Below are 111,782 nucleotides of genomic sequence, written 5' to 3'. Positions count from 1 at the left end.
AGGGCGCCGCGCTCACCCCGCTCGGGCTGGACGAGGACGGCTCCGTCCTCGCCTACCAGGAGAGCACCTGGGAGACCGGCGGCGCGGTCTGGCGGATCGACCCCAAGTCGTACGCCAAGACCAAGCTGCTGCAGAACCCCGTCGCCAGCCATGAGCTGGAGCAGAACTTCAGCCCCAGCTACTCGGAGATCATCTACTCCGGGGAGCACCTCTACATGAGCGACGTCTACGCCAGCAAGCCCTCGGGCACCTACGACAAGGACGACCCGCTGGCGATCATCTTCGGCGCGAGCTGACCCTCCGGCGTCCGCCCGGCCCGCTCCACGGCGGCCCCGCCCGTACGACACCGTACGGGCGGGGCCGCCGCTGTGTGCGCCGGCGGAGCGCCGGGGTGCGCGCCCCCGGGGAACCCGGCCGCATCGATCGGATTGGGACGCCAACCGGACGTCAAGTAGGCACGAATGGCCGGGATTTCGGCATTCCGGGGGGCTTCTGCCCGGTAAGGGGCGCGCAACGTCGAACAAGCGTGTAGCTTCCCCCTGAGCGAATGGGGGGAGCTCATGGGCGTGCGACTCATGGTGGTCGACGATCACCGTCTGCTCGCGGAGGCGCTCGCCTCGGCGCTGAAGCTGCGCGGGCACCGGGTGCTCGCCGCGGCGGCACCGAGCGCGGGCGCGGCGGACCTGGTGGTGAGCCGGGCACCTGAGGTGTGCCTGCTGGGCACGGCGGCACCCGCCGAGCCGGGGGTGTTCGACCCGGTGGTGCGGATCAAGAAGGAGCGGCCGCAGGTCGCGGTCGTGGTGCTCGGCCCGGTGCCGAGCCCGCGCGGCATAGCCGCCGCCTTCGCCGCCGGGGCGTCCGGCTATGTGCGCCACGACGAGCGGATCGAGGGCGTCGAACGCGCCATGATGAAGGCGCGCGCGGGCGAGGCGGCCGTGGCGCCCCAGCTGCTCCAGGGGGCGTTCGCGGAGCTGCTCAACCCCGCGGCCCAGCCCGACGACGAGGGCGCCCGGCTGCTGCGGATGCTGACCCCGCGCGAGGTGGAGGTGCTGGTGCGGGTCGCCGAGGGCGAGGACACCCGGCTGATCGCGGCGGGCATGGGGATCGCCCCCAGCACGGCCCGCACCCATGTGCAGCGGGTGCTGATGAAGCTCGGGGTGGGCTCGCGGCTGGAGGCGGCGGCCCTGGCGGCCCGTACGGGGCTGCTGGACCGCGCGGCGACGCGCCGGACCGCGTCGCCCCCGCCCCAGCCGCCTCCCGCGCCGGGGCCGCCCGCGTCGGCGCCGTAGGCCGTACGGCGACCCGTGTTTCTCAGCCCGCTCCGGCCCCGGGCTCGCGGCCCCCGGGCTCACCGGCCCCGGGGCCGTCCCCGGGCCCAGAGGGCTCCGGTTTCGGCTCGGCCCCCGGCGCCGACAGCGGCCTGAGCTTCATCCAGAGCAGGAAGAGCAGGCCGACCGCGAGCATGCACGCCCCCGTCCAGAGGTTGATGTTGATGCCCGACGCCTTCTTCACATCCGCGTCCGAGGCGGTGAACCCGGCGATGAGGACGATGATCCCGTAGATCGCGAACAGCCCGCCGATGATCCGCCGCACATCGAACAGCCGGGCCGCGGTCGCCGACTTCTGCTGCAGGTCCTCGACCTCGTGCCGGTATTCGTACTCCTCACTCATGGCGCACGCTCCTTAATCCCGGAAGGGTCACAGGGAGAACGGGATGTAGCACAGGGCCGCGAGGATCAGCGCGCCCCAGCCCAGTACGGCCGGACGGCGGTACCACGCCTCGTCGCCCGGCGCCGGCGGTTCGGCCACCCCGGGCGCGGTGGTGCCGTAGACCAGACCGGCCAGCGCCTCCACCGGCTTGGGCTTGGTGAACGGCGTCAGCGCGACCATCACCACCCCGCCGACCACGAACGCCACGATGGCGGAGACGAAGTTGGCGCCCTGGTCGCTGGGGATGGCGATGACATCTCCCAGGTAGAGCCAGAAGTAGTTGATCATCGCGGCCACCGTGCCGCACAGCAGCCCCCAGAACCCGGCCGCGGCGGTGGCCCGCTTCCAGAACATCCCGATGATGAAGACGCAGAACAGCGGCACGTTGAAGAACGAGAAGAGGGTCTGGAGGTAGTTCATGATGTTGCTGAACGAGGAGGCGATGAAGGCCGTGCCCATACCGGCCAGCACCCCGATCGCCGTCACCACCCGCCCGGTCAGCAGGTAGTACCCGTCCGGGCGGCCCTTTCGCACATACGCCCGCCAGATGTCGTTGGTGAAGACCGTGTTGAACGACGACACATTGGCCGCCATGCCCGCCATGAAGGCGGCCAGCAGCCCGGTCACCGCGAGCCCCAGCACCCCGTTGGGCAGCAACTCGCTCATCAGCAGCGGAATCGCGTCGTTGTACTGCAGACCGCTCGTCTTCGAGCCGATGTCCGGCCGCATGACCAGGGCGATCAGCCCGGGGACCACCACGATCAGCGGGATGAACATCTTGGGGAACGCGGCGATCAGCGGGGTGCGCTGGGCGGCCGAGAGGTTCTTGGCCGACAGGGCGCGCTGCACCTCGGCGAAGTTGGTCGTCCAGTAGCCGAAGCTCAGACAGAAGCCGAGGCCCAGCACGATGGTCAGCCAGTTGGCCCCCAGCGGGTTGGACGAGCCGATGCCGGTGCCGCCCCAGGCGGAGACGAAATGGGGGCCGTGGGAGTCCGTGAGCGCGTCCTTGAGTCCGCCGAAGCCGCCGATCCGCCGGAGGCCGACGACGGTGAGCGGGATGAGGGCCGCCAGGATCACGAAGAACTGCAGCACCTCGTTGTAGATCGCCGAGGAGAGCCCGCCGAGGGTGATGTACGCGAGCACGAAGAGCCCCGCGACCACGATGGCCACCCACTGCGGCCAGCCCAGCAGCGCCTCCACCACGATCGCCATCGCGTAGAGGTTCACCCCCGCGATCAGCACCGACGCGATCGAGAAGATGATCGAGCTGAGCAGGTGCGAGGACGGTCCGTAGCGGTGCAGCAGGAACTCGGGGACGGACCGTACCTTGGAACCGTAGTAGAACGGCATCATCACCAGGCCGAGGAAGACCATGGCCGGAATCGCCCCGACCCAGTACCAGTGCACGGTGTACACCCCGTACTGCGCGCCGTTGGCGGCCATCCCCAGGATCTCCAGGGCGCCCAGATTCGCGGCGACGAAGGCCAGACCGGTGACCCACGCGGGCAGCGACCGGCCGGAGAGAAAGAAGTCGAGGCTGGTCTTGACGCTCGCTCTGGCGGCGAATCCCACGCCGAGGACGACGGCGAAATAGAGGACCAGGATCGTGTAGTCGAGTGCGTTGGTGGGGAGCCGTAGCCCTTCGGCCAGATAGTGCATGGTCTCGCCTCATCGCCTGAACGGAATGCACCAGAAACGTTCGGTGAACGTATCCGAATTCTTGTGGTTTGTCCGAGCACCTTCACCGCGCATTGACGGCGCTGTTGGCTTGTGGTTCATTATGTTGAGTTGTGTTGGGTGCATCTGACAGGAGCTGGCGGAGTGAAGAAGACGGCGACGCGGCTCGCGGACGGACGCGAGCTGATCTATTACGACGCGCGCGACGACGCGGTGCGCGACGCCGTCGACCAGCGGCCGCTCGACCCCATCGCGACCCGCTCGGAGATCCGGCACGACCGCCTGCTCGGTGACCGGGTGGCGATCGCCTCCCACCGCCAGGCCCGCACCTACCACCCGCCGGCCGACGAATGCCCGCTGTGCCCCTCCCGCGAGGGGCGGCACAGCGAGATCCCCGCCTCCGACTACGACGTCGTGGTCTTCGAGAACCGCTTCCCGTCGCTGGCCGGGGACTCGGGCCGGTGCGAGGTCGTGTGCTTCACCTCCGACCACGACGCCTCCTTCGCCGACCTCGACGCCGAACAGGCCGCTCTGGTGCTCGACGCCTGGACCGACCGCACCGCCGAGCTGGCCCAACACCCCGCCGTCGAGCAGGTCTTCTGCTTCGAGAACCGCGGCAAGGAGATCGGCGTCACCCTCGGCCATCCGCACGGCCAGATCTACGGGTATCCCTTTGTGACCCCTCGTACACGGCTGATGCTCCGTTCGCTCGGTGAGCACCGTGAGGCCACTGGTCGGAATCTGTTCGATGATGTGGTCGCCGATGAGCTGGCCGACGGGCGCCGGGTGGTGCTCGACGGCGAGTACTGGGTCGCGTTCGTCCCCTACGCCGCCCACTGGCCCTACGAGGTGCACCTCTACCCGAAGCGGCGGGTCCCGGACCTGCCGTCGCTGGACGAGGCCGCGCGCACAGAGTTTCCACAGATGTATCTGGAACTCTTGAAGCGCTTCGACCGGATTTTCGGGGAGGGTGAGCCGCCCACGCCCTACATCTCCGCCTGGCACCAGGCGCCGTACCGCATGGCAGACCGCGGTGAATTCGCACTTCACCTCGAGCTTTTCACCATCCGCCGCACTTCCGGCAAGCTGAAGTTTCTCGCGGGTTCCGAATCCGGCATGAATGTGTTCATCAACGATGTGCCGCCGGAGGCCGCGGCCGAGCGACTGCGAGAGGTAGCGAGCAAGTGAGCAATGCGCAGCAGAAGAAGTACCTGGTCACCGGCGGTGCCGGCTATGTCGGCAGCGTGGTCGCGGCGCATCTGCTCGAAGCCGGGCACCGGGTGACGGTGCTGGACGACCTGTCCACCGGGCACCGGGCCGGGGTCCCCGAGGGCGCGGAGTTCGTCGAGGGCCGCATCCAGGACGCCGCCAAGTGGCTCGACCCCTCCTATGACGGCGTGCTGCACTTCGCGGCGTTCTCCCAGGTCGGCGAGTCCGTCGCCAACCCCGAGAAGTACTGGGTCAACAATGTGGGCGGCACCACCGAGCTGCTCGCCGCGATGCGCGACGCCGGGGTGCGCACCCTCGTCTTCTCCTCCACCGCCGCCACCTACGGCGAGCCCGACCAGGTCCCGATCACCGAGGACCTCCCGACCGCGCCCACCAACCCCTATGGGGCCAGCAAGCTCGCCGTCGACCACATGATCAGCGGTGAGTGCGCCGCCCACGGCCTGGCCGCGGTCTCCCTGCGCTACTTCAACGTCGCCGGCGCCTACGGGGCGTACGGCGAGCGCCATGACCCCGAGTCCCACCTCATCCCCCTGGTGCTCCAGGTCGCCCAGGGCAAGCGCGAGGCCATCTCCGTCTTCGGCGACGACTACGCCACCCCCGACGGCACCTGCGTCCGCGACTACATCCACGTCGCCGACCTCGCCGACGCCCATCTGCTCGCCCTCGGCGCTGCGTCCCGTGGTGAGCACCTGATCTGCAACCTCGGCAACGGCAACGGCTTCTCCGTCCGCGAGGTCATCGAGACGGTGCGCCAGGTCACCGGCCACCCCATCCCGGAGATCGCCGCCCCGCGCCGCGGCGGCGACCCGGCGGTCCTGGTGGCCTCCGCCGAGCGTGCCAAGGAGCGCCTGGGCTGGCGCCCGACCCGCGCCGACCTGGCCGGAATCGTCGCGGACGCATGGGAGTTCGCGCAGCGGAGGGAGAGTCAGTGACGGACGAGCACGGCCCCGGGCGGGTCACGGCGGGGTTCCGCGAGGTCTACGGCACCGAGCCCGGCGGCGTCTGGGCGGCGCCGGGCCGGGTCAATCTGATCGGCGAGCACACCGACTACAACGACGGCTTCGTGATGCCGCTCGCCCTGCCCCACACCTGCCTGGCGGCCGCCTCCCCGCGCACCGACGGGGTGCTGCGGCTGCACTCGGGCGATGTCCAGGGCGGGGTGGTCGAGCTGCGGGTCGAGGAGCTTTCGCCGGTCGCGGGCGGCGCCGGCGGCGGCGACCGCGGCGGCTGGGCGGCCTATCCGGCCGGAGTGGTCTGGGCGCTGCGCGAGGCGGGGCTGCTGACGGGCGGGGCCGGTGGTGCGGAGCTGCACTTCGAGTCCACCGTGCCCACCGGCGCCGGGCTGTCCTCGTCCGCCGCGCTGGAGGTCGTCACGGCCACCGCGCTCAACGACCTGTACGGGCTGGGGCTCACCCCGCCGCGCATCGCCCAGCTGTGCCAGCGCGCGGAGAACGCCTTCGTGGGCGTGCCCTGCGGGATCATGGACCAGATGGCGTCGGCGTGCTGCACCGAGGGGCACGCCCTCTTCCTCGACGCCCGCGATCTCACCCAGCGCCAGGTGCCGTTCGACCTGGCGGCCGAGGGGCTGCGGCTGCTGGTCGTGGACACCCGCGTCAAGCACGAGCTGGGCGACGGCGCCTACGCGAGCCGGCGCGCCGCGTGCGAGGCGGCCGCGCGGGCGCTCGGGGTGCGGGCGCTGCGGGACGTCCCCTTCGAGGGGCTGGACGCCACGCTCGCCGAGCTGGAGCGGCTGGGCTGCGACACGGCCACCCGGCGGCGGGTGCGCCATGTGGTGACCGAGGACCGGCGGGTGGAGGAGGTCATCGAGCGGCTCGACGCGGGGGACACCCGGTCCATCGGGCCGGTGCTGACCGCCGGGCACGCCTCCTGCCGCGACGACTTCGAGATCTCCTGTGACGAGCTCGACCTGGTCGTGGAGACGGCGAACGCGGCGGGGGCGCTCGGGGCGCGGATGACGGGGGGCGGCTTCGGCGGCTCGGCCATCGTGCTGGTGGCGGAGGAGGACGCGGAGGCGGTGAGCAAGGCGGTGACCGAGGCGTTCGGCGCGGCCGGGCACCGGGCGCCGCGGATCTTCCCGGCGGTGCCCAGTGCGGGGGCGCGACGGCTGTAGGGGGCATTCCCACGGGCCCTCGATCGCCTTTCGGTAAAGTTTCGCCACTCGTGGACCCCCTAGTCCCCAAGAGTGAACAAGAAACCCACAGTGAACAGCCGAGAGCGGTCAGTTTCGCTAATCCGCTTCCTATCTGAGACCACGGCCTTACTCTGAGTACAGCGTCGGTGGGGGCCGACGCTTATCAGGGGGCGAGACAGTCAGGTACGACGCCCGGGGTGGGGTAGCGATCACGGCACGGCGGCGGCCGTGCGGGTTGTGATGACCTCGCGCCGGGCGCCGTACCCGCACTGTTTCTCGGTGTATCCGGGATCTTTCATCCGGCGACGTGGGGGGTTGTCCGTGGCACGTATTCGGGTTCTCGTGGTCGACGACCATCGTATTTTCGCCGAGTCCTTGGCGGCCGCCCTCGCGGCGGAGCAGGACGTGGACGTGGCGGCGGCCGGAAGCGGTCCGGCGGCGCTGCGCTGTCTGGAGCGCGGAGCGGCGGAGGGGCGCCGCTTCGACGTCCTGCTGGTCGACGCCGACTTGGGCACGGCCGCCGACGGTGTGGGGCCGCCGCTTCCGGCGCCGGCCGAGCTGCCGTACGGCGGGGCGAACGGCACGGCGCACAACGGCATCCATGGCGGGGCGCACGGTGGGGCTCATGGTGGGGCTCATGGCGGGCCGCGCGGTGCGGCCCATGGCGGGCCAGCCCGGGCGGTGAACGGCCGGGCGGCCGACGGCATATGGCTCGTCGGCGCGGTCCGCTCCGCCCAGCCGGGGGTGCGCACCGTGGTGCTGGCCGAGCGCGACGATCCGCGCCGCGCGGCGGCGGCGCTCCAGGCCGGGGCGTCCGGCTGGGTCGCCAAGGACTGCTCACTGGTCCGGCTGCTCGCGGTCATCCGGGGGGTGCTGCGGGAGGAGACCCATCTGCCGCCCGCTCTGCTCACCGGCGTCCTGCGGGAGTTGACGGCCGCGCGTAAGCACCGCACCGAAAGCGAGCGCCTGGTCGAGTCGCTGACGCCGCGTGAGCGGGAGGTGCTGCGCTGCATGGTGGCCGGGCTCGGCCGTAAGGCCGTCGCCGAGCGGCTCTTCCTCTCCCCGCACACCGTCCGCACCCATATGCAGAATGTGCTGGGCAAGCTGGGTGTGCACTCCACGCTCGCGGCCGTGGCGCTGGCCCGGCGGGCCGGTGTGGGCCCGGTCGACCTAGCCGGGGAGATTGTCGAACGGGGCGGTCAGCTGGCGTAGCAGCGCGGCCAGTTCGGCGCGCTGGGCCTGGGAGAGCTCGGCCAGGATGGCGTGCTCATGGTCCAGCAGCCCGGCCAGTGCCTGATCGGCGCGGTCACGCCCTTCGGCGGTCAGCCGGACCAGCACACCGCGCCGGTCACTGGGGTCGGGCCCCCGCTCGACCAGCCCCTTCTTGGCGAGCCGGTCGATGCGGTTGGTCATGGTGCCCGAGGTGACCAGGGTCTGGGTCAGCAGCTGCCCGGGGGAGAGCTGGTACGGGGGCCCGGCCCGGCGCAGCGAGGTCAGGACGTCGAACTCCCATGGCTCCAGATTGTGCTCGGCGAAGGCGATCCGCCGTGCCCGGTCGAGATGGCGGGCGAGCCGGCTGACCCGGCTGAGCACTTCGAGCGGTTCCACATCGAGGTCGGGGCGTTCCCGCCGCCACGCCGCGACCAGCCGATCGACCTCGTCCTCCATGGCGATCAGTGTAGTGGGTCTGTCGACATGAAGTCTCTTGACATCAAGAGATAATGTGGAGCACGGTAAGGCGCCGGGACGCGCAGGAGTGATCCCGGCGTCTCGTATCGACCGTACCCGCAGGGGGACCGCCCATGACCACCGCGCCCAACTGGGACCCTCGGCAGTATCTGCGCCACGCCGGCCACCGCACCCGCCCCTTCCTGGACCTGCTGGCCCGCGTCCCCGAGCTGCCCACCGACCCCGGCCGCCCGCCCCGCATCGCCGACCTGGGCTGCGGCGCCGGCAACGTCACCGCCCTGCTCTTCGACCGCTGGCCCGACGCCCAGGTCACCGGCCTGGACAGCTCCGCCGAGATGCTCGCCGAGGCCCAGCCCCTCGCGGGCCCCACCACCGGCGGCGGCCGCCTCGACCTCCGGCAGGCCGATGTGCGGCACTGGGCGCCGGACGAGCCCTACGACCTGATCGTCTCCAACGCCGCCCTCCAGTGGGTCCCCGGCCACCCCGACGCCTTCCCCACCTGGCTGGCCGGACTGCGCCCCGGCGGCACCCTCGCCTTCCAGGTCCCCGGCAACTTCACCGCCCCCAGCCACACCCTGCTGCGCGACCTGTGCAACGCACCCGAGTGGCGCGCCCGCCTCGCCGACCGCGTCCGCGACCCCGGTGGCGTCCTGGAGCCCACCGAATACCTGGAGCGCCTGGCCGCGCTCGGCTGCGAGGTCGACGCCTGGGAGACCACCTATGTGCAGGTCCTGACCGGCCCCGACCCCGTCCTCGACTGGGTCAAGGGCACCGCCCTGCGCCCGGTCCTGACCGCCCTCGCCGACGACCCGCCCGCCCGCGACCGCTTCCTGGCCACCTACGCCGCCCTCCTCCGCGACGCCTACCCCTCCACCCCCCACGGCACGGCCTTCCCCTTCCGCCGCATCTTCATCGTCGCCCACAAGGCCCAGCGGTGATCACAGCCCTCGACCACGTACAACTCGCCGCCCCACCCGGCAGCGAACCCGCCCTGCGCACCTACTACGGCGAGGTGCTCGGCATGACCGAGATCCCCAAACCGGCCGCCCTCGCGGCCAACGGCGGCCTGTGGTTCGCCTGCGGCCCGGTCCAGCTGCACCTGGGCATCGACCCGGACTTCCGCCCCTCCCGCAAGGCGCACCCGGGTCTCAGGGTCGTCGGCATGGAGGCCTTCGCCGCCCGCCTCGCCGGGCATGGCGCCGAAGTCGTCTGGGACGAGAAATTGCCGGGGCACCGCCGCTTCTACTCCGAGGACCCGGTCGGGAACCGGCTGGAGTTCCTGGAGCCGATCGGGTGAAACCACCCGATCGGGTGATCGGCCCGGCTTCCGGCCCGCCGTCCCCCTACGGCCCATAGTGTCCCGGTGTCGCCGGTGTCGCCGGTGTCGCCGGTGTCGCCGGTGTCGCCGGTGTCGCCGGTGTCGCCGGTGTCGCCGGTGTCGCCGGTGTCGCCGGTGACGGCGGGAAGGAGGGATCACCGTGACCGACCGTCCGGTTCCGGACATCCTTGATGGGCTGGTCTGGCAGGCGTGGAAGGCCATGGCGCCGCCCGAGGGTTTCCGCGCCGAGATCATTGATGAGGCCATCGAGGTGTCGCCCCCACGCCGACGACGCCATGCTGTGGTCGTCAACCGATTGCGTCTCGCTCTGACGTCCCAGTTGATCGGCGGCGACCATGCCGGCTACCAAGGCGCCCATGTCATCCACCGCCGCAAGGTGTGGGTCCCCGACCTCTTCATCGCCCCCGAGGACCTCGACGAGATCCCCGACGAGGAAGATCTCGGAGTGGACGCGAGCGGCGTCCGGGCCGTCTTCGAGGTGGTCTCGCCCGGCCGGGAAGCCCAGTCGCGTGACCGGGAGCGCAAGCGCCGGGCGTACGCCCGCGCGGGCATCCCGCTGTACGTCCTGATCGACGACTTCGACGGCGACGGCACGGTCGTCATCCTCACCGCACCCGACCCCGACAAGGCCGTCTACACCGACGAGCACCGCGTCCCGTACGGCACCGATGCCGTCATTCCCGATGGTCCCGCGAAGGGTTTCGTCATCGGAGAGGCCATCGTCAGGCCATAGCGGCACCGGGCCCGGCCGTCGTCAGTTCTTGCGGTGGCCTATCAGGCGGGGCTTCTGCTCCAGGCCGTCCAGGCCGTGCCAGGCCAGGTTCACCAGGTGGGCGGCGACCTCGGCCTTCTTGGGTTTGCGGACGTCCAGCCACCACTGGCCGGTCAGGGCGACCATGCCCACCAGGGCCTGGGCGTAGAGGGGGGCCAGTTTGGGGTCGAAGCCGCGGGCCTTGAATTCCAGGCCCAGGATGTCCTCCACCTGGGTGGCGATATCGCTGATCAGGGAGGCGAAGGTGCCCGTCGACTGGGCGACGGGGGAGTCGCGGACGAGGATGCGGAAGCCGTCCGTGTACTCCTCGATGTAGTCCAGCAGGGCGAAGGTGGCCTGCTCGCACAGCTCCCGCGGGTGGCCCGCGGTCAGCGATGTGGTGACCATGTCGAGCATCCGCCGCATCTCGCGGTCCACCACGACCGCGTACAGCCCCTCCTTGCCGCCGAAGTGCTCGTACACCACCGGCTTGGAGACCCCGGCCTTCGCCGCGATCTCCTCCACCGAGGTGCCCTCGAATCCGCGCTCGGCGAAGAGCGTGCGACCGATGTCCAGCAGCTGCTCCCGGCGCTCCTTGCCGGTCATCCGGACCCGGCGGGGCCGCCGGGTCCCGGATCCGGAGGACCGGCCGGAGATCCGGCGCGGCCGGTCCTTTTCACCGCTGGTATTACTGTCGGTCGCCACGCCCTCTATCATGCCGCTCCGGCGGTCTCCTTCTGACGGCGGGCATCGATACGGTCCTGGCTCGGCCACCGGACGTCATACGCCCAGCCCGCCTTCTCGAACCAGCGGATGATCCGGGCGCTGGAGTCCAGCTGCCCCCGCATCACCCCGTGCCGGGCGCAGGTCGGGTCCGCGTGGTGCAGGTTGTGCCAGGACTCGCCGCACGAGAGCACCGCGAGCCACCACACATTGCCCGAACGGTCCCGCGACTTGAACGGGCGCTTGCCCACCGCGTGGCAGATCGAGTTGATCGACCAGGTCACATGGTGCAGCAAAGCCACCCGGACGAGTGACCCCCAGAAGAAGGCGGTCGCCGCGCCCTGCCAGGACCAGGTCACCAGTCCGCCGATCACCGGCGGCAGCATCAGGGAGATCACGGTCCACACCACGAACTGCCGGGAGATCGCCCGGATGGCGCCGTCCTTGATCAGATCCGGTGCGTATTTGTACTGCGGCGTCTGCTCCTCATCGAACATCCAGCCGATATGGGCCCACCACAACCCCTTCAGCAGGGCCGGAACGGTCTCGCCGTACCGCCACGGGGAGTGCGGGTCGCCCTCCGCGTCGGAGAACTTGTGGTGCTTACGGTGATCGGCCACCCAGCGGACCAGCGGTCCCTCCACGGCCAGCGACCCCGCGATCGCCAGCGCGATCCGCAGCGGCCGCTTCGCCTTGAACGAGCCATGGGTGAAGTAGCGGTGGAAGCCGATCGTGATGCCGTGGCAGCCGATGTAGTACATCGACACCAGCAGCGCCAGATCCAGCCAGCTGACCCCCCAGCCCCAGGCCAGGGGAACGGCCGCGACCAGCGCGACGAAGGGGACGGTGATGAACAGGAGAAGGGTGATCTGTTCGATGGAGCGCTTGCTGTCCCCGCCGAGCGTGGCGGAGGGAAGCGGGGCCTCCTGGGCCTTCGGCGTGTCATTGACCACGTCGGGGCTTGCAGTCATGGGATCCCTCGTGGGGCTCGGGGGCATGGCTACGGATCCGTAACCTACGGCGTCGTAAGTATGGCAGGGCCGGGAAGCGGGGCAATAGGGCTCTGGTCTCACCCAGGGTCGTGCCGCCTATCCTGGTGAGCGTCGGACAGCGCGGTCCGCACATGGCCGAAAGCACCGGGTCAGCAGCCCGCGGCGCCCGCCGTGCCCGCTCTGACGCCGCGCTTCGAACCCCGTTCACTGCAAGGAGCCCGCACCTGTGAGCAGTGCCGACCACACCAACGCCGCCCTGCGCGCCGATATCCGCCGTCTGGGCGACCTGCTCGGCGAGACCCTCGTCCGACAGGAGGGACCCGACCTCCTCGAACTCGTCGAGCGCGTCCGTGCCCTCACCCGCAGTGACGGCGAGGCCGCGGCCGAACTGCTCGGCTCCACCGACCTCGAGACCGCGGCCAAGCTGGTCCGCGCCTTCTCCACCTACTTCCACCTGGCCAACGTCACCGAGCAGGTGCACCGCGGCCGCGAGCTGCGCGCCCGCCGCGCCGCCGAGGGCGGCATCCTCGCCCGCACCGCCGACCAGCTCAAGGACGCCGACCCCGAGCACCTCCGGGAGACCGTCGCCAACCTCGGCGTGCGCCCCGTCTTCACCGCCCACCCCACCGAGGCCGCCCGCCGCACCGTCCTCACCAAGCTCCGACGCATCGCCGAGCTGCTCGACACCCTCGCCGTCGGCGGCGACGCCCGCCGCGCCGACCTGCGGCTCGCCGAGAGCATCGACCTGCTCTGGCAGACCGACGAGCTGCGCGTCGCCCGCCCCGAGCCCGCCGACGAGGCCCGCAACGCCATCTACTACCTCGACGAGCTGCACGCCGGTGCCGTCGGCGACGTCCTCGAAGACCTCACCGCGGAGCTGCTGCGCGTGGGCGTCGAGCTGCCCGCCACCACCCGCCCGCTCACCTTCGGCACCTGGATCGGCGGCGACCGCGACGGCAACCCCAACGTCACCCCCGAGGTCACCCGCGACGTCCTGATCCTCCAGCACGAGCACGGCATCACCGACGCGCTGGAGATCGTCGACGAGCTGCGCGCCGCGCTCTCCAGCTCCATCCGCAACACCGGCGCCTCCGAGGAACTGCTCGCCTCCCTCCAGCGCGACCTCGAACTGCTGCCCGAGATCAGCCCGCGCTACAAGCGGCTCAACGCCGAGGAGCCCTACCGGCTCAAGGCCACCTGCATGCGACAGAAGCTCGTCAACACCCGCGAGCGGCTCGCCGGGGACACCCCGCACCAGCCCGGCCGCGACTACCTCGGCTCCGGCGAACTCCTCGCCGACCTCCACCTCATCCAGGACTCCCTGCGCGCCCACCGCGGCCGGCTCATCGCCGACGGCCGGCTCGAGCGCTCCATCCGCACCCTCGCCGCCTTCGGCCTCCAGCTCGCCACCATGGACGTCCGCGAGCACGCCGACGCCCACCACCACGCCCTCGGCCAGCTCTTCGACCGGCTCGGCGAGGAGTCCTGGCGCTACGCCGACATGCCGCGCGACTACCGCCGCAAGCTGCTCGCCAAGGAACTGCGCTCCCGGCGCCCCCTCGCCCCCACCCCGGCGCCGCTGGACGCCGCGGGCGCCAAGACCCTCGGCGTCTTCCACACCATCCGCGAGTCCTTCGAGCGCTTCGGCCCCGAGATCGTCGAGTCCTACATCATCTCCATGTGCCAGGGCTCCGACGACGTCTTCGCCGCCGCCGTCCTCGCCCGCGAGGCCGGGCTGATCGACCTCCACGCGGGCTGGGCCAAGATCGGCATCGTTCCGCTGCTGGAGACCACCGAAGAGCTGAAGATCGCCGACAAGCTCCTCGACGAGATGCTCGCCGACCCCTCCTACCGGCGGCTCGTCGCCCTCCGCGGCGACGTCCAGGAGGTCATGCTCGGCTACTCCGACTCCTCCAAGTTCGGCGGCATCACCACCTCCCAGTGGGAGATCCACCGCGCCCAGCGGCTGCTGCGCGACGTCGCCCACCGGCACGGCGTACGGCTGCGGCTCTTCCACGGCCGCGGCGGCACCGTCGGCCGCGGCGGCGGCCCCACCCACGACGCGATCCTCGCGCAGCCGTGGGGCACCCTCGAGGGCGAGATCAAGGTCACCGAGCAGGGCGAGGTCATCTCCGACAAGTACCTCGTGCCCTCGCTGGCCCGCGAGAACCTGGAGCTGACGGTGGCCGCCACGCTGCAGGCGTCCGCCCTGCACACCGCCCCGCGCCAGTCGGACGAGGCGCTCGCCCGCTGGGACGCGGCCATGGAAACCGTCTCCGAAGCCGCGCACGACGCCTACCGCAAGCTCGTCGACGACCCCGACCTGCCCGCGTACTTCTTCGCCTCCACGCCGGTGGACCAGCTCGCCGAGCTCCACCTCGGCTCCCGGCCCTCCCGCCGCCCCGACTCCGGCGCCGGCCTCGACGGACTGCGGGCCATCCCGTGGGTGTTCGGCTGGACCCAGTCCCGGCAGATCGTCCCCGGCTGGTTCGGCGTCGGCTCCGGCCTCAAGGCCGCCCGCGAGGCCGGACTCGACAGCGTCCTCGACGAAATGCACCAGCACTGGCACTTCTTCCGCAACTTCCTGTCCAACGTCGAGATGACGCTGGCCAAGACGGATCTGCGGATCGCCCGGCACTACGTCGACACGCTGGTGCCGGATGAGCTGAAGCATGTCTTCGACGTGATCCAGGAGGAGCACGAGCTGACGGTGCGGGAGGTGCTGCGGATCACCGGTGAGCGGGAACTCCTCGACTCCAACCCGGTGCTGAAGCAGACGTTCCACGTCCGGGACGCCTACCTCGACCCGATCTCGTATCTGCAGGTGACGCTGCTCCACCGGCAGCGCACCGCGCGCGAGCGGGGCGAGGACCCCGACCCCCTGCTCGCCCGCGCCCTCCTCCTCACGGTGAACGGCGTGGCCGCGGGCCTCCGCAACACGGGCTGACGACGGCGTGACCCGGGGTGGGGCCCCGCTCCCCTCGGGAGCGTGGCCCCACCCCGGGTGTGTGGGTAATGAGTTCCCCGGGGGCTCCGCCCCCGGCCCCCGCTGGGCAGCAGGCTGCGCCGCTGCCCAGCAAAGCCGCTGATCGGTGCGTCGATGCGCGGCCACCGGCCCCCGGCGGAAGCCGGGCGCGCAGCGCCCTCCGGCGCCCCACCGCGCCCCCTTCCCCGCCGCGACGGCGGCTTCTCTTTCCCGCCGCGACGGCGAGGACCCTCGTGGCGGGGTTCGGCGGCGCCGAACTGCCCGAGCCGCGGGGCGGTCGCACCATGGTGGGTGGGGTCCTGGGGTGTGCACCAGGTTGGTCCGTCCGTGGGCTGTCTTCGCTGCGTGCGCTCCGGCGTTGCGCGGCACGGTTTCCCTGCTGGGGATGGGGTTTCTCTGCCGGGTGCGGCTTTTCTTTCCCGCCGCGACGGCGAGGACCTTCACAGCGGTGTTCGGCGGTGCCGAACTGCCCGAGCCGCGGGGCGGTCGCACCACGACGGCGGGGTGGTCCCGGGACGAAGAGCGAGCCAAGACCCAGCGGGGGACCCGGTGAGCGCTACAGCGTAAGCGTGGCGAAGGAGGCGCCCAACAGCGCCGCGCCCAGCAGGCCCATGGCCCAGCCCGTGCGGCGTAGGCCGAGGCCGCCCGCGACGATCAGGGAGGTGAGGAGGAGGGAGCCGCCGAAGGGGACCCAGGCGTGGAGGATGCCGGCGGCACCGGTGCGGACGGCGTGGTCCGTGCCGGGCTTGAGGGTCACCGGCACCCGGTCGCCCGTCCCGTTCGTGACCGCCTCGTCGATCCGCACCCGGCCACGGGACTCGCCGCCCTCGTCGGCCGGAGTGAAGGAGCCGGTGCACCATTCGTCGCCGCAGTCGGAGACCGTGACGGTGCCGCGCTCAAGCCCCTTGGTCAGCATGGACGGCTTGGCGTCGCCCCAGGAGGACCACACCCCGGCGACCAGGACCAGCAGCGCGACGAGCGCCATTGCCACGTTCTTCGCCAGCAACAGGAACCCGTACGCGCTCTCGCCCGCCCGCCGCGTACGGCTGCGCTTGGTCACACCGGTGGAAGCCATGGCGGCGATCCTCGCCATCCCCGGCCCGCCGGTCAACCTTCCGCCGAACAAACGGGCGAACGGCGTTTTTCAGGAGTTGTACGTCCCCTGCGCGCGCTCCAGCCCGTCCGCGATGAGCGTCTCCACCGCATCCGCCGCACGGTCCACGAAGTAGTCCAACTCCCGGCGCTCCGCAGCGGAGAAGTCCTTCAGGACGAACGCCGCGACATCCATACGGCCCGGCGGACGGCCGATCCCAAAGCGCACCCGGCAGTAGTCCGCCCCCAGCGACTTGGTGATCGACTTCAGCCCGTTGTGGCCATTGTCACCCCCGCCGATCTTCAACCGCAGCGCCCCGTAATCGATGTCCAATTCGTCATGGACGGCCACGACATGACCCACTGGCACCTTGTAGAAGTCGCGCAGCGCGGTCACCGGACCGCCCGAGAGATTCATGAAGGACATCGGCTTGGCGACCACGACGCGGCGGCTCGCCGGTCCCGGCGGACCCACCCGGCCCTCGACGACCTGGGCCCGCGACTTGTGCGCCTTGAAACGGGCCCCCATCCGCTCCGCCAGCAGATCGGCCACCATGAAGCCGACGTTGTGGCGGTTGCCCGCGTAACTGCCACCGGGGTTGCCGAGGCCCACCACAAGCCAGGGGCTCGTGTCGTCCGTCATCTGGATGTCTCTCCTTGAGGACGGCCGCCGCCCCGCACCCCAGGGGGCGGGACGGCGGCCGGAGAAGCGAAAAGGGAGCAGCCGCAGATTACGCCTCGGCGCCCTCGCCCTCGCCCTCGGCGCCCTCCTCGGCCGGGGCCTCGGCCTGGGCGGCGACCACCTGCAGCACGGCCACGTCCTCCTCGACGGCCAGCGTGGTGCCCGCCGGGAGGGTGATGTCCTTGGCGTGGATGGTGGCACCCGCGTCCAGGCCCGCGATGGAGACGGTGACCGACTCCGGGATGTGGGTCGCCTCGGTCTCGACCGGCAGGGCGTTCAGCAGGTGCTCGAGCAGGTTGCCACCCGGGGCCAGGTCGCCCTCGATGTGGATCGGCACCTCGACGGTGACCTTCTCGCCCTTCTGCACCAGCAGCAGGTCGACGTGCTCCAGCACGCCGATCTTGATGGGGTGACGCTGCACGGCCTTCGGGATGACCAGCTCGTCCTTGCCGCCCTCGACGTCCAGACGGATCAGCACGTTCGGGGTCTTCAGCGCCATCAGCAGGTCGTGCGCCGGCAGCGTGACATGCAGCGGCTCGACGCCGTGGCCGTAGACCACGCCGGGAACGCGCTCGGCGGCACGGGCACGACGGGCGGCACCCTTGCCGAACTCGGTACGGGGCTTAGCGGAGATCTTGACCTCGGCCATGGGGCACTCCTCGTAGATCGTTTACGGTGTGTGGGCGTCACCCGGCCCACGACAGACCTGCTACGAAGAGCGCGTCGATAACGGACAGCCGCGGTAAGAAGCGGCCTCCCTCGCCGAGCAACCCCACGATTCTACCAATGGCCGAGAGCGCCCGGAGCCAACGGCTGAGGCCACCCCCTCACGGGAGTGGCCTCTACGTCCGGTCCGGGGAGGTTAAGCCGGTCACGCATGCTCCTCGAACAGGCTGGTCACCGAGCCGTCCTCGAAGACCTCCTGGACCGCGCGGGCGATCGTCGGCGCCATCGACAGCACGGTCACCTTGTCCAGCTCCACCTCGTTCGGGGTCGGCAGGGTGTTGGTGAAGACGAACTCACTGACCTTGGAGTTCTTCAGCCGGTCCGCGGCCGGACCCGACAGCACACCATGGGTGGCGGTCACGATCACGTCCTCCGCGCCGTTCGCGAACAGCGCCTCCGCCGCCGCGCAGATGGTGCCACCGGTGTCGATCATGTCGTCGACCAGCACACACACCCGGCCCCGCACATCGCCGACCACCTCGTGCACCGTGACCTGGTTGGCCACGTCCGGATCCCGCCGCTTGTGCACGATCGCCAGCGGCGCGCCCAGCCGGTCGCACCAGCGGTCCGCCACCCGCACCCGGCCGGCGTCCGGCGACACCACGGTGAGCTTGGACTTGTCGACCTTGGCGCCCACGTAGTCCGCGAGCACCGGCAGCGCGAACAGGTGGTCCACCGGGCCGTCGAAGAAGCCCTGGATCTGGTCGGTGTGCAGATCGACCGTGAGGATCCGGTCGGCACCCGCCGTCTTCAGCATGTCGGCGACCAGCCGCGCCGAGATCGGCTCACGGCCACGGTGCTTCTTGTCCTGACGGGCGTAGCCGTAGAACGGAACGATCACCGTGATCGAGCGCGCGGAGGCCCGCTTCAGCGCATCGATCATGATGAGCTGCTCCATGATCCACTTATTGATCGGAGTCGTGTGGCTCTGGATCAAAAAGCAGTCGGCACCGCGCGCCGACTCCTGGAAGCGGACGTAGATCTCGCCGTTGGCGAAGTCGAATGCCTTGGTCGGGACCAAGCTGACGCCCAGCTCATGGGCGACCTCCTCGGCCAGCTCGGGGTGGGCGCGGCCGGAGAAGAGCATCAGCTTCTTCTCGCCGGTCGTCTTGATCCCGGTCACAACAAGTCTCCTTGGATGTCACTTTGGTGCACTTCTCACCGTACGCCCCGCACGGCGTACCTGTGCACATGTCACGGCTGACCCTCGTCCTCCCGACGAGCGGCCTCGGCGGCTCGTGCCGCGGCGCTTCCGGGACGCTTGCGGGCGACCCAGCCCTCGATGTTCCGCTGCTGTCCACGTGCGACGGCGAGCGAGCCCGGGGGCACATCCTTGGTGATGACCGATCCGGCGGCGGTGTAAGCGCCGTCCCCGATCGTGACGGGAGCCACAAGCATGTTGTCGGCCCCGGTCCGGCAGTGGCTGCCGATGGTGGTGTGGTGCTTGTTCACACCGTCGTAGTTCACGAAGACACTGGCGGCGCCGATGTTGGTCTGCTCGCCGATCGTCGCGTCGCCCACGTACGACAGATGCGGCACCTTGGTGCCCTCGCCGATCGTGGCGTTCTTCATCTCCACGTACGTGCCGGCCTTGGCCTTGGCCCCCAGCCGGGTCCCGGGGCGCAGATATGTGTACGGCCCCACGTTCGCCCCCGCGCCGATCTCCGCGCCCTGCGCGACGGTGAACGAGACGACCGCGCCCCGGCCGACGGTGGTGTCGGTGAGCCGGGAGTCCGGCCCGACCTCGGCGTCCGTGGCCAGGTGGGTGGCCCCCAGCAGCTGGGTGCCCGGGTGGACCAGCGCGTCCGGCTCGAAGGTGACGGTCACGTCGATCCAGGTGGTGGCCGGGTCGACGACGGTCACCCCGCTCAGCATCGCCCGCTCCAGCAGCCGCTCGTTCAGCAGCCTGCGGGCCTCGGCCAGCTGGACGCGGTTGTTGATCCCGACGATCTCGCGGTGGTCGCCCGCCACGCACGCGCCCACCCGGTGCCCGGCCTCGCGCAGGATGCCGAGCACATCCGTGAGGTACTCCTCACCCTGGCTGTTGTCGGTGCGCACCTTGCCGAGGGCGTCGGTGAGCAACTGGGCGTCGAAGGCGAAGACCCCGGAGTTGATCTCGCGGATCGCGCGCTGCGCGTCGGTCGCGTCCTTGTGCTCCACGATCGCGGTGACGGCGCCGGTCGCGTCCTCCCGCACGATCCGGCCGTAGCCGGTGGCGTCGGGGACCTCGGCGGACAGCACGGTCACGGCGTTGCCTTCGGCGTCGTGGGCCGCGGCGAGCCGCTGGAGCGTCTCGCCCGTCAGCAGCGGGGTGTCGCCGCAGACGACGATCACGGTGCCGTCGAGGGCGACCCCGCTGTCGGACAGCTCCTCCAGGCCCATCCGTACGGCGTGCCCGGTGCCGTTCTGCTCGTGCTGAACGGCGGTGCGCACCTCGGCGTCGATCTCGGCCAGATGCGCGGAGACCTGCTCCCGGGCGTGGCCGACCACGACCACGAGATGCTCGGGGGAGAGCTCGCGGGAGGCGGCGACGACATGCCCGACGAGGGAGCGGCCGCAGAGGGCGTGCAGAACCTTCGGGGTCGCCGATTTCATGCGGGTGCCCTCACCCGCTGCGAGGACGACGACGGCTGCCGGGCGGTTGGCGCTCACGGGTGTGCCCTTCGGCTTCGGGGGTGGACACCCGCAGGATACCGAGAGGTTTCCGGGCGGAAAGGAAGGAGGGTCCCGAGCCGGGCGGTGCCGGTCGGTCAGGACCCGAACTTAGAGCTCCCCTGCCAGGACTCGAACCTGGAACAAAGCGTCCAAAGCGCCACGTGTTGCCCATTACACCACAGGGGATGGCAAAAGGTGCCAAATCGGACAACCGCTAAATCGTCGACCTGGCCCCCACCACTATGCCGTACCACCAGCCTTCGATGCGACGGTATAGGTCAGCTCCTTGGAGAACGCGGACCACCAGACACCCTCGGTATCCCTCGCCGACGTTCTTGCGGACGGTCTTCGGGTTGTGCTTCTTCAGTGTTGTCCGTTCCAGGGTGGTGACGTCCACGCCGATGGTCTCCGCCCAGTATCGCTCCGCCTCCGCCACCTGGGCCGATTCGTGGATCATCACGCGAAAGCGCAACCGTGCCGGTTCTATGCCGAGCAGAGCGAGCCAGGCGAGATAGAGCTGGATCATGTCGGGGTCGCTGTTGATGAAGATGACCGCTTCCCTGAGGCTGTAGGGCTTGCTCTTGCCGCCCTCGGACCAGTACAACCCCACGCCCACCAGGAACAGCTCGCGGTCGGTGAGTGTCCCGATCTCCCGTGCCGCCGAGAGCTTCGTCTGCTGCCGCTCGATCTCCCGCCGTCGCATCGTCGCCTCCCACCCCCGCTTGGCGATCGCCGACGCCTCCTCCGGGGTGCGGGGCGGGCGGTCCGGTTTCGGCAGGTCGCGGACCCAGAGGGAGATGGAGCTCTTGGAGCAGCCCAGTTCCAGCTGGATCCTGTCGTAGGTCATCCCCTGGAGCCGCATCTCGCGCGCCCTGGCCCGTAGGTCGTCCTTGGCGTTGGGGCGCTTGGTCCACTCGGGCGGCGGCTCGCCCTCCAGGAGGCGGTTCAGGATGTCGTTGTTGCTCACCTTCAGCCGGTCGCGGATCTGTCTGCGGCTCAGCCCCTCCCTCCGTAATGCGATCGCCCGTTCTCTGAGTTCTTCGAACGTGGTCGTCCCGTCGAGCAGGCCGCCCACGCTGTCGCCGTCGCGGCGCCGTGGTTCGCTCATGGTCACAGGGTCGTTCGCCATCCGGGCGCGACTGGGCGAAAACGTGAGCGATTCATTCGTTCGAGTTAAATGGGTGGTTTTGCCTGGTGTTCGAGTCTCTTCTGCGCCGCCGTGTCACCGGGAAAAGCGCTGGCGCCCGGCCGTAGGCTGGTCGCTATGAGTTCGACGGGGGAAGAGGCGGCGGGCGCGCGGGGCGCGCCCGCGGGGCCGTGGTGGTGGGCGCGGCGGCGGAGCATGGGGCTCGACGTCCTGCTCGCCGTGGCGTCGTCGATCGAGTGCGCGGTCGAGGGCGTCAGCTTCGCCCACGAGGCCCGGATCCCGGTGGCCGTCGGGGTGCTGATCGGGATGCTCGTCGGGGCCACGTTGGTGTTGCGGCGCCGCTGGGCGATCGCCGTGGTGCTGATATCGATCGCGGTCACGCCCGCCGAAATGGGTCTGCTGCTCGGCCTCGTGGGGCTCTACACCCTCGCCTCGTCCGAGGTGCCGCGCCGGATCACGGCGGTGCTGGCCGGGATGGCGGCGGTGGGCAGCTTCCTCGTCACGGTGATCGGCTTTCGCCGGGGCAATCCGCAGAGCGGTCTGGGGACCTCGGTGTGGGAGGCCCCGATGTTCGCCATGGTGCTCACCCTGGGGCTGACCGCCCCGCCGGTGCTGTTGGGGCTGTACGTCCGGGCCCGTCGGCGGCTGGTGGAGAGCCTGCGGGAGCGGGCGGACGGTTTGGAGCGGGAGCTCTCGCTGCTCGCGGAGCGGGCGGAGGAACGGGCCGAGTGGGCCCGTAACGAGGAGCGGACCCGGATCGCGCGGGAGATGCACGACGTGGTGGCGCACCGGGTGAGCCTGATGGTGGTGCACGCGGCGGCGCTGCAGGCGGTGGCGCTCAAGGATCCGGAGAAGGCGTCGAAGAACGCGGCGCTGGTGGGCGACATGGGGCGGCAGGCGCTGACGGAGCTGCGGCAGATGCTGGGGGTGCTGCGGTCCGAGGACGGTCTGCGGGCCCCGGCGGGGGCGGGGGTGGCGTTTGCCGCCGGGTCCTCGTCCTCCGCCGGGTCTTCCTCCGCCGATGCCGCCGATGCCGCCGACGCCGCCGGGTCCTCGGCCGAGGAGAGGCCGCTGGCGGCGGTGGCGGCGGCTGCCTCGGCCGCCGCGGAGGCCGCCGAGGCCGCGGGGGCGGCCGGGAAGGGCGTGGAGGTGGCCGGGGGGCCGCGGCTGGCGGAGCTGGAGGCGCTGGTGGGGCAGTCCCGGGCGGCGGGGATGGCGGTGGAGCTCTCGGTCGAGGGCGAGGAGCGGCGGTACGCGGCTCCGGTGGAGCAGACGGCGTACCGGGTGGTCCAGGAGGCGCTGACCAACGTCCACAAGCACGCCCCGGGCGCGAGCGCGCGGGTGCGGGTGGCGCACCGCACCGCCGAGATCGCGGTCCTGGTGGAGAACGGGCCGTCGGAGCGCGGCGCGGCGGACGCGGGGCTGCCGAGCGGGGGGAACGGCCTGGTCGGGATGCGGGAGCGGGTCTCGACGCTCGGCGGGGGCTTTGTGTCGGGGGCCACGGAGGCGGGTGGCTTCCGGGTGTCGGCGGTCATCCCGGACGGGGCGGACGGGCCTGACGGCCCTGGCCGTACGGATAGCCCTGGCCGTACGGATAGCCCCGGCCGTACGGATGGCCCTGGCCGTACGGACCGCCCCGGCCGTACGGATCGTCCGAATGACGCGGATCACACGGACGGGGCGGCTCGTGCGGACCGCGCCGCGGCCGAGGGGCGCCGCGGGGGCGTGGAGCGGGCGAAGAGCGCCTGAGCGTTCCGCGGAAGTGCCCTGAGCTGCCGTGGTTCGTCTGCGGCGCCGTCGTGGCTGGTCGCGCCCACGCCCACGCGGCGGGGCCGCGCATCGACACAGCCCCGCGCCCCTTCGGGGCGCCTCACGCACGCGTCAGTCTGGCCGGGAGCGCGCCTGTGACGAGGGTGCTGAGGGCGGCGTCCAGGGTGGGGCCGAGGTACCAGTCCCCGGTGTGGTCGAGGCTGTAGACCCTCCCCTCCGCGTCGATGGTCAGCACCGCTTGCCCGTCCGCCTCCTCGCCCAGCGGGCTCACCTCCGTCTCCAGGGCCCGGCCCAGGTCGCCGAGGGTGCGGGCGAGGTGGAGGCCGTGCAGCGGGTCGATGCGGAAGGGGGTCGGGGCGATCTCGCGGCCCGCCCCGGGTGGCTGGACGTGCAGCCCGCCGAACTCCGCCCACGCCTCGACCGCCGCCGGGAAGACGGCGTGCCGGTGGCCCGCGGGGGAGGTGTGGGCGCGCAGGGTGTCGGCCCAGGCCTCGGCGCGCCGCATGTCCCAGCGGCCGGGCTGCCAGCCCGCCTCGCGCAGGGCGGCGTCCACGGCGACGGAGAAGCGGGTGACGTCCATGCGGTCGATCGGCCGCCGGGCCGGGCGCGTCGGCTGCCGGGTCGGCGTTCCCGGCGGGGCCTGGGCCGTCTGCGGTGCCTGCGAGGTGTGTGGTGCCTGCGAGGCATGTGGTGCCTGCGGGGTGTGTGGTGCCTGGGGTGCCTGCGGGGCCTGTGGTGCTTGATGTGCTTGGCTCACGTGCTCTCACCCACCACCCGTACGCCGAAATGCGCCAGCAGCGCGGCACAGGACAGACAGGGCGGGGCGTAGCTGCCGTGCTGCGGGTCGCCCGCCTCCCGGATCCGGCGGGTGGTGAGCTTGGCCTGTTTGAGGGAGCGGCGGGCCTCACCCTGGGTGAGCGGTTTGCGGGAGGCGCGCTTGGAGCGGCCGGCCTCGACGTTCGCCAGGTGGCGGGAGAGCAGGATCGCCTCGGGGCAGCGCCCGGTGAATCGTTCACGCTGGCCGCTGGCGAGCGCGTCGAGGAATTCCCGCACCAGCGGATGGAGTGTCGGCGGCTGGTCGGCCTTGCCCCCGGTGCAGGTCAGCGTCTCGCCGCGGACGGACAGCGCGGCCGCGACGGCGGGCAGGATGCCGTCGCGGCGGCGGTGGAGCGGCGGTGGGCCGGCGTCGGGGTCGACGCTGCTCCATCTCAGCCGGGGGTCGCCGGCCGCGGCGGTGGCGCCGTCGCCGCCTCCGTTGCTCTGCGTGATGTGCATGTGGTGGATCCCTCCCTGTGCAATCCCCCGGTTGCAATGATCAGATTGCCAAATCCCGCGGGCGCTGCGGTAGTCCGGGCCTGAACGACCTGGTGGGGAGCGAGGGGCCGCTGGGGGCGGGTGGCCGCCCGGTTCGGCCGGTTGCGACACCGCATAGGCTGTGCCCAGTAGCCAGCATCAGCAGGGGGCAACCGCCATGACGACAGGTCGGCTCGGGCAGCATGCCGCGCCACCGAACACGGCCTACGCCGGGCAGGTCGTGCACTTCCCGGATCCCGTCCGGGCCGCGCGCCACCCCAAGGGTGTCCGCGTGGACGAAAACGGCTTTCCGGACTTCTCGCCGTATGCGCGCGCGGCCGCCGAAATCGCCGAGCCCCCGGAGGGGTTCGGCGTCGACGAGCTCCGGCTGACGGACTACGTCTCGGCGAACGCGGCGCTGCACGCCACCGGTCACGAGCTGTGGAACGGGGCGTCGGCGGTGGCCACCCCGCACGGCTGGACCTGGCACCACGTCGTCGGCACCCGGCGCATGGAGCTGATACCGGTCGAGGTCAAGGCGTTGCTGCGGCACCACGGCGGGCTCGCCACGGCGCAGGTCGACCAGGAGAAGCGGGGCACCCGCCCGCTGCAGGAGACCCGGCCGATGCACGTGGGCCTGCCGCTGCGGGGCATTTCGGTCACCGAGGAGCAGGTGCTCGGCGTCGAGGAGGACCTCGGCTACCGGCTGCCCGAGTCGTACCGCGCCTTCCTCAAGGCGGCGGGCGGCTGCGCACCGGTCGGCACGGCGCTCGACCCGGAGCTGGGGCTGCTGATCGACCAGCCCTTCTTCACGGTGCGCGACGAGGCGGCGGTCAATGACCTCGTCTACATCAACAAGTGTCTGCGGGACCACTTCACCAAGGACTATCTGGGCGTCGGCTTCGTCCAGGGCGGGGTGATCGCGGTCAAGGTGAAGGGTGACGGGATCGGCTCGGTGTGGTTCTGTGCGTATGACGACGCGCGGGACCGTGACGGCTGGACGGTCCAGGAGCGGGTGGAGCGGCTGTTGCTGCCGTGCGGCGACGACTTCGACGCCTTCCTGCTCCGGCTGGCGGGCAATCCGCCGGAGCTCGAGACCGTGGCGAACCTGATGGTGGACGGTGGATTCGCGTACGCCGTCCCGGTGGAGGGGTGAGCGCGATGGTGACCTTCGCACAGGCGCAGGAGCGCGCGGAACTCTGGATCAACGGCGATGTACCGGCCTATCAGCAGCGCGAGGCGCGGGTCCGGGAGTTCGACCTGGGCTTCGTGGTCTGGGCCGAGGACCGCCCGGACGGACCGGTCTCGGGCAGCGGCGCCGAGGGCACGCGGATGGTGATCGCCCGCGACAGCGGCGAGACCACGCTGTGGCCGGGGCTGCCGGTGGGCGAGGTGATCCGCCGTTACGAGGAGCGGTACGGCACGACCGACGGCTCCCGCGACGAGTCCACCACCGGGCGCCAGCAGCGCATCGACTTGAACGCGACGTCCTTCCTGCTCACTCCGCCGGAGTGGTTGCAGGAGGCGGCGGACGCGATGAGCAGCCGGTCCGAGGGGCGGCTGGACCTTCCCGAGCAGCGGGCGGGGGCGGAGCCGGATGCCGCTGCTGCGTCCGGTGGTTCCGCTGCCTCCGCGCCGGTTTCGGGTTCTTCCGGGCCTCCGGCTCCGCCTGCCCCGTCGGCAGCTGGTGCCGCTTCACCTCCGTTGCCGCCGGAGGACGACTGGCGGTCGGCCGGTGGGCCGGGGTCCGGGGCCGCCGGGCCCGGGGCGCCGGGACACAGCGCCTCGGGACACAGCGCCTCGGGACACAGGGCTCCGGGCGTGGACGACTGGCCGTCGGACGGCGGGGCGCGGAGCGCCGGGCCGGACGCGCCGCACAGCGCGCTGGGCGCGCCGCCCGCTCCGCCCGCGCCCGTGCCGGGGGCGCCCGCTCCGCCTGGGCCGGTTCCGGGTGCGCCTGCTCACGGTGGGCCGGTTCCGGGTGTGCCCCGGGTCCGGGGCGGGGCCGTGGACGACTGGCCGTCCGATGGAGTCGCGCGTCCGCTCGCGGCCGACCGGCCGCAGGACGGCCCGCCCGCGCCGGGTGCCCCGTCCGGCGATGAGGGCTGGCGGAACGCGCCGCCTCCGCCCCCGCCCGGTGGCGGCAGCCCGTGGGCCCCGCCCACGCCGGGCGCCGGTACGCCCTCCTCGGGTGGCCAGGCCGACGACGCGGCCACGCCGGGCGGCGGTACGCCGTGGGCCGGTACGGACATCAAGGGCGACGATGACGACGACCGCTCGGTCGCCCCGCCCGCCACGGTCTTCGCCCCGCCGCTCGCGGGCTCGGACGACGAGGACACCCCGGCGCCGGGCATACGTCCGGACGCCAAGACCGAGTTGATGTCCGGCGGCAGCGCGCTGCCGCCCACGGCCATCGCCCCATCCCTCGACTTCCCCGAGCAGCGGGGCGGGCCCGGGACCGGTCCGGGCGCCGATCCCAACGCGAGTGACATCGCGGGCGCCGCCACCCGTAAGGCGGGCGGCGGTCCGACGCCTCCGCCGCCCGGGGCGCCGGGGACGCCGGGTGCTCCGGGGACGCCGGGTGCTCCGGGTGCGCCGGGTGCTCCGGGTGCGCCCGGCGCCCGGCCGGGTGCGGACTCCACGCCCCCGCCGCCCGCGCCGTCCGGGCCGGGTGCCCCCGGCGCCCCGGCTGGGGGGTACGTACCGACGCAGCTGGTTTCGCAGCTCGACTCCGACAGCCTCGGCGGCGCCCCGCAGCCGCCCGGCCGGCCCGGTGCGCCGGGTGCTCCTGGCGCGCCGGGCGCCCATGGCACCCCTGGTGCTCCTGGTGGGCAGGGTGGTGGGCAGACGCCGCCTCCGCCGGGTGCTCCGGGTGCGCCCGGTGGTGGTGTGCACGCTGCCGCGACGATGCTCGCGGGTGGTCCGGGTGCGCCCGGTGGCCAGACCCCGCCCCCGGGCACCCCGCAGCCGCCCGGTCCGCCCGGTCCCCCCGGACCTCCCGGCCCGCCTGGTCCTCCTGGCGCGCCGGGTGCCCATGGCACCCCTGGTGCTCCTGGTGGGCAGGGTGGTGGGCAGACGCCGCCTCCGCCGGGTGCTCCGGGTGCGCCCGGTGGTGGTGTGCACGCTGCCGCGACGATGCTCGCGGGTGGTCCGGGTGCGCCCGGTGGCCAGACCCCGCCCCCGGGCACCCCGCAGCCGCCCGGTCCGCCCGGTCCCCCCGGACCTCCCGGCCCGCCTGGTCCTCCTGGCGCGCCGGGTGCCCATGGCACCCCTGGTGCTCCTGGTGGGCAGGGTGGTGGGCAGACGCCGCCTCCGCCGGGTGCTCCGGGTGCGCCCGGTGGTGGTGTGCACGCTGCCGCGACGATGCTTGCCGGTGCTCCCGGCGCCCCGCAGCCGCCCGGCGCTCCCGGCGCTCCGGGCCAGGGTGCCCCGTCCGGCCCGCAGCCGCCCGGCCCACCCGGTGTCCCCGGTGCGGGTGGTCCGCACACGCCGCCGCCCCCGCCGGGCGCGGCCGGACCGCCGTACCCGGGCGGTCCCGGCGCCCCCGGCGCGCCGGGCGCCCCCGGTATGCCTCCGCCCGCCGGCGCTCCCGTTCAGGGGTTGGCGCCGCCTCCGGGCGCGCCCGCGCCGGGGATGGCGCCGCCGCCCGGCTATGCGTATCCGCCGCCGCCGCCCGGTCAGCCGACCGTGGGCCCGGGCTATATGGCGGTGCTGCGCTACCGCGCCCAGGACGGTTCGGAGCAGCAGCTGATCCGCCGTTCGGCGCCCGGGACCCCGCATCCGGAGTGGCAGATCCTGCACGAGCTGCGGGCGATGAACGTCCCGCCGCAGCAGGTGCTGGAGCTCCACACCGAGCTGGAGTCCTGTGATCTGCCCGGTGGCTACTGCGCCCGGATGATCCGGGAGAGCTGGCCGCAGGTGCGGATCAGCCACACCGCTCCGTACGGGCGCGATCACGCCACCCGGCAGCAGGGCGTACGGCATCTGCTGGAGCACCAGGGCGAGCTGCACCAAGTGGCGGACGGCCCGGCCCGTCCGGCGCCGAACCGGGTGCCGCTGCCGCACCCCAGCCAGGTGCAGCCGATTCCGCCGGTGCCGCCGGAGGGGCTGGCGCACGAGCTGGGCCAGGCGTTCGGGCCGCAGGGCATCGTCCGCTTCGACCAGCGGGCGGTGTCGCGGATGGGCGTTCCGGAGGTGGTGGCGCAGACGCTGGTGTGGGCGGGGCTGCCGCTGGACTTCGGTCCGTTCTTCTGGGCGCAGGCCCAGGCGGGCCGCCCGGTGCCGACGCTGGCGGAGCTGGCGGCGGAGCGCGGGGTGCAGTCCGCGCCGGACGCGGGTTCGTACCTGGTCATGGGCAATGACTTCGGTCGTCAGCTGTGTGTGCAGTACGGCACGGCGAACATCGTGGCGGTGCCGCTGGAGGCGACGCCCCAGCCGACCCCGCCGCAGTTCGTGAACACCGGGCTGCCGGAGTTCGTGCGGTGCATGGCGCTGCTGGGCCGCATGTGGCGGCTGCGGTACGGGCTGACGCCGGACCAGGCGGGCCGTTGGACCGTGGACTTCCAGGCGCAGCTCGCGGGTCTGGACCCGGCGGCGCTGTCCACGCCGGACAATTGGTGGGCGGTGCTGCTGGAGCAGATGTGGGACGGCCTGCTGTAAGTACGCCCGCGCGGCCCTGACCGCGCGCCGGAACCAATGGCGATCGAGGCGCCCGACCCCCGTGACGGGGGCGGGCGCCTCGTCGTTGTTGTCACCGGCGGCGCTCCTGGCCGCGGATATGGGCGGAGTGTCGCGTTATGGGGGATGAGAGGCCATCTATAAAGATGTGCGCCGAAGCGCGTTGCATACCGGACAAAAGGGGTTCCAAGGATGGGCGCATCGGTGTCACGTCATGGCTTCACCATCGTCGGCGGACGGGGCCGTGGCTACCGTCCCGCGCAGGTCGACCGCTATGTGGCCGACCTGTCGGAAGCGCGGGACGCGGCGTGGGAGCGCGCCGCGCGCCTCACCGTGCTGGCCAATGAGCTGACCGCGGAGGCGGAGCGGCTGCGCGAGGTGATCTCCCAACTGGCCCCCCAGACCTATGAGTCCCTCGGCGACCGGGCCCAGCTGATCCTGATGGCGGCCGAGGAGGAGGTCGTCTGTCTGCGGGCGGCGGCCGAGGCGACGGCGCAGGAGGAGTGGGAGGCCGCGCAGGCCGTGGCCCGTACGGTGCGGGACGCCGCCCGTGACGAGGCCGAACTGGTCCGCGAGGCCGCCGAGGCGGCGGCGCGCGCCATCGTGGAGTCGGCCCAGGTGGATGTGGACGAGCTGCGGGCCGTCTCGCGCCAGGACGCCAAGGAGTGGCGGGCCCAGGCGCTGGCGGAGCTGAAGGAGATGCGGCAGCGCACCGCCGGGATCCTGGCCGAGCAGGAGCGGGAGCACGCCGAGCGGTGGGAGGCGGCGGGCCGCGAACTGGCCGAGCGGGACAACGCGATGACGGCCCGGCTGGCCCAGCTGGAGGAGTACGCCCAGGCGGGGCTCGCCGACGCCAAGCGGGAGTACGGGATGGCCGAGCAGGCCGCGCGGCTGCGGCAGGAGGACGCGCAGGCGCAGGCGGCGGAGATCATCGCCCAGGCGCGGGCCCGGGAGGAGCGGCTGGCGCGGGAGACGGAGCGGACGCTGCGCGAGCATGTGGAGCGGCGCGAGGAGCTCAAGGCGCATCTGGAGCATGTGCGCGGCAGCCTGGCGGCCCTGACCGGCAAGCCGGTGTCGGAAGACGCGACAGCCGCACCGCACCACGAGCCCTGACCCCACCGCCGGACCGCGACGCCTGCGGCGGGCTGCTCCCCTCCCCGCCCCTCCCCGAAACCGAGGCTCCGCCCCGGACCCCACCTGGGGCTCCACCCCGGACCCTGCCCGCGGCGCTGTGCCGGATCCCGCCTGGGGCGCTGCCCCGGACCCTGCCTGGGGCGCTGTGCCGGATCCTGCCTGGGGCGCTGTGCCGGATCCCGCCTGGGGCGCTGCCCCCGGATCCCGCCTGGGGCGCTGCCCCCGGATCCCGCCTGGGGCGCTGCCCCCGGATCCCGCCTGGGGCGCTGTGCCGGACCCTGCCCGGGGCGCTGTGCCGGATCCCGCCTGGGGCGCTGTGCCGGACCCTGCCCGGGGCGCTGTGCCGGATCCCGCTTGGGGCTCTGCCTCGGACCCTGCCTGGGGCTCTGCCTCAGACCCCGCCCAGGGCTCCGACCCAGACCTCGCTCTCCGTGCCGGGCCTCGCCTGGGGTCTGCCCCCGGACGCTGCCTGGGGCTCCCGCCCCGGACGCTGCCTGGGGCTCCCGCCCCGGACGCTGCCTGGGGCTCCCGCCCCGGACGCTGCCTGGGGCTCCCGCCCCGGACGCTGCCTGGGGTCTGCCCCCGGACGCTGCCCGGGGCGCTGCCCGATCCCGCCTGGGTCGCTGCCTCGGACCCCGCCCGGGCTCTGCCCGCGGATCCTGCCTGGGGCGCTGCCCCGGACCCTGTCCTGGGGCTTCGCCCCGGATCTCGGGGTCCAGGGGCGGAGCCCCTGCCACGCGGCGGAGCCGCAGATGGACGCTGCGGGAAGGGGCGGGGAGGGGAAAGATCCGCTGGGCGGACCGCCGGCGGGCCCACGTACCGGCGAGCCGCGGCCGACCCTCGCACCGGCGGCCGCCGTCGCCTCCGCCCGCCGTTCAGGCTTCCGCCTCCGCCCGCCGTTCAGGCTTCGGCGTCCGGCTCCGCCTCCGTCCGTACCGGAAAGCGGCGCGGGGCGAGGAAGACCAGGGCCAGCAGGGCCAGTAGTGCGGCGGTGGCCGAGCCCAGGTAGACGTGGTCGACGGCGGTGTCCACGGCCCGCCGCAGGTAGTCGGCCGCCTGGTCGGTGAGGGTGCCGGGGTGCTCCAGGGCGCGCGAGACCGAGTCCAGGTCGTCGGGCAGCCCCGGCCGGATCGCGGCGGGGGCCTCGGTGAGCCGGGAGGCCAGCGTCGCGTTGGCGACGGCGCCGAAGAGGGCCGCCCCGACGCTCTGGCCGACCTGGCGGCAGAAGAGGATCGAGGCGGTGGCGGTGCCGCGCTCGGCCCATTCGACGGACGACTGCACCCCGATGATCAGCGGCAGCTGGAACAGCCCGAGCGCGCCCCCGAGCAGCAGCATGATCAGCGCGGGCTGCCAGGCGGCGCCCGGGTAGGGGAGGAGCGGGAAGGCGGCCAGGATCAGCGTGGCGGCCGTCATCCCGGTGATGGCGCAGCGCCGGAAGCCGATGCGGTTGTAGACGCGGCTGCTGAGCGCGGCCGCGATCGGCCAGCTCAGCGTCATCGTGGACAGCACGAACCCGGCCGGTATCGGTCCGAGCCCCAGCACCGACTGGGCGTAGGTGGGCAGGAAGACGGTCGGGGCGATCATCAGCAGACCGAGCGCGGCGAAGGCGACGTTGACGGCCGAGATGGTGCGGCGGTGCCAGACCCACCCGGGGATGATCGGTTCGGCGGCGCGCCGTTCGATCCATACGGTGGCCGCGGCGCACACCGCGGCGCCGCCGAGCATGGTGAGCGAGGGCGCGGACAGCCAGCTCCAGGCCACTCCGCCCTGGACGAGGGCGGTCAGCAGCAGTCCGCCGCTGAGGAACACCCCGAGCGCCCCGGCCCAGTCGACCCGGGGGCGGCTCTCCCGGTGCCGTCGCGGTTCGTGCAGATGGCGGGTGATCAGGATGAACGCCAGGGCGCCGACCGGCAGATTGATGAGGAAGATCCAGCGCCAGTCGGCGTATCCGGCGAGCAGGCCGCCGATCGCGGGGCCCGCCACCGAGGAGAGCGCCCACACCGAGGAGAGCCTGGCCTGGATCTTCGGGCGCTCCTTGAGCGGGTAGAGGTCGGCGGCGACGACCTGGATCGTGCCCTGGAGCGCCCCGCCGCCCAGCCCCTGGACGACCCGGAAGGCGATGAGGGAGGCCATGTTCCAGGCGCCCGCGCACAGCAGCGAGCCGATGACGAAGAGCACGACGCCCGCGAGCAGGATGGGCTTGCGGCCGAAGGTGTCGGAGAGCTTTCCGTACAGCGGCAGGGAGACCGTGACCGCGAGCAGATAGCCGGAGAAGAGCCAGGAGAAGACGGAGAAGCCGCCGAGGTCGCCGACGATCTGCGGGACGGCGGTGGAGATGACGGTCGAGTCCAGCGCGGCCAGCGACATGCCGAGCATCAGGGCGGCGACGACGGGGCGGCGGTGGCTGGGGGCGGGGGTCGCGGAGTGCGGCTGGGGTGCGGGGGGCCTGGGGTCCGCGTCCATCGGCCGTCGTGCGGTGCCGCCCACGGTGGCGCGCTCCCTCCGCCGGTCCGCGCCGGCACGTGTGTCCCTGATGTTCGTACGACGGACTCGCGTGCGCACGATTCTTGTACGACCCACGATTCCATGCGGGGGCAGGCTGGCGGAAGAACGCATCCGGGCTGTCCAGGCGGCCCGGTTCGAGCCTGACGCGACGGAAGGGTGCGGCATCGACCCCGAGTCCGGGGTCAGACCCAGGTCTCACTCCCCTAGGGGATGCCCACCCTGTACTCCTACTCCCGGTTCGTCCGGGCGGATGAGGAGCCTGTCGTCCCCGCTTCATATGGTTGCTACGGGCTGCGCGACCGAGGGGGTGGGGCTAGCCCTACCGCTAAGAGGGAGTCATTCCCCATCGCGGAGGTTCCCGGATCGCGGCAGTCTTGTTGCGGCGATCGGGGAACAGAGATCGCCGATCGGACATCGAAGGAGAAACACCGTGACAACGGCTGTATCGATTCCCAGGACCGGGGGCAGCGGAGGACATACGGCCGTCGCCGCCCGCGCACGTCAGGTGGTCAAGGCGTACGGCTCCGGGGAGACCCGGGTGGTCGCGCTGGACCACGTGGACGTGGACATCGCGCGGGGGCAGTTCACCGCGATCATGGGCCCGTCGGGCTCCGGCAAGTCGACCCTGATGCACTGCCTGGCCGGTCTGGACACCGTCAGCTCCGGGCAGATCTTCATCGACGAGACCGAGATCACCAAGCTGAAGGACAAGAAGCTCACCAAGCTGCGCCGGGACCGGATCGGCTTCATCTTCCAGGCGTTCAACCTGCTGCCCACGCTCAGCGCGATCGAGAACATCACGCTGCCGATGGACATCGCGGGCCGCAAGCCCGACCGGGCCTGGATGGACCGGGTGGTGGAGACCGTGGGGCTGGCCGGCCGGCTCAAGCACCGCCCGAACCAGCTCTCCGGCGGTCAGCAGCAGCGCGTGGCCGTGGCCCGCGCCCTCGCCGCCCGGCCCGAGATCATCTTCGGTGACGAGCCGACCGGAAACCTGGACTCGCGGGCCGGTGCCGAGGTGCTGGGCTTCCTCAAGCGGTCGGTGGACGAGCTGGGCCAGACCATCGTGATGGTCACCCATGACCCGGTCGCCGCCTCCTACGCCAACCGGGTGCTGTACCTGGCTGACGGCCGGATCGTCGACGAGATGCACAACCCGACGGCCGACCTGGTCCTGGAGCGCATGAAGCACTTCGACGCGCGGGGACGGGTGTCATGACCGTCCTCAAGACCTCACTGCGCAACTTCGTCGCCCACAAGGGGCGGATGGCGCTGTCCGCGATCGCGGTGCTGCTGTCGGTGGCCTTCGTCTGCGGCACGCTCGTCTTCACCGACACCACCAACGCCACGTTCGACAAGCTCTTCGCGAGCACGGCCTCCGATGTCACGGTCAGCCCCAAGGGCGTCAGCGACAAGGACACCCGGCAGGGCCGGATCCGTACCCTGCCCGGCTCGGAGCTGGCGCGGCTGAAGCAGGTGGACGGCGTCAAGTCCGTGCTGGGCGACGCCACCAGCCAGTCGGTCACCGCCGCCGACCGCGACGACAACAGCATCGGCTCGGACACCGGCGCCCCGACCATCGGCACCAACTGGGACCCGACCGAGAAGCGCTCGGTCGAGATCACCTCCGGCCACGCGCCGCGCGGCCCGACCCAGGTGATGGTCGACGCCGACACCGCCAAGAACAAGAAGCTGAAGCTGGGCGACGAGGTGCGGATCATCGCCATCCCGGGCGAGTTCCGCGCCAAGATCGTCGGCATTGCCACGTTCCAGGTGACCAACCCCGGCGCCACCCTGATCTACATGGACACCGACACCGCGCAGCGCAAGCTGCTCGGCGCTCCCGGGGTCTACTCCAGCTACTCGCTCACCGCCCAGGCGGGCGTCAGCCACGACCAGCTGAAGAAGAGCGTCCTGGCCGAGCTCGGCACCGGGGTCAAGGTGCAGACGAAGGCCGAGGCCAGCAAGGAGGCCGAGGACGACATCGGCTCGTTCCTGGACGTGATGAAGTACGCGATGCTCGGCTTCGCCGGGATCGCCGTCCTGGTCGGCATCTTCCTGATCGTCAACACCTTCTCGATGCTGGTCGCCCAGCGCACCCGTGAGATCGGCCTGATGCGGGCCATCGGCTCCAGCCGGAAGCAGATCAACCGGTCGGTGCTGATCGAGGCGCTGCTGCTCGGCGTCGTCGGCTCGATCCTCGGTGTCCTCGGCGGCGTCGGCCTCGCGGTCGGCCTGATGAAGATCATGGGCAGCGCGGGGCTCCACCTGAGCACCGACCAGCTGACGGTGAAGGCCACCACGCCCATCGTGGGCATCGGCATCGGCGTCGTCGTCACCGTCATCGCGGCGTACATCCCCGCCCGCCGGGCCGGGAAGATCTCCCCGATGGCGGCCCTGCGCGACGCGGGCACCCCGGCGGACAGCAAGGCCGGATGGATCCGCGGCGCGATCGGCACCCTGCTCACCGCGGGCGGCGCGGCCTCCCTGGTGGTCGCGGGGAACGCGGACAAGGCGGTCGACGGCTCGATGTTCCTGGGCCTCGGCGTGGTGCTGACGCTCATCGGCTTCATCGTCATCGGCCCGCTGCTGGCCGGTCTGGTGGTCCGCGTACTGGCCACCGTGGTGCTGCGGATCTTCGGCCCGGTCGGCCGGCTGGCCGAGCGCAACGCGCTGCGCAACCCGCGGCGCACCGGCGCCACCGGCGCGGCCCTGATGATCGGCCTGGCGCTGGTCGCCTGTCTGTCGGTGGTGGGCTCCTCGATGGTCGCCTCGGCCACCGACGAGCTGGACAAGTCGGTGGGCGCGGACTTCATCGTCCAGTCCGACACCGGCCAGCCGATCACCAAGGGGATCGCGGACGCGGTGCACCGGGCCAAGGGCCTGAAGCACATCAGCGAGGCCAAGGACATCGAGGGCGCCAAGCTCACCCTGCCCGACGGCAAGACGGTCACCAAGGACCTCTCGGCCGCCAGCCCGACGTACGCCGAGGACCTGCGCACCCCGGTCGTCGAGGGCGACCTGTCCGCCGCGTACGGCAAGGACGCCATGTCGGTGCCGGAGGGCTTCGCCAAGGACCACAAGGTGAAGAAGGGCGACACGCTCACCGTCGCCTTCAAGGAGGGCCGCACCGCCAAGCTGACCGTCGCCGCGATCACCTCGGACGACGTCAGCCTCGACAAGGGCGCGCTGTACCTCAACATCGCCACCGTCGAGCGTTATGTCCCCGCCAAGCTCATCCCGGCGGACGTCATGATGCTGGCGCAGGCCAAGGACGGCCAGGAGAAGCAGGCGTACGCCTCCCTCAAGTCCCAGCTGCACCACTACCCGTCGGTGAAGGTGCGCGACCAGACCGACTACAAGAAGGAGGTCAAGGACCAGGTCGGTCAGCTGCTCAACCTGGTCTACGGCCTGCTGGCGCTCGCGATCATCGTGGCCGTCCTCGGCGTGGTGAACACCCTGGCCCTCTCGGTCGTCGAGCGGACCCGCGAGATCGGCCTGATGCGCGCCATCGGCGTCTCCCGCCGCCAGATGCGCCGCATGATCCGCCTGGAGTCCGTGGTCATCGCCCTCTTCGGCGCCCTGCTGGGCCTCGGGCTCGGCATGGGCTGGGGCACCACGGCCCAGAAGCTGCTGGCGCTCGAGGGTCTGAAGACCCTGGAGATCCCGTGGTCGACGATCATCACGGTCTTCATCGGCTCGGCCGTGGTGGGCCTTATCGCGGCCCTGGTCCCGGCCTTCCGGGCGGCGCGGATGAATGTGCTGAACGCGATCGCCACGGAATAGCCGAAGCCAACGGGGGAAATGAGGCCCGCTGCCCTTCCATGGGGGGAGGGGCGGAAGGCTGACCGGCCGGCCCGGTGCGCGACGGGGGAGCGCGCCGGGCCGGTCGGGTGTTCCGATGTGAAACTGCGAGAATCGAGGCCGACTTCGTGGAGACAGGCGCTCGGGTCAGCCTATCGGGTCAGTGATCTGCGCGGTGTCCCTTGTGCCGTCGGGGTTGGTCCACTGACAGATCGCCCCGACGACATTGATCGGGATGACGATGCCTCCGGAGGCCCGGCATTCGGCCTTGGTGAGCGGGGGGCGGGGAGCGGCCTGGGCCGTTCCACCGATTCCCAGCGTGATGGCGAGGGCTCCGAGGGTGGTTGCCGCGGCTAACGCAAGGCGACGAGAGCGCATATCGGTACACTCCGATCCGGTGGACTTTCCACCTCAACGAGAAAGCTAGCCGGACGAACTCGAGGAATTCACTAGAGCTGTTACCGCGCGGTTCGGATGAGGGGACGTCGGCGTATTCCGGTACGGCAAAACCGCCGCCCGGATGGGCCCGCAGAATTCCGGCGCAATGTCAATGTATTCGTCGCTGATGGCCGATTCTCTGCCGCACAGCTACCGGTCCCGTGGTTTGACTTGGAGTGCGCTCCAACTCCTAGCGTGATCGTCACGACCACGAGGGAGGTACCCGATGTCCGAACTGCCCACCCGTCACCTGGGCGCCCTGACCGTCGCGGCCCAGGGGCTGGGCTGCATGGGGATGAGCCACGGCTACGGCGCCTCGGACGACGCCCAGTCGATCGCCACCCTCCACCGCGCCCTCGACCTCGGCGTCACGCTGCTGGACACCTCCGACTTCTACGGTTCCGGGCACAACGAGGAGCTGCTCGGCCGGGCCCTGGCCGGACGCCGGGAGCGGGCGGTGCTGGCCACCAAGTTCGGGTTCGCCAACCGGCTGGGGGAGCCGACCACGATCCGGGGGGACGCCGCGTACGTCCGCCAGGCGTGCGACGCCTCGCTGCGGCGGCTCGGCGTCGATCACATCGACCTCTACTACCAGCACCGGGTCGACCCTGACGTCCCCATCGAGGAGACCGTCGGCGCGATGGCCGAGCTGGTCCGGGCGGGCAAGGTGCGCCATCTGGGCCTGTCCGAGGCGGGCGCGGAGACCATCCGACGGGCCCACGCGGTGCACCCCATCGCGGCCCTGCAGAGCGAATGGTCGCTGTGGACGCGGGACCTGGAGCACGAGATCGTCCCGGTCTGCCGCGAGCTCGGCATCGGCCTCGTCCCCTTCTCCCCGCTCGGCCGCGGCTTCCTCACCGGCCGCTACACCACGACCGAGGGCCTGCCGGAGGGCGATGTGCGCCGCACCCAGCCCCGGTTCGCCGACGGCAACCTCGAGAAGAACCTGGCCATCGTGGAGAAGCTGAACGAACTGGCCGCCGCGAAGGGCGTCACCGCGGGCCAGCTCGCCCTCGCCTGGGTGCAGCACCGCGGCGACGACGTGGTGCCGATCCCGGGCACCCGGCGCCAGAAGTACCTGGAGGAGAACCTGACCGCCGCCACGATCGAGCTGTCGCCCGAGGAACTGGCCGCGATCGACGCCGCCGCACCGGCCGACCAGGTCGCCGGCACCCGCTACGACGAGAAGAGCCTCACCTTCGTCAACCGCTGATCCTCCGGACCGATGAGTTTCGGGGTGGCCCGGGGTCTTTGGTGGTGAACGCATCACCCCAAGGGAGATCACCATGACCGAGACCGCGAAAGGCGCCCGTTTCACCGAGGTGGGCCGGGTCGCCGTCACCGTTGCCGATCAGGATCGGGCGCTGGAGTTCTATGTGGGCACGCTCGGCTTCGAGAAGCGTGCGGACATCCCCTTCGGCGACGGTCACCGCTGGATCGAGGTGGCCCCGGCGGGCGCCCCGACCGGGATCGCGCTGGTCCTGCCGCGTGAGGGCGGGCAGGGCCCGGGCTACGACACGGGCATCATCCTCACCTCCGAGGACATCGACGCCGACCACGCGGCGCTGCGCGAGCGCGGCGTCGACACCGACCAGGAGGTCCAGCGCTGGGGCGCCCCGGTGCCGCCGATGTTCAGCTTCCGGGACGCGGACGGCAATGGGGTGATGGTCGTCGAGAACGGCTGACCCCGTCGGTCACCGGTGAAGAGCCGGTCCGCGGACGGGGGGCGGACCGGCTCTTCGGCGTGGTGACGACGGATGGCGGCCGATCTCCGCGGCGCGGGCGCGGAGCAGCAGCGCGACCCAGCTGCGGTAGAGCCGCCAGCGGTCGGCGATACCGGCCAGTCGGCGGATGTCGCCAGAGGCGGTCTCGTCGAGGTCGTACGCCTCGGCCATGGCCGCGTGCAGCCGCGGTTCGTGACGCGGGAAGACATCGGGGTGTCCGGCGCCCCGGATGAGGATCAGTTCGGCGGAGAACGGACCGATGCCGGGGAGGTCGCGCAGCGCCGCGAGGGCGTCGTCCACCGGCATCGAGCGCAGCCGTGCGGCGTCGAGTTCCCCGGCGTCGGCCGCTTCCGCCAGCGCGTGCAGCCGCTCGATCTTCACCTCGGTCAGGCCGGGGGCGCGGGTGATGGCGAGCAGGGCCGGTGGGGTGGGGAAGGCGTACAGGGTCCGGCCCTCGACCTGGACGCGCCGTCCGTGCCGCTCGGCGAGGCGGGCCTTGATGGCGGCGGCCTGGGTCATGCGGATGCGGTGGCCGATGATGGCCCACGCGGCGGCTTCGTAGGGCGAGTGGAAGCACACCGGCCGAAGGCCCGGATAGTCCGCCATGAGCCCGGCCACCACCGGGTCGGCGGCGAGTTCGGGGAAGCCGCTTCCGTCGACGTCGAGGGAGAGGATGCGAGCCAGCTGGGCCCGGACGGCCTCGCCGGGTCCGGGTCCGGGGCCGTCGGGTCTGCCGATCTCGCCGGACCCGGACCCGTCAGCCTCACCGGATCCACCGGACTCGTCGGGATACGTGGTGAACTCGGCCCGGACCCGGCCCGCTGCTCCCTCCGCCGTCTCCTCCTGCCGCACCGCGACGGCCACCGTCGAGTGGCCGTCGTCGGCGGGGAAGGCCAGCCGGAGCACCCAGTCCGCCGTGCCCTGGTAGTTCGCCGGGGTGAAGCCCTCCAGGAAGCGCATGCTCGCCGCGAGCGAGAAGGGACCGGACGGGGTGAGGGCGACGGCGGTCACGGTCAGCCTCCGTGCGCCGTGAGGGCGTAGCCCTCCGGGCCGACGAAGGTGAGCGTGCGGCCGAAGGGGCTGTCCTGGGGCGGGCTCAGGATGGGCACCCCGGCGGCGGCGAGCTGGTCGTGGAGGGCCTGGGCGTCCGTGGTGCGGAACCACAGGGCCACCCCGAGGCCGGGACGCGCGGCGTCGTCGAGGTCCACGCCCGGCAGCGGCTCGCGGACGGCGAACGGGATCGGCTCGGTGGTGAACACCACCGCGCCGGGCGGAGAGGCCGGTGCGCGCCGCAGTCCGAGGTGGGTTTCGCAGAAGGCGGCCGCCGCCTCGACATCGCGTACCTGGAGGGCGATGAAGTCGGGGCCGTCGATGGTGGCGGGCATGGGTTCTCCCCGGTTGTCGGTTGAGCCAGTGATGTCGGTGTCAGGACTTTGACATTGCTGGACTGTACGCACGGCCTTCCCCTATGTCAAAATCCTGACATGGAAGACCGGACCCCCGTGGCCCCGCCGCACCCCGCCGACGACATCACCGAGCATGTGGGCTACCGCCTCAAACGTGCCGCCGCCGCGCTGCGCGGTGCCATGGACAAGGCGCTGCGCGAACAAGGGCTGACGGTGCCGCAGTACTCCTGCCTCGAACTCCTCGACCAGCGGCCCGGCCTGTCCAACGCCGAGCTCGCCCGCTCCACGTTCGTCACCCGGCAGTCCATGAACGTGGTGCTCCGCGGCCTCCAGGAGGCGGACCTGATCTCCCGGCCCGCCACCACCGACCACGGCCGCGCGCTCCCCGCCCACCTCACCGAGCGCGGCCGCGAACGGCTCCACGCGGCCCGGTCCGCCGTCTACGCCATCGAACGGACGATGGTCGACGCCCTCCCGCAACGGCGCCTGGCCGCCCTCCTCGCCGACCTCGACCGCATGGCGGAAGCCCTCGGCGGCTGATCCGCGGCCCCCTGCCTCAGTCGCGGGGGAGCAGGGTGCCCAAGGGGCCGAGGTCCAGGTTGAGGTCTTCCGGGGTCAGGCCGTGCTGGTCGCACAGCTCGGACATGCGCTGGTCGAGCAGCATCAGCGTGGTGCCGATGCGCTCGATCTGGTCCTCGGTGAGGCCGCCCGCGTCGATGCGGCGGACGGCCTGGCGCTCCATCAGCTGGCGGAGGAGTTCCACGACCGTCAGCACCAGGGCCGCCAGGTCGCGGCCGACCGAGTCGCGGTCGATGTCCACGCGGGCGGGGGTGGAGGGGGCGGGGGTGGAGGGGTTCGGCGTGCTCATAGCGGGCCGCTGTCGGGCCATGGGGCTCGCACCCGTTCGTTGACCGAGGAGAGCAGGGCGTGCAGGGAGAGGCGGACGAGGGGGACCTCGGCGATCGCGATGACCAGGTCGCCGCTGATGACGACGCCGGTGGCGAGCACCCGGTCGAGGAGGTCCACGAGGGGGACGCCGAGCGGGCCCAGGGTCTCGGCCGGGGTGGTTCCCCACTCGGGGGCTTCCTCGCGGGCGGTGGCGGCGGGGTTCGCTTCCCACCGCGCCCTTGCCGGGGTGGTTTCCCAGGTGGGGGTGGTCATGGGGCCGCCCCATCGTTCGTGAGTCCTGCGTCGGCGAAGGAATACGGCGCCCACGGTCCGGAGAGTTCGATCTGGACGTCCGTCTCGTCGCGACGCAACGACGCGAGCGCGGCGCGCAGTTCGCGCTCGCGGCCCAGGTCGAGGAGGTAGGCGGCGTTCAGCACATGGGTGCGGTGCCTACCCGTCACCTCGACGCCGTGCGGGCGCAGTCGGCGCGCGGCCACGGCCAGGCCCCGGACGACGGTGTCCACCCGCTCGGCGGCCCGCAGCGCCAGGGTGTGGCGCTGTTCGCGGCTTCGCTGCCGGGTGCGGACGCGGTCCAGATAGGCGCGGCCGCTGATGCCCGGGCCGGGGCCGTCCGCCGGGGCGGCGTCCGGGGCCGGTTCCGGGGCGGGCGGCGGGCCCGTGGGGGCGTAGACCTTGACGCCCCATTCGGCCCGGCCCGCGATCCGGTCCAGGACGGTCAGGAAGGACGTCTCCCGCTCGCCCAGGGCCTCGCGGACCCGGCCGTCGTCGCGATAGACCGTGGCCAGGGGCAGGGGGACGGCCGGGGCCAGCGCCGACGCCGCCGTGATCACCGCGTGGTGGGCGCGGGCGCAGCGCTCCAGCTCGGCGCCGTCGGACAGCCGCCGCCGCAGCGCCTCCTCGTCGTACCCGGCCGCGGGCACGTCCTGGACCACGGCGGTGAGCGGGCCCGCCGCGAGCGTACGGACCGGGGCGCCGGTGCCGAGCCCGGGGAGTTCCGCCAGCCGTTCCGCCGCCGCGGTGAGGTCGCCGCCTCGGCAGACCGCGAACGCGTAGGTGAGGGTGGGGGTGGGGGTTTCGGGCGGGGTCATCGGGGGCTCCGCTCCTCCGTCGCGCCGACCGTGCTCAGCTCCTCGGTGCCGATCCGTGACTCCAGGGCGTGGAGCCGCGTCCGTAGTTCCGCGTTCTCCTGGGCGAGGGCGTCCCGCGCGGCGCGCGACGAGAGCGCGGGATCGGTTTCCCACCAGTCGATCCCGGCCTTGCGGGCGGTGTCCACGGAGGAGATGAACAACCGCAGCCGGATGGTGAGCAGTTCGATGTCCAGCAGGTCGATCTTGATGTCCCCGGCGATCACGATGCCCTTGTCCAGGACCCGCTCCAGGATCTCGGCGAGGTCGGAGGGGTGCCGCTCGGCGGTCACGGACGGGGGGTGGACCAGATCGCGTTCAGCCATGGCGCCGCACCCTCGTCCTTCCTCCCGGGCCGCCCGAGCGCTCCAGCAGATCCAGCAGATCCAGCAGCCGGTCCTCCTCCCGGTCGAACTCCTCCGGGCCGATCGCGCCCGACTCCAGGGCCTCGTTCAGCGCGGCGAGCCGGGCGCGCAGCACCGACGGATGGCACATCTCCTCCTCCGCCATGCCCCTCACGCGCTCCGCGACCCACACCACCCCGCGCACCGGCGCCAGCGGGAAGAGGACGACCTGGCTCAGCACGCCCATCTCAGGACCGGCCTTCCGTGAAGCTGTAGCAGGGCAGCGGGCCGGTGAGCCGCAGTTCGGCCCGGTCGCGGTGGGCGGCCGCGAGGCGTTCCACGGCGCCCTCGAACCGCCGCCGCTCGCGACGGTCCAGCAGGAACGAGGCGTTGAGCACGCACCCCTCGACCTCCGGGCCGTGCGCCGTGGCGTCCGCCACGGCCGAGAGCTCCGCGAGCACCGTGGCCGCGGCCGACGTCGCCCTGCGCCTCAGCCCGCGTGCCACGGCCTCGCCGAGCCGCACGCTCGCCTCGTACCCCGGGGCCCGGCGCGCGGCGGTGCGCAACCGGCTCACCTCGGGGTCCTCTCGTACCAGCGAGCCCAGGTCGGCCTCGGTGGGCAGCGCCTTGAGGTTCATCTCGACCCGCCCGTCGACGCGTTCCAGCGCGGCCAGGCAGTCGTTCTGTGTGCACAGCAACTGCCGCCGCACCGACTCCTCGTCGGGGGCGACCATCCCGAAGCGCATCGGCAGCACCGGCCCGTCCCGCCCCAGCGTCAGGGCGAGGTCCTGATGGGCGAGGAGGTCGCGGCGCTTGGCGCGCAGCCGGGCCGGAGCGTCGCTGATCACCGCGGCCAGCGCTCCGGCCCGGAGGGTACGGACCGGGGCGGGCCGCTCGCCCACTCCGGTGCGGCCGGGCGGCACCGCGTGGGAGGCGCGGACGACGCCGTAGACGTACACCTTTCGGGGTGCGGGTGCGGGTGCGGTCATGGCTCAGTCCTCCTCGGAAGGCTCGGAAGGCTCGGAAGGCTCGGACGGCCCGGAAGCGGAACGGCGGCGAGTGGGGGCGGTGCGCCGCCGGGGGCGGCTCTCCCGCTCCTCCCGCTCCCCTTCTTCTTCCGCCTCCTCGTCGGCCCCGACGGCCCGCTTGACCTTCTCGCCCACACCCGCCACCGCCTTCTTGGCCTTCTTCTTGCCGAGGCCCGTGGCCATCCGCCCGGCCGGGCTCCCGCCGCCGCCCGCCACCCCGCCCAGCAGTTCCGGAACGGTCTTGCTGCGGTCGAATTCGAGGTCCACGCGGTTGCAGGCCTCGGCGAAGCGGAGGTACGTGTCCACGCTGGCGACCACGATCCGGGCGTCGATCTTCAGGATCTCGATGCCGACGAGGGAGACCCGGATGAAGACGTCGATCACCATGCCCCGGTCGAGGATGAGTTCCAGGCAGTCGTAGAGGGTGCCGGTCCGCTGGATGCAGACGACCTCTTCGGTGTAAGTGCCAGCGGGCATCGCGGGGCGTCCTTTCAGCAGCGGTCTTAAGCGTCGTCGGCCGCACCGCGCCGGTAGCGGCGGACCCTCCGGTATTCCTGGAGCTCGCCCCGCTCGTCGATGCGCACCTCGTACGTGGCCAGCAGGCTGGTGGTGTCGGGGATCCGGGCGACCTCGAGGACGTCCACGCTGACGAGCCAGCCGTCCTCCTGGCGGGCCACGCCGCTGACGCCCTCGGGCTCATGGACGATCAGTGAGGCGAGCTGTTCGCACGCGTGCCGGGCGGCCTCGGCCGGTTTGGGCGGCCGGGGGCGGGGGCTCGTCCTGGTGGGCGATGGGCGCGGGTCTCGCTCTGCCATGTGCATCAGTGTGATCACAGGGCGTGTCCGGCCGCCTGTCGTGATGGGCCGGACGGCCGCCTGTCGTGATGGGCCGGACGGCGCGTCACGCCGCGCGGCGTGACGCCGTTACGTTGCGCGGTACGCGGTGACGCCCCCGGTCCCGGTGCGCCCACGGGGGAGCGCACCGGGGCCGGCCGTCTCAGGCGTGCAGGGGATTACGGGTGGTGAGCGCGGGAAACCGGCTGAAATCGCGGTCCGCTGACCACAGTTCGCGCACGCCATTGCTCATGCACAGGGCTGCGATACGACCGTCGTGCACCAGGGGGCCGCTGACTTTGCCGTCTTCCAGCGCCTGCCGCAGGGTTGGCCAGTAGGTGCCCGCCTCCGAGAGGAGGACCACCGAGGGTGAGGCGAGCCAGGTGTCGATCTGGGCGAGTGCCTGGGCGGTGGTGCTCGGTGGTTGGTAGATGCGAGGGTGCGTGGCGATCGAGAAGAACTCGTGCAGGCACGGCCATGGCAAGGCCCAGGGTGCTCGGCCCTCGGCCAGTCGTTTGACCTGCGCCGCCGCTGCCGTGTGGAACGGGCTGTCGGACCGGTGGGCGTACACCAGGATGTTGGTGTCGACGGCGATCACAGGCGGTCCCCGTACGCGAGTCCGCGCAGTTGCTCCCAACTCGCTCCTTGCGCCCCGGGCTGCAGGCCTTCGCCTCCCACGCTGGCGTCCTGGAGTGTGAATGAGTGACTGCGGTGGGCGTGCTGGGCCAGGACCGATCGCAGCCCTTCTTCGATCAGTGCCCTGAGTGTCGTCCCCTCCTCGCGTGCCGTCCGCCGAGCCTCGTCCAGCAGCGCGTCGGAGATCTCCACGGTTGTCTTCATATGGCTAACCATACCCATGGGCCCATACTGCCATACGGGTGACAGTGCGTGGTGGTGCGTGTACGGATCGTGGGGTCTGGAGTTCGGGAGCCGATCGGGTGTACGGCACGGGTTGTCGGCGGGTGGCCGTACTCTGGAAGACCCCCGGCCCGTGACACGTGTCGGGCCGTTCGCGTTGTCCGCCTCCGGGATGGAATACCCCTTTATGAGCCTCACCGGTCTGCTCGACGCCGTCGTAAGGGACCCCGCGCTCGCCGAGGCGGTGCGTGGCGCCGCCGATGGCCACCGCCCCCACGTCGATCTGGTCGGCCCGCCCGCCGCCCGTCCGTTCGCCGTCGCCGCGCTGGCGCGCTCCGCGGGCCGTCCCGTGCTCGCGATGACGGCCACCGGCCGGGAGGCGGAGGACCTGGCGGCGGCGCTGCGCTCGCTGCTGCCGCCGGACGGGGTGGTGGAGTACCCGTCCTGGGAGACGCTGCCGCACGAGCGGCTGTCGCCGAGGTCGGACACGGTCGGGCGGCGGCTGGCCGTGCTGCGGCGGCTGGCCCATCCGAGCCCGGACGACCCGGCGGCCGGTCCCGTCTCGGTCGTCGTCGCGCCCGTACGGTCCGTGCTCCAGCCGCAGGTCAAGGGGTTGGGGGACCTGGAGCCCGTGAGCCTGCGGGCCGGGCAGACCGCCGATCTGGAGGAGGTCGTGGACGGGCTCGTGGCCGCCGCGTACTCCCGGGTGGAACTGGTCGAGAAGCGCGGCGAGTTCGCCGTGCGCGGCGGCATCCTGGACGTCTTCCCGCCGACCGAGGAGCATCCGCTCCGGATCGAGTTCTGGGGCGACGACATCGAGGAGATCCGCTACTTCAAGGTGGCCGACCAGCGGTCGCTGGAGGTCGCCGAGCACGGGCTGTGGGCCCCGCCCTGCCGGGAGCTGCTGCTGACCGACGAGGTGCGGGAGCGGGCCGCGGCCCTCGCCGAGGCCCATCCCGAGCTGGGCGAGCTGCTGGGCAAGATCGCCGAGGGGATCGCGGTCGAGGGCATGGAGTCCCTGGCGCCCGTCCTGGTGGACGACATGGAACTGCTGGTGGACGTCCTCCCGGCGGGCAGCATGACGGTCGTCTGCGACCCGGAGCGGGTGCGCACCCGGGCGGCGGACCTGGTGGCCACCAGCCAGGAGTTCCTCCAGGCGTCCTGGGCGGCCACCGCCGGGGGAGGGGAGGCCCCGATCGACGTCGGCGCGGCCTCCCTGTGGAGCATCGCGGACGTCCGCGACCACGCCCGTGAGCTGGGCATGATGTGGTGGTCGGTGAGCCCCTTCGCGGCCGACGAGGAGCTGGACGCTGACACCGTCAAGCTCGGCATGCGCGCCACCGAGAGCTACCGCGGCGACACCGCCCGGGCGCTGGCCGACACCAAGGGCTGGCTCGCCGACGGCTGGCGCACGGTCTATGTGACCGAGGGCCACGGCCCCGCCTCCCGCACCGTCGAGGTGCTCGGCGGCGAGGGGATCGCGGCCCGGCTGGACGGCGACCTCACCGAGATCAAGCCGTCCGTGGTGCATGTGGCCTGCGGCTCGATCGACTACGGCTTCATCGACCCGGCCCTGAAGCTGGCCGTGCTGACCGAGACGGACCTGTCCGGGCAGAAGGCCGCCGGCAAGGACGGCGCGCGGATGCCCGCGCGCCGCCGTAAGACGATCGATCCGCTCACCCTCGAGGCGGGCGACTTCATCGTCCACGAGCAGCACGGCGTGGGCCGCTACATCGAGATGGTGCAGCGCACCGTCCAGGGCGCCACCCGCGAGTATCTGGTGGTCGAGTACGCCCCGGCCAAGCGCGGCCAGCCCGGCGACCGGCTCTTCGTCCCCACCGACCAGCTGGAGCAGGTCACCAAGTACGTGGGCGGCGAGGCGCCGACCCTGCACCGGCTCGGCGGGGCCGACTGGACCAAGACCAAGGCCCGCGCCAAGAAGGCCGTCAAGGAGATCGCCGCCGACCTGATCAAGCTCTACTCGGCCCGGATGGCGGCGCCCGGCCACGCCTTCGGCCCGGACACCCCCTGGCAGCGCGAGCTGGAGGACGCGTTCCCGTACGCGGAGACCCCCGACCAGCTCACCACCATCGCCGAGGTCAAGGAGGACATGGAGAAGTCGGTTCCGATGGACCGGCTGATCTGCGGCGACGTCGGCTACGGCAAGACCGAGATCGCGGTCCGCGCGGCCTTCAAGGCGGTCCAGGACGGCAAGCAGGTGGCGGTGCTGGTGCCCACGACCCTGCTGGTGCAGCAGCACTTCGGCACCTTCGGCGAGCGGTACGGCCAGTTCCCCGTCAACGTCAAGGCGCTCTCCCGCTTCCAGACCGACACCGAGGCCAAGGCGGTGCTTGAGGGGCTGCGGGACGGCTCGGTCGACATCGTCATCGGCACCCACCGGCTCTTCTCCTCCGAAACCACGTTCAAGGACCTGGGCCTGGTCATCGTGGACGAGGAGCAGCGCTTCGGCGTCGAGCACAAGGAGCAGCTGAAGAAGCTCCGCGCCAATGTGGACGTGCTGACCATGTCCGCCACGCCCATCCCGCGCACCCTGGAGATGGCGGTCACCGGCATCCGCGAGATGTCCACGATCACCACCCCGCCGGAGGAGCGCCATCCGGTGCTGACCTTCGTCGGGCCGTACGAGCAGAAGCAGATCGGCGCGGCGATCCGGCGCGAGCTGCTCCGCGAGGGCCAGGTCTTCTACATCCACAACCGGGTGGAGTCCATCGACCGGGCCGCCGCCCGGCTGCGCGAGATCGTCCCCGAGGCGCGGATCGCCACCGCCCACGGGCAGATGTCGGAGAGCGCGCTGGAGCAGGTCGTGGTCGACTTCTGGGAGAAGAAGTTCGACGTCCTGGTCTCCACGACCATCGTCGAGTCCGGTATCGACATCTCCAACGCCAACACCCTGATCGTCGAGCGCGGCGACAACTTCGGCCTCTCCCAGCTCCACCAGTTGCGCGGCCGGGTCGGGCGAGGGCGCGAGCGCGGCTACGCGTACTTCCTCTACCCGCCCGAGAAGCCGCTCACGGAGACCGCCCATGAGCGGCTGGCCACGATCGCCCAGCACACCGAGATGGGCGCGGGCATGTATGTGGCGATGAAGGACCTGGAGATCCGCGGCGCGGGCAATCTGCTCGGCGGCGAGCAGTCCGGCCATATCGCGGGCGTCGGCTTCGACCTCTACGTCCGGATGGTCGGCGAGGCCGTCGCCGACTACCGCGCCTCGATCGAGGCGGGCGAGGGCGAGCCCGCGGAGGCGCCGCTGGAGGTCAAGATCGAGCTTCCGGTCGACGCGCACGTCCCGCACGACTACGCCCCCGGCGAGCGGCTGCGCCTCCAGGCGTACCGGGCGATCGCCTCCGCCGGCAGCGAGGACGACATCCGTGCCGTCCGCGAGGAGCTCACCGACCGCTACGGCAAGCTCCCCGAGCCGGTGGAGAACCTCCTCCTGGTCGCCGGCCTGCGTCTGCTGGCCCGCGCCTGCGGCGTCACCGACATCACCCTCCAGGGCTCCAACATCCGCTTCTCCCCGGTCGAGCTCCGCGAATCCCAGGAGCTGCGCCTCAAGCGGCTCTACCAGCGCTCGATCATCAAGCCCGCCACCAAGCAGGTCCTGGTGCCCCGCCCCGCCACCGCCCGCATCGGCGGAAAGCCGCTGGTGGGGCGGGAGCTGCTGGCCTGGACCGGGGAGTTCCTGACGTCGATCCTGGGGTCGTGAGGGCGATCCTGGGGTTGTGAGGGCGATCCTGGGGTTGTGAGGGCGATCCTGGGGGCGTGACCGGGCGGCCGTCCCGGTCGGTTGTCCCGAACCGGCTTGCCTGCGGGGCCGCCGTGCATGGAAAATGCATGCATGGTGGCTCTGCAGATTCGGGATGTGCCGGACGAGGTGCGCGACATACTGGCCGAACGGGCGAGGCAGCTGGGCCAGTCCCTCCAGGGGTATCTGCTGGACCTGGTCAAGAACGAGGCCGAGCGGGCAGGCAACGTCGCGCTGTTGCAGCGGTTCGAGGGCCGATCGGACGGCGCTGAGAGCTCCATGAGCGAGACCGTGCGCGATCTCGACGCCGACCGCGCGGCGCGTGCCGCCGGACTCGGCCTCTCACCGGGGGAGCCGGGGGCGACCGCGTGATCATTGTGGACGCGAGCGTCCTCACCGAAGCGCTCACCGGGGACGCCGCCGCCGGGAAGGCGGCCCGCGCTCGCCTCGCCCAGGACCCGCATTGGGCGGCGCCCGGCCATCTCGTCGTAGAGACCTTCCACGCGGTACGCGGTCGGCTCCTCGGAGGGAAGATCACCCAAGCCCGCGCGGAGGACGCCGTGGCCGCGCTGACCGGGGCATCGATCGAGACGATCGCCATCCAGCCGCTCCTGATGCGCATGTGGGAGCTGCGGGGGCAGGTCACGGGCTACGACGCGGCGTACATCGCGGCGGCGGAGGTGTACCGGGCTCCGCTGATCACCGGTGACGCCCGGCTGAGTCGCTGCACCATGGCGCGCTGCGCGATCGAAGTCCTCGGCTGATCGCTTGGGCAAGGCTGATCGCTTGGGCAAGGGGGACAGGGGCGGGCCGCGCGCGACACCCCCGTCGTCGCGCGGCGGCCGGCCCCGGCTCATGAGGCCCGGCGGGGTGGCCGGGTGCGATGCCGTGCGGGTGGGGGGAAGGCGCCCTCGGCCCTCGGCCCTCGGCGAGAGGCGGGGCTCGGCGCGGCCCGTCGTGGCTCGTCGTGGCTCGTCCAGGACAATAGGCGGCCTCGGCACCCGCGGCGAGGAACGATGTGCACAGTGAGGACGCCGGGCGGTTCCCCTTCGAACGGTGAGTGCTCTGGTGAACGGTGAGCGCGGCGGCGAACGGTGAGCGCGCCGGAGGGCGACCCCGGTCGGTGGCGGTCCCCCGGGGCGCCTCGGGCCGCGGGGTGCCCGGGCTCGGAGCGAGCCCAGCGCCTGCCCCGGCGCCGCGCCCGGCTCGAGGCGGTCCCGGCGGCGTCGCGGCTCTCGCGGGCGACCTCGATCCCAGCGGGGTGCCCGGGTCCGGAGGCGGCCGGGCTCAGAGCGAGCCCAGGGCTCGCATCGCGAGCCATAGTTCGTACTTCGCGCTCGGCGCGGTCAGCAGGGAGCGACCCAGGACGTCCTCCGCCCTGGTCAGGCGCTTGCGGGCGCCGGGGAGCGAGATGCCCAGGGCGGCCGCCGCGGCGGGGAGGCGGGCGTCGGCGCGCAGCCAGGTGCGTACGGTCTCCAGGCCGGTCGCCGGACCGGCCTGCTCCAGGGGGCGCAACTGGGCCCGGGCCCAGGTCCCGGCGGCGGGGGTGCCCAGCACCGCGTCCAGCGTGGCGGTCTGACCCGGCGGGGCCTGGGCGCGGGCCGCCGCGGCCTGGGGCGCGGTGTACAGCCGCAGCGCCAGCCAGGCGGCCGACTGCGCGGCCAGGCTGCGGCTGACCTCCACGCCCAGCAGCTCGTCCAGATGGCGCATCCGCGCCGCGAGCGTATTGCGGTGGATCTTCAGATGGCGGCTGGCCGCCCCGCCGAAGCTGAGCCACGACCCGAGCGTGCCCAGCAGCTCCTGCGGGCCGGGGTCGGCGCGGCGGGCCGGTGCGTACCGCAGACAGGGCGCCAGGAGCTCGCTCGCCCACACATAGCCCTCCGGGACCGCCAGGACGGTCACATCCACATCGCCGCCGAAGCCCGCGCGGCGCTCGGGCGCGTTACGGGCCACCGCCAGCGCGTGAATGGCCTGTTCGTACGCGGTCGGCGTGTCCCGCAGCGCGACCGCCGCGCTCACCCCGACCCGGCACTCGGGCACCAGCCGGACGATCAGCAGGTCCAGCGCGTCAGGGAGCCGCGGGCCGTGTGGAGCACCGCTCACCGGGGCCCGGCCCGGGCCCGGCTCGGCCGGCACGAGCGCGAGGAGGTGGTTCGGGCGCACCGGACACGGCACGATCCACGCCCCGCCCCCGGCCTCGCGGTCGATCCGCCGGGCGATCTCCCGCCGCCGGGCGTGCGGGCACTCGATCACATACATCTGGACCACCGCGGGCAGCGCCGGCCGCAGCGCCCCGGCGATCCGCTGCGCGGCGGGCACGCTGCCCACCATCAGCAGGTGCAGCACCGCCTCCCGGCTGTGCTCCTCGGCCGACTCGATCCGCCGCCGCGCCCGCTCGGACTGCTCAAGACGCCAGCACAGGGCGAGGGTGCGGGCGGCGTCGGCGAGCAGCGTCCCGCAGTGCGGATCGTCCGGCCCGACGACGGCGAGATACGTCCTCGGGTCGGTGTCGAGCGCGATCAGATGCACCGGGGGCCCCTCACCCCCGCCCAGCACGGCGGACGCCGCCCCGCGCCGGTGCAGCTCGACGGCGGCGTCGGCGGCGGCACCGGCCGCGAGCCGCGCCACCGCCGGGTCGTGCCCCCCACCCGGCCCGGCCAGCACCCGCCCCGCGCCCCCGACCAGCACGGCCGGACCCCCGGCCCGCCGGCCCAGCCAGCCGAGCATCTCCCGCACCGCCCCGCGCCGGGTGGCCAGCCGGGCGAGGGCGAGCACGTCATCAGCGCGGCCGGCACGGTCGGCGGGCACGCCGGAGGGCGAGGTGTGCATGAAACAGCACGTTAGTTCTGATCGCCTGGGTTTCGGAAAGAGCCCGGCTCAGCCTGTGGAAAACCGGTGGAGACGACGGATACCACGGGGTAGCCGCCGCCATGACCTCACGGGTAATCGACGCTCCCGGCGGGGCGCGGCAGGCTGATCGTGTCCGCCGGACCGGTTCGCCGACCTGCTGGGAGCACTTGGAGGAGCCATGCCCGCCGCCTACGCGTTCGCTCATCTGCACAGCCGCAGTCCGCACCCCGACGTCATCGAGTACCTGCAGCGGATCCAGGCCACCCTCGACCCCTTCCACGGCCGGTTCCTCATCCACGGCGGCACCTTGGAGGTGGTCGAGGGGGAGTGGCCGGGCAGTGTGGTGCTGATCGAGTTCCCGGGAGGGATGGCGGACGCCCGCGAGTGGTACGCGTCGCCCGCTTATCAGGACATCCTGGCGCTGCGCACCGACCACATCGAGGGCGATGTGATCCTGGCCGAGGGCGTCGGCCCCGGCTACGACCCGCTGAAGCGGGCCGAGAAGCTGCGGTCGGCGGACCCCAGCGGGTACGCCCGCTAGCGACCACGCCGTCCGGCGGTCCTTTCCCCTCCCCGCCCCTTCCCGAAACTGGAGCTCCGCCCCAGCCCCCGGCACCTGTACCGGGGACTTGTGGTGATCGGGGCGTCGGCGTGTGGATGGTTGGGTGGGCGGGCTGTTCCGCTCCTCGCGCCGTCCTGGGGCGTCGATGTGCGGCTCCGGCGTGTGGTGGGGCTGCGCCCGGACTCTGGGGTGGACGGGTCGGCCGTCGTCGTCGTGAGCACCTGTACCGGGGACTGGTGGTGGTCGGGGTGTCGGCGTGGTGGATGACCGTGCACGTCCGGAGACGTCCTGCCGGGGGCTGGGGCGGAGCCCCAGGTGAGGGAAGGGGCGGGGAGGGGAAAGCAGCCCGCCGCAGGCGTCACGATCCGGCGGACGCCACCTGGCGGGTACGCCGCCCGCTGGCGGTCAGCGGCCCACCGCGTAGCCCTGCGCGCCGCGCGGGTTGGCGGCGGCCAGCAGGACGCCCGTCTCCGGGTCGCGGGCGACGGCGCACAGGCGGCCCTCCGACCAGGGTTCGCCGACCACGACATCGTGGCCACGTCGGCGGAGTTCCGCTACCGCGGACTCGCCGATGCGGGACTCCACGACCACCCGGCCCGCCGTCATCGCCCGGGGGTGGAAGGAGCCGGGGAAGGACTCCTGGTGCCAGTTGGGGGCGTCGATGGCGCCCTGCAGATCCAGCCCGGAGCGCACCGGCGCCCGTAGCGCGACGCCGAGGAAGAAGTGCGTGCTCCACTGGTCCTGCTGGTCGCCGCCGGGGGTGCCGAAGGCCATCACGGGGGTGTCGCCGCGCAGCGCGAGCGAGGGGGTGAGGGTGGTGCGGGGGCGGCGGCCGGGGGTGAGGGAGTTGGGCAGGCCGGGGTCCAGCCAGGTCATCTGGAGCCGGGTGCCGAGCGGAAAGCCCAGCGCGGGGATGACGGGGTTGGACTGCAGCCAGCCGCCGCTGGGCGTGGCCGCGACCATGTTGCCCCAGCGGTCCACCACGTCGAGGTGGCAGGTGTCGCCCCGGGTCACCCCGTCCCGGCCTACGGCGGGTTCGCCGGCGGCCGGATCGGCGGCGGCCGGTTCGCCGCGCGCCGGTCCCCCCAGCCCCAGGCCCAGGTCCCCGCCGCCGACCGTCGGCTCACCGCCGCCCGGCCCGGCGGCCGGGCCGTCCGCCCCGGAGGCCGCGCGGGCCACCGCGGCCAGCGCCTGCTTGCTCAGGCGCGGCGTACGGCCCCCGGGGTGGCCGGGGCGCAGCTCGTACGAGGCATGTTCGCCGATCAGCGCCCGCCGCTCCTCGTTGTACGGACGCGAGAGCAGCTCCGTCAGCGGTACGTCGGCGGCGTCCCCGTACCACGCCTCGCGGTCGGCCATGGCCAGCTTGCCGCCCTCGATCAGGAGGTGCAGCAAGTCGGGCGTGCCCAGGTCGGCCTCGCTCAGCCCGTACGGCAGCAGGGCGAGTTGCTGGAGCAGCACCGGCCCCTGGCTCCAGGGCCCGGCCTTGCACACGGTCCAGCCGTTCCAGAAGTGGCGGACGGGCGGCTCGTACGTGGCCTCGAAGGCGGCCAGGTCGTCCCCGGTCATGGTCCCGGCGTTGCGCCGCCCGGACGAGTCCATCGCGGGCCGGGCCGCCGCGTCCGCCAGTTCCTCCGCGATGAAGCCCTCGCGCCAGACCCGGCGGGCCGCCTCGATCTGGGTCTCGCGCCCCGGCCCTGCCGCCTCCGCCTCGGCGACCAGCCGCCGCCAGGTGGCGGCCAGCGCGGGGTTGGTGAGCAGCCGTCCGGCGGCGGGGGACTTCCCGTCCGGCAGGTACAGCTCGGCCGAGGTCGTCCACTCGGTCTCGAACAGCTCCCGCACCGTCTCGACCGTCTCCCCGATCCGCTCGACCGCCGGATGGCCGTGCTCGGCGTAGCCGATCGCGTACCGCAGCACCTCGGCGAGCCGCTTCGTACCGTGGTCGCGCAGCAGCACCATCCAGGCGTCGAACGCACCGGGCACCGCCGCCGCGAGCGGGCCGGTGCCGGGGACGAGGTCGAGGCCGAGCGCGGTGTAGTGGTCGATGGTGGCCCCGGCGGGGGCCGGGCCCTGTCCGCACAGCACGGTGGGTTCGCCGCCCGCCGGGGCGAGGATGATGGGCACCTCACCGGCGGGCCCGTTCAGATGCGGCTCGACCACATGCAGGACGAACCCGGCGGCCACGGCCGCGTCGAAGGCGTTGCCGCCGTCCTCCAGGACGGCCATGGCGGACTGCGAGGCCAGCCAGTGGGTGGAGGACACCATGCCATGGGTGCCTTGCAGGGTGGGCCGGGTGGTGAACATGTCGGCAGACTCCTGGTCTTGTGCGGGTGCGGGCGTGCGGGCGTGCGGGCAGGTCTCAGGGTCCTCAGGGGACGGCGGCGTCCCCGGGGGCCGAGGCGTCGGGCGCGGTGCCGTCGTCCGCCACCAGATGGCAGGCGACCTGGCGACCGCCGCCGCCCTCAGCGAGCCGCCGCAGCACGGGCGGCTCGGTGCGGCAGCGGTCGACGGCGAGCGGACAGCGGGTGTGGAAGCGGCAGCCCGCGGGCGGATCCAGCGGGCTGGGCAGCTCCCCGCTGAGCACGATCCGGGTGCGCGACCGCTGCGCGGCCGGGTTCGGCACCGGGGCCGCGGACAGCAGGGCCTGGGTGTACGGATGCTTGGGGTCGGCGAACAGCTCGGCGGCCGGGGCCTGTTCCACCAGCTGCCCCAGATACATCACGGCGATCCGGTCCGCGAGGTACTCGACGGCCGCCAGGTCATGGGTGATGAACAGACAGCCGAACCGCCGCTCCCGCTGGAGGTCCGCCAGCAGATTGAGCACGGACGCCTGGACGGAGACGTCCAGCGCCGACGTCGGCTCGTCGGCCACCAGCAGCTGGGGATCGACCGACAGCGCGCGGGCGATGGAGACCCGCTGCCGCTGACCGCCGGAGAGTTCATGGGGCCGCCGCCGCGCCAGTTCGGGCCGCAGACCCACCTGGGCCAGCAGCGCGGCGACCCGGTCGCGCAGGGCGTCGCCGGAGGCCAGGCGGTGCAGCCGCAGCGGCTGGCCGACGATGGCGCCCACCGTCATCCTGGGGTCGAGCGAGGAGGACGGGTCCTGGAAGACCAAGTGGAAGTCCTTGCGCAGCGGGCGCAGCGCCCGCTTCGACAGCCGGGTCACATCGCGGCCGTTGATCGTCACCTGGCCCGCGGTCGGCCGGTCCAGCCGTACGGCGCACCGCCCCACCGTGGACTTGCCGCTGCCGGACTCCCCGACCAGGCCGACGATCTCGCCCCGGCCGATGCTGAGGCTGACCCCGTCGACCGCCCTGACGGTGCCTGCGGGGCCGGTGAAGTGGCGGACCAGGCCGCTGATGTCGAGTACGGCGTCATCCCGCGACGCCTGCGCGGACGCGACGGCGGCGGTCATGAGGCGGCCTCCTGTTCGGGGTGTTCGGGGTGTTCAGGGTGTTCGGGGCGCTCGGGGTGCACCGGCACCGGATTCCAGCACGCGGCCTCGTGTGGCTCGGGTTGCTCGGATCGCTCAGAGCGCTCGTGCGGTTCGTCCCGTTCGTACCCCTCGCGCCTCTCGTCCCGCTCGCGCGGCGCCCGCGGCTCCCGCACCGCCCGCAGCGCGGGCCTTTGCTCCCCGCACCGCTCGTCGGCGTAGGAGCAGCGGGGCTCGAAGGTGCAGCGATCGGGCTGTTCGGTGAGGCTCGGCACCAGCCCGGGGATCTCCTGGAGCCGCCCCCGCTCGCCCTCCGCCCGCCTCCGGCCGGGCACCGGCACCGCGCCGAGCAGCCCGCGGGTGTACGGATGGCGGGGCGCGCCGAACAGCTCGTCCACCGGGGCCTGTTCGACGCCCCGGCCCGCGTACATCACCAGCACCCGGTCGGCGATGTCGGCGACCACGCCCAGATCGTGGGTGATCAGCACGATCGCGGTGCCGAGCCGCTCCCGCAGGGACTGCAGCACCTCCAGGATGCCCGCCTGCACGGTGACGTCCAGTGCGGTGGTGGGCTCGTCGGCGATGAGCACGGCCGGGTCGCAGGCGATCGCGATGGCGATCATCACCCGCTGTCGCATTCCGCCGCTGAGCTGGTGCGGATAGTCGCGGGCCCGCTGGGCGGGGGCGGGGATGCCGACGAGGTCGAGCAGGTCCACGGCCCGCTCGCGCGCCTCCCGGCGGCCGATCCCCTGATGGCGCCGGAGGACCTCGCCGACCTGGCGGCCGATGGTGAGGACGGGGTTCAGCGAGGTCATCGGCTCCTGGAAGATCATCGCGATCTCCCGGCCGCGGACGTCCCGCAGTTCGCTCTCGTCCGCCCCCACCAGCTCCCGTCCGCCCAGCCGGATGGAGCCGCCGACGCTCGCCGTGGGCGGCAGCAGCCCCATCACGGCGGTGGAGGTCACGGACTTGCCGCAGCCGGACTCGCCGACCACGGCCAGCACCTCACCGGCGGCGACGTCGTACGACAGCCCGTCCACCGCGTGGACCACGCGGGTCGGGGTGCGGAAGACCACGGACAGGTCCCGCACGCTCAGGGCGGGGGGCGCGGTGGACGTGGTCATCGGCTGTCTCCCTGGGGGTCGAGGATGTCGCGCAGCCCGTCCCCGAGCAGGTTGAACGCGAGCGTCGCGGCGATGATCGCCAGGCCGGGGAAGACCGCCATCCAGGGCGCGGCGGCGATGTACGCCTGGGCGCTGGAGAGCATCACCCCGAGCGAGGGGGACGGCGGCTGGACGCCGAGGCCGAGGAAGCTCAGCAGCGCCTCGCCGATGATCGCGGTGGGGATGCCCACGGTGGCCTGGACGGTCAGCGCGGACAGGGCGCCGGGGAGGATGTGGCGGAAGAGCACGGTGCCGTCCCCACCGCCATTGGCCACGGCCGCCGCCACATAGTCGAGGTGTTTGAGCCGCAGCGTCTCCGCCCGGGTGATCCGGATGACGGCCGGGATCTGCGAGACGCCGACCGCGATCGTGGCGTTCAGCAGGGACGGCCCGAGGATGGTGGCCAGGCCCACCGCCAGCACCAGGAAGGGGAAGGCGAGCAGGGTGTCGGTGAGCCGGGAGACCACCGAGTCGGCGAACCGCCCGTAGTAGCCCGCGATCAGCCCGAGCGGCACCCCGGCCGCGAAGGCCAGCGCCACCGCGAGCAGCCCGATCTGGAGCGAGGCGCGCACCCCGTACACGACCCGGGAGAGCTGATCGCGGCCCAGGTCGTCGGTGCCCAGCCAGTGGGCCCAGCCCGGCGGCCGGAGGGCGGCCGTGAAGTCGGGGCGGGCCGGGTCGTACGGCGCGATGAGCGGTGCGCACAGCGCGATCAGCACCAGGATCGCGGCGGCCACGGCCCCGGTGAGGGCCAGCTTGTTGCGGGTCAGCAGCCGCAGTCGGGACAGCGGGGCGAGCGGGGCCCGCTCCCGCTCCTCGGCGGTGGGAAGGGCGGTGGCGGCGGCGCTCACTGGGCACCTCCGGGGCCGAGGCTCGACTCGGCATCTCCGCGCCGGATTCTCACTGGGCACCTCCGAGCCGGATACGGGGGTCGATCACCGAATAGGCCAGGTCCACCAGGAGGTTGACGAGGATGTAGGCGGTCGAGGTGAACAGCACCACGCCCTGCACCATCGCGTAGTCCCGGGAGAAGACCGCGTCGATGGTGAGCTTGCCGAAGCCCGGCAGGACGAAGATCTGCTCGGTGACCACCGCGCCCGAGATGAGGTGCCCGAGCTGGAGCCCGAGCACGGTCACCACGGTGACCAGGCTGTTGCGCAGGGCATGGCCCACGATCACCTGACGCCGGGAGAGCCCCTTGGCGCGCGCGGTGCGCACGTAGTCGGCGGAGAGCGAGCCCAGCATGGCCGCGCGCGTCTGCCGCATCACGACCGCCGCCAGACCGGAGCCGAGGACGATCACCGGGAGCACCATATGGCGCAGGTTCTCCATGGGGTCCACGCCGAACGGCACGAATCCGGAGGCGGCGAAGACCGGGACGGCGATGGCGAAGGCGAGGACGAGCACGATGCCGAGCCAGAAGGCGGGCACCGAAAGCCCCAGCAGCGCCACCGCGTTGACCAGCCACTCCTCGGGCCGTCCGCGCCGGACCGCCGCCACCACCCCGGCGCCCACGCCGACGACGACCGCGAGCAGCAGGGCCAGGGCGGACAGTTCGAGGGTGACGGGCAGCGCCTCCATCACCGAGTCCAGGACCGGCAGCCCGGTGCGGGAGGAGACGCCGAGGTCGCCGGTGGCGGCGTGCCGCACATAGCGCAGGTACTGCACCACGATGTTGTCGTTCAGCCCGTAGCTCTCGCGGATCTGGGCGATCGCCTCGGGCGTCGGCTCCTCCCCGGCCAGCGCGGTGGCGGTGTCGCCGGGCAGCGCCCGTACGCCGGCGAAGACCACGACGCTGACCAGGAAGAGGGTGATCAGCGATTCGCCGAGACGGCGGATCGGATACGGCATCAACTCCCTCCCTTCACATATCCGGCGTCCTTCACCCGGATCAGCCCGTCGCCGAAGACCTTCAGCCCGGCGACCTTCTTCGTCACCGAGACGTAGTTCGTGGGCTGGATCAGATAGAGCACGGTGTGCGCGGCGCGGACGCGCTCCACGAGTTGGGCGTAGATCTTCTTGCGGGCGGGCTTGTCCGCGGTGGTGCCGCCCTCGGCGATCAGCCGGTCGATGGCGGGGTCGGAGAGCCCGCCGTAGTTCTGGGCGCCGCCGGTGCCGGCGAACGCGTCGATGTTGCCCGCCGGGTCGAGCCGCCCGGACCAGTTGGTGGTCGCCGCCTGGAAGTCGCCCGCGCGGGAGTGCTCCAGGCCGGTGGCGAACTCGGTGGGCGTCAGGCTCACCGCGAAGCCCGCCTCCTTGGCCATGGCCTGGATGACCTGGCCCAGCCGGTTGTCCTCCGGGGTGGTGCTGATCTGGAGCCGCACCCGGACCGGGGTGGCCACCCCGGCGGCCTTGAGCAGCCGCTTGGCCTTGGCCAGGTCGCGGGCCGGGCAGCGGGATCCGGTGGCGTACGGGGTGCCGGAGGGGAGCGGGCCGCAGGTGGGCCGGTAGCGGCCCTGGAAGACGATGGTGTTGATCAGATCGCGGTCCAGGGAGAGGTCGAACGCCTCGCGCACCCGCACATCCCGCGCGATCGGGGTGTCGATCCGGCCCGGCGGCGCCCCGGCGCCCTTCGTATTGCCGATGTTGAGGGTCAGTCCGTAGTAGCCCAGCGAGGGGGAGTGGAACAGCTGGAGCCCGGGTTCGGTGAGCGCCCGGCTCACCTGCACCGGGTCCATCTGGTCGCCCACCTGGATGTCGCCGGACTGGAGGTTCGCCAGCCGGACGTTGCCGTCGGTGATGGTGCGGTAGACCACCCGCCGCAGATGGACCGCGTCGGCGTCGTAGTAGTTCGGGTCCTTGTCCAGCACGATGCGGTCGCCCACCACGCGCTCGGCGTAGCGGAACGGGCCGACGCAGGTGGGGTGGCTCGCGAAACCCTTGCCGTAGCGCTTCAGCGCGGTCGGGGACATCACCATGCCCGCGCGGTCGGCGAGCAGCGCGAGCAGCGGGACGTACGGCTTGGTCAGCCGCAGCCGTACGGTGTCGTCGCCGACCGCCTGGACGGAGGTGAGGGGCTTCAGCTCGCTCGCGCGGACCGAACCGGTCAGCGTCCGGTGGCGGTCGAGGGAGGTCTTGACCGCCTTCGCGTCCATGCGGGTGCCGTCGGCGAACCGGACGCCGCGCCGCAGCGTGATGGTGACGGTGCGGCCCCCGTCGCTCGTCGTGGGCGGGGCGGCGGCGAGCTGCGGCACGATCCGGTTCCCGGCGTCGACGTCGTACAGCTTCTCGCACATCGCGGTGAACACGGTCCGGCCCACGGCGGTGCTGGCCAGGGTGGGGTCCAGCTTGTCCGGGTCCGATTTGAGGGCGATGGTCAGCGTTCCGCCGTCGCGGACCGGCCGGGGGTCGGTCATCCGGTCGACGCCCACCTCGGCCGTGGGGGAGGCCAGGGAGGCGCAGCCGGCGGTGGCGCCGGCGACCAGCACACACAGCACCCGGGCGGCGAGGGCGGCGGCGCGCGGTCGGTGGCGGGTGGGTGGGCTGGGTCCGCTCGTTCTTTGGCGCATGGCGGGATGCCTCACTGCCGGGGACGTTGGGGCGCGCTGCGGTGCGGCCAGGATGGCGCAGGGACAGCGGTTGGTCTATTGGTAGGACCAAATTGATGACGGTGGACGCTAGCGTGCGGACCCGGTGGCTCCGGTTGCCCGCCGGTCACCACCTGGTTAAATCCGCTCGCGCCGCCGGCCGGGAGGGGGCCGGGTGGACACCGGTGGCGGCGCCCGACCGGTGTGAGACTCTGGACCACCGGCCGGACCGGAAAGCCGAAGAAGGCTGAGGAAAGCTGAAGAAGGCGGAGGAAAGCCAGGAGATGGACTGGCGGCAACTGCGGCGCTCCACCCTGTCGAGGCCGGACGCCCTGGCCGTCGGCCTGGAGCGGCTGATCCTGAGCGGAGAGCTGGCACCCGGTTCCCGCGTCCCCCCGGAGCGGGAGCTGGCGGAGAGCCTCGGCGTCTCCCGGGGCTCGGTCCGCGAGGCGCTGCGCGCCCTCGCCTCACGCGGACTGGTCGCCCGGCGCCCCGGCTCCGGCACCGTCGTCCTCGACCCGGGGGCCACCCCGCGCGGCGACGTCCTGGCCTCGGGGCTCGATGCCACGGCGGAGCTGCTGCAGGTCATGGAGGTGCGCGCGTGCATCGAGCCCTCGGTGACCGCGCGGGCCGCCCGCCGCGCCACCCCCTCCGACATCGTCCAGCTGCACGCCCTGCTGGACGCGATGCGACGCGAGCCCACCCGGCAGGAGTTCACCGACCTGGACCGCACCTTCCACCGCGCCATCGCCCAGTACACCCGCAACCCCCTGCTGCTGCGGCTGCTGGACCGGGTCTACGAGATCGGCGAGCCCGGGCGGCGCGAGACCTCGCTGTCCGCCGCCCGCCGACGCGCCACGATCGAGGAGCACCAGGCCATCCTGCGGGCGATCGAGGCCCGCGACCCGGAGGCGGCCCGGGCGGCCTCCGAGGCGCATCTGGACTCGGTGCTGCACCGGATCGAGGAGCAGCGGCGGCGCACGGAGGCACGGGCGGATCCGGCGGGAGCCGAGGCCGTGGAGGCCGATCCACAAGATCCCAAAAAAAATTCCGACGGGGATGTCGAGAACGCCGGACCGGCTCCGTCCCCGGGGTGAACGCGACCACAATGGGCCGCAACCGCATCAAGGAGAACCACGATGGCCAAGTACCTGCTGCTGAAGCACTACCGCGGCGCCCCGGCTCCGGTGAACAACGTGCCGATGGACCAGTGGACGCCGGAGGAGATCTCGGCGCACGTGCAGTTCATGAACGACTTCGCGGCCCGGCTGGAGAAGACCGGCGAGTTCGTCGACGGTCAGGCGCTCGCCCCGGAGGGGTCGTGGGTGCGGTACGACGGCGAGGGGCGGCCGCCGGTCACCGACGGTCCGTTCGCCGAGACCAAGGACCTCATCGCGGGCTGGATGGTGATCGACGTCGACAGCCACGAGCGCGCCGTCGAGCTGGCCGGTGAGCTGTCGGCCGCTCCGGGGAAGGACGGGAAGCCGATCCACGAGTGGCTGGAGGTGCGCCCGTTCCTGGCCGCCCAGCCCAGCACCACGGAGTGCACCTTCAAGTGACGCAGATGGACGAGGCCCTGATCAGGAGCCTCACGCCGGGCGTACTCGGCGTCCTCGTCCGCCGCGGAGCCGACTTCGCGGCGGCCGAGGACGCCGTACAGGACGCGCTGATCGAGGCGGTTCGCGTCTGGCCGACCGATCCTTCCCCAAGCTCTTCGAGCAGGGGAGACCCCATCAGGGACGCCAAGGGCTGGCTGGTCACCGTGGCCTGGCGCAAGTTCCTCGACGCGACCCGGGCGGACGCGGCCCGGCGCAGGCGTGAGGACCTCGTCGAGGAGGAGCCGGCGCCCGGGCCCGTGGCCTCGGCGGACGACACGCTCCAGCTCTACTTCCTGTGCGCCCACCCGTCGCTGACGCCGTCGTCCGCCGTCGCGCTCACGCTGCGCGCGGTCGGCGGGCTCACCACCCGCCAGATCGCCCAGGCGTATCTGGTGCCGGAGGCGACCATGGCGCAGCGCATCAGCCGGGCCAAGCGCACCGTCTCCGGCGTACGGTTCGACCAGCCCGGCGACGTCGCCACCGTGCTGCGCGTGCTGTACCTGGTCTTCAACGAGGGCTACTCGGGCGACGTCGACCTCGCCGCCGAGGCCATCCGGCTCACCCGGCAGCTCGCGGCCGCGATCGACCACCCCGAGGTGGCGGGGCTGCTCGCCCTCATGCTGCTCCACCACGCCCGGCGCGCCACCCGGACCGCGCCCGACGGCAGCCTGGTGCCGCTCGCCGAGCAGGACCGCGGCCGGTGGGACACCAAGGCGATCGCCGAGGGGGTGGAGATCCTTCAGGCGGCCCTGGCCCGCGACCGGCTGGGCGAGTTCCAGGCCCAGGCCGCCATCGCGGCCCTCCACGCGGACGCGCCCACCGCCGAGGAGACCGACTGGGTGCAGATCGTGGAGTGGTACGACGAGCTCGCGGCCCTGACCGACAGCCCGGTCGTCCGGCTCAACCGGGCGGTGGCGGTCGGCGAGGCCGACGGACCGCGCGCCGGGCTGGCCGCGCTCGCGGAACTGGACGCGTCCTCCCCCAGCTCCTCGAGCGGGGGATCCTCCTTGCCCCGCCACGCGGCGGTGGCGGCGTACCTCCACGAGCGCGACGGCGACCTGGCGACGGCGGCGCGGCTGTACACGGAGGCGGCCCACAAGGCATCCAACCTCGCCGAACGCGACTACCTGACCCGCCAGGCCGCCCGGCTCAACACCGGCCGAGGGCGCTGACGGGCCGCGCCACGGGCCCGTCGACGAGGACGTCGGCTCACGGGCGGACGTAGCGATCGGGGTTGCCCTGCGGCCAGTTGATGGTGAGGCTCTGGCCGTCCCCGCTGACCACGGCGTGACCGCCGGAGATGGTCTCGCCCTGGCAGGTCATGGTCACGGCCATGCTCGCGCTGATCGTCCCGGGGCAGGACGTGCCCTGGTACCCCACGCTGAGGGAACCGCCGGACACGGTCATCACGAGCGGCTTGCCGTTCGGGTCACGCACCGTGGAGTACCACGTGCCCTGCACGCTCGCCGGGGCGCCCGCACGGGTCGGCGCGGGGGCCTGCGTCTTCGGGGCCGTACGGCGCGGGGCCGGGGTGGTGCCGTCGGCGGTGCGGGTGGCCCGGGGGCTGCTCGGGCTCGGGCTGGGGCTCTTGGCGGGCTTCGTACGGCTCGGGCTGGGGCTCGCACTGGTGGGAGCGGCGGACGCGGTGCCGCGTTCCGCGTCGTCCGCCTTCTGAGCGGCCGCCGTCTTGTCGGAGGCGCCGGACGACTCGGAGCCCTTGTCGTCGTCGTTGCCGCAGCCGGTCAGCGCCAGAGCCAGCACCGCGACGGCCACGGTGGTGGCCGCATTCATTTTCCGCACGAGAATCCCTGATATTGCTGAGTGAACGGGGAAGGCATGAGGGAAGATCTTGACAGGCGGATACGCCGAAGCTCCACAGATTCCGGAGATGTTCTCCAGGAAATGTTTACTGGAATCCGGATCAGTTTCCCGCGGCGCTTTCCCGTGATTTCCCGTGACCTTTCCCGTGGCGGCCTTCTCGCAGAGCTTTCTCACGTCGCCTTCTCGCGGAGGCTTTCTCACGGTGTCCGCGGATGGGAGCCGGGCGCGAAGACCACCGACCACGGGCGGGGCCCGCCGGTCTCCTCCGGAGGGGTGAGCGGCCGCTTCGGCGGGTCCTCCCGGGCGATGACCTCCGCGGCGATCCGGGCGAACGGACGAGCCGCCGGATGGGGCGAATGCGCAGGCCATACGGCGGACATCCACAGCATCAGGGGACGCCCGGCCAGGGGGCGCCAGGCGGCCCGCGGCTCCTTGCCCGCCACCCGCCCGTCGTCGAACGCCACCCCGCGCCCCGACGCCACCAGGCCCAGCAGGAATTCGGGATTGCGGGCGTGACGGACCGCGGGCGGGGCGAAACCGCCCTCCCGGCAGATGTCGAGAATCCGGTCGTACCACCCCGGCGCCGCGGCCCGGGGAAAGAGGAAGAGTTCATGGCCGGTCAGGTCCGCCAGGGACACCTCGGAAAGGTGGGCCAGTGGAGAGGAGCGGGGCAGTACGACCCCCAACTCGATTCCGGCCGACGGCCCCACCACCAGATCGTCGGCGTCCGCCACCGGGTGGTGCACCAGACCCACGTCGAGCCGGGCGGCGGCGAGCAGCCGCACCTGCTCGGCCGTGTCCACCTCCTGGAGGTCGATCCGCAGCCCCGGGAACTCCTCCGCGCACGCCGACAGCAGGGCGTGCAACGTCCGGGCGGGCGTCTGCGGCGGTACGCCCGCCCGCAGCGTGCCCAGCTCCCCGTCGCGGACCCGCGCCATGACCGTACGCAACCGCTCCTCGCGGGCGAGCAGTTCGCGCGCCTCGTCCAGCAGCAGCGCACCCGCGGCGGTGAGCCGCACCTGGCGGGCCGAGCGGTCGAACAGCTCCAGCCCCAGCTCCCGCTCCAGCCGCCGGATGGACTGGCTCAGCGGCGGCTGCGCCATGCCGAGGAGATCGGCGGCCCGGCTGAAGTGCAGTTCCTCCGCGACGACAATGAACAGACGCAGGTGGCGTATCAGATCCACCGGCCGACCCTATGCGACGCCGGAGGGACGAGGGGGAGCGTGGTGGGGCACCCACTGGACACGACGCTGATCGAGAAGCGGATCGCGGAGGTGTTCGCGGAGGCGGACGCCGAGGGCCGACTGCACGCGGTGGACATCGACGCGCCCGGGCACGAGATCGGCCTCGGCGTGGATGACCAGGTGGTCATCGCCTCCGTGTTCAAGATCCTGCTGGTGCTGGAGCTCGCCCGGCAGGCCGACGCCGGACAGCTCGACCCGCGCGAACGCGTGGTCATCACCGCCCCCGACCGCCTCGGCGGCTGGGGCACCGCGGGCTGCGCCGACGATGTCGAGATGTCCCTGCGCGACCTGGCGTACTTCGCGCTGTCGGTGAGCGACAACTCCGCCGCGGACGTGCTGCTGCGCCGGGTCGGCCTCGACACGGTGCGGCTGCTGGCGGCCGAACTGGGCCTGGACCGCACACGGATCGTCGGCGGGCCCCGGGAGCTGCTGGAGTCGATGTTCGAGGACGCGGGCGCGGCGGACGAGGCGGAGTTCGCCGCCGTCTATCCGACGCTGGCCTTCCAGCGGCTGCGCCGCTTCCGCGTCCTGGACCCCCGGCACACCACCTCCAGCACCCCCCGCGACATCACCACCCTGCTGCGCCTGATCTGGCGGGACCGGGCCGGTTCGCCGGCGGCGTGCGCGCTGGTGCGGGAGCTGATGTCCCGCCAGGTCTTCCGTCAGCGCCTGGCCTCCGGCTTCCCCGACGACGTCCTGGTCGCGGCGAAGACGGGCACGCTGCCGAGCCTCCACATCGAGGCGGGCGTCGTCCGCTACCCGGACGGCGGCCGGTACGCGGTCGCGGTGTTCGCCCGTACGGCCTCGGTCGCGGCGGCGCGTACGGCGGTGGACGCGTCGATCGGGCGGGCGGCGCGGCTGGCGGTGGATGCGCTCAGGCGCGGCTGACCTGGTCTTATACGGAAGCGGATATGACGCGGGTACCGAGCTGATCTTGGACGGTGGGCCGGGGGAACTGCTCTGCTGTGCCCATGACCGCCAAGAGAGCATCGCGCTTCAACCGCCGTCTGCTGATCCGGGGAGCGGCGGCCGGCGCGGCCGTACCCGCCGTCCTCCCCACGACCGCCCGGGCAGCCGCCGGGACGGCATCGCGCACTCCCAGCGGCTCGAAGACTTCGGACGCGACCTTCCAATGGCTCGGTACGAGCGGCTGGCGCATCGACACCGACGGCCGGACGATCCTGTTCGATCCCTTTCTGAGCCGCTTCGAAACCGGGCTGTTCAAGCAGAGCTTCAACCCCAAGACGCCGCTGACCACGGACGGCGAGACGATCGACCGCCACATGGGCCGCCCCGAGCTGATCCTGGTCAGCCACTGCCACTGGGACCACCTCAACGACGTCCCCTACATCGCCGCGGCCGCCCCGGACGCGCGGATCGTCGGCACCGAGACCACGTACCACCTGCTCCGCGCCTTCGGCGTCGACAAGGCCAGGATCGCCGTGGTCAAGGGCGGTGAGGTGCTGGACTTCGACGGCCTGGTGGTCGAGGCGGTCTCCAGCCGCCACAGCCGTAACGACGCCTACAGCTACTTCGTCCCCGGCACCCTCACCAGCCCTCCGCCCCGCCCCCAGACCGTCTCCGACCTGCCGGAAGGCGACACTCTCGCCTTCCACGTCACCCTGCCCGACGGGCTCTCCGCCTTCCTCATGGGGGCGAGCGACTTCAGCGAACGGGACGCCGCCGGTCTGCGCCCCGACGTGGCCATGGTCGCCACCCCCAGCACCTCCGCCACCCACCGCTACGCCCCCCGCCTGCTGAAGGCGCTCGGCCACCCCGCCACCGTGGTCCCCGTGCACTGGGACAACTTCGAACTCCCCCTGGACGAGGGCGCCCACCGCGATTCCACGATGGACCTGGACGGTTTCCTCGCCCGGATCCGCGAGACCAGCCCCGGCTCGCGCATCCTGCTGCCGGAGTACCTGACGCCGTACCGCTTTTGACCCATGACCGGTCGCCCGCCGTCGCCGACCGGGTGAACGAAGAGTTAAGCGGTCCGAAAAAGGCGGTTACGGCGATGTCGTTATTTCTTGTGCACGTCTCTTCGAATACCGCGGTGACCTGCGACTGCGGGAAACCTGCGGGAAACCTGCGGGGAACTAGGGAATTCCCGGAGCAACCGCTTGCCGTCCCTCACGGTCTACCGGGGCGATCGGAAACACCACATCGCCGATCGCCGGCACCCGGTGACTGAACCGCGCTTTTTCCGTCGGCCCGATCGGCACTGATCGCACGAAGGGCCAATTCCCTATGCGCAGGTACCGGACCATGGCCGCCACGGCCACCCTCGCTCTCGCCCTGGGGGGAGCCGCGCTCGCGGCGCCCGCCGCCCAGGCGGCCCCGACCACCTCGGGCTCTCTCGTCCACGAGGACGGCGAGCTCTGGTACAAGGCCGCCGCGGGACAGAAGAACAATCTGACGGTCTCCGAGCAGATCGTCAGCCGGGGGGAATTCGAGTCCTATTACGTCCTCACCTTCCGCGACCGGGGTGACATCACCATCGATCCGGAGGCGGCGAACTGGGACGAGTGCGCCTACCCGACCGCGAGCGACCACACCGTCGCCCAGTGCGCGGTGGAAATCCCGCAGAACTCCGACGACTCCGATATCTTCGACGTCGATCTCGGTGACGGCAACGACACCGCGAAGATCGACCCCGATGGTTCGGCCTACGGCGGAATTCACGGCGGCGCCGGCAACGACGTCCTCCAGGGCAACGCCGCGGACATGTTCTACGGCGAGGCCGGCAACGACAAGATCGACGGCGGCGGCGGGGTCATGGGCTTCGGCGCCTACGGCGGCGCCGGCGACGACACCATCACCAACTGCACGCAGGAATGCCAGGGTGGCGCCGGGAACGACACCATCACCGGTGGCTCCGAGGACAACATCCTGCGCGGTGACGCCGGCGACGACATCCTCCGTGGCGGCAAGGGCACCGACGCGATCTACGGCGGCGAGGACGACGACGAGCTGTACGGCGAGGAGGGCGACGACACCCTCTACGGCAACAGCGGCGACGACGTGCTGTGGGGCGGCCAGGGCAATGACACCCTCTCCGGCGGCCCGGGCAGCAACGAGGTCCACCAGGACTGACGGGGGCTCCGCCCCAGACCCCGGGGTCCAGGGGCGGAGGCCCCGCCACGCGGGCGAAGCCTTTGCCACGCGGCGGAGCCGCACAGCGTCTGTCCAGGGCCGGGGCTCCCCCAGGAGTCCCGGCCCTCCCTTCGCCTACTTCCCCCAGATCTCGCGATACGCCTGCCGATAGCCCTCGGAGTCCCACGACGTCGCGCCGCCGCTGTTGGCGGCGGTGGTGATGTGCACCGCGGGGACGTATCCGCTGGCGGGCTCGTCCGCGAAGGCGCGGTTGAACTCATCCACGATCTGCCAGCCCTGCTCGGTGAGGGGCTCGGGCACCGTGGCCGCCTGGAACCGCTTGCCGTTGACGCGCTGGAAGGCCGACGGGTCGCCGTCCCCCGCGCCGATGTTGAACGGGGCGCCCGCACCGTCCTTGCCCGCGGCGCGCAGGGCGGCGGCGGTGTGCCGGAAGTACAGGTCGTTGATGGCGGCCGAGTACGTCCACTTGTCGCCGAAGCGGGCGAGCAGGGACCGGACTTCCCCGATGGCGCGCTTGTTGACCTCGGGTATCGGCACGTTCCGGTAGCTCAGCAGCTTGACGTCGGAGCAGGTGGCGAGCTCCTTCTTGATCAGGTCCGACTTGCGCTTCGCGAACGGGACCGTGCCGTCGGTGAACAGCACCACGCCCGCGCGGCCGCCCGAGCGGGCGATGATCCAGTCGGCGCTGATCTTCGCGACGTCCTCGACCCGGGTGGTGACGTTGGTGAAGAGATCGGGGCTCGCGTCCGGGCCCGGGGTCGGGGCGGAGTGCCAGCCGATCACCGGAATGCCCGCCGCCTTGGCCTCCTTGATCTCGTCGGCGACGCTGCCGGGGTCGAAACCGGCGATGGCGATGCCGTCCGGCTTGAGGGCAAGCGCTTCCTTGAAGGCGGACCGGTAACCCTCCGGCGTGCCCTGGCCGTTGAGGGTGCGGGCGCTCCACCGCAGCAGCGACGCGGCTTCCTGGACGCCTTGGGCGACTCCGGCCGGACCGGGGTTGGAGAGGTCGTGGGCGATGAAGACGATGCTCTTGCCGTGACCGGCCACCTCGGGCCCGGTGGTGGGGCCCTTCCAGGGGGCGTCGACGGCCTCCGCCTTCTTGACGGCCTGTTTCGCTCTGGCGAGGACGGTCGGGCAGCCGGGCTTCGCGGAGGTCCGGTGGGTCGTGGTGGAGGCGGCGCCGGGCTCGCAGCCGGCGGTGGCCACGGCCAGCAGCGCGATGGCCGTCAGGGCCGCCTTGCGGGTGGGGTGCACGGGTCTCCTCGCAGGGCACGGAGTGGTACGGAGAGTTCGGGCCGGGGGTGGGCCGGGGGCGGACCGGCGATGGACCGGGGTGGGCCCGGGGCCGGGAGGAGACAGGTTACGGGTGGCGGTGGTGCGCCGGGCAGCCCCCTTCGGCACTCGCGGTTCCATCGAGCACAGTCGTGAACAAGCCAGCCCACGCGCCACCCTCGGCCTCCACCCCATGACCACCGGGCGGCCACCTCCCGGCCACCGGCTGGGCGGTTGGCGGGGCGCCGGGTGATACGTAGATGACCTAAACCCCGCAAACCGTGGAAATTCTGTGGTCGTTGAGAGGTCATCTCTTGCGCGTGTGCGCGCAGGCGGTAGTGTTCACGCCCGGTCAGGCATGTGGCGCGATTCCATCGCTCGCGTTCCGGCCGGAACCGCCTTCGCCGACGTGCCGTTTTCCGGTGTCGGCGATCGGCGGCAACAACACCTCGGTCACCGCTCAGGAGCACATCGAAGGAGGACCTGGGTGTCTGTGGACACGGCGGACCCGCCGGCCGACCAGGAGCCGTCCGGACACGCGCCGCCGCATGCGCGGTCCCGGCGCACGGCAGGTCGCGAGGCGGGCCGCACGTCGGGTCGTACGACGGGCCGCAAGACGGGTCGTAAGACGGAAGCCCTCGGTGCGCTCCTCGACCGCTGGCCGTTCCGGCGGAAGCTCAACGTCCTGGTGATCGTGCCGCTGACGGTCGTCGGCGCGCTCCTCGGCCTCGCCGTGAACGGCGAGGTGCGGCAGGCCCTGGAGGCCGACCGGATCGCCGGGCGGGTGCGCGACAGCGACCAGGTGGCCCGGCTGATCAACGACGTACAGGCCGAGCACCGGGAGGCGCTTCTGCTCTCCGTGGAGCAGGAGTCGGTCCGCCCCGGGGCCACCCTCCCGTCCACCGCCGACTACCGCCGGGCGCAGCGGGTCACCGATGAGCGGGCCGCCGATGTGCGGTCCGCGTTCGGCTCCGCCCTGCCGAAGGACGAGGCCCGGGCCCTCGACTACGTCCAGCGCCTGAGCGTGCTGCGGGACAAGGTCGAACGGGGCTCGGTGCCCGCCGCCGGTATCGACCCCGCGTACGCCGCCGCCGTCGGCTACCTCATCGACGGCATCGGACTCGACCACTTCTCCGACAACCCCTCGTCCTCCGCCATCGAGATGGTCGACGCCGTGATGCGGGGCGACGCCGCCCACGCGGCCTTCGAGGGCGGGGTGTTCTCCGCCCAGACCCGGGACGCCAACGGCCTCACCGAGTACACCCGCGCGGTCGGCGCCCACCGGGTCTACGAGGAGCAGTCGGAACGTTTCGCCAGGATCGCCGACCCCGACCAGGTCCTGCGCCTCGACGGCATCGAGCGGAACGCCGAGGAGAACGGCATCGAGGACCGGTTCGCCCAGCTCCAGATCGACCCCAGCTCCCTCCAGGGCCAGTCGCCCCGGCAGCTCCGCGTGGCCATGGCCCAGGGCAACCGGCAGGCCGAGGCCCGCCTCGAGATCGCCCGCTCGCTGATCGGCGAGATCGCCGACCGGGCCGAGAGCGCCTCCAAGAACGCCCTGTACAAGGCGCTGACCCTGCTCGCCCTCGCCGTCCTCGGCTTCGCCGCCTGGCTGACGTTCTCGTTCCTGGTCCGGCGCTCCGTCGTCCGCCCCCTGGCGGCCCTCACCGGCGCTGCCCACCAGGTGGTCGAGGTGGCCGACGAGGAACTGGCCAAGGTCGAGGACGACGACACCACCGACACCACCCCGCTGCGGCCCCGGCCGATCCCGGTCCCGGTGCGCGACGAGATCGGCGATCTGGCCGAGGCGTTCAACAAGGTGCAGGTCACCGCCGCGGCGCTGCTGGAGCGGCAGGTGCTCAGCCGCCGCAACGTCGGCGAGATGTTCGGCAACGTCGGCCGCCGGGTCAGCAACCTCACCACCCGTCAGCTCACCCTGATCGACGCCGTCGAGCGCGAGGAGACCGCCCCCGACATCCTGGAGCGGCTCTACCGCATCGACCACATCGCCGTACGCCTCCAGCGCAACGCCGACAGCCTGATGCTGCTCGCCGGGATCCGGGAGACCGAGCTGGACGCCCGGCCGACGACGCTGGCCGACGTCATCCGGGCGGCGCTCGGCCAGATCGAGGGGTACCAGCGGGTGTCCCTGCGGTCCGAGACCGAGGGCACCGTCGCGCCCGACATCGCCGGCGACCTCACGCTGATGCTGGCGGAGTTGCTGGAGAACGCGGTCTCGTTCTCCCCGTCCGACACTCCCGTAGAGGTCGTCGTCCGGCCCGGCACCGATGTCACGGCGGACGGTGGCGCGCTGATCGAGGTCATCGACCACGGGCTCGGCCTGGCCGCGGAACGCCTCGAGGAGGAGAACGCCCGCCTGGTGCGCCGCGAGCGGCTCGACCTCGTACCGACCAAGGTGCTCGGCCTCTTCGTGGTCGGCAGCCTGGCCCGGCGCTGGGGCATCCGGGTCACGCTGAGCCGTACGCCGGGCGGCGGGGTCACGGGCAGTGTGTGGGTGCCGTCGGCGCTGCTGGTGGCGCCGGGGGCGGGGGAGGAGCCGGCGGTTGCGGCTTCTGGGTCGGCCTCGGGGTCGGTCACGGGGTCGGTCACGGCGTTGGGTAAGGGCGCGGCAGGGGCCGGGCGGGAGTCCGCGCCCGCGCCCTCGCCCGCCGCCACGCCTTCGCCCGTACGGGCCTCCGCTGCCGCGCCCGAGCGGCGCCCGGCGGCGCCGGTGACGGAGTCGGGTCTGCCGCGGCGGGTCCCGGCGACGTCCCGTACGAACGCGGAGTCGGCTCCGGCCGCGAAGGAGACGCAGGCGGCGAACGAGCCGAACGCCGGAAAGGCGCGGTCCGCTGGGCACGAGCCGAACGCCGGAAAGGAGTCGTCGGCCGGGAAGACGCGGTCCGCCGCGCACGGGCCGAACGCCGCCCCGGCCGCCGCCCCCGGCTCCCGCCCCCTACGCCGCCGCGTCCGGGGCGCGACGCTCGACAAGACCACCTCACCGGCCGACCGGGCCATCCCCGCAACGCGCCGACCCGCCGACGCCGACGCGGTCCGATCCGAACTCGACGAGTTCGAGGCGGCCGTCCGCAGGGCGGAGCGGGACAGCGCCGCCGCCACCCCGGCCGAAGCCAGGCCATCGACACATCAGCGACCCCGGAAGGAGTCGGGCAGTGACCACGCCGACAGATAAGAGCGGTACCGCTGAGCGGGAAGCCACCGATCTGCGAGCCGCCGCGGCCGACTTCACCTGGCTGCTGGACCGGTTCGCCACCCAGACCGCCGGTGTCGTCGACGCCATCGCGGTCTCGTCCGACGGCCTGCTGATCGCGGTCTCCCAACTGCGGGAACAGGCCGACTCCGAACGGCTCGCCGCGATCGTCTCCGGTGTCACCAGCCTCGCCGCGGGTGCCTCCGGCAACTACGGCCTCGGCGATCTCAACAAGGTCATCATCGATCTCGAGGGCGGCCATGTGCTGGTGTCGTCCATCGGCTGCGGTGCCGTGCTCGGCGTGGTGACCACGAAGGAGGCGAAGCTGGGCAACATCGCGTACGAGATGACCCTCTTCGCCAACCGGGCCGGGACCGCGCTCACTCCGCAGCTCGTCATGGAGCTGAAGAAGAGCGCCGGGTCCGTGGGCTGACGGGTCGTGCGGCGCAGGGAGGAGGGGGGTCGAGATGGTCGCCGGTGAACCAGGACCGCACGAAGCGGCAGCGCATGAGGCGGCGGGGCAGGAGGCGGAGGACGACGCCCGGGCCGCCCCGGAGCCGCCCGAGCAGGCCGGACCCGTAGGGCCGACCGAGCCTATCGAGCCGCCCGGACCCGTGGCGCCGACCGAGCCCGTCGAGCCGACCGAGCCCGTCGAACCGCCCGAGCCCGTCGAACCGCCCGAGCCCGTCGGCCGCGCTTCCGCCGTCCGCCCGTTCCTGCTGACCGCGGGCCGGGTGGCCGGGAGCGGCGCCGCGCCACCGCTCCCGGTCGAGACCCAGATCGTGGCGACCCCGGACGGGCTGACCGCCCTGCGGTCGCTCACCTTCGAACGCCGCGACATCGTCGCCGCCTGCCGACGCCCCCAGTCGGTGGCGGAGCTGGCCGCCCGGCTGCACCTGCACCTCAACGTGGTCCGGGTCCTCGCGGAGGACCTGTGCGCCGCGGGACATCTGGCGGTCCACGTCCCGAACGCCGGGACCGTCCACGACATCTCCGTACTGCGAAGGGTTATCGATGGTCTCCGTGCCGTCCCCGACTCACGGGGCTCACTCCGCGACAGCGGTTGAACAACCGCCCCTGCCGGTCAAGCTGGTCATCGCCGGTGGCTTCGGGGTCGGCAAGACCACGGCGGTCGGCGCGATCTCCGAGATCCGGCCGCTGACCACGGAGGCGTTGATCACGGAGGTCGCGGCGGGCGTGGACGACCTCACCCACACCCCCGGCAAGACCACCACCACGGTCGCCATGGACTTCGGCGTCATCACGATCGACCCGAAGCTGAAGCTCTATCTGTTCGGCACGCCGGGCCAGGACCGCTTCGGCTTCATGTGGGACGACGTGGTCGACGGCGCCCTCGGCGGTCTGGTGATCGTGGACACCCGCCGCCTGGACGACTGCTACGCGGCGGTGGACTACTTCGAGCACAAGGACATCCCCTTCGCCGTCGCCATCAACGCCTTCGACGGCGAGGTCCAGCACGAACTGGACGAGGTCCGCTGGGCCCTGGACATCTCCGAGCACGTCCCGCTGATCGTCTTCGACGCACGTGAGACGGGTTCGGTCCGCGACGCGCTCCTGGTCGTCCTCGACGTGGCCCTCTCCCGCGCCCAGTCCGCCACCACCCCGGCCTGACGGGACGTAACGGATACGGCCGACGACGCGGACCGCGATCACGGGTCGCCCTCGTCCGACAGGGACCGCAGATGGGTGCGGCGCCCGTCCTGGTCCAGGATGCCCAGGGCCTCGGCGGGCCCGCCGTGCGCTCCGAAGGCGTGGGGGATCATCGTGGAGAACTCCGCCGCCTGCCCGGTCTCGACGACGATCCGCCGATCCCCCAACACGAGCGTGACGGCCCCGGACAGGACCGTGAACCAGTCCCTGCCCGGATGGACCTTCAGCGCCTCGGCGCCGGTCGGAGCCGGTTTGGTGAGGCGTAGCTTGGCCACGATGACCCCGGGCTGCCGGGTCAGCATCCAGGTGGTCAGCCCGCGCGCCGCGTCATGCTGCGGCCGGATGATCACGTCATCGTCGGCGGTCGACTCCACCAGCTGATCCAGACTGGTCCCCAGGGCCCGCGCTATCGCGCTCAACTGATCGAGACTGATCCGCCGATGCCCCGTCTCGATCCGGCTCAGCGTGGACGGGCTCAGATAGCAGCGGGCCGCCAGATCGTCCAGCGACCAGCCCATGGCCGAACGCAGTCCCCTGATCCGCTTGCGCACCAGGGCGTCAAGAGCGCTGTCCTCTTGCGTCATACGCAAGATGGTATGTCGCTGAGGCAAGGCCCACTTACGCTCGAAACATGACGGACCACCACCACGAGCACCATCACCCTCACCATCACCACAGCGACGCGGACGACTCGGGCTGGGCCGAACTCCTGGACCTCGACGCCGAAGTCCTGCACACCTACCTGTCCGACGTGACGTCGCAGCTGGCCCAGTTGACGCGAGACGACCCGCCCCGCCGCATCCTCGACCTGGGCAGCGGCACCGGCACCGGCACCCTCGCCCTTCTCCAGCGCTTCGAGGACGCCGAGGCGATCGCCGTCGACCGATCCCCTGACCTCCTGGACCATCTGCGAGGCAAGGCCCGCGCAGGCGGAGTGGAGGACCGCGTCCGAACCGTCCAGGCCGATCTGGACGGCACATGGCCGGACTTCGGCCCGGTGGACCTGGTGTGGGCGTCGGCGTCCGTCCACCATCTGACCGATCCCGACCGAGGCTTGCGCGAGATCTTCCAGCGGCTGCGCCCCGGCGGTCTCCTGGCCGTGATCGAGATGGCCGGCTTCCCGCGCTTCCTCCCCGAGGACGTCGGCCGAGGGCGGCCCGGCCTGGAAGCCCGCTGTCACGCCGTACAGGCCCAGGAGCACGCCGAGCGGATGCCGGAGCTGGGCTCCGACTGGGGCCCGCGCCTCTCCCGCGCCGGATTCGACGTCGCGATGGAGCGCCCCTTCACCATCGATCTGCGTCCCCCGCTCCCCGAGCCCACCGGCCGCTACGCCCAGGCGTTCCTCCGCCGCGTGCGGTCCCATGTGGCGGAGCGCCTGAGCCCCGACGACCTGGCCACCCTCGACCACCTCATCGACAGCGACGGCCCGGACGGCGTCCTGCGACGCGACGACCTCACCGTCCGCGCCGAGCGCACCCTCTGGGCGGCCCGCCGCCCATGACCCGTCAACGCGAAGCCAGAACCTGGCCGTCCGCGGCCGCAGGAGCGGCGAGTGGCGCACCACCCCGGTCAACCCGCTGACCCTGCGCGGCGAGCGCTACCTCGTCTCCCCGCGCGGCCACACCCAGTGGGTGCGCAATATGCGCGCGGCCGGCGGCGAACTGCACCGCACCTTCCACCTGCCGCGGCGAAGGCGTCGACCTGCAGTCTCTTTGACTTCACCCATGAGTGATGCATAACTGTTCGCCGCACGTCGTACGGCTCTGGAGGCGCTCCGTGGGTGAAGCAGAAGTGGCGGACGAGACGAAACCGGAAGGCGCGAAACCGGAAGGCGCGGAAGCGCGCTGCCCCCTGGGGGAGTTGGGCGACTTCCCGTTCGCCACGGAGCATCCCCTGGAACCTCCGAAGGAGTGGGCGGCGCTACGGGCGGAGGGCTGCCCGATCCCGGAGGTGAGGCTGCGTTCCACCGGCGCCCCGGTGCGGGTGCTGACCCGGTACGAGGATGTGCACGCGATGCTGTCCGATCCCCGCTTCCCTCGGGACGCGAGCGAGGCGGGGCCGGACGGGACCGGCACGGGCGAACGGCACCAGCGCTGGCGGCGCCTGGTGGGCCAGGCGCTCACCGCCAAGCGGGTCGCCGCGCTCCGCCCCCGGATCGTCGCCATCGGGCACGCCCTGGTGGACGCCATGGAAGCCGGGCCGAAACCCGCCGACCTCTGGGCGGGCTTCGCCTACCCGTTCCCGGTGCGGGTCGTCGGCGCCCTGCTGGGCGTACCGGAGGCGGACTGGGACCGCTTCGCCCACTGGTCGGGCGCCCTGTTCAGCGGGGACCGCTACGGCGAGCGGGAGACCCATACCGCCCGCGAGGAGCTTCTGGCGTATCTGGGCGAGCATGTGGCCCGGACGCGGAGCGCACCGGGTGGCGACCTGCTCAGCAAGCTGATCGAGATCACCGACGCGGCCGACCCCCGCCCGCCCGAGGCGGTCCTGGTCCAGATCGCGCGGGGCCTGGTGCACGCCGGCCACGAGACCACGTCGAGCGTGATCGGAAAGCTGGTCCCGGTCCTGCTGGACGACCGTTCCCGCTGGCAGCGCCTGCTGGACGACCGCTCCCTGATCCGCCCGGCCGTCGAGGAGTTGCTGCGCTTCGACGTCAACCGCGGCCCGGGCCTGCCGCGTTACCTGACGGAGGACGCCCACCTGGGCGGCGAGGTGATCCCCAAGGGCAGCACCACCGTATCGGTCGTCGCCTCCGCCAACCGCGACGAGCGGATGTTCGCGGACGCCGACCACCTGGACCTGACCCGCACCCCCAACCGCCACCTCGCCTTCGGCGCCGGCGCCCATTCCTGCATAGGCCAGGCCCTGGCCCGTACCGAACTGCACGTCGCCCTGGAAGTCCTCCTGGACCGCCTCCCCGACTTGGCCCTGGCCGTCCCGTCCTCCGAACTGTCACGCCGCGCCGGAGTGCTCACGGACAGCTTCGAGCAGGTCCCGGTGGTGTGGTAGCGACCGCCCTCGAGACCGACGTGCCGTCAGCCGCCGAAGGACCAGAGCAGGGCGACGATGCCGACGAACCCCACGGCACCGAGGGCGGTTCCGGCAATGGCGATCCGCAGCCGCCCGGCCCCGCGGCGGGCGTGGTGGACGCCCATGGAGCCGAGAGCGATGGCGAGCGCCCCGGCGAGGGCCGTCCACGGAAAGCCGACGAACACGAGCGCGGGCACCCACGTGCCTACGACGGAGAACACACCGAGAACGAGCGCGATGGGCCCCAGCGCGACGGCGGGAGAGTCACTTCGCCCGGCCCCGGACACGGTTGATCCCGACATAACCTGCACCCCCAGTGGGAGGAATTCCCCGTCCGTACCGATCGTACCGACAGGGTGCGACTGATCGACGGCGGATGTGGTGCGGTCGGCGGTTCGCCGGCGTCGTCGTGCCGGGGCTACGGCTCCCGTACGACGTCGGCGATGACGGCGGTGACCATCTTGCGGACGGCCCCGGCGTTCGGCGGCGCGGCTTCGCGGTCCGCGAAGAGCAGGTGCCCGGCCCCGATCACCGTGGGTGCGAGCGCGTCGATGTCGGCGTCGGCCGCGATGCGCCCCCGGTCCCGCTCGGCGGTGAGGTAGGAGGCGATCATCGCCGTGGCCTCGGTCAGGAGCGGCACGCCGGTCGGCGTGGTCTCGCGGAGCCGGGCGCGGAGCTCGTCCCGCGAGGTGACGAGGCTGACGATGGCCACGGCGACCGACTCGAACAGGGTCGTCAGCGCGTCGGCGAGGCGATCGGCGACGGCGCCGGTCCCGGCGGACTCGCGCAGGCCGGCGGACTGGTGGTCGAGCCGGGCGATGCGATCCCGTACGAGCTCGGCGAGGAAGGCGTCGAAGTCGGCGAAGTGCCGGTGCAGGACGCCCTTCGCGCAGCCCGCCTCCGTAGTGACCGCCCGACTGGTCAGCGCGCTCGGCCCGTCCCGGAGCAGGACTCGCTCGGCGGCCTGGAACAACTGCTCGCGTACGTCACGCATGGCCACCCCTGTCGGCACCGTGCGTCCCTCCTCGGCTTGCTCGTGGGCCCGCCCGGTTGACGAGTGGGCAAGTGCCCACTCATAGTGGGCGCATGCCCACTCTATCGTTCTCCGGGAACGAGCCCCATCAACATCGGCAGATGGCCGAGTCGTTCGGCGTGGATGCCGAACGCTACGACCAGGCCCGGCCTCGCTACCCCCAGGCCATGGTGGACCGGATCGCCACCGGCGGCCCGGGCCCCGAGGTCTCCCGTGCCCCCGACGGCCCCGATGCTCCCGGCGTCCCCGGCGTCCCCGGCGTCCCCGGCGTCCCCGACATCCTCGACGTCGGCTGTGGCACCGGTATCGCGGCCCGGCAGTTCCAGCGGGCCGGCCGCACGGTGCTCGGTGTCGAGCCGGACGCGCGGATGGCCGACGTGGCGCGGCGGCTCGGGACGGAGGTCGAGGTCGCGACGTTCGAAGCCTGGGATCCGGCCGGCCGGCACTTCGACGCGGTGATCGCGGGCCAGGCGTGGCACTGGATCGACCCGGTCGCGGGGGCGGCCAAAGCCGCCCAAGTGCTGCGGCCTCGCGCCCGGCTGGCCGCGTTCTGGAACGTGTTCCGGCTCCCACCCGATCTGGCCGAAGCCGTCGCCGCAGTCTGCCGACGGGTGATTCCCGACGCGCCGTTCGACTTCCGGGCGGTGACGCGGGGCGGCCCGGACGTGTACCAGCCGATCCTCGCCAAGGCCGCCGACGGGATACGGGCGGCGGGCGCGTTCGCCGAACCGGAACAGTGGCGGTTCGACTGGGAGTGGACCTACACCCGGGACGCCTGGCTGGAGCAGATCCCCACCCAGGGCGCCTTCACCCGGCTCCCTCCGGCCGAGCTGGCGGAGGTGCTGGAGGGCGTCGGCGCGGCCATCGACGCGATGGGCGGCAGCTTCACGATGCCGTACGCGACGGTGGTGCTCACCACGACCCGAACCGCCTCCGCCTGACCCCGCGCTCCGGCTCCTCGGTCGTTCCGGCGAGCACTGACGAGCGCAGGTGGGCCGTCAGCCCGTCGGCGACCGGGTATGGGAACAATCCGCGGGCGCCGAAGGCCAACGTCCACATCAGGAGCGGAAATGCCGCGACTCGCTCCATACCTCCCATGCCCGGCCCCAGGTAGTGGTGGGAAAGGAAGAGCCCGAACGGAAAGGCGGTCGGCGCCTCGCACAACCCACCCCCTTCGCTCACGGGCTTTCTCCGACCTGCTCGTCGCGAGACCTCGGCTCGGACGTCTCGGCGCGCACCGGCCCCAACCGCGGTCGCTTGGCGGTGCGGCCGTCGCCGGAGGAGCGGCCGCGGAGGCGGCGGGTGAGCCAGGGGCCGAGGAAGGCGGCGGTCCAGCGCAGTTCGTCGGTGGCGGCGCGCCAGCCGGTGGGTGCGGGCGTCGCCGGTGGCGGCAGGGGGTGGCTCCAGGTGTCGTCGGCGCCCGGGAGGCTGAGGGCGTGGGCGAGGGCGGCGGCGATGCGCTGGTGGCCGAGGGGGCTGGCGTGGAGTCGGTCACGGCTCCACAGCCGGGGATCGGTGACGACGGGGTGGTGGCCGGTTTCGGCGACGATGACCCCGTGGCGCCGGGCGGCGTCGCGGACGCGCTCGTTCAGGGCGACGGCGCGCGGGGTCAGGGGGCGCGCCAGGGGGCTGATGCGGGCGGGGTCGGGAAAGGTGAGCGTGGCGACGCGGGCGCCTTGCGCGGTGAGCGCGGCGAACATCGCCTCCAGGTGGTGGGCGACGTGGTCGGCGTCGAAGCGGGGGCGGAGGAAGTCGTTGACCCCGGCGACGACGGTGGCCAGGTCGGGTCGGAGGGTCAGGGCGGAGGCGAGCTGTTCCGCGTGGACCTGCGCGGCGAGGCGGCCCCGTACGGCCAGATTGGCGTAGGAGAGGCCGGGGTTGGCGCGGGCGAGGTGCTCGGCGAGACGGTCGGCGAACCCGCGCAGACCCGTGGTGTCGTCGCCGTCGCCCAGGCCCTCGGTCTGGCTGTCGCCCAGCGCGACGTAGCGGCTGTACGCCGCGTCAGTGTCGGGCACGGCTGTGCTTCCTCTCTCGTAGGACGGTGATCGTGCGCTCGCACCAGTCGCGGTTGCCCTGTTCGAGGGCCAGGCCGCGCAGGCATGTCAGATACGGGCCGATGCGTCGGCCGTGGCGCAGGAACTCCTCCTCCGTAAGGTCACCGCGCATCTTGCGCAGCAGCTTGCCGAAGAGCTGGATCTTGGCCTCGGCGAAGGCGGCACGCTCGCCGAGCTGGGCGATCAGGGTCTCGCTGTCGACGTGATCGGCGGCCTGGACCTTGACGAGCAGGTCGTCGCGGATGAAGGACGGCTTCGCGAACGCGGCCGTGAACTCCTCCAGCTCCGCCAGCCCGGCATCGGTCACATGGAACAGGCGCTTGGTGGGGCGGGTCTCCTGGACCACCGCCCGGCCCGCGATGAGTCCGTCCTTCTCCAGGCGGGTCAGCTCGGCGTAGAGCTGCTGTGGCTGGGCGTGCCAGAAGTTGGCCACGCCGATGTCGAACGCCTTGGTCAGCTGGTATCCGCTGAGCTCCCCTTCGAGCAGCGCCGCCAGCACGGCGTGCCGTAGGGCCATCGGATCGCCTCCTCCATGTCTCCATGTCCCGTGTCTCTGTGTCTCCATGCCTCCGTGCCGCTGCGGGCCCCTGCATGCCTCTGTCGCCGGGCACGCGGCCATGGTAGTCATAAAAGTGATTACTCACATTCATGATTAGGGAAGAGGGCGTGCGCGCAATGACGACCACTGCCGACCGTTTCCGTACCGCCATCGACAACCGGGACCTCGCGGCCCTGGACGACCTGTTCACCGAGGACATCCGCTTCTACAGCCCCGTCAAGTTCACCCCCTTCGACGGCAAACCGATGGTGCTGGGCCTCTTCGGGGTCCTGCTGCGCACGTTCCAGGACTTCCGCTACGTCGGCGACTACACCGGCACCGCACAGACCAGCACCGACGGCACGTCCGCCCCGTCGGCGGTGCTGGTCTTCCGCGCCAGGGTGGGCGAGAAGGAGATCCACGGCATCGACCTGCTGCACTTCGCCGACGACGGCCGCATCAAGGAGTTCACCGTCATGGTCCGCCCCCAGTCCGCCGTCCACGCCCTCGGCGAAGCGGTCCTCGCGGGCCTGGTCGAAGACGGCCTCGCACCGGCGCCGACGCCCTCCGGCCGGTAGCCGCGCGGCTCAGGGGCCCGCGGCGGGGCGGCGGTGCGACCTCTCGCTCATGACCTCGGGGCTGCCCGCTGTTCCCACTTCGGTACCCAGACGTCCGATTCGGGTGCGTCGGTTCGTCCGGAGTCGGTTCGTCCGGAGTCGGTTCGTCCGGAGTCGCGTCGTCCGGAGTCGCGTCGTCTGGAGTCGAGGTAGCGGCGGAGTTCGATGAGCGCGGGATGGGGGTTGTCGTCGCGCCAGATCAGCGACATCGGGTAGACCGGCGCCGGGTCGCGTACCGGTATGCGCCGCAGGTCGTAGCTGTCCGGCCACAGATACCGCGAGCCTTCGCCGACCAGGGTCGCCAGGTCCGCGGAGCCGGCGATCTCGGCCAGGAGTGCCTCGTTCCCGAAGACGGGTCCTACCACGTCGATCGTGATGCCGAAGGCGGCGGCGAGTTCGTCGTAGTAGACGGCCACCTCGCCGCGGGCGTCCAGGCCGGGCATCCGGATGCGGTGTCCGGCGAGCTGCCCCGGCGCGACGGCACGGGCGTCGGCGAGCGGATGGCGCGGTCCGATGAGCAGCTGGTGCGGTTCGTCGATCACTCGGGCGGCCCTGATCGGCTCTGGCAGGTGCTGCCACGGGGGCACCGCGTGGAAAGTGGCGTCGATCGTCCCGGCTTCGACGGCGGCGATCGCGCCCTCGACGTCCGCGTCCAGGGTCACGACATCCAGTTCGATCTCGGGACGCAGGCGGTAGAAGTCCTGGACGAGCCCCGCCGTCACGATCCGCCGGTTGACGACATCGATGCGCAGCGCGCGCCGGCCCGGGCGGACGGACGCGTCGGCCCGCTCCGCCACCCGGAGCAGTTCCCGGGCGTGGGGCAGGAACGCCTGGCCGTCGATGGTGAGCCGGGCGCCGCGGGCGGTGCGGATGAACAGCCGCACGTCCAGGTCTCTCTCCAACCCGGCGATGCGCTTGGAGACGGCCTGCTGGGTGATCGACAGGTCGGCGGCGGCTTCTTGGAACTGGCCCGCTTCCGCGACGGCGACGAAGGTGCGTACGGCTTCGAGATCCACGCCGAGCCACCTTAGTGAACGGCCGAGCCACCTCGGTCAACAACGGATGGTTGTGAATCGCCGCCAGGACGGTTGTTTGACCTGGTGCCGCGCCGCTCGCTTAGCTCTCACCGGTCAACGTCGTTCTGTTTCGGGGGACATCGAGAGGCGCGCTGAGCATGGTGGGCAGAAGACCGTTGGGCCGGGAGTTCGGCTGGCTCTGGGCGGCATACGCGGTGAGCGCCTATGGGTCAGGGCTGGGGTTCGGGGCATTCCCGCTGATCGCCGTGGTGGTGTTGCACGCCGGCCCCGCCGAGGTGTCCGCGCTGTCCGCGGTGGGGCCCGCGATGGGCGTGCTGATCGCGGTGCCACTCGCGCCGTGGGTGGAGTTCCGGCGCAAGCGCCCGGTCATGATCGCGATGGATCTGACCCGGTTCGCGGTCATGGCCACGATCCCGGTCGCCTACGCCTTCGGTTGGCTCGGTTTCGTCCAGCTGCTCGTGGTCTCGGCCGTGGTCGCCGCGGCCAAGATCGCCTTCAACGCGGCCGCCGGCGCCTGCCTCAAGGGCCTCGTCCGGCCGGATGACCTGCTCGTGGCCAACGCGCGGTTGGAGTCCACGAACTGGAGCTCCATCGCGGTCGGGCCACCGCTGGGCGGGGCGGCGATCGGCCTGTTCGGGCCGGTCACCACCGTGGTGGCCGACGCCCTCAGCTACCTGTTCTCCGCGCTGGGCATCACCGCGATGCGCGGCCGGGAAGAGGCGCCCCGGACAACGGGCAAGAGCCCGGCCCGTGCGGGCGCGTTGTTCGACGGCTGGCGACACATCATGGGCCACCCCGGGCTGCGGGCGCTCTACCTCAACAACATGCTCGTCGGTGGTCTGATCATGGCCACCGAGCCGCTGCTGGCCGTGCTCCTCCTCCGCCAACTCGGGTTCCCGCCCTGGCAGTACGGCCTCGCCTTCGCCGCCCCCTGTCTCGGCGGACTCATCGGCTCCCGGCTGGCCCGCCGGGTGGTGGCCCGCTACGGCCGGCATGCGGTCTTCCGGACCGTCGGCACCCTGCGCGCCATCTGGCTGATCGGCCTGGCCTTCGTCCGCCCCGGCGTCGTCGGGCTCGTCACCGTGATCGCTGTCGAGCTGGCGATCATCATCAACATGAGCCTGTACACCCCGGTACTCGCCACCTACCGGCTCGAACACACCCCCAAGCACCTCCTCGCCCGCACCCTGTCGGCCTGGTCGATCGGCCAGCAGGCGGCCATCGCCGTCCTCACCGCGCTCGGCGGGCTGCTCGCCGACGCCACCGGCCCACGCACCGCCCTCACGGTCGCGGGACTGCTCATCCTGGCCACACCGCTCCTGCTTCCCCGACACGACCACGTCGCGACCGAGCCGGAACCCGTCGGCAGCCCCTCCTGACGACCAGCCCCTCCCGACGACCAGCGACTACGAGCCGTGGTCGACAGGGCGAACGTCGCCCGACGCGGCACTGGCTGGTGAGTGGAGGGCTGTCGCACCCAGGCTGCCGCCGCCCAGCGCGCCCAGTGTGGTTCGCACCAGCAGATTGATCTTCGCCTCGGTCTCATCCGCGGTGGCAGAGGAGGCCAGGGCCGGGGAGGCCAGGGTCGGGGAGTCCGTGGGCAGTTCGTGGACCTCGTGCAGAAGGGCCAGGTAGACCTGGCGGCACCATGCGGGGTCGACCGCGGTGATTGCCCCTGTGTCTCGCAGGCGGGCGAAGAGCAGGTCGAGGCCGTCGAGCACGGCCGGAGTGAGGGCCGCGGTCAGCTGGACGGCGAAGCGGTGGCAGAGCTTGAGATCGAACACGATCTCCGTGAGACGGTGCAGCGCGACAAGGGGCGGTGCGGTCTTCACCCGTGCTTCGGCCAGCCCACTCAGGTAGCGCTGACTGAGCTGTTCGGCCAGGGCGTCCAGCAGCGCGGTGCGGGAGGCGAACCGGCGGTGGACGGTGGCGCGGGCGAGTCCCGCGGCGTCCGCGATCCGCTCCAGGGACGCGGTGGCGTCCGCGGCGAGCACGGTTTCCGCTGCTTCCAGGATGCGGGCCGTACTGCGTTCGGCGTCCGCCCGGATCCGCCGGGGAGAGCTGTTCTCGCCCATGCCACCTCCTCTGCCTCTGTCTCCGGAGTCACCCTATCCCCGGCAACAGCAAATGAGACATCTATGACGCAGTTATTGACATAACTGCGATAGCGCTGTTTCGGTTAGTGCCTGCTTGAGTCTTCCCACCACAGGAGCACGTCATGGATCTTCAGCTCGCGGGCAAGCGCGTCCTCGTCACCGGGGCGAGCCGGGGCATCGGCCTCGCGATCGTTCAGGCATTCCAGCGGGAGGGGGCCTTGGTGACCGCGACGGCGCGACGTAGCACGCCCGAGCTCGAGGCCACCGGAGCCGCTTTCGTCCCCGCCGACCTCGCCACGGCCGACGGTCCGCGGCACCTGGTCGACGCCGTCCTGGCCGTCGATCCCAGGATCGATGTCCTGGTCAACAACGCCGGCGGTGGCGAAATGCCGCAGGAGGGGTTCGGCGATCCGCTCAACGGCGGGGACGAGGTCTGGGCATACGGGTTCGCCCTCAATTTTGAGTCGGCCGTTCGGACCACCCGCGCCGCACTGCCCTCGCTTCTCGAGGCCAGGGGCGCCGTGGTCAACATCAGCTCCGACAGCGCCCGTCGACCGGGGACGGAGCCGCTGCCCTACTCTGTTGCCAAAGCGGCCCTCAACGCCTTCACCCGACAGCTGGCCGAGCGCATGGCACCCGCCGGAGTGCGCATCAACGCGGTGTCGCCATCAGTGACGCGCACGCCCCAGATCACGGCCGAGGACGGATACGTCGCACGAGTGGCGGACAACGTGGGCGTCGACCACGAAACGCTGGTGGCAGCCCTGCCGAAGGAGACCGGGATGCTTACCGAGACCCTGATCGATCCCGCCGAGATCGCCCGGGCGGTACTGCTGCTCGCCTCCCCGACCATGCCGAATGCGATCGGCGTGAACCTGTCGGTCGATGCGGGGTCCACCAAGATCGTCTGAACGAGCCCCTCAGCCCCGCCGGCGCACCCTGCGTCCCGTTGACCTTGATGCGGTCGCGCGAGCCACCAGTGACCTTTCAGCCGTCGGCGGGGGCCACCCCGACGGGGCAGACAACACCCGTCCCGCCCAGCCTGTCGTGCCGTGACCCGTTGGCGTGCTGCCGAGGCGGGATAGCCGCGGCAGGCTGAGTGCTGCTCCACCTTTCGTCCGTTGGACAGGGGCTACCTGGGCGAGACGCAGCCACCGGTTCGGCAGTGGGTGTCCGACTTAGATGTGTGGGAAGGGTGGGATGATGCGGACGATCACGATGAGTTGGTCTCGCGGTGCCACCAGGAAGTGGAACCAGCCGTCTGCCGCGTCCATGCGGCGCATGCCTCCCGGTCGGGGGCCATTGCCGAAATCGCTGACGTCGACTCCCATCCCTGCCAGGTCGACCAGTTGCTCCGCGAGACGCTCGACTTCGGCCACCACGCGAGCGGGGACGCCGCCTGCGACGTGGGCGTGATCGGGGTCGTATTCCCAGCGCCAGTCGGCGCTCACCGCGGCGGGAGGCCGAGCGCGGCGTATGCGTCGTCCAGGATCTTGCCGAGAGCGGATGCGGCGCGGCGGGCCTGCGTCGCGTCACCGACCTCGGCGGTGTCCTCCCAGTGACGGAACTCCTTCGCGATATTCGGCTGCCGTTGGATGTGGATGTAGACGGCCCACTGGGCGATGAACCGCTGGAGGGGGGCGAGATCGGAAGCCTGGCGGGACTGATCGGCGGCCTGATCCAGCTCCCGTGTGAAGGCGGGCAGGGCGGCGGGCACGATCTGCGCGACGGCCTGGCGGAGGGCCGTGACGGTGGCAGGCGGCTGAGGGATGAGTGGCTGCCCGGCGCTGGAGGTGGTCATTGCTGCTCCCATGGGCGTGATTCTGATCCCTGGGAGCAGCGTATCGAGTCCAAGCTCGATCACATCGCCCGAATGAGTGAGGCGGAGGCCTCAGCTTCCAGCGGGGGCGATGCCCGTAGGGCAGGAGCCGCCGTCGGACGGGTCACTTAGCTTGACGCCCGGGCCCGCGAGCCTGCGCTGCCGTGTGACTGCTGGTCGCTGTTCCGGCGGCCTTGGAGTCGGCGAGGGCGTCAAGCAGCGTGCGGCACGAATGAGACCCGGGTTTCTTCCATGTCGATCGACACGTGCAGCGCGGCGTCCAGCGCCCTGGCCAGAATGCGCAGGAGGGGAAGGGTGGGCGCGGTGCCGCCTCCTTCAAGGCGGTCGATGTCCTCCGTGGACAGTCCCGTCCGCGCGGCGAGCGACGCCTGGTCGATGCCCAAGGACGTCCGCCGGTCGTGGACCGCCTGGCCCAGGGCGATCGCGGCGCCCGCCTCGACGTAGGCCGGATCGGCTCGATGCTCCTCAGGGATCGTCCATGAGGTGTGGTAACCCCTGCTCACGGTGACTCCTCGAACGTCCGGTGATAGGTGGTCTGCGCGGCGGCGTGCGACCCTTCGGGCCGCGTCGCCCAGGTAGAAGCGGAGCTCGCGGACTGATCCGCTCAAGTGGCGAGAGTAGGGCTCACCGATCGTCGTCGGTTCTTGCGCCAGGCGGTCGGCGTGACGTTCCACTGCGCGGTAATGCTCGCGGGGCAGAGTGTCCAGCCATGCCCGTACCTCGGGCTCGATTTCGATGTCGTACGGTCGCTCCACCGTTGGCAGCGTAGGGAGACGACGGACGAGCGCCGTGACTTCCGGGCGCGATCCTCCGAACGGGTGAACCGACCGCGACTCTCAGCCGTCAGCGGGCACGATGCCGGTCGGGCAGGAGCCACCGTCGGACGGGTCACTCAGCTTGACACCCGTGCCGCCGATGCCGCAGTAGCCGGCGGGGTTCTTGTCCAGGTACTGCTGGTGGTACGGCTCGGCCGGGTAGAAGGGGCCCGCGGGGAGGATTTCGGTGGTGATCTCGCCGTAGCCGGAGCCGGTCAGGACGGACTGGTAGGCGGCGCGGGAGGACTCGGCCTCGGACTGCTGCTCGGGGGAGTGGGTGTAGATCGCCGAGCGGTACTGGGTGCCGACGTCGTTGCCCTGGCGGAAGCCCTGGGTGGGGTCGTGGGACTCCCAGAAGAGCTTCAGGAGGGCGGCGTAGGAGGTGATCGTCGGGTCGAAGACGACGCGGACGGCCTCGGTGTGGCCGGTGAGGCCGCTGCAGACCTCCTCGTAGGTGGGGTTCTCGGTGTGGCCGCCCTGGTAGCCGACGAGCGTGGTCCACACGCCCGGGGCCTGCCAGAACGTGCGCTCCGCGCCCCAGAAGCAGCCCAGGCCGAAGTCGGCGACGACCAGGCCCTCCGGGTACGGGCCGGTCAGGGGGTTGCCGAGGACCGTGTGGCGGTCGGGGACGGGGAAGCCCGGTTCGGGGCGGCCCTTCAGCGCCTCCTCGGCGGTGGGGAGGTGGTTCCTGTGGCGGCTGAACAGCATCTTCGGGCTCCTCGCGGGACGGGTGCGGCGGCTGCCACGTCCTTCGTCGTACGTTCTGCGTCGTAGTCGTAGTCGTACCTTCGTCGTGTACGGCGAGTGCGCGGCGCCTTTATGTCAACGGGTACGGGGCTGCGGGAATTCCGGGCCGGTCACGGCCCACCTCACCGCGGCAGCGTCGCCGGTGTGCCGCCGCTGCCCTCCCAGCCCGCCACCGCCAGCGCCCGGTAGACCGTGTACTCGGCCGCCGGGTCCGCCCCGTACGACCACGGGACCGCGCCCACGTGGCCATCCACGTGGCGCAGCTGCTCCAGGGCCTCCGCGTAGCGTTCCGCGCGGACCAGGAAGAAGACCAGCAGGTGGCGGACGTGCGGCAGCACCGGGTGGTCGGCGGGGGCCTGGCGGACGGCGTAGAGGGCGCCCTCGATCGCCTTGATGATCACCTCGCTGCGGTAGAGGGTGCGCACGAGGTTGGCCTCCGGCAGGTGCTCGAAGACGCCGAAGAGGGGGAGGGCCGGGAGCAGGCTCTTCTCGGGGGCGGAGGCGGCGGCCGCGTGGGTGAAGGCGTCGGCGCGGTCCTGGGAGCCGTGCCACTTCTCGCACCAGTAGTGGAGGGCGGCCAGGTGGGCGCCCATGTGGTGCGGGGCGAGCTTGGTGACCTTGGTCCACAGCTCCTCGAAGTCGGCCTGCCGGTAGGCCAGACCGCGGGCCACCCCGAGCTCGATGATGTGCGGCACCGGGTCCTCAGGGGCCAGCCGGGCCGCCTCGTGGCAGACGTCCCGGGCCTCCTCCAGGATCATCCGGAAGTCCTGCGAGGACGGGTCGAGCAGCGCCTGGCGGACCAGGAACTCCGCGTGCACCGCCGCCGCGCCCGGGTCCTCGGGGGCCGCCACCCGCCAGGTGCGCAGCCACATCCCGCCCTGGCCGGGGGCCTGGGCGAGCTCGAAGGCCGCCGCCCCGGCCAGCGTCTGCACCCGCTGCCAGCGCAGCTCCGAGGTGGCGTCGGTGAGGGCGAGCAGCCGGGCGGCCGGCTGCCAGTCCTGCCGGGCCTGGACCTCCTCCAGCGCGTCGATGAGCTGCCGGTCGGGGCCGGGCAGCCGTACGTCCAGCCGCTCGCGCGGGACGAAGCCGTACTCCTGCGGGTCCGAGGCGCGCACCGCGCCCTGCACGGCCCCGCGGCCCCCGCGCATCCGCCGCAGGGCCGGTACGACGATCAGCCCGCCGATCATGACGATGGCGATGAGGAAGATCAGAAGCTCCATGAGGTGTCCCCGTGTGAAGGCTCGTAACGGCTTGTGGTGCGGAACGGCTTGTGGTCCAGCCTATGCGCCCCGGCGGTCGTTGAATCCAGCACGGGCGTATCGGGCGTTACGCTCGGGCCCATGAGCCACCAGCACCCCCAGGGGCATCCTCAGAGTTTCGAGACGCTCGCCATCCACGCGGGCCAGGAGGCGGACTCCCTCACCGGCGCCGTCGTCCCCCCGATCTACCAGGTCTCCACCTACAAGCAGGACGGCGTGGGGGGCCTGCGGGGCGGCTATGAGTACAGCCGTTCCGCCAACCCCACCCGCACCGCGCTCGAGGAGAACCTGGCGGCGCTGGAGGGCGGCCGCCGCGGCCTGGCCTTCGCCTCGGGCCTCGCCGCCGAGGACTGCCTGCTGCGCACGCTCCTGGTGCCGGGCGACCACGTCGTGATCCCGAACGACGCGTACGGCGGTACGTTCCGCCTGTTCGCGAAGGTCGTGGAGCGCTGGGGCGTGGAGTGGTCGGTCGCCGACAGCTCCGACCCGGCGGCGGTACGGGCCGCGCTCCGCCCCCGTACGAAGGTGATCTGGGTCGAGACGCCCAGCAACCCGCTGCTCGGCATCACCGACATCGCCGCCGTCGCCGACGTCGCCCGCACCGCGGGGGCCCGGCTGGTGGTGGACAACACCTTCGCCAGCCCCTACCTCCAGCAGCCGCTCGCGCTCGGCGCGGACGTCGTGGTGCACTCCACCACCAAGTACATGGGCGGGCACTCGGACGTCGTCGGCGGTGCGCTGATCGTCTCCGACACCGGCCTCGGCGACGAACTCGCCTTCCACCAGAACGCGATGGGCGCCATCGCCGGGCCCTTCGACTCCTGGCTGGTGATGCGCGGCATCAAGACCCTCGCCGTCCGGATGGACCGGCACAGCGCGAACGCCACCCGGATCGCGGAGATGCTCACCGCGCACCCCAAGGTGACTCAGGTCTACTACCCCGGGCTGCCGGAGCACGTGGGGCACGAGACCGCGGCCAAGCAGATGCGGGCCTTCGGCGGCATGGTGTCGTTCCGGGTCGCGGGCGGCGAGGAGGCGGCGGTCGAGGTGTGCGACCGGGCGCGGCTGTTCACGCTGGGGGAGTCCCTCGGCGGCGTCGAGTCGCTGATCGAACACCCGGGGCGGATGACGCACGCGTCGGCGGCGGGCTCGGCGCTCGAGGTGCCGGCCGATCTCGTACGGCTGTCGGTGGGCATCGAGTCGGTCGACGATCTGCTGATGGATCTGAGTCAGGCTCTGGGCTGACGACCAGCTCTGGGCTGACGCCTGGGCCACGGATGGGTTTGTTGAGGGTGGTCACTTCCCCTTGAGTGGTTACTTGCCATTGAGTGGTCACTTCCCCTTGAGTGGTCGCTTCCCCTTGAGGGGTCACCACCCCTCGAGGGGAGGGGTGGTGTCGGTGGGCGGCGGCGTGGCCCACGGTTCGACGATCGCCGCCCAGACGCCGAACGCGACGACCGCGGCGAGCAGCAGCAACCAGCCGATGGTGCGCACCACTTGGTGGCGGTGGAGCATCCGCCGCCCCCGTTCGGCCGCCCGGCCCGCCAGATCCGGCGGCAGCGCCGGATGCGGGCCCTCCAGCATCCGGCGGACCTCGGTCTCCTTGCGGTCCGGGAAGCTCATGGGGCGGCCTCGGCTCCGGCGTCGGTACCGGCTCCGGCCCCCGCGCTGACTCCGGCGTCCGCTCCAGTCTCGGCTCCGGCCCCCGCCCCTGCCCTGGCCCCCGCCCCTGCCCCCGCCCCGGCCCCTGCCCCCGTCGCACCGCTGGCCGCCCGACCGCCGGTGGACGGTGGCGTTCCGGTGGAGGACTGCGTTCCGGCGGATGGTGGCCGCCCGACGGAGGATGGCGTTCCGGCGGACGATCGCGTTCCGGCGGACGGGCGCGTTCCAGTCGTGCCGCGCCGGGCCGCCGCGCTGCGCATCGCCGTGACCGCGCGGGTGCAGATCGCCCGGACCCGCTCGACCGGGAGCCCGAGCGCCGCCGCTGTCTGCTCCTCCGCGACCCCCTCGTACAGCCGCAGCACCAGCACCAGCCGCTCCTGCGGGGTGAGCCGGGCCAGGGTGCCGCCGCGCGGGCGGCGGTAGCGGTGGCCCCGGTGGGCGAAGAGGGCGGCCAGCGTCCGGCGGGTGTGGTCGTACGGATCCTCGCCGCGCAGCCGGTCCCAGCGCGCGTACGTACGCGCGAGCGCGGCGGTCAGCAGGCGCTCGGCGGCTTCGGTGTCCCCCGTCGGCTCCCCCGTGAGCAGCGTGGCCGCATGCAGCAGTCGGCCACCCGCGCCCGCGACGAATGCCTCGAACTCCCGGGCCCGGCGGCCATCCCGTGCTGCCCGCCGCTCTCGCACCACGCCCTCCGCCTCCCGTTCCTTTTAGGACACGGCAGTCACAGGCACCTGGTCAAGATGTCTGCGCCGGGGTCAGGTGGCGGGCGTCGCCTGGGGCACCGTGCTGTGCGCGGCGGAGAGGGCGCTGTTGAAGCGGGTCAGCAGGTCGCAGAAGAGATCGCGCTCCTCCGCCGTCCAGTCCCCGGTCACGCGGGACATCAGATCGCGCCGTGAGGAACGCACTTCCTCCAGGCGGGCCTTGCCGCGTGGGGAGAGCTGGAGCACGACCGCCCGGCCGTCCTCGGGGTGCGAGGTGCGCTTGACCATGCCGGAGTCGACCAGCGGGGCGACCTGGCGGGTCACGGTGGACGAGTCGATGCCCATGCTCCCCGCGAGCGCCTTGACTCCCATGGGGCCTTCCTGGTCGAGCCGGTTGAGCAGCAGATACGCGGCTCGGTCCATGGAATTGCGGGCCTGGCCGACGCCGCCGAGCCGGGTCTGTTCCGCACGGCGGGCGAAGACGGCGACCTGATGCTGGAGTGCGTCCAGTACGCCGGTGTCGAGTTGAGTCGTCATGTCCGATTGGGTGGGCATGGCCTAGGGCTCACTTCATGCGGTGGTCTGTGGGATGTGGCACAGAGTACGCGGCTGGGAGCCCGCCCGTACGGGGGCTGCAGAAACCTGACGGCCCCCGAGCCACAACCTGCCGTTCTGAGCCGTTCCCCGGCGCCGTGGCCCGTCGGCGGACCCTCGTCCGGCACCAACCCGCCATGGGCCCCGGGCACCCGCCCGGCACCGGCTCGGCGTCCGCCCGGCACCGGCTCGGCCCGCCGGGGCCTGTGGGGCGTGAGCTGCCAGACTGGGGACCATGGCTGCACGACACGGCGACGAGGACGGGCCCGGCTCCGGGTCCGGCCCGGCCTCGCGCCTCACCTCCCCCACCCCTGCGTCCGCCCCCGCCCCCGCGCCCGCGGACCTCGCCCCCGCGCCCGCCCCCACCCCCGCTTCCGCGGGTTCCGTATCCGGAGGTTCCGCCTCCGAGAGGTCCGAGACGACGATCACCCTCGACGACGTCCGCAGCGCGCAGAAGACGCTCTCGGGGGTCTCCCGGCTCACCGCGCTGGAGGGCAGCCGCTATCTGTCCGGCCTGGTCGGCGCGCCGGTCCACTTCAAGTGCGAGAACCTGCAGCGCACCGGGTCGTTCAAGCTGCGCGGCGGCTATGTGCGGATCGCGGGGCTCAGCCCCGAGGAGCGGGCGGCCGGGGTGGTCGCGGCGAGCGCCGGGAACCATGCGCAGGGCGTCGCCCTCGCGGCCTCGCTGCTGGGGGTGGGCTCGACGGTCTTCATGCCCGAGGGCGCACCGCTGCCGAAGATCGCGGCCACCCGGGACTACGGCGCCGAGGTGCGGCTGTGCGGCCAGATCGTGGACGAGACGATGCGGGCGGCGAAGGAGTACGCCGAGCGCACGGGCGCGGTCTTCATCCACCCCTTCGACCACCCGGACATCATCGCGGGGCAGGGCACGGTGGGGCTGGAGATCCTGGAGCAGTGCCCCGAGGTGCGCACCGTGGTGGTGGGCATCGGCGGGGGCGGGCTGGCCGCCGGGATCGCGGTGGCGGTGAAGGCGCTGCGGCCGGATGTGCGGGTGGTGGGGGTGCAGGCCGAGGGCGCCGCGGCGTATCCGCCGTCGCTGGCGGCCGGGCGGCCGGTGACGATCGACGCGCCCGTGACGATGGCGGACGGCATCAAGGTGGGGCGGCCGGGCGATGTGCCGTTCCAGATCATCGAGAACCTCGTCGACGAGGTCCGTACGGTCACCGAGGACGAGTTGTCCAGCGCGCTGCTGCTCTGCCTGGAGCGGGCGAAGCTGGTGGTGGAGCCCGCGGGCGCGAGCCCGGTGGCGGCGCTGCTGTCGGCGCCGGAGTCCTTCGAGGGCCCGGTGGTCGCGGTGCTCTCGGGCGGCAACGTCGATCCGCTGCTGATGCAGCGCATCCTGCGGCACGGCATGGCCGCGGCGGGGCGCTATCTGTCGCTGCGGCTGCGGCTCACCGACCGGCCGGGCGCGCTGGCCACGCTGCTGGGGGTGCTGTCGACGCTGGACGCCAATGTGCTCGACGTCAGCCATGTCCGCACCAACCCGCGGCTCGGGCTGAGCGAGGCCGAGGTGGAGCTGCACCTGGAGACGAAGGGGCCGGACCACTGCGAGGACGTCCGGGAGGCGCTGCGCGGCGCCGGGTACACGGTGATGGCCTGACGACGGGACGGCTCTGAGCCTGACGACGGGACGGCTTGAGCCTGACGGCGGGAAGAGCCTGAGCCTGACGACGGGAAGGGCCTGAGCCTGACGACCGGGGACGGGTCTGAGTCTGAGCCCGGGAACGGGTCCGCTCTCGCGCGGGCAGGGGTTCCCAAGGGCCCCCGCCGTGGCCGCCCGCGGCTCGCTTTCTTCATTTAGTCCGCCTCGCGTATGTCGCGATGTATCGCGTCCCGGTTACGATTGCCGTCCAGTTGCTGTCGAGCGCTGCCCATATGGGCGGACTTATGCCTTGATTGAGTGTGGAACTGACCCAACCCCGGGAGTGCCAACATGCCAGGCGCTATTCACGCCGAGGGTCTGGTGAAGACCTTCGGCGACGTAAAGGCTCTGGACGGCGTCGATCTCGACGTACCGGAAGGAACCGTGCTCGGACTGCTCGGCCCCAATGGCGCCGGCAAGACCACCGCGGTGCGCGTGCTCACCACGCTGCTGCGCCCGGACAGCGGGACGGCGGTGGTCGCGGGGGTGGACGTGCTCAAGAACCCCAACGAAGTCCGTCGCTCCATCGGGCTGTCCGGCCAGTTCGCCGCCGTGGACGAATATCTGACCGGCCGTGAGAACCTGCAAATGGTCGGCCAGCTCTACCAGATGGGAGCGCGGGAGGCCAAGGCCCGCGCGAGTGAGCTGCTGGAGCGGTTCGGCCTCGCGGAGGCGGCCGACCGCACCGCCAAGACGTACTCCGGCGGAATGCGCCGGCGGCTGGATCTCGCCGCGGCCCTGGTGGTCAGCCCGCCCGTGATGTTCATGGACGAGCCCACCACCGGTCTGGACCCGCGCAACAGGCAGGCGCTGTGGGAGGTGATCCAGGAGCTGGTGGCCGGCGGTACGACGCTGCTGCTGACCACGCAGTATCTGGAGGAGGCGGACCACCTCGCGCATGACATCTGCGTGGTCGACCGTGGCCGGGTCATCGCCCGCGGCACCTCCGACCAGCTCAAGGCCCGTACGGGCGGCGAGCGCGTGGAGGTCGTGGTGCATGAGCGCGAGGACATCGCGGCCGCCGAGGAGGTGCTGCGGGTCCTGGGCAAGGGTGAGGCGACGGTGCAGGAGCACACCCGTAAGGTCACCGTCCCGGTCGTGGGCGGCGCCAAGCTGCTCGCCGAGGTCATCCGGGAGTTGGACACGCGCGGTGTCGAGATCGACGACATCGGGCTGCGCCGCCCGACCCTGGACGACGTGTTCATCTCGCTCACCGGCCATGGCGCCGGCAACGGTGCCGGGCATGGTGCCGGGAACGGCGCCGGGAATGGGGCAGGTCATGGTGCCGGTCCTGGTGCCGGGAAGGGGGAGGCGAAATGAGCACCATGAGTGATTCCCTGGTCATCGCCCGACGGAATCTGATCCGGATGACCAGAATTCCCGAGATGGTCCTCTTTGGGCTGGTTCAGCCAGTGATGTTCGTGATCCTCTTCACGTACGTCTTCGGCGGCTCGATGAAGATCGGCAACAGCACCGACCCGGACATCTACAAGAACTTCCTGATGGCCGGGATCTTCGCGCAGACCGTGACCTTCGCCACCGCGGGCGCGGGCGCGGGGATCGCGGAGGACATGCACAAGGGGTTGATCGACCGGTTCCGCTCGCTGCCGATGGCCCGGGGCGCGGTGCTCACCGGCCGGACCTTCGCCGACCTGGTGCAGACGACGCTCACCCTGGTGGTGCTGGCCGTCGTCGCGCTGATCGTGGGCTGGCGCCCCGGTTTCGCGGACTCGACCAACGTCGGGAAGATCCTGGGCGGCTTCGGCCTGCTGCTCCTTCTGGGATACGCCTTCACCTGGATCGGGGCGCTGATCGGGCTGTCCGTCCGCACCCCGGAGGCGGCGACCTCCGGCGGTCTGATCTGGCTGTTCCCCGTGACGTTCATCTCGAACGCCTTCGTGGACTCCAGCCAGATGACGCCCTGGCTGCGGCACATCGCCGAATGGAACCCGTTCAGCGCCACCGTGCAGGCGTGCCGCCAGCTCTTCGGCGACCCCGGTCTGTCCCGGTCCGGCGCCTGGCCGATGCAGCATCCGGTCTGGGCGTCGCTGATCTACTCGGTCCTGATCATCGTGGTCTTCCGGACGCTGGCGGTGCGCAAGTACCGCTCGGCGACCGCCTGAGCCGGTTCTTCCGGGGGCGCATCGCCTGAGCGGTTCTTCCGGGAGTACGGAAGCGCGGGAGCGCGGGAGCGCGGGGGAGCCCCGGCCGTCCGGCCGGGGCTCCATACCGGGCGTTCAGCCCTGGTAGGGCTTGGCCTCCAGGATGCGCACCGAGGCCGTGCGGCCGTTGGGCAGCTCGTACTCCGCGTCCTGGCCGACCTTCTTGCCGTTCACACCCGAACCCAGCGGGGACTGCGGCGAGTAGGTCTCGACGTCCGCGCTCGCGTACTCACGGGAAGCGAGCAGGAAGGTCAGGGTGTCGTCGGGGTCGCCGTCGAAGGCGATGGTGACCACCATGCCGGGGGCGACCACGCCGGTGTCCGCGGGTGCCTCGCCGACCTTCGCCTGCTGCAGGAGCTGCGTCAGCTGACGCACTCGGAGTTCCTGCTTGCCCTGCTCCTCCTTGGCGGCGTGGTAACCCCCGTTCTCCCTGAGGTCACCCTCCTCCCGGGCAGCCTCGATCTTCTTCGCGATCTCGACACGTGCGGGACCCGACAGGTACTCCAGCTCCGCCTTGAGCTGGTCGTACGCCTCCTGGGTCAGCCAGGTGACGTTCTCGCTGGTCTGGGTCACAGGTGCTCCTCGTCGGTGCTGGGAATACAAATGAACGCCCTACTCAGAAGGGTGCGCCTTCGTAGCCGGGCGAAACCACGAGCCTAACAATTCCGGCAAGAAACGGGGAGGAGGGAACCGGGCGCAATGCGTAGGAAACGCGTCAGCGCTGGTCGGATCGGGTCAGGCGTCCGACACGTCCAGTTCGATTATCGAACAGGTGCGCAGTCGATCAACTCGGCGCTGGTCGCCCGGGCCGTGGTGCGCACGGTCACGACCTTGACCATGTCCTCCTGGCGCTGGCCGAAGGTGAAGTCCTTGCGGCCCACCTCGTCGTGGTACTCATCCAGGGTACGCACCGTGCAGACACCCGTGGCGTCCTTGTCCTTGGTGATCTCCAGCCGGACCTCGACGGCGTCGTCGGCGACCACCTTGAAACCGGTCAGCCGGCCGCTGACGTCCTGACCGGCGATGTAGTCGTACCCGAACCATGCGATCAAGGCCAGCAGCCCGGCACCGAGCACCGCGCCGACGATCTTCAGCGTCCGGTCGGCCCGCGCGTCAGCGGACCGGCCGTAACGCCCGTCGGGCAGCCCCTCGCGCACCGCGGCCATGGGCGTTCCTCCTGCGGGGGAGAGATCGGAATTATTCGTCCCCGGTTTAGGTCACTATAGAAGCCGTCTTCCACGACGAATCACTGAGGATCGAACTTGACTGAGCAGCTGCGTTTGATGGCCGTGCACGCGCACCCGGATGACGAGTCGAGCAAGGGCGCGGCCACCATGGCCAAGTACGTGTCCGAGGGGGTGGACGTGCTGGTCGCCACCTGCACCGGCGGTGAGCGCGGCTCCATCCTCAACCCCAAGCTCCAGGGTGACCCCTACATCGAGGAGCACATTCACGAGGTCCGCGCCAAGGAGATGGACGAGGCGCGCCAGATCCTCGGCGTCAAGCAGGAGTGGCTGGGCTTCGTGGACTCCGGGCTGCCCGAGGGCGATCCGCTGCCGCCACTGCCCGAGGGCTGCTTCGCACTGCAGGACGTGGAGGCCGCGGCGGAGCCCCTGGTGAAGCTGATCCGCTCGTTCAAGCCGCAGGTGATCACCACCTATGACGAGAACGGCGGCTATCCGCACCCGGACCACATCATGACCCACAAGATCACGATGGTGGCCTTCGAGGCGGCCGGTGACCCCGAGAAGTACCCGGAGGCGGGGGAGCCCTGGCAGCCGCAGAAGCTCTACTACAACCAGGGCTTCAACCGGGCGCGCACCGTGGCGCTGCACGAGGCGCTGCTGGCCCGTGGGCTGGACTCGCCGTACGGGGAGTGGCTGGAGCGCTGGAAGACGTTCGGGCGGCCCGAGCGCACCCTGACCACGTATGTGCCCTGCGCCGACTACTTCGAGATCCGCGACAAGGCGCTGATCGCGCACCGTACGCAGATCGACCCCGACGGCGGCTGGTTCCGGGTGCCCATGGACATCCAGAAGGAGGTCTGGCCCACCGAGGAGTACGAGCTCGCGAAGTCGCTCGTGGACACCTCCCTCCCCGAGGACGACCTCTTCGCGGGCATCCGCAACAATTGAGTCCATGATGAGCGCCACCAGCACCCTCGCCATGACGCATCTCGTCCCGCTCGCCAAGGAGCTGGACGAGAACAAGGTGACCCCGGGCGTCCTCGGTTTCATCGTCTTCGCCGTGATCGGCGCGGCGGTGTGGCTGCTGATGAAGTCCATGAACAAGCACATGAAGCGGGTGAACTTCGAGGAGACGCCGGAGGAGCCCGGCAAGGCTCCGGCGGCGGCCTCCACCGAAGGCACCAAGGGCGCCGCCCAGGGCACCAAGGGCGAGGGGCGCACGGCCTGAACCCTGGCCGGGTCCGACCGCGTGCCTCCCGTGCGCGGGACACCGCGGCCCGGCCGAACGGCAGCTCAGCGCACTTCCAGCGAAGCGCTCAGGCGCGAGGCGGGTCCGGCAGCACGGCCATGACCTCGCGCGAGTGGCGGCTCGGCACCATGCCGAGCTGCCATGCCTGCCACCCCGTCTCCGGCTCGACGCCGCGCTCCAGCACCAGCGCGAACGTCTCCGCGCACCCCTCCAGCCGGGAATCGCCCGCCGTGCCCTCCTCGCGCATCTCCCGCAGCAGCTCCGCCAGCTCCTCCTGGGCCACCGCCGTGCCGATGACCGAACCGCCCGCGGAGGCGAACGGCAGCAGGGTGCAGCGCAGGAACCGGGCCCAGGAGCGGCCGCGCCGGTCCCCGTACCCCGCGAACAGCACCGCCGCCTCGTCCACCAGCTCCAGCGCCTGCGCCGCCTTGCCGTTTCCCGCGTCGATCACCGCCAGCTCGACACAGGACCAGGCCTCGCCATGGGCCACGCCCACCCGGCGGAAGTCCTGCCGCGCGTCCTGGAGCAGCTGCCGGGCGAAGCCGCTGTTGCGCAGCGAGCCCGTCTGCGCCGCCCGCAGATCACGGGTGACCCGCGCCGAGTGGTGACGGGCGCACGCCAGCCCGTAGACATCCCGCATCCGGCTGAACATCGTGCGGGCCCGCTCCAGCTCGCGCACCGCCGAGTCGTGGTCGCCGCGCTCCTCCAGCGCCTGGCCCAGGTAGTACAGCGTCCATGCCTCACCGCGCGCGTCCTCGTTCTCCCGGTGGCGGGCGAGGGCCTGGCGGAGCTGGTCGACGGCCGTCGACGCCTCCCCGGCCACCAGCCGGGCCCGGGCGAGCTGGGTGAGCGCCCACGCCTCACCGCGCTGGTCGTGGGTGCGGCTGTAGGCGTCCAGCGCGCCCCGCAGCTCGGCCTCGGCGCGCGGCACATCGCCCATCCGCAGACATGCCTGGCCGAGCTGGAAGTGCGCCCACGCCTGGCCGTGCAGGCTCTCGCTCTCCCGGTGCAGCTCCAGGGCCTCGCCCAGCAGCTCCAGCGCCTCGGCCAGCCCGCCGCGGTCGCGCTCCACCGCCGCCAGGGCGTGCATCGTCCAGGCCCGGTCGCCGCGCAGCTCCTCGGCCCGCTGGAGCTCCAGCGCCTCGCGCAGCTTGGCCGCGGCCTCCACGAGATTGCCCTGGTGGTGCAGGGTGATGCCGAGACTGCACAGGGCACGGGCCGCGCCCGCCTGGTGCTGCGCCTCGAAATACAGGTCCACCACCGAGGAGAGCGTGGTGCGCGCCTGGTCCAGCTCGCCGAGCTGGCGGGCCGCGATACCGGTGCGCCACTGCACGGACCGCATCAGCAGCCCCTGGTCGACGGCCTGGGTGAGCTCGCTGATCTCGCCCAGCCGGTAGAGATCGCCGCGCAGCAGGCAGTAGTCGCACAGCGCGCCCAGGAGGTGGAGCACCGCGGACTGGTCCACGCCCTCGGCATGGCGCAGCGCGGCGGTGATGAAGCTCGATTCGTCGTCCAGCCAGCGCAGCGCCGCGTCCAGCGAGGCGAAGCCGTGGGCCGCGCCCTTGCCGAAGATGTCGGCACGGGTGGAGGTCTTGCCGTCGACCAGCCGGATCACCGAGTCCGCCAGCTCGGCATAGCTGCGGATCAGCCGCTCCTGCGCGGCGGTGCGCTGCTCCGGCTGCTCCTCGTCCAGCAGCCGGGCGTGGGCGAAGGAGCGCACCAGGTCATGGAGGCGGTAGCGGCTGCCGCGCACATGCTGGATCAGCCCGGCCCGGCCGAGCGCCTCCAGATGGCGGCCGGCCTCCTGCTCATCGGCGTCCAGCAGCGCCGCGGCCGCCGCGCCGCCCAGGCTGGCCCGCCCGGCCAGCGCCAGCCGGCGCAGCAGCCGCCGGGCGCCCTCCTGCTGGTCGGTGTACCGCAGCCACAGGGTGCGCTCGACGGCGCCCACCGGGCCGTACGCCTCCAGCTCCGTGACCAGGGCGGCGGGGGAGCGGGGGCCGAGCGAGGAGCCCGCGATCCGCAGCGCCAGCGGCAGCCGCCCGCACAGCTCGGCGATCCGCTCCACGGACTGCCCGTCGTAGGGGCCCGCGCCGGTGGGCTCCTCGGCGGAGGCCCGCAGCAGTTCCTCGGCGCCCGGCTCGTCCAGCGGGCCCACCTCGATCCGGTGCACCCAGGCGGCGAGGTCGTCCGGCAGGTCGAGCGGGGTGCGCGAGGTGATCAGGACCAGGCCGTCGGACCGCTCGGGGATCAGCGTGCGCACCTGCTCGGCGTCGCGGGCGTCATCGAGCACGATGGTGACCGGCAGCCCGGTCAGATACTGGTGATACAGCTCGGTGAGCCGTCTGACGTGCTGGTCCTGCGCGGAGCGCTCCCGGAAGAGCAGCTGGTCGCGGGGTGCGCCGAGCCGGTTCAGCAGATGCAGCAGCGCGTCACGGGTGGGCAGCGGGGCCTGCTCGGGGCTGTCGCCGCGCAGATCGACCAGGCACGCGCCGCGGAACTCATCGCGCAGATGGTGGGCCGCCCGCACGGCCAGCATGGTCCGGCCGGAGCCCGGCGGGCCCTCCAGCAGCACCACCGTGGGCTTGGTCTCGGTGGACGCGCGGGCCTGCCGCACCCACTGCGCGATCTGCGTGATCTGCGCATGGCGCCCGGCGAACGGGCCGTCCGCCTCGGGGAGATGGGCGAAGGACTGCTCCAGCACGGTGCGCCTGCGGGCCGCCTGGCTGCGGTCCGCGCCGCGCAGCTTCGGCTGGCCGGCGCTGGAGGCGGAGCGCTTCGCCGCACCGCCGCCCTGGCGGGTGGCGGCCGTGGTCATCCGGTGCTGGTCGATGAACGGCCGGATGCCCCGCACCTCGACCGCCGTGAGCCACTGCAGTCGCAACTGCTCGGCGCCACCGGGCTGGTTGCGCAGCGCGGCCTGGCGGTGGGCGGCGGGCCAGTGGCTCGCGGTGAGCTTGACGACGGCGGCGGCCGACCCGGCCACGGCGGCCGTGACCCCCGCGCCCAGCGCCGTGCCCGCCGAGGTGCCGTACCCGAGATCCGCGCCGAAGGCCGCCACCGCGGCGACCGCCGCGGCCAGCGCCGGGGTGCCCAGCTGCTCGCGCGAGAGCCGGGCGGAGAGCGGTCTGCTGCCCGCGTCCGACTCGTCCAGCGCGCGCACATACGCCCCGTACTCCTCCGCGGCGGTGGCGGCCATCTCGTCGAGCGCGCCGCGCGCCCGGCCGAGCAGCACCCCGCCGTCGGTGCGCCCGCCCGAGCGGCGCACCTCCTCCTCCACGGCCCGCGACAGCAGCCGCTCGACCTCCGTCCGGTGGCTGTCCCGCAGCACCGCCAGTGACGCCGGCATGGTGATCCCCCTCCTGCAGCAGTGCCATCAGTCTTCCGTTTCTGGCTCTTATCCGGCAGTCCTGTGGATAACTCCCCTGTGGATAACTTCGTCTGCCTCGCCGGGTGGGGGAGGATGGAGCCATGCCGAACCGTCTGGCGCACGAGACGTCCCCCTATCTGCTCCAACACGCCGAGAACCCGGTCGACTGGTGGCCGTGGTCGGACCAGGCGTTCGAGGAGGCGCGTCGCCGCGGGGTGCCCGTGCTGCTGAGCGTCGGCTATTCGAGCTGCCACTGGTGCCATGTCATGGCGCACGAGTCGTTCGAGGACAAGACGACCGCCGACTATCTCAACGCCCACTTCGTCTCCGTGAAGGTCGACCGCGAGGAGCGGCCGGACGTCGACGCGGTGTACATGGAGGCGGTGCAGGCCGCCACCGGCCAGGGCGGCTGGCCCATGACGGTCTTCCTGACCCCCGAGGCCCAGCCGTTCTACTTCGGCACGTACTTCCCGCCCCGGCCCCGGCCCGGGATGCCGTCCTTCCGGCAGGTGCTGGAGGGGGTGAGCGCCGCCTGGTCGGACCGCCGCGACGAGGTGCGTGACGTCGCCGGCCGGATCGTGGAGGACCTGTCCCAGCGCGGCGGTATCGCCCTGGGCTCGGACGCGCCGCAGCCGCCCGGCGAGGAGGATCTGCACAGCGCGCTCATGACCCTGACCCGCGAATTCGACGCCGCCCGCGGCGGGTTCGGCGGTGCGCCGAAGTTCCCGCCGTCCATGGCGCTGGAGTTCCTGCTGCGCCACCACGCCCGCACCGGCTCCGAGGGCGCGCTGCAGATGGTGTCCGCCACCTGCGAGGCGATGGCCCGCGGGGGTATCTACGACCAGCTCGGCGGCGGTTTCGCCCGCTATTCCGTCGACGCCACCTGGACCGTGCCCCACTTCGAGAAGATGCTGTACGACAACGCGCTGCTGTGCCGCGTCTACGCCCATCTGTGGCGGGCCACCGGCTCGGACCTCGCGCGCCGTGTCGCCCTGGAGACGGCCGACTTCATGGTCCGCGAGCTGCGCACCGCACAGGGCGGCTTCGCCTCCGCGCTGGACGCCGACAGCGACGACGGCACCGGCAGGCATGTCGAGGGCGCGTACTACGTGTGGACCCCCGAGCGGCTGGGCGAGGTGCTGGGGGAGGCCGACGCGGAGTTCGCCGCCGGGTATTTCGGCGTCACGCGGGAGGGCACCTTCGAGCACGGGGCCTCCGTGCTCCAGCTGCCCGACGGGGAGCGGCTGACCGACGCCGCCCGCGTCTCCTCCGTACGGGAGCGGCTGCTGGCCGCCCGGGAGCAGCGGGCCCGCCCCGGCCGCGACGACAAGATCGTCGCGGCGTGGAACGGGCTGGCCGTCGCGGCGCTCGCCGAGACCGGTGCCTATTTCGACCGCCCCGACCTGGTGAACGCCGCGACCGAGGCCGCCGAGCTGCTGGTGCGCATCCACATGGACCAGCGCGGGCGGCTGGCCCGCACCTCGCTCGACGGCACCGCGGGCGGCCACGCGGGCGTCCTCGAGGACTACGGGGATGTGGCCGAGGGCTTCCTCGCGCTGTCCGCCGTCACCGGCGACGGCGCATGGGTGGAGTTCGCCGGGCTGCTGCTGGACACCGTGCTGAGCCGGTTCACCGACGAGGACGGCACGCTGTTCGACACCGCCGATGACGCCGAGGCGCTCATCCGCCGTCCCCAGGACCCGACGGACAACGCGGCGCCGTCCGGCTGGACGGCCGCCGCCGGGGCCCTGCTGTCCTACGCCGCCATCACCGGGAGTGCCCGCCACCGGGAGGGTGCCGAGCGCGCCCTCGCCGTGGTGCGGGCCCTCGGCTCCCGGGTGCCCCGCTTCATCGGCTGGGGCCTGGCGGTGGCCGAGGCCCGGCTCGACGGGCCGCGTGAGGTGGCCGTGGTCGGCCCCGGCGACGACCCGGCGACCCGCGCCCTGCACCGCGCCGCGCTGCTGGCCACGGCCCCCGGTGCGGTCGTCGCGGTCGGCGAGCCCGGCTCCGGCGAGATCCCGCTCCTCCAGGACCGCCCCCTCCTGGAGGGCCGCCCGGCTGCCTACGTCTGCCGTGGCTTCACCTGCGACGCCCCCACGGCCGATGTCGATGCCCTGACGGCCAAGCTGGGGGGCTGAGCGGGGGCGGGGCCGGACCCGCCGACGTACGGTGCGTGGGCCCGGGGCGAGGCCGGGGCCCGGGGCCCCAGGGTCGGTCTCGTGACGGTGTCGGGGTCCGGAGCCGCAACGGGGTGTCGGTCCGGGGTTGGTGCGGTGCCGCTCCGGGGCCGTGACGGTGCTGGGGGGCCGGGGCCGCAACGTGGCCTGTCAGGTGTCGGGGCCCCGGGTGCCACGGGGTCGGGGCACGGGGGCGTGACGGTGCCGGGGCCAGGCCGGTCCGGCGCAGGGACGGTGCCGGGGCCGCGACTGGGCCGCAACGGGGGCGATCCGGGGTGGTCCCGAGCCCCGGCGGGCGGGCGCCCGCCCGTGGCTATAGCGGGAGGCCTTGGGAGAGCATGTCCAAGGCGTGGTCGATGTTCTTCTCCATGGCCGCCACCGCCGAGTCCTTCGCCGCGCCCTGGTCGACGCCGTGGAAGAGCGCTTCCTGGAGGACGCCGAGGACGGCTCCGACCACGACGCGCACCTCGAAGTCCTCCGGCGACCGGCCGCTGCGCTCGGCCAGGACCTCGGCCAGCAGGGCGCCGGTCCGGGACATGCTCTCGCTCATGCGGCCGCGCAGCCCCGGTACCTGGCGGATCAGGGTGAGGCGGACCAGCATCTCCTGCCGCTCGTCACCGGCGAACTGCCGGAACTGGTCGAGCAGGACGCGCCGCAGCGAGGCGACCGGCGGTTCGTCCAGCGGCCGGTCCCGGAGCGCGGCGAGCAGGACATCGTCGTACTCGTAGGAGAGGACGATGTCCTCCTTGGTGGGGAAGTAGCGGAAGACGGTGCTGGGCGAGACGTCGGCGGCCTCCGCGATGCGGTCCACCGGGGTCGCGTCGTAGCCCCGCTCGGTGAACAGCCGGTAGGCGGCGCGCCGGATCGTCTGCCGGGTCTTGATCTTCTTCCGTTCGCGCAGCCCGGGCCCGGGCCTGCGCTCGGGCTGGGACGCGGCGGTGGCCTCGGGCATCTCAGGCGTGCTGGTAGGCCACGAGGGAGATGCCGACGTAGTGCACGACGAAGGCGGCCAGCGTGAAGCTGTGGAACACCTCGTGGAAGCCGAACCAGCGGGGTGAGGGGTTGGGGCGCTTGGTGCCGTAGATCACCGCGCCCACGCTGTAGAGCAGCCCGCCGACGACGATCAGCGTCATCACGGCGATGCCGCCGGTGCGCAGGAAGTCGGGCAGGAAGAAGATGGCCGCCCAGCCCAGCGCGATGTAGCACGGGGTGTACAGCCAGCGCGGGGCGCCGACCCAGAAGACCCGGAAGGCGATTCCGGCGAGCGCCCCGGCCCACACCAGCCACAGCAGCAGCTGCTGTTTGCCGTGGGGCAGGAGCAGCAGCGTGAAGGGCGTGTAGGTGCCCGCGATGATCAGGAAGATATTGGCGTGGTCCAGCCGCCGCAGCACCGCGGCGGTGCGCGGGCCCCAATTGCCGCGGTGGTAAAGGGCGCTGGTGCCGAACAGCGCACAGGCGGTGAGCGTGTAGATGGCGCAGGCCAGCCGCCCGCGCGGACTGTCGGCGAGGGCCGTCAGCACCACACCCGAGACCAAGGCCGCGGGGAACATGCCGGCGTGCAGCCAGCCGCGCAGCATCGGCTTCAGCGGGAGCGGCGGGGCCGCTTCCGGCCCTGGGGGGTTCTCAACGGCGGCATCGGGCGCGGCGGCAGTCATGGCGCTCATGCTACCTACGCCACCGTAAGTTACCGCCCCATGTCGAGTGGTGATGGTCACCAAGGCTCCCACTGGACAGATGGCCCGTACAGTCGGATGATCAAATGAGCGCGGTCGGCACCGGATGAGCTGAGCATCCGGGTCGCAGCCCCCAAGGGGTAGCTGTCTCCATAAACGGATATGAGTGCACATATCCGTCCAAACCCTCAATCAAGACGCCGGAGCGAGTGCGGTTCCGGCGGGATGGAGCGATCGTGGCGCCCAGCAATGTGGCTTCCTCCCTCACCACCACCCCGAGCCCCACGAACCACCAGGAGCTGGTCTCCTGGGTCGGCGAGATCGCCGCCCTCACCCAACCGGATCGTGTGGTGTGGTGCGACGGCTCGGAGGCGGAGTACGACCGCCTGTGCGCGGAGCTCGTCGAGAAGGGCACCTTCAAGCGCCTTGACCCGATCAAGCGCCCCAACTCGTACTACGCCGCGTCCGATCCGAGCGATGTGGCGCGCGTCGAGGACCGTACGTTCATATGCTCCGAGAAGGAGGCGGACGCGGGCCCGACGAACCACTGGAAACACCCCGATGAGATGCGTGAGATCTTCGCCGGGGAGCAGGGCGTCTTCCGGGGTTCGATGCGCGGCCGGACCATGTACGTCGTGCCCTTCTGCATGGGCCCGCTCGGCTCGCCGCTCTCCGCGATCGGCGTCGAGATCACCGACTCCGCCTACGTGGCGGTCTCCATGCGCACCATGACCCGCATGGGGCAGGAGGTCCTCGACGTCCTCGGGGACGAGGGCTTCTTCGTCAAGGCCGTCCACACCCTCGGCGCCCCGCTGGAGCCGGGCCAGGCCGATGTGCCCTGGCCGTGCAACAGCACCAAGTACATCTCGCACTTCCCCGAGGCGCGGGAGATCTGGTCGTACGGCTCCGGCTACGGCGGCAACGCGCTGCTCGGCAAGAAGTGCTACGCCCTGCGCATCGCCTCCGTGATGGCGCGGGACGAGGGCTGGCTCGCCGAGCACATGCTGATCCTCAAGCTCACCCCGCCGCGCGGGGAGGCGAAGTACGTGGCCGCGGCGTTCCCGAGCGCGTGCGGCAAGACCAACCTCGCGATGCTGGAGCCGACCATCCCGGGCTGGACGGTCGAGACGATCGGCGACGACATCGCCTGGATGCGGTTCGGCGAGGACGGCAGGCTGTACGCGATCAACCCCGAGGCGGGCTTCTTCGGCGTCGCGCCCGGCACCGGTGAGCACACCAACGCCAACGCGATGAAGACGCTGTGGGGGAACTCGGTCTTCACCAACGTCGCGCTCACCGACGACGGCGATGTGTGGTGGGAGGGCATGACCGAGGAGCCGCCCGCCCATCTGACCGACTGGAAGGGCAACGACTGGACCCCGGCGAGCGAGACGCCGGCGGCCCACCCCAACGCCCGCTTCACCGTGCCGGCCGGTCAGTGCCCGATCATCGCGCCCGAGTGGGAGGACCCCAAGGGCGTGCCGATCTCGGCGATCCTCTTCGGCGGCCGCCGGGCCAGCGCCGTTCCGCTGGTGACCGAGTCCTTCGACTGGCAGCACGGCGTCTTCCTGGGTGCCAACGTGGCGAGCGAGAAGACCGCCGCGGCCGAGGGCAAGGTCGGCGAGCTGCGCCGCGACCCGTTCGCCATGCTGCCGTTCTGCGGCTACAACATGGGCGACTACATGGCCCATTGGGTGGAGGTCGGCAAGAACGCCGACGCCGCCAAGCTGCCGAAGATCTACTACGTCAACTGGTTCCGCAAGGACGCCGACGGGCGCTTCGTCTGGCCGGGCTTCGGTGAGAACAGCCGGGTGCTGAAGTGGATCGTCGACCGCCTGGACGGCAAGGCCGAGGGTGTGGAGTCCCCGATCGGGGTGCTGCCGACGCCCGAGGCGCTGGACACCGAGGGTCTGGACCTCGACGACGCCTCGCTCGAGCTGCTGCTCACGGTCGACAAGGAGGTCTGGCGCGAGGAGGCCGGGCTGGTGCCCGACCACCTGAGCACCTTCGGGGAGCACACGCCCAAGGAGATGTGGGACGAGTACCACGCGCTGGTGAAGCGCCTGGGCTGAGCCACCCCGCTCCGTGGGCCGGGGCCCGTGCCTCAGGCGCGGGCCCCGGCCGTGCCAGGCGCGGGCCCCGGCCGTGCGGCGTGCTCCGTGGGCCCGGCCGTGCGCCGTGCTCGGAACGCCGGAGTCAGTCCAGCCGCTCGCGCGTGACGCGGCGGGTGCGGGAGGTGTCCAGGCCCGTGTCCGTCCCCGGCAGCGTCCAGTACCCGCCCGACCGTGCCGTGGCCACGACGTCCAGGTGTCCGTCCCCGTCCACGTCCAGCAGCGGCGCCACGGGTGCGAACCGGGTGCGCCGGTACCGCCCGTCCTTCCCCGGCACCCCGGGGGACTCCAGGTCGACGGCCTGGAGGTGGCCCTCCGCCGGGTGGGCCGCGTCGCGCAGCAGCAGCACCAGGCCCTGGTTGTTGTTGGCCTGGTCCGCGCCGACGACCAGATCGGCCCTGCCGTCGCCGGTCACATCGCCGATCGCCAGCCCCTTGGTCCCGCCGAAGTCCGGTGGTCTCACCCCCACTCCGGGGATCCGGTGGAGCACGGTGGTGCGCCCCTCGCGGTCCTCGCCGCGCTGGGTGGTGATGCGCAGCTCCTTGCGGAACGCCAGGTACGACACCTCGGTCACGTCCTCGGTGCCATTGCCGTCCACGTCGGCGGGCACGCCGACCCGGCCCCGCACATGGGCGCCGCTGCGGGCCGCGTCGTAGCGGAGGCCGCCGGTGCCGCCCCGGCGGACCTGGAGTCCGGTGTCGGTGATGTCGCCGTCGCCCTCGCTCTCCGGGTCGGTCCAGCGCATCCGTACGGCCAGATCCGTACGGCCGTCGCCGTCGATGTCGGCCGTGGTCGCCTCGTACGGGACGGAGTCCTCCCCGGGCGGGGGGTCCTTCAGGTCCTGCCGCCTCGCGGGCGCGCCGTCCCGCCGCAGCGGCCCGTACCCGACGGTCCCCGCGGACGTCTCCGTCGTGCCGAGCCGGAACAGATCGGCGTGGCCGTCCCCGTCGAAGTCCCCCGTCCGCACGGCCCCCCGGCCCGGCAGGTCGCGCACCTCGGTGATGCCGCGCGGACCGCTCCACAGCACGAGGGCGCGCCGCCCGCTGAAGTCCGCGACCAGGTCGGTGTGGCCGTCGCCGTCGAGGTCGGCCCGCACCAGCCGGACGTCCTCGGCGCCGACCACGGGCGGTTTCAGCAGTCCGGCCCGTACGGTCGTCCGGGTGCGCGGGTCGAGGCCGTGCGGTGAGCCGTAGACGATCCGGATCCGGTCCTTGTCGTAGGCGGCGAGGTCGTCGTACCCGTCGCCGTTGAGGTCCCGGCCGTGGCGCTCGCGGGACACTTCGGCCGTCCCGGCCGTGGGTTGCCGCGGGCCCTGTCGCGGGGGGCTCCAGCGCAGTCCGGCGCTGGTTGTTGAGGGGGTGTGCGGGGTGCCACCGTGCCCGTTCATGTCCGGGCCGCCTGAGCCACCCGAGTCGCCCGCGCAGGCGGCGCAAGCCGCCAGCGCCGCGCCGGCCACGAGCAGCGTGGCGATCCTTCCGTGCGGTTTCATGGGCGACAGCTCACACGGTGCGGTGCGGGGTCCGCCATCCCCTGTCCCGCGCCGTAACCCAGTTGTCAGCTCGACCGGGCTCGACCGGGCTCGACCGGGTCCGACCGGGTCCGACCGGGCTCGCCTGGGCTCGCCTGGGCCCCGCTGGGCTCAAGCCGACCCGCGTCGGCTCAGGCCGCGAGGCCGAGGGCGGTCGCGTGGGCGCGCATGCGCTCGGCCGCCAGCGTCGTGGCCGCCGTGTCGTCGCGGGACGTGGCCACGACCAGGGCCCATCCGGCCAGGGTGTGGGCGCGCTGGTGAAGGGCGGCGATATGCGCCGGGTCCGTGGCCGCCGCCGTGGGCGCCGCGCGCAGCGGGGCGCGGCCGTCGCGCAGGCGGGTGGCCTGCTCGGCGAGGCGCTGGGCGGCGTCGTCGAGGGTGCGGTCCGGGGTGAGGGCGCGCAGCTCGTCCGTCACGGTGAGCAGTGCGGTCAGATGTCCGGCCAGCCGGATGTCCAGCTCTTCCTCGCGGGAGCGGTGCGGGAAGTCGGGCTTGGGCTCGGCCATGCTGTGGACCGACTTGGTGCGGATCGGTTCGTACATGGATGGCCTCCAAGGGGTGAGGAGGCCATCCTAACTTAGACTCTGTCTAAAGTTGAGCAGTAGCTAAAAGAGAGCGGTAGCTGAAAGGGAGTGGTAACCAAAAGATCAGGGTTGGCCGTATCCGTCCAGGAAGTTCCCGATCCGGGTCACCGCGTCGGCCAGATCCTTCTTGGCGGGCAGCGTCACGATGCGGAAGTGGTCGGGCTCGGGCCAGTTGAACCCCGTGCCGTGCACGATCATGATCTTCTCGGCCCGGAGCAGGTCCAGGACCATCTGCCGGTCGTCCTTGATCTTGTAGACCTTGGGGTCCAGCTTGGGGAACGCGTACAGCGCGCCCTTGGGCTTCACGCAGGTGACGCCCGGGATCTGGGTCAGCAGCTCGTATGCCGTGTCCCGCTGCTCCAGCAGCCGGCCACCGGGGAGCACCAGGTCGTTGATCGACTGACGGCCGCCGAGCGCTGTGGCCACCGCGTGCTGCGCCGGCATATTGGCGCACAGCCGCATGTTGGCCAGGATGGTCAGCCCCTCCAGATAGCTGGCGGCGTGGGACTTCGGGCCGCAGACCGCGAGCCAGCCGCTGCGGTAGCCCGCCACCCGGTATGCCTTGGAGAGTCCGTTGAAGGTGAGGGTCAGCAGGTCCGGGGCGACGGCGGTGGTCGGGGTGTGGGTGGCTCCGTCGTAGAGGATCTTGTCGTAGATCTCGTCGGAGCAGACGATCAGCTGGTGGCGGCGGGCGATGTCGGTGAGGCCGCGCAGTATCTCCTCGCCGTAGACGGCGCCCGTCGGGTTGTTCGGGTTGATGATGACGAGCGCCTTGGTGCGGTCGGTGACCTTGCGCTCGATGTCGGCGAGGTCCGGCAGCCAGTCCGACTGCTCGTCGCAGCGGTAGTGGACGGCGGTGCCCCCGGCGAGCGAGACCGAGGCGGTCCACAGCGGATAGTCGGGGGCGGGGACGAGGACCTCGTCGCCGTCGTCCAGCAGCCCCTGCATCGACATCTGGATCAGCTCCGAGACGCCGTTGCCCAGGAAGATGTCCTCGACGTCGAGGTCGATGCCCTGGGTCTGGTAGTGCTGCATCACCGCGCGCCGCGCGGACAGCAGGCCCTTGGCGTCGCCGTAGCCGTGGGCGCCGCCGAGGTTCCGGAGCATGTCCTCGAGGATTTCCGGGGGGCATTCGAAGCCGAAGGTCGCCGGATTTCCGGTGTTGAGCTTGAGGATGCGGTGTCCTGCCGCCTCCAGCCGCATCGCCTCCTCGAGCACCGGGCCACGGATTTCGTAGCAGACGTTGGCGAGCTTCGTGGACTGGATCACCTGCATGTCGGCCACCTTACGGCGGTGTATCCGGGGGCGCTCGGTGTTTTTCACCACGTGGACGGTGTGCGGGGGCGCCGGGCGGTGGGGCCGCGACTCCGCGCGCCGCCCCGCACCGCGCTCCGCGCCCAGGGGTCGCGCCCCGCGCCGGGTCGCGCCCCGCAA

General features: G+C 72.1%; 105 protein-coding genes, 1 tRNA gene and 4 pseudogenes (1 of these 110 running past the window's edge). 49 read left to right on the top strand and 61 right to left on the bottom strand.

Translation table 11 applies throughout. The features are described from left to right. Window positions 1–296, top strand: partial view of a hypothetical protein gene (locus tag IEJ02_RS22250; protein WP_191066460.1) — the 3' end only. The gene continues 1,561 nt to the left of window position 1, outside the view; the window shows 296 of its 1,857 coding nt (coding positions 1,562–1,857); its start codon lies beyond the left edge, outside the window; it ends in the stop codon at window positions 294–296. A gap of 264 nt (window positions 297–560) precedes the next feature. Then, window positions 561–1,289 (top strand): response regulator transcription factor, encoded by a 729-nt coding sequence (locus IEJ02_RS22245; protein WP_191066459.1) that lies wholly within the window; start codon window positions 561–563, stop codon window positions 1,287–1,289. Window positions 1,290–1,311: 22 nt separating this feature from the next. Here IEJ02_RS22245 and IEJ02_RS22240 read toward each other — a convergent pair whose 3' ends face one another. Then, a complete protein-coding gene (locus tag IEJ02_RS22240; protein WP_191066458.1) occupies window positions 1,312–1,671 on the bottom strand; it encodes a hypothetical protein in 360 nt (119 codons plus the stop codon). Window positions 1,672–1,698: 27 nt separating this feature from the next. Then, complete coding sequence (locus tag IEJ02_RS22235) at window positions 1,699–3,369, bottom strand: sodium:solute symporter family protein (RefSeq protein WP_191066457.1); 1,671 nt, start codon at window positions 3,367–3,369, stop codon at window positions 1,699–1,701. Window positions 3,370–3,531: 162 nt separating this feature from the next. On the opposite strand from IEJ02_RS22235, the gene galT reads away from it, so the two are divergent. The 4 genes from galT to IEJ02_RS22215 all read left to right on the top strand — a co-directional run bounded on the left by galT (window position 3,532) and on the right by IEJ02_RS22215 (window position 7,981). Further along, a complete protein-coding gene (gene galT, locus IEJ02_RS22230) occupies window positions 3,532–4,575 on the top strand; it encodes a galactose-1-phosphate uridylyltransferase (RefSeq protein WP_191066456.1) in 1,044 nt (347 codons plus the stop codon). Further along, on the top strand, window positions 4,572–5,549 hold the full coding sequence (galE, locus tag IEJ02_RS22225) for a UDP-glucose 4-epimerase GalE (protein ID WP_191066455.1): 978 nt from the start codon (window positions 4,572–4,574) through the stop codon (window positions 5,547–5,549). The genes galT and galE overlap by 4 nt, the downstream gene beginning before the upstream one ends. Then, a complete protein-coding gene (gene galK, locus IEJ02_RS22220; RefSeq protein ID WP_191066454.1) occupies window positions 5,546–6,748 on the top strand; it encodes a galactokinase in 1,203 nt (400 codons plus the stop codon). Before galE ends, galK begins: the two co-directional genes overlap by 4 nt. 342 nt (window positions 6,749–7,090) lie before the next feature. After that, the gene (locus IEJ02_RS22215; protein ID WP_191066453.1) at window positions 7,091–7,981 is read left to right on the top strand and encodes a LuxR C-terminal-related transcriptional regulator; all 891 of its coding nucleotides are present in this window, start codon (window positions 7,091–7,093) and stop codon (window positions 7,979–7,981) included. Here IEJ02_RS22215 and IEJ02_RS22210 read toward each other — a convergent pair. Beyond that, the gene (locus tag IEJ02_RS22210) at window positions 7,940–8,437 is read right to left on the bottom strand and encodes a MarR family winged helix-turn-helix transcriptional regulator (RefSeq protein ID WP_014054422.1); all 498 of its coding nucleotides are present in this window, start codon (window positions 8,435–8,437) and stop codon (window positions 7,940–7,942) included. The two genes, IEJ02_RS22215 and IEJ02_RS22210, sit on opposite strands and share 42 nt — an antisense overlap. A 134-nt stretch (window positions 8,438–8,571) precedes the next feature. Between IEJ02_RS22210 and IEJ02_RS22205 the strand changes: the two genes are divergently transcribed. From IEJ02_RS22205 to IEJ02_RS22195, 3 genes are all read left to right on the top strand, one after another. Next, window positions 8,572–9,396: a trans-aconitate 2-methyltransferase gene (locus IEJ02_RS22205; RefSeq protein ID WP_191066452.1), complete on the top strand. Its 825-nt coding sequence runs from the start codon at window positions 8,572–8,574 to the stop codon at window positions 9,394–9,396. After that, on the top strand, window positions 9,393–9,755 hold the full coding sequence (locus tag IEJ02_RS22200; protein WP_191066451.1) for a VOC family protein: 363 nt from the start codon (window positions 9,393–9,395) through the stop codon (window positions 9,753–9,755). Before IEJ02_RS22205 ends, IEJ02_RS22200 begins: the two co-directional genes overlap by 4 nt. A gap of 181 nt (window positions 9,756–9,936) precedes the next feature. Continuing rightward, entirely contained in the window at window positions 9,937–10,530 is a 594-nt protein-coding gene (locus IEJ02_RS22195; protein WP_317985873.1) for a Uma2 family endonuclease, read from the top strand. Between the two features lie 21 nt (window positions 10,531–10,551). Here the strand turns inward: IEJ02_RS22195 and IEJ02_RS22190 are convergent, their stop codons facing one another. Together IEJ02_RS22190 and IEJ02_RS22185 are read right to left on the bottom strand one after the other, a co-directional pair. Then, window positions 10,552–11,265, bottom strand: a complete 714-nt coding sequence (locus tag IEJ02_RS22190; RefSeq protein ID WP_191066450.1) for a TetR/AcrR family transcriptional regulator — start codon at window positions 11,263–11,265, stop codon at window positions 10,552–10,554. Then, window positions 11,262–12,242: an acyl-CoA desaturase gene (locus IEJ02_RS22185; protein WP_191066449.1), complete on the bottom strand. Its 981-nt coding sequence runs from the start codon at window positions 12,240–12,242 to the stop codon at window positions 11,262–11,264. The genes IEJ02_RS22190 and IEJ02_RS22185 overlap by 4 nt, the downstream gene beginning before the upstream one ends. Window positions 12,243–12,489: 247 nt before the next feature. Between IEJ02_RS22185 and ppc the strand changes: the two genes are divergently transcribed. Beyond that, complete coding sequence (ppc, locus tag IEJ02_RS22180; RefSeq protein ID WP_191066448.1) at window positions 12,490–15,210, top strand: phosphoenolpyruvate carboxylase; 2,721 nt, start codon at window positions 12,490–12,492, stop codon at window positions 15,208–15,210. Window positions 15,211–15,805: 595 nt separating this feature from the next. On the opposite strand, the gene IEJ02_RS22175 is transcribed toward ppc, so the two are convergent. From IEJ02_RS22175 to IEJ02_RS22145, 7 genes are all read right to left on the bottom strand, one after another. After that, complete coding sequence (locus tag IEJ02_RS22175) at window positions 15,806–16,324, bottom strand: hypothetical protein (RefSeq protein WP_191066447.1); 519 nt, start codon at window positions 16,322–16,324, stop codon at window positions 15,806–15,808. A 69-nt stretch (window positions 16,325–16,393) separates the two neighbouring features. After that, window positions 16,394–16,984: an aminoacyl-tRNA hydrolase gene (pth, locus tag IEJ02_RS22170; protein ID WP_191066446.1), complete on the bottom strand. Its 591-nt coding sequence runs from the start codon at window positions 16,982–16,984 to the stop codon at window positions 16,394–16,396. A gap of 88 nt (window positions 16,985–17,072) precedes the next feature. Further along, complete coding sequence (locus tag IEJ02_RS22165) at window positions 17,073–17,672, bottom strand: 50S ribosomal protein L25/general stress protein Ctc (protein WP_137979258.1); 600 nt, start codon at window positions 17,670–17,672, stop codon at window positions 17,073–17,075. A 222-nt stretch (window positions 17,673–17,894) separates the two neighbouring features. Then, the gene (locus IEJ02_RS22160) at window positions 17,895–18,872 is read right to left on the bottom strand and encodes a ribose-phosphate diphosphokinase (protein ID WP_191066445.1); all 978 of its coding nucleotides are present in this window, start codon (window positions 18,870–18,872) and stop codon (window positions 17,895–17,897) included. A gap of 71 nt (window positions 18,873–18,943) precedes the next feature. Beyond that, window positions 18,944–20,401 (bottom strand): bifunctional UDP-N-acetylglucosamine diphosphorylase/glucosamine-1-phosphate N-acetyltransferase GlmU, encoded by a 1,458-nt coding sequence (glmU, locus tag IEJ02_RS22155; protein WP_191066444.1) that lies wholly within the window; start codon window positions 20,399–20,401, stop codon window positions 18,944–18,946. A gap of 117 nt (window positions 20,402–20,518) precedes the next feature. Continuing rightward, window positions 20,519–20,590 (bottom strand) — tRNA-Gln (locus IEJ02_RS22150). Window positions 20,591–20,618: 28 nt separating this feature from the next. Beyond that, complete coding sequence (locus tag IEJ02_RS22145; protein WP_223864226.1) at window positions 20,619–21,512, bottom strand: hypothetical protein; 894 nt, start codon at window positions 21,510–21,512, stop codon at window positions 20,619–20,621. 156 nt (window positions 21,513–21,668) lie between these two features. Between IEJ02_RS22145 and IEJ02_RS22140 the strand changes: the two genes are divergently transcribed. After that, complete coding sequence (locus tag IEJ02_RS22140; protein ID WP_191066442.1) at window positions 21,669–23,300, top strand: sensor histidine kinase; 1,632 nt, start codon at window positions 21,669–21,671, stop codon at window positions 23,298–23,300. A 121-nt stretch (window positions 23,301–23,421) separates the two neighbouring features. Here the strand turns inward: IEJ02_RS22140 and IEJ02_RS22135 are convergent, their stop codons facing one another. Then, on the bottom strand, window positions 23,422–23,901 hold the full coding sequence (locus tag IEJ02_RS22135; RefSeq protein ID WP_191066441.1) for an SUKH-3 domain-containing protein: 480 nt from the start codon (window positions 23,899–23,901) through the stop codon (window positions 23,422–23,424). 173 nt (window positions 23,902–24,074) lie between these two features. Continuing rightward, complete coding sequence (locus IEJ02_RS22130; protein ID WP_137979261.1) at window positions 24,075–24,596, bottom strand: YwqJ-related putative deaminase; 522 nt, start codon at window positions 24,594–24,596, stop codon at window positions 24,075–24,077. A 196-nt stretch (window positions 24,597–24,792) separates the two neighbouring features. On the opposite strand from IEJ02_RS22130, the gene IEJ02_RS22125 reads away from it, so the two are divergent. The 4 genes and pseudogenes from IEJ02_RS22125 to IEJ02_RS22115 all read left to right on the top strand — a co-directional run bounded on the left by IEJ02_RS22125 (window position 24,793) and on the right by IEJ02_RS22115 (window position 30,404). Beyond that, complete coding sequence (locus IEJ02_RS22125; RefSeq protein WP_191066440.1) at window positions 24,793–25,770, top strand: HNH endonuclease; 978 nt, start codon at window positions 24,793–24,795, stop codon at window positions 25,768–25,770. A gap of 5 nt (window positions 25,771–25,775) precedes the next feature. After that, window positions 25,776–25,979, top strand: a pseudogene (locus tag IEJ02_RS51395) (SUKH-4 family immunity protein); the annotation flags it as partial. Between the two features lie 519 nt (window positions 25,980–26,498). Beyond that, entirely contained in the window at window positions 26,499–29,273 is a 2,775-nt protein-coding gene (locus tag IEJ02_RS22120; protein WP_498067079.1) for an SUKH-4 family immunity protein, read from the top strand. Between the two features lie 210 nt (window positions 29,274–29,483). Further along, entirely contained in the window at window positions 29,484–30,404 is a 921-nt protein-coding gene (locus IEJ02_RS22115; RefSeq protein ID WP_191066438.1) for a coiled-coil domain-containing protein, read from the top strand. A 921-nt stretch (window positions 30,405–31,325) separates the two neighbouring features. Here IEJ02_RS22115 and IEJ02_RS22110 read toward each other — a convergent pair. Beyond that, window positions 31,326–32,888 (bottom strand): MFS transporter, encoded by a 1,563-nt coding sequence (locus IEJ02_RS22110; RefSeq protein WP_370467104.1) that lies wholly within the window; start codon window positions 32,886–32,888, stop codon window positions 31,326–31,328. 472 nt (window positions 32,889–33,360) lie between these two features. Here IEJ02_RS22110 and IEJ02_RS22105 point away from each other — a divergent pair, with 472 nt between their 5' ends. From IEJ02_RS22105 to IEJ02_RS22090, 4 genes are all read left to right on the top strand, one after another. Next, complete coding sequence (locus IEJ02_RS22105; protein WP_137979263.1) at window positions 33,361–34,149, top strand: ABC transporter ATP-binding protein; 789 nt, start codon at window positions 33,361–33,363, stop codon at window positions 34,147–34,149. Continuing rightward, window positions 34,146–36,716 carry an ABC transporter permease gene (locus IEJ02_RS22100; protein ID WP_191066436.1) on the top strand — a complete coding sequence of 857 codons (2,571 nt, stop codon included), beginning with the start codon at window positions 34,146–34,148 and terminating at the stop codon, window positions 36,714–36,716. Before IEJ02_RS22105 ends, IEJ02_RS22100 begins: the two co-directional genes overlap by 4 nt. Before the next feature lie 682 nt (window positions 36,717–37,398). Continuing rightward, on the top strand, window positions 37,399–38,385 hold the full coding sequence (locus IEJ02_RS22095) for an aldo/keto reductase (protein ID WP_191066435.1): 987 nt from the start codon (window positions 37,399–37,401) through the stop codon (window positions 38,383–38,385). A gap of 73 nt (window positions 38,386–38,458) precedes the next feature. Next, on the top strand, window positions 38,459–38,857 hold the full coding sequence (locus IEJ02_RS22090; protein WP_137979265.1) for a VOC family protein: 399 nt from the start codon (window positions 38,459–38,461) through the stop codon (window positions 38,855–38,857). A gap of 9 nt (window positions 38,858–38,866) precedes the next feature. Here the strand turns inward: IEJ02_RS22090 and IEJ02_RS22085 are convergent, their stop codons facing one another. Further along, window positions 38,867–39,907 carry a DNA-3-methyladenine glycosylase family protein gene (locus IEJ02_RS22085; protein WP_191066434.1) on the bottom strand — a complete coding sequence of 347 codons (1,041 nt, stop codon included), beginning with the start codon at window positions 39,905–39,907 and terminating at the stop codon, window positions 38,867–38,869. Between the two features lie 2 nt (window positions 39,908–39,909). After that, a complete protein-coding gene (locus IEJ02_RS22080; RefSeq protein ID WP_191066433.1) occupies window positions 39,910–40,281 on the bottom strand; it encodes a VOC family protein in 372 nt (123 codons plus the stop codon). Window positions 40,282–40,380: 99 nt separating this feature from the next. Between IEJ02_RS22080 and IEJ02_RS22075 the strand changes: the two genes are divergently transcribed. After that, window positions 40,381–40,842 carry a MarR family winged helix-turn-helix transcriptional regulator gene (locus IEJ02_RS22075; protein ID WP_191066432.1) on the top strand — a complete coding sequence of 154 codons (462 nt, stop codon included), beginning with the start codon at window positions 40,381–40,383 and terminating at the stop codon, window positions 40,840–40,842. A gap of 16 nt (window positions 40,843–40,858) precedes the next feature. Here the strand turns inward: IEJ02_RS22075 and IEJ02_RS22070 are convergent, their stop codons facing one another. The 10 genes from IEJ02_RS22070 to IEJ02_RS22025 all read right to left on the bottom strand — a co-directional run bounded on the left by IEJ02_RS22070 (window position 40,859) and on the right by IEJ02_RS22025 (window position 45,380). Then, window positions 40,859–41,170, bottom strand: coding sequence for a gas vesicle protein K (locus IEJ02_RS22070; RefSeq protein ID WP_191066431.1), 312 nt, complete (start codon window positions 41,168–41,170; stop codon window positions 40,859–40,861). Beyond that, a complete protein-coding gene (locus IEJ02_RS22065) occupies window positions 41,167–41,352 on the bottom strand; it encodes a gas vesicle protein (protein ID WP_137980895.1) in 186 nt (61 codons plus the stop codon). The genes IEJ02_RS22070 and IEJ02_RS22065 overlap by 4 nt, the downstream gene beginning before the upstream one ends. A gap of 107 nt (window positions 41,353–41,459) precedes the next feature. Next, window positions 41,460–42,299: a GvpL/GvpF family gas vesicle protein gene (locus IEJ02_RS22060; RefSeq protein WP_191066430.1), complete on the bottom strand. Its 840-nt coding sequence runs from the start codon at window positions 42,297–42,299 to the stop codon at window positions 41,460–41,462. Next, entirely contained in the window at window positions 42,296–42,661 is a 366-nt protein-coding gene (locus tag IEJ02_RS22055) for a gas vesicle protein (protein WP_191066429.1), read from the bottom strand. The genes IEJ02_RS22060 and IEJ02_RS22055 overlap by 4 nt, the downstream gene beginning before the upstream one ends. Beyond that, entirely contained in the window at window positions 42,654–42,926 is a 273-nt protein-coding gene (locus IEJ02_RS22050) for a gas vesicle protein GvpG (RefSeq protein ID WP_191066428.1), read from the bottom strand. Before IEJ02_RS22050 ends, IEJ02_RS22055 begins: the two co-directional genes overlap by 8 nt. Window position 42,927: 1 nt before the next feature. Further along, window positions 42,928–43,668: a GvpL/GvpF family gas vesicle protein gene (locus tag IEJ02_RS22045; protein WP_191066427.1), complete on the bottom strand. Its 741-nt coding sequence runs from the start codon at window positions 43,666–43,668 to the stop codon at window positions 42,928–42,930. A gap of 3 nt (window positions 43,669–43,671) precedes the next feature. Further along, window positions 43,672–44,184 (bottom strand): gas vesicle protein GvpJ, encoded by a 513-nt coding sequence (gene gvpJ / locus IEJ02_RS22040; RefSeq protein ID WP_191066426.1) that lies wholly within the window; start codon window positions 44,182–44,184, stop codon window positions 43,672–43,674. Window positions 44,185–44,210: 26 nt separating this feature from the next. Continuing rightward, window positions 44,211–44,522, bottom strand: coding sequence for a gas vesicle protein GvpO (locus IEJ02_RS22035; protein ID WP_370467102.1), 312 nt, complete (start codon window positions 44,520–44,522; stop codon window positions 44,211–44,213). A gap of 181 nt (window positions 44,523–44,703) precedes the next feature. Then, entirely contained in the window at window positions 44,704–45,138 is a 435-nt protein-coding gene (locus IEJ02_RS22030) for a type II toxin-antitoxin system VapC family toxin (RefSeq protein ID WP_191066424.1), read from the bottom strand. Next, window positions 45,135–45,380, bottom strand: a complete 246-nt coding sequence (locus IEJ02_RS22025) for a type II toxin-antitoxin system VapB family antitoxin (RefSeq protein ID WP_223864225.1) — start codon at window positions 45,378–45,380, stop codon at window positions 45,135–45,137. The genes IEJ02_RS22030 and IEJ02_RS22025 overlap by 4 nt, the downstream gene beginning before the upstream one ends. A gap of 205 nt (window positions 45,381–45,585) precedes the next feature. On the opposite strand from IEJ02_RS22025, the gene mfd reads away from it, so the two are divergent. From mfd to IEJ02_RS22010, 3 genes are all read left to right on the top strand, one after another. Next, on the top strand, window positions 45,586–49,122 hold the full coding sequence (gene mfd / locus IEJ02_RS22020; RefSeq protein ID WP_191066422.1) for a transcription-repair coupling factor: 3,537 nt from the start codon (window positions 45,586–45,588) through the stop codon (window positions 49,120–49,122). A gap of 132 nt (window positions 49,123–49,254) precedes the next feature. Continuing rightward, on the top strand, window positions 49,255–49,533 hold the full coding sequence (locus IEJ02_RS22015; RefSeq protein ID WP_191066421.1) for a hypothetical protein: 279 nt from the start codon (window positions 49,255–49,257) through the stop codon (window positions 49,531–49,533). Continuing rightward, window positions 49,530–49,925: a type II toxin-antitoxin system VapC family toxin gene (locus IEJ02_RS22010; protein ID WP_191066420.1), complete on the top strand. Its 396-nt coding sequence runs from the start codon at window positions 49,530–49,532 to the stop codon at window positions 49,923–49,925. The genes IEJ02_RS22015 and IEJ02_RS22010 overlap by 4 nt, the downstream gene beginning before the upstream one ends. Window positions 49,926–50,448: 523 nt before the next feature. Here IEJ02_RS22010 and IEJ02_RS22005 read toward each other — a convergent pair. Continuing rightward, entirely contained in the window at window positions 50,449–51,990 is a 1,542-nt protein-coding gene (locus tag IEJ02_RS22005) for a PucR family transcriptional regulator (RefSeq protein WP_191066419.1), read from the bottom strand. 199 nt (window positions 51,991–52,189) lie between these two features. Between IEJ02_RS22005 and IEJ02_RS22000 the strand changes: the two genes are divergently transcribed. Beyond that, window positions 52,190–52,552: a DUF1330 domain-containing protein gene (locus IEJ02_RS22000; RefSeq protein WP_191066418.1), complete on the top strand. Its 363-nt coding sequence runs from the start codon at window positions 52,190–52,192 to the stop codon at window positions 52,550–52,552. 426 nt (window positions 52,553–52,978) lie between these two features. Here IEJ02_RS22000 and IEJ02_RS21995 read toward each other — a convergent pair whose 3' ends face one another. From IEJ02_RS21995 to IEJ02_RS21970, 6 genes are all read right to left on the bottom strand, one after another. Further along, window positions 52,979–54,874, bottom strand: coding sequence for a gamma-glutamyltransferase family protein (locus tag IEJ02_RS21995; RefSeq protein ID WP_191066417.1), 1,896 nt, complete (start codon window positions 54,872–54,874; stop codon window positions 52,979–52,981). A 64-nt stretch (window positions 54,875–54,938) separates the two neighbouring features. After that, on the bottom strand, window positions 54,939–55,985 hold the full coding sequence (locus tag IEJ02_RS21990) for an ABC transporter ATP-binding protein (RefSeq protein ID WP_191066416.1): 1,047 nt from the start codon (window positions 55,983–55,985) through the stop codon (window positions 54,939–54,941). Beyond that, the gene (locus IEJ02_RS21985; protein ID WP_191066415.1) at window positions 55,982–57,127 is read right to left on the bottom strand and encodes an ABC transporter ATP-binding protein; all 1,146 of its coding nucleotides are present in this window, start codon (window positions 57,125–57,127) and stop codon (window positions 55,982–55,984) included. Before IEJ02_RS21985 ends, IEJ02_RS21990 begins: the two co-directional genes overlap by 4 nt. Continuing rightward, on the bottom strand, window positions 57,124–58,017 hold the full coding sequence (locus tag IEJ02_RS21980) for an ABC transporter permease (protein ID WP_370467101.1): 894 nt from the start codon (window positions 58,015–58,017) through the stop codon (window positions 57,124–57,126). The genes IEJ02_RS21985 and IEJ02_RS21980 overlap by 4 nt, the downstream gene beginning before the upstream one ends. A 49-nt stretch (window positions 58,018–58,066) precedes the next feature. Then, the gene (locus IEJ02_RS21975) at window positions 58,067–59,017 is read right to left on the bottom strand and encodes an ABC transporter permease (protein WP_137979280.1); all 951 of its coding nucleotides are present in this window, start codon (window positions 59,015–59,017) and stop codon (window positions 58,067–58,069) included. Beyond that, on the bottom strand, window positions 59,017–60,675 hold the full coding sequence (locus IEJ02_RS21970) for an ABC transporter substrate-binding protein (protein ID WP_191066414.1): 1,659 nt from the start codon (window positions 60,673–60,675) through the stop codon (window positions 59,017–59,019). Before IEJ02_RS21970 ends, IEJ02_RS21975 begins: the two co-directional genes overlap by 1 nt. Window positions 60,676–60,977: 302 nt before the next feature. Here IEJ02_RS21970 and IEJ02_RS21965 point away from each other — a divergent pair, with 302 nt between their 5' ends. Genes IEJ02_RS21965 through IEJ02_RS21955 form a run of 3 tightly spaced genes read left to right on the top strand, consistent with a single transcriptional unit; the run spans window position 60,978 to window position 63,463 of the window. After that, entirely contained in the window at window positions 60,978–61,790 is an 813-nt protein-coding gene (locus tag IEJ02_RS21965) for a FadR/GntR family transcriptional regulator (RefSeq protein ID WP_191066413.1), read from the top strand. Between the two features lie 42 nt (window positions 61,791–61,832). Continuing rightward, the gene (locus IEJ02_RS21960; RefSeq protein WP_191066412.1) at window positions 61,833–62,252 is read left to right on the top strand and encodes a YciI family protein; all 420 of its coding nucleotides are present in this window, start codon (window positions 61,833–61,835) and stop codon (window positions 62,250–62,252) included. Between the two features lie 5 nt (window positions 62,253–62,257). Next, window positions 62,258–63,463 carry an RNA polymerase sigma factor gene (locus IEJ02_RS21955; RefSeq protein ID WP_191066499.1) on the top strand — a complete coding sequence of 402 codons (1,206 nt, stop codon included), beginning with the start codon at window positions 62,258–62,260 and terminating at the stop codon, window positions 63,461–63,463. Window positions 63,464–63,500: 37 nt separating this feature from the next. On the opposite strand, the gene IEJ02_RS21950 is transcribed toward IEJ02_RS21955, so the two are convergent. Both IEJ02_RS21950 and IEJ02_RS21945 read right to left on the bottom strand, forming a co-directional pair. Next, window positions 63,501–64,091 (bottom strand): hypothetical protein, encoded by a 591-nt coding sequence (locus tag IEJ02_RS21950; RefSeq protein ID WP_223864224.1) that lies wholly within the window; start codon window positions 64,089–64,091, stop codon window positions 63,501–63,503. A 218-nt stretch (window positions 64,092–64,309) separates the two neighbouring features. Next, complete coding sequence (locus tag IEJ02_RS21945) at window positions 64,310–65,296, bottom strand: LysR family transcriptional regulator (RefSeq protein ID WP_191066410.1); 987 nt, start codon at window positions 65,294–65,296, stop codon at window positions 64,310–64,312. 66 nt (window positions 65,297–65,362) lie between these two features. On the opposite strand from IEJ02_RS21945, the gene IEJ02_RS21940 reads away from it, so the two are divergent. The 3 genes from IEJ02_RS21940 (at window position 65,363) to IEJ02_RS21930 (ending at window position 68,452) form a co-directional block, all read left to right on the top strand. Further along, on the top strand, window positions 65,363–66,244 hold the full coding sequence (locus tag IEJ02_RS21940) for a serine hydrolase (RefSeq protein ID WP_191066498.1): 882 nt from the start codon (window positions 65,363–65,365) through the stop codon (window positions 66,242–66,244). An 83-nt stretch (window positions 66,245–66,327) separates the two neighbouring features. After that, on the top strand, window positions 66,328–67,299 hold the full coding sequence (locus IEJ02_RS21935) for an MBL fold metallo-hydrolase (protein WP_191066409.1): 972 nt from the start codon (window positions 66,328–66,330) through the stop codon (window positions 67,297–67,299). Window positions 67,300–67,624: 325 nt separating this feature from the next. Next, the gene (locus IEJ02_RS21930) at window positions 67,625–68,452 is read left to right on the top strand and encodes a calcium-binding protein (protein WP_317985872.1); all 828 of its coding nucleotides are present in this window, start codon (window positions 67,625–67,627) and stop codon (window positions 68,450–68,452) included. 135 nt (window positions 68,453–68,587) lie between these two features. Here the strand turns inward: IEJ02_RS21930 and IEJ02_RS21925 are convergent, their stop codons facing one another. Next, on the bottom strand, window positions 68,588–69,727 hold the full coding sequence (locus IEJ02_RS21925; protein WP_191066407.1) for a substrate-binding domain-containing protein: 1,140 nt from the start codon (window positions 69,725–69,727) through the stop codon (window positions 68,588–68,590). A gap of 505 nt (window positions 69,728–70,232) precedes the next feature. Here IEJ02_RS21925 and IEJ02_RS21920 point away from each other — a divergent pair. The 4 genes from IEJ02_RS21920 to IEJ02_RS21905 all read left to right on the top strand — a co-directional run bounded on the left by IEJ02_RS21920 (window position 70,233) and on the right by IEJ02_RS21905 (window position 74,588). Continuing rightward, entirely contained in the window at window positions 70,233–72,938 is a 2,706-nt protein-coding gene (locus IEJ02_RS21920) for an ATP-binding protein (RefSeq protein WP_317985871.1), read from the top strand. After that, entirely contained in the window at window positions 72,919–73,389 is a 471-nt protein-coding gene (locus IEJ02_RS21915; RefSeq protein WP_020868862.1) for a roadblock/LC7 domain-containing protein, read from the top strand. Before IEJ02_RS21920 ends, IEJ02_RS21915 begins: the two co-directional genes overlap by 20 nt. Before the next feature lie 181 nt (window positions 73,390–73,570). Further along, a complete protein-coding gene (locus IEJ02_RS21910) occupies window positions 73,571–74,023 on the top strand; it encodes a DUF742 domain-containing protein (protein WP_191066496.1) in 453 nt (150 codons plus the stop codon). After that, complete coding sequence (locus tag IEJ02_RS21905) at window positions 73,971–74,588, top strand: GTP-binding protein (protein ID WP_191066406.1); 618 nt, start codon at window positions 73,971–73,973, stop codon at window positions 74,586–74,588. Before IEJ02_RS21910 ends, IEJ02_RS21905 begins: the two co-directional genes overlap by 53 nt. 38 nt (window positions 74,589–74,626) lie before the next feature. On the opposite strand, the gene IEJ02_RS21900 is transcribed toward IEJ02_RS21905, so the two are convergent. Continuing rightward, a complete protein-coding gene (locus IEJ02_RS21900; RefSeq protein ID WP_137979285.1) occupies window positions 74,627–75,211 on the bottom strand; it encodes a helix-turn-helix domain-containing protein in 585 nt (194 codons plus the stop codon). A 47-nt stretch (window positions 75,212–75,258) separates the two neighbouring features. Here IEJ02_RS21900 and IEJ02_RS21895 point away from each other — a divergent pair, with 47 nt between their 5' ends. The 3 genes and pseudogenes from IEJ02_RS21895 (at window position 75,259) to IEJ02_RS21890 (ending at window position 77,636) form a co-directional block, all read left to right on the top strand. Continuing rightward, the gene (locus IEJ02_RS21895) at window positions 75,259–76,128 is read left to right on the top strand and encodes a class I SAM-dependent methyltransferase (protein WP_191066405.1); all 870 of its coding nucleotides are present in this window, start codon (window positions 75,259–75,261) and stop codon (window positions 76,126–76,128) included. 13 nt (window positions 76,129–76,141) lie between these two features. Next, a pseudogene (locus IEJ02_RS48775) lies at window positions 76,142–76,285 on the top strand (nitroreductase/quinone reductase family protein); the annotation flags it as partial. 118 nt (window positions 76,286–76,403) lie between these two features. Beyond that, window positions 76,404–77,636 carry a cytochrome P450 gene (locus IEJ02_RS21890; RefSeq protein ID WP_317985869.1) on the top strand — a complete coding sequence of 411 codons (1,233 nt, stop codon included), beginning with the start codon at window positions 76,404–76,406 and terminating at the stop codon, window positions 77,634–77,636. Between the two features lie 26 nt (window positions 77,637–77,662). Here the strand turns inward: IEJ02_RS21890 and IEJ02_RS48770 are convergent, their stop codons facing one another. Continuing rightward, window positions 77,663–77,854, bottom strand: a complete 192-nt coding sequence (locus IEJ02_RS48770) for a hypothetical protein (RefSeq protein WP_223864223.1) — start codon at window positions 77,852–77,854, stop codon at window positions 77,663–77,665. A gap of 221 nt (window positions 77,855–78,075) precedes the next feature. Then, complete coding sequence (locus IEJ02_RS21880; RefSeq protein ID WP_191066402.1) at window positions 78,076–78,669, bottom strand: TetR/AcrR family transcriptional regulator; 594 nt, start codon at window positions 78,667–78,669, stop codon at window positions 78,076–78,078. Window positions 78,670–78,743: 74 nt separating this feature from the next. On the opposite strand from IEJ02_RS21880, the gene IEJ02_RS21875 reads away from it, so the two are divergent. Continuing rightward, window positions 78,744–79,631, top strand: a complete 888-nt coding sequence (locus IEJ02_RS21875) for a class I SAM-dependent methyltransferase (protein WP_223864221.1) — start codon at window positions 78,744–78,746, stop codon at window positions 79,629–79,631. A 237-nt stretch (window positions 79,632–79,868) separates the two neighbouring features. Here the strand turns inward: IEJ02_RS21875 and IEJ02_RS21870 are convergent, their stop codons facing one another. Together IEJ02_RS21870 and IEJ02_RS21865 are read right to left on the bottom strand one after the other, a co-directional pair. Next, on the bottom strand, window positions 79,869–80,705 hold the full coding sequence (locus tag IEJ02_RS21870) for an SGNH/GDSL hydrolase family protein (protein WP_191066401.1): 837 nt from the start codon (window positions 80,703–80,705) through the stop codon (window positions 79,869–79,871). Further along, window positions 80,692–81,261: a PadR family transcriptional regulator gene (locus tag IEJ02_RS21865; protein ID WP_191066400.1), complete on the bottom strand. Its 570-nt coding sequence runs from the start codon at window positions 81,259–81,261 to the stop codon at window positions 80,692–80,694. Before IEJ02_RS21865 ends, IEJ02_RS21870 begins: the two co-directional genes overlap by 14 nt. 158 nt (window positions 81,262–81,419) lie before the next feature. Between IEJ02_RS21865 and IEJ02_RS21860 the strand changes: the two genes are divergently transcribed. Then, complete coding sequence (locus IEJ02_RS21860; protein WP_191066494.1) at window positions 81,420–81,860, top strand: nuclear transport factor 2 family protein; 441 nt, start codon at window positions 81,420–81,422, stop codon at window positions 81,858–81,860. A gap of 47 nt (window positions 81,861–81,907) precedes the next feature. Here the strand turns inward: IEJ02_RS21860 and IEJ02_RS21855 are convergent, their stop codons facing one another. After that, complete coding sequence (locus IEJ02_RS21855) at window positions 81,908–82,915, bottom strand: LysR family transcriptional regulator (protein WP_191066399.1); 1,008 nt, start codon at window positions 82,913–82,915, stop codon at window positions 81,908–81,910. 158 nt (window positions 82,916–83,073) lie between these two features. Between IEJ02_RS21855 and IEJ02_RS21850 the strand changes: the two genes are divergently transcribed. After that, a complete protein-coding gene (locus tag IEJ02_RS21850; RefSeq protein ID WP_191066398.1) occupies window positions 83,074–84,315 on the top strand; it encodes an MFS transporter in 1,242 nt (413 codons plus the stop codon). A 27-nt stretch (window positions 84,316–84,342) separates the two neighbouring features. On the opposite strand, the gene IEJ02_RS21845 is transcribed toward IEJ02_RS21850, so the two are convergent. Further along, a complete protein-coding gene (locus IEJ02_RS21845) occupies window positions 84,343–85,011 on the bottom strand; it encodes a TetR/AcrR family transcriptional regulator (RefSeq protein ID WP_191066397.1) in 669 nt (222 codons plus the stop codon). A gap of 143 nt (window positions 85,012–85,154) precedes the next feature. On the opposite strand from IEJ02_RS21845, the gene IEJ02_RS21840 reads away from it, so the two are divergent. Continuing rightward, window positions 85,155–85,943 (top strand): SDR family NAD(P)-dependent oxidoreductase, encoded by a 789-nt coding sequence (locus IEJ02_RS21840; RefSeq protein WP_191066396.1) that lies wholly within the window; start codon window positions 85,155–85,157, stop codon window positions 85,941–85,943. 267 nt (window positions 85,944–86,210) lie between these two features. On the opposite strand, the gene IEJ02_RS21835 is transcribed toward IEJ02_RS21840, so the two are convergent. The 6 genes and pseudogenes from IEJ02_RS21835 to IEJ02_RS21815 all read right to left on the bottom strand — a co-directional run bounded on the left by IEJ02_RS21835 (window position 86,211) and on the right by IEJ02_RS21815 (window position 89,654). Continuing rightward, the gene (locus IEJ02_RS21835; protein WP_191066395.1) at window positions 86,211–86,483 is read right to left on the bottom strand and encodes a hypothetical protein; all 273 of its coding nucleotides are present in this window, start codon (window positions 86,481–86,483) and stop codon (window positions 86,211–86,213) included. After that, the gene (locus IEJ02_RS21830; protein ID WP_191066493.1) at window positions 86,480–86,833 is read right to left on the bottom strand and encodes a hypothetical protein; all 354 of its coding nucleotides are present in this window, start codon (window positions 86,831–86,833) and stop codon (window positions 86,480–86,482) included. Before IEJ02_RS21830 ends, IEJ02_RS21835 begins: the two co-directional genes overlap by 4 nt. 230 nt (window positions 86,834–87,063) lie before the next feature. Next, window positions 87,064–87,375, bottom strand: a complete 312-nt coding sequence (locus IEJ02_RS48765; RefSeq protein ID WP_317985876.1) for a helix-turn-helix domain-containing protein — start codon at window positions 87,373–87,375, stop codon at window positions 87,064–87,066. A 63-nt stretch (window positions 87,376–87,438) separates the two neighbouring features. Then, window positions 87,439–87,627, bottom strand: a pseudogene (locus tag IEJ02_RS48760) (type II toxin-antitoxin system RelE/ParE family toxin); the annotation flags it as partial. Between the two features lie 81 nt (window positions 87,628–87,708). Next, on the bottom strand, window positions 87,709–88,395 hold the full coding sequence (gene msrA, locus IEJ02_RS21820) for a peptide-methionine (S)-S-oxide reductase MsrA (RefSeq protein WP_191066393.1): 687 nt from the start codon (window positions 88,393–88,395) through the stop codon (window positions 87,709–87,711). 161 nt (window positions 88,396–88,556) lie between these two features. After that, a complete protein-coding gene (locus IEJ02_RS21815) occupies window positions 88,557–89,654 on the bottom strand; it encodes a hypothetical protein (RefSeq protein WP_137979304.1) in 1,098 nt (365 codons plus the stop codon). A 120-nt stretch (window positions 89,655–89,774) separates the two neighbouring features. Between IEJ02_RS21815 and IEJ02_RS21810 the strand changes: the two genes are divergently transcribed. Continuing rightward, a complete protein-coding gene (locus IEJ02_RS21810; protein ID WP_191066392.1) occupies window positions 89,775–90,938 on the top strand; it encodes a cystathionine gamma-synthase in 1,164 nt (387 codons plus the stop codon). 123 nt (window positions 90,939–91,061) lie between these two features. On the opposite strand, the gene IEJ02_RS21805 is transcribed toward IEJ02_RS21810, so the two are convergent. The 3 genes and pseudogenes from IEJ02_RS21805 to IEJ02_RS21795 form a co-directional block, all read right to left on the bottom strand. Then, window positions 91,062–91,316: a hypothetical protein gene (locus IEJ02_RS21805; RefSeq protein WP_137979306.1), complete on the bottom strand. Its 255-nt coding sequence runs from the start codon at window positions 91,314–91,316 to the stop codon at window positions 91,062–91,064. A 245-nt stretch (window positions 91,317–91,561) separates the two neighbouring features. Next, a pseudogene (locus tag IEJ02_RS21800) lies at window positions 91,562–92,035 on the bottom strand (sigma factor-like helix-turn-helix DNA-binding protein); the annotation flags it as partial. 72 nt (window positions 92,036–92,107) lie between these two features. Then, window positions 92,108–92,608, bottom strand: coding sequence for a MarR family winged helix-turn-helix transcriptional regulator (locus IEJ02_RS21795; RefSeq protein ID WP_191066391.1), 501 nt, complete (start codon window positions 92,606–92,608; stop codon window positions 92,108–92,110). A 274-nt stretch (window positions 92,609–92,882) separates the two neighbouring features. On the opposite strand from IEJ02_RS21795, the gene ilvA reads away from it, so the two are divergent. From ilvA to IEJ02_RS21780, 3 genes are all read left to right on the top strand, one after another. Next, window positions 92,883–94,268 (top strand): threonine ammonia-lyase, encoded by a 1,386-nt coding sequence (gene ilvA, locus IEJ02_RS21790; RefSeq protein WP_223864220.1) that lies wholly within the window; start codon window positions 92,883–92,885, stop codon window positions 94,266–94,268. A gap of 333 nt (window positions 94,269–94,601) precedes the next feature. Further along, on the top strand, window positions 94,602–95,630 hold the full coding sequence (locus IEJ02_RS21785; RefSeq protein ID WP_223864219.1) for an ATP-binding cassette domain-containing protein: 1,029 nt from the start codon (window positions 94,602–94,604) through the stop codon (window positions 95,628–95,630). Next, the gene (locus tag IEJ02_RS21780) at window positions 95,627–96,433 is read left to right on the top strand and encodes an ABC transporter permease (RefSeq protein ID WP_191066390.1); all 807 of its coding nucleotides are present in this window, start codon (window positions 95,627–95,629) and stop codon (window positions 96,431–96,433) included. The genes IEJ02_RS21785 and IEJ02_RS21780 overlap by 4 nt, the downstream gene beginning before the upstream one ends. 114 nt (window positions 96,434–96,547) lie before the next feature. Here IEJ02_RS21780 and greA read toward each other — a convergent pair whose 3' ends face one another. Both greA and IEJ02_RS21770 read right to left on the bottom strand, forming a co-directional pair. Beyond that, a complete protein-coding gene (gene greA / locus IEJ02_RS21775; RefSeq protein ID WP_020868807.1) occupies window positions 96,548–97,045 on the bottom strand; it encodes a transcription elongation factor GreA in 498 nt (165 codons plus the stop codon). A 188-nt stretch (window positions 97,046–97,233) separates the two neighbouring features. Continuing rightward, window positions 97,234–97,638, bottom strand: a complete 405-nt coding sequence (locus tag IEJ02_RS21770; protein WP_191066389.1) for a DUF4307 domain-containing protein — start codon at window positions 97,636–97,638, stop codon at window positions 97,234–97,236. A 96-nt stretch (window positions 97,639–97,734) separates the two neighbouring features. On the opposite strand from IEJ02_RS21770, the gene mca reads away from it, so the two are divergent. After that, window positions 97,735–98,607, top strand: a complete 873-nt coding sequence (gene mca, locus IEJ02_RS21765; protein WP_137979310.1) for a mycothiol conjugate amidase Mca — start codon at window positions 97,735–97,737, stop codon at window positions 98,605–98,607. 7 nt (window positions 98,608–98,614) lie between these two features. Next, complete coding sequence (locus IEJ02_RS21760) at window positions 98,615–98,887, top strand: hypothetical protein (RefSeq protein ID WP_137980904.1); 273 nt, start codon at window positions 98,615–98,617, stop codon at window positions 98,885–98,887. Between the two features lie 88 nt (window positions 98,888–98,975). Here the strand turns inward: IEJ02_RS21760 and IEJ02_RS21755 are convergent, their stop codons facing one another. Next, window positions 98,976–102,254: a tetratricopeptide repeat protein gene (locus IEJ02_RS21755; RefSeq protein ID WP_191066388.1), complete on the bottom strand. Its 3,279-nt coding sequence runs from the start codon at window positions 102,252–102,254 to the stop codon at window positions 98,976–98,978. A gap of 122 nt (window positions 102,255–102,376) precedes the next feature. On the opposite strand from IEJ02_RS21755, the gene IEJ02_RS21750 reads away from it, so the two are divergent. Further along, complete coding sequence (locus tag IEJ02_RS21750) at window positions 102,377–104,413, top strand: thioredoxin domain-containing protein (RefSeq protein WP_191066387.1); 2,037 nt, start codon at window positions 102,377–102,379, stop codon at window positions 104,411–104,413. A gap of 352 nt (window positions 104,414–104,765) precedes the next feature. Here the strand turns inward: IEJ02_RS21750 and IEJ02_RS21745 are convergent, their stop codons facing one another. Next, a complete protein-coding gene (locus IEJ02_RS21745; RefSeq protein WP_191066386.1) occupies window positions 104,766–105,404 on the bottom strand; it encodes a TetR/AcrR family transcriptional regulator in 639 nt (212 codons plus the stop codon). 1 nt (window position 105,405) lies between these two features. Then, window positions 105,406–106,107, bottom strand: coding sequence for a PAQR family membrane homeostasis protein TrhA (gene trhA / locus IEJ02_RS21740; RefSeq protein WP_137980905.1), 702 nt, complete (start codon window positions 106,105–106,107; stop codon window positions 105,406–105,408). 254 nt (window positions 106,108–106,361) lie between these two features. Here trhA and IEJ02_RS21735 point away from each other — a divergent pair, with 254 nt between their 5' ends. Beyond that, window positions 106,362–108,197 carry a phosphoenolpyruvate carboxykinase (GTP) gene (locus IEJ02_RS21735; RefSeq protein WP_191066385.1) on the top strand — a complete coding sequence of 612 codons (1,836 nt, stop codon included), beginning with the start codon at window positions 106,362–106,364 and terminating at the stop codon, window positions 108,195–108,197. Between the two features lie 124 nt (window positions 108,198–108,321). On the opposite strand, the gene IEJ02_RS21730 is transcribed toward IEJ02_RS21735, so the two are convergent. From IEJ02_RS21730 to IEJ02_RS21720, 3 genes are all read right to left on the bottom strand, one after another. Next, entirely contained in the window at window positions 108,322–109,725 is a 1,404-nt protein-coding gene (locus IEJ02_RS21730; RefSeq protein WP_191066384.1) for an FG-GAP and VCBS repeat-containing protein, read from the bottom strand. Window positions 109,726–109,895: 170 nt separating this feature from the next. Then, window positions 109,896–110,306, bottom strand: a complete 411-nt coding sequence (locus IEJ02_RS21725) for an SCO4983 family protein (RefSeq protein WP_191066383.1) — start codon at window positions 110,304–110,306, stop codon at window positions 109,896–109,898. Window positions 110,307–110,411: 105 nt separating this feature from the next. Then, entirely contained in the window at window positions 110,412–111,623 is a 1,212-nt protein-coding gene (locus IEJ02_RS21720) for a pyridoxal phosphate-dependent aminotransferase (RefSeq protein ID WP_191066491.1), read from the bottom strand. Window positions 111,624–111,782: the final 159 nt, after the last annotated feature.

Source organism: Streptomyces sp. 5-10 (assembly GCF_014712245.1).
GTDB lineage: Bacteria > Actinomycetota > Actinomycetes > Streptomycetales > Streptomycetaceae > Streptomyces > Streptomyces violaceusniger.
The sequence above is the reverse complement of the archived record's forward strand: the minus strand, read 5'-3'. Positions and strand labels throughout refer to the sequence as shown.

Bases quoted from the DNA above. Each gene is read 5' to 3' on its own strand.
- IEJ02_RS22045 (WP_191066427.1), bottom strand. From the start codon at position 43,668: ATGACCGCACCCGCACCCGCACCCCGAAAGGTGTACGTCTACGGCGTC.
- IEJ02_RS22245 (WP_191066459.1), top strand. From the start codon at position 561: ATGGGCGTGCGACTCATGGTGGTCGACGATCACCGTCTGCTCGCGGAG.
- IEJ02_RS21830 (WP_191066493.1), bottom strand. From the start codon at position 86,833: ATGACCACCTCCAGCGCCGGGCAGCCACTCATCCCTCAGCCGCCTGCC.
- IEJ02_RS21805 (WP_137979306.1), bottom strand. From the start codon at position 91,316: ATGAGCTTCCCGGACCGCAAGGAGACCGAGGTCCGCCGGATGCTGGAG.
- IEJ02_RS22130 (WP_137979261.1), bottom strand. From the start codon at position 24,596: ATGCACATCACGCAGAGCAACGGAGGCGGCGACGGCGCCACCGCCGCG.
- IEJ02_RS21770 (WP_191066389.1), bottom strand. From the start codon at position 97,638: ATGGCCGCGGTGCGCGAGGGGCTGCCCGACGGGCGTTACGGCCGGTCC.
- IEJ02_RS22240 (WP_191066458.1), bottom strand. From the start codon at position 1,671: ATGAGTGAGGAGTACGAATACCGGCACGAGGTCGAGGACCTGCAGCAG.
- IEJ02_RS22140 (WP_191066442.1), top strand. From the start codon at position 21,669: ATGAGTTCGACGGGGGAAGAGGCGGCGGGCGCGCGGGGCGCGCCCGCG.
- trhA (WP_137980905.1), bottom strand. From the start codon at position 106,107: ATGACTGCCGCCGCGCCCGATGCCGCCGTTGAGAACCCCCCAGGGCCG.
- IEJ02_RS22145 (WP_223864226.1), bottom strand. From the start codon at position 21,512: ATGAGCGAACCACGGCGCCGCGACGGCGACAGCGTGGGCGGCCTGCTC.
- IEJ02_RS22185 (WP_191066449.1), bottom strand. From the start codon at position 12,242: ATGACTGCAAGCCCCGACGTGGTCAATGACACGCCGAAGGCCCAGGAG.
- IEJ02_RS22080 (WP_191066433.1), bottom strand. From the start codon at position 40,281: ATGCCCGCCACCATCGACGGCCCCGACTTCATCGCCCTCCAGGTACGC.
- IEJ02_RS21720 (WP_191066491.1), bottom strand. From the start codon at position 111,623: ATGCAGGTGATCCAGTCCACGAAGCTCGCCAACGTCTGCTACGAAATC.
- IEJ02_RS21795 (WP_191066391.1), bottom strand. From the start codon at position 92,608: ATGCCCACCCAATCGGACATGACGACTCAACTCGACACCGGCGTACTG.
- pth (WP_191066446.1), bottom strand. From the start codon at position 16,984: ATGACGGACGACACGAGCCCCTGGCTTGTGGTGGGCCTCGGCAACCCC.
- IEJ02_RS22115 (WP_191066438.1), top strand. From the start codon at position 29,484: ATGGGCGCATCGGTGTCACGTCATGGCTTCACCATCGTCGGCGGACGG.
- IEJ02_RS22175 (WP_191066447.1), bottom strand. From the start codon at position 16,324: ATGGCTTCCACCGGTGTGACCAAGCGCAGCCGTACGCGGCGGGCGGGC.
- IEJ02_RS21970 (WP_191066414.1), bottom strand. From the start codon at position 60,675: ATGCGCCAAAGAACGAGCGGACCCAGCCCACCCACCCGCCACCGACCG.
- msrA (WP_191066393.1), bottom strand. From the start codon at position 88,395: ATGCTGTTCAGCCGCCACAGGAACCACCTCCCCACCGCCGAGGAGGCG.
- IEJ02_RS21935 (WP_191066409.1), top strand. From the start codon at position 66,328: ATGACCGCCAAGAGAGCATCGCGCTTCAACCGCCGTCTGCTGATCCGG.
- IEJ02_RS22015 (WP_191066421.1), top strand. From the start codon at position 49,255: ATGGTGGCTCTGCAGATTCGGGATGTGCCGGACGAGGTGCGCGACATA.
- IEJ02_RS21810 (WP_191066392.1), top strand. From the start codon at position 89,775: ATGAGCCACCAGCACCCCCAGGGGCATCCTCAGAGTTTCGAGACGCTC.
- IEJ02_RS21755 (WP_191066388.1), bottom strand. From the start codon at position 102,254: ATGCCGGCGTCACTGGCGGTGCTGCGGGACAGCCACCGGACGGAGGTC.
- IEJ02_RS22050 (WP_191066428.1), bottom strand. From the start codon at position 42,926: ATGGGCGTGCTGAGCCAGGTCGTCCTCTTCCCGCTGGCGCCGGTGCGC.
- IEJ02_RS21895 (WP_191066405.1), top strand. From the start codon at position 75,259: ATGACGGACCACCACCACGAGCACCATCACCCTCACCATCACCACAGC.
- IEJ02_RS21780 (WP_191066390.1), top strand. From the start codon at position 95,627: ATGAGCACCATGAGTGATTCCCTGGTCATCGCCCGACGGAATCTGATC.
- IEJ02_RS21750 (WP_191066387.1), top strand. From the start codon at position 102,377: ATGCCGAACCGTCTGGCGCACGAGACGTCCCCCTATCTGCTCCAACAC.
- IEJ02_RS21930 (WP_317985872.1), top strand. From the start codon at position 67,625: ATGGCCGCCACGGCCACCCTCGCTCTCGCCCTGGGGGGAGCCGCGCTC.
- IEJ02_RS22135 (WP_191066441.1), bottom strand. From the start codon at position 23,901: ATGGACGTCACCCGCTTCTCCGTCGCCGTGGACGCCGCCCTGCGCGAG.
- IEJ02_RS21730 (WP_191066384.1), bottom strand. From the start codon at position 109,725: ATGAAACCGCACGGAAGGATCGCCACGCTGCTCGTGGCCGGCGCGGCG.
- IEJ02_RS21965 (WP_191066413.1), top strand. From the start codon at position 60,978: ATGGACTGGCGGCAACTGCGGCGCTCCACCCTGTCGAGGCCGGACGCC.
- IEJ02_RS21985 (WP_191066415.1), bottom strand. From the start codon at position 57,127: ATGACCACGTCCACCGCGCCCCCCGCCCTGAGCGTGCGGGACCTGTCC.
- ilvA (WP_223864220.1), top strand. From the start codon at position 92,883: ATGGCTGCACGACACGGCGACGAGGACGGGCCCGGCTCCGGGTCCGGC.
- IEJ02_RS22205 (WP_191066452.1), top strand. From the start codon at position 8,572: ATGACCACCGCGCCCAACTGGGACCCTCGGCAGTATCTGCGCCACGCC.
- IEJ02_RS21785 (WP_223864219.1), top strand. From the start codon at position 94,602: ATGCCAGGCGCTATTCACGCCGAGGGTCTGGTGAAGACCTTCGGCGAC.
- IEJ02_RS21865 (WP_191066400.1), bottom strand. From the start codon at position 81,261: ATGGCCCTACGGCACGCCGTGCTGGCGGCGCTGCTCGAAGGGGAGCTC.
- IEJ02_RS21990 (WP_191066416.1), bottom strand. From the start codon at position 55,985: ATGACCGCCGCCGTCGCGTCCGCGCAGGCGTCGCGGGATGACGCCGTA.
- IEJ02_RS22210 (WP_014054422.1), bottom strand. From the start codon at position 8,437: ATGGAGGACGAGGTCGATCGGCTGGTCGCGGCGTGGCGGCGGGAACGC.
- IEJ02_RS21845 (WP_191066397.1), bottom strand. From the start codon at position 85,011: ATGGGCGAGAACAGCTCTCCCCGGCGGATCCGGGCGGACGCCGAACGC.
- IEJ02_RS22095 (WP_191066435.1), top strand. From the start codon at position 37,399: ATGTCCGAACTGCCCACCCGTCACCTGGGCGCCCTGACCGTCGCGGCC.
- IEJ02_RS21725 (WP_191066383.1), bottom strand. From the start codon at position 110,306: ATGTACGAACCGATCCGCACCAAGTCGGTCCACAGCATGGCCGAGCCC.
- IEJ02_RS21840 (WP_191066396.1), top strand. From the start codon at position 85,155: ATGGATCTTCAGCTCGCGGGCAAGCGCGTCCTCGTCACCGGGGCGAGC.
- IEJ02_RS21760 (WP_137980904.1), top strand. From the start codon at position 98,615: ATGAGCGCCACCAGCACCCTCGCCATGACGCATCTCGTCCCGCTCGCC.
- IEJ02_RS22125 (WP_191066440.1), top strand. From the start codon at position 24,793: ATGACGACAGGTCGGCTCGGGCAGCATGCCGCGCCACCGAACACGGCC.
- IEJ02_RS21995 (WP_191066417.1), bottom strand. From the start codon at position 54,874: ATGTTCACCACCCGGCCCACCCTGCAAGGCACCCATGGCATGGTGTCC.
- IEJ02_RS22075 (WP_191066432.1), top strand. From the start codon at position 40,381: ATGGAAGACCGGACCCCCGTGGCCCCGCCGCACCCCGCCGACGACATC.
- mfd (WP_191066422.1), top strand. From the start codon at position 45,586: ATGAGCCTCACCGGTCTGCTCGACGCCGTCGTAAGGGACCCCGCGCTC.
- IEJ02_RS22055 (WP_191066429.1), bottom strand. From the start codon at position 42,661: ATGGCTGAACGCGATCTGGTCCACCCCCCGTCCGTGACCGCCGAGCGG.
- IEJ02_RS22035 (WP_370467102.1), bottom strand. From the start codon at position 44,522: ATGGCAGAGCGAGACCCGCGCCCATCGCCCACCAGGACGAGCCCCCGC.
- IEJ02_RS22110 (WP_370467104.1), bottom strand. From the start codon at position 32,888: ATGGACGCGGACCCCAGGCCCCCCGCACCCCAGCCGCACTCCGCGACC.
- IEJ02_RS22100 (WP_191066436.1), top strand. From the start codon at position 34,146: ATGACCGTCCTCAAGACCTCACTGCGCAACTTCGTCGCCCACAAGGGG.
- IEJ02_RS22025 (WP_223864225.1), bottom strand. From the start codon at position 45,380: ATGAAGACAACCGTGGAGATCTCCGACGCGCTGCTGGACGAGGCTCGG.
- IEJ02_RS22060 (WP_191066430.1), bottom strand. From the start codon at position 42,299: ATGACCCCGCCCGAAACCCCCACCCCCACCCTCACCTACGCGTTCGCG.
- IEJ02_RS22235 (WP_191066457.1), bottom strand. From the start codon at position 3,369: ATGCACTATCTGGCCGAAGGGCTACGGCTCCCCACCAACGCACTCGAC.
- IEJ02_RS21955 (WP_191066499.1), top strand. From the start codon at position 62,258: ATGGACGAGGCCCTGATCAGGAGCCTCACGCCGGGCGTACTCGGCGTC.
- IEJ02_RS22000 (WP_191066418.1), top strand. From the start codon at position 52,190: ATGCCCGCCGCCTACGCGTTCGCTCATCTGCACAGCCGCAGTCCGCAC.
- IEJ02_RS21875 (WP_223864221.1), top strand. From the start codon at position 78,744: ATGCCCACTCTATCGTTCTCCGGGAACGAGCCCCATCAACATCGGCAG.
- IEJ02_RS21860 (WP_191066494.1), top strand. From the start codon at position 81,420: ATGACGACCACTGCCGACCGTTTCCGTACCGCCATCGACAACCGGGAC.
- IEJ02_RS21745 (WP_191066386.1), bottom strand. From the start codon at position 105,404: ATGCCCGAGGCCACCGCCGCGTCCCAGCCCGAGCGCAGGCCCGGGCCC.
- IEJ02_RS21905 (WP_191066406.1), top strand. From the start codon at position 73,971: ATGGTCTCCGTGCCGTCCCCGACTCACGGGGCTCACTCCGCGACAGCG.
- IEJ02_RS21850 (WP_191066398.1), top strand. From the start codon at position 83,074: ATGGTGGGCAGAAGACCGTTGGGCCGGGAGTTCGGCTGGCTCTGGGCG.
- gvpJ (WP_191066426.1), bottom strand. From the start codon at position 44,184: ATGCCCGCTGGCACTTACACCGAAGAGGTCGTCTGCATCCAGCGGACC.
- IEJ02_RS21960 (WP_191066412.1), top strand. From the start codon at position 61,833: ATGGCCAAGTACCTGCTGCTGAAGCACTACCGCGGCGCCCCGGCTCCG.
- IEJ02_RS22090 (WP_137979265.1), top strand. From the start codon at position 38,459: ATGACCGAGACCGCGAAAGGCGCCCGTTTCACCGAGGTGGGCCGGGTC.
- IEJ02_RS21975 (WP_137979280.1), bottom strand. From the start codon at position 59,017: ATGCCGTATCCGATCCGCCGTCTCGGCGAATCGCTGATCACCCTCTTC.
- IEJ02_RS21900 (WP_137979285.1), bottom strand. From the start codon at position 75,211: ATGACGCAAGAGGACAGCGCTCTTGACGCCCTGGTGCGCAAGCGGATC.
- IEJ02_RS22165 (WP_137979258.1), bottom strand. From the start codon at position 17,672: ATGGCCGAGGTCAAGATCTCCGCTAAGCCCCGTACCGAGTTCGGCAAG.
- IEJ02_RS22005 (WP_191066419.1), bottom strand. From the start codon at position 51,990: ATGCACACCTCGCCCTCCGGCGTGCCCGCCGACCGTGCCGGCCGCGCT.
- IEJ02_RS21815 (WP_137979304.1), bottom strand. From the start codon at position 89,654: ATGGAGCTTCTGATCTTCCTCATCGCCATCGTCATGATCGGCGGGCTG.
- IEJ02_RS22190 (WP_191066450.1), bottom strand. From the start codon at position 11,265: ATGATAGAGGGCGTGGCGACCGACAGTAATACCAGCGGTGAAAAGGAC.
- IEJ02_RS22070 (WP_191066431.1), bottom strand. From the start codon at position 41,170: ATGAGCACGCCGAACCCCTCCACCCCCGCCCCCTCCACCCCCGCCCGC.